Origin of the sequence: Chryseobacterium caseinilyticum (assembly GCF_014837145.1) — a bacterium.
Taxonomy (GTDB): domain Bacteria; phylum Bacteroidota; class Bacteroidia; order Flavobacteriales; family Weeksellaceae; genus Chryseobacterium; species Chryseobacterium caseinilyticum.
The window spans coordinates 807402-922744 of record NZ_JACYFS010000001.1; the positions used below are offsets into that span (position 1 = coordinate 807402).

Genomic DNA, 115343 nt, shown 5'->3' on the forward strand with positions numbered 1-115343 from the left:
AATTTCCCTTCCATTTCAAGATTTACAAATTCTTCAACATTTAGTTCCTTATTTTCGATGTTGCCTTCGGGGGAAATTTTTCCACACGAGATTACCAACACTGAAATTAGGATTGAATAAGCAACTTTTTTCATTATTTACTTTTTTTATAAAGCCACGTCAGTGGTTTACCTTCTGTATTGGTCAGAAGAAGATATTTATCTTCCACTACCGAATAATTAAATTTTATTGGTTCGGGCAGATCAGAATACTGCATCGTTAAAATCCCGTTTTTTAAAATGTACGAACCTTTACTGTTATTTTTACTTCCTAAAGATGAAAAAGACAAATCATTATTAAATTCCAAAGTGCCCGTTCCATTCTCCCTTTTGGTGTTATTCAGCATTTTACTGTCAACTTCACTGTTCTTTCCGTCATTAATACTGATAAATTCCCATCTGGCAGTAATTGATTCACTGGTTTTTAATTCCGAGCACGAAAATAAAAAGAAACTTAAAATGAAGAGGCTCAACTTCATACAACTTATATCACTTCATCAATATTATAATTCTTATGCTCACGGTTTGTCCTGATAATCATTTCGCCTAAAAATCCTGCAATGAAAAGCAAAGTTCCCATCAGCATCATTGTCAAAGCAATAAAAAACCAAGGATTATTGGTAATTAAATGACCGTAAATTCCGCGTGCAACATCAATCAGTTTTGAAACGCCCAGCCAGAAAGCTGAAAGAAAACCTACAATAAACATAATCGTTCCTACCGCCCCAAAAAAGTGCATGGGTCTTCCTCCAAAACGGCTTACAAACCAAAGTGTTACCAAATCTAAAAAGCCTCTGATGAATCTTTCGGTTCCGAATTTTGAGGTTCCGTATGGTCTTGCCTGATGCGGAACTTCTTTCTCAGTGATTCTTCTGAAACCTGCATTGGCAGCCAAAACCGGAATGTAGCGGTGCATATCTCCGTACACATCAATTGATTTTACAACCTGCTTTTTGTATGCCTTCAAACCGCAGTTGAAATCATGAAGATAAACTCCCGAAACTTTTCTTGCCGCAGCATTGAAGAGTTTTGAAGGAATATTTTTTGTCATCACGTTATCAAAACGCTTTCTCTTCCAACCGGAAACGATGTCATAATTCTCTTCCATTACCATTCTGTAGAGTTCAGGAATTTCTTCGGGAAAATCCTGCAGATCGGCATCCATTGTGATAATTACATCACCGTGAGTTCTTGCAAAAGCGGCATGAAGCGCCTGAGATTTTCCGTAGTTTTTAGAAAATTTGATCCCGTGAATCTGGGGATGCTGTACTTTCAGATTCTCAATAATGCTCCACGAGAGATCTGTACTTCCGTCGTCTACAAACCAAACTTCGTAGGATAAATTGCTGGTTTCGCACGTTTTGTCAATTCTTGAAAAAAGTTGTTCCAAAGAATCTTCTTCGTTCAGCAACGGAATAACTATAGATAAATTTATATTATTCAAAATGAATTTTTATTTGCTTTAAAATTAATTATTTCGGATATAATCTAATGCTTCATCAGGTGCAAAGACCGGAATTTCTGATGTAGAAAAATCTTTGATATTTCTTGTAACAATCCCCGTAATATTTTTTACCTGATGCGCACAGAAAATCTGAATAGCATCTTCGAAATCTTTATGATGAGATTTTAGAGATTTTTTGATGATATCTTCATCAACCGCAATTACATCTACAATCAGAAGCAAATCTTCCAAAACTTGCCTAATCTCATTTTCTTTGAAATGCTTTTTGCAAATATAATGTGCTGTTGCAATTGTATGGGAAGATATAAAGATTGAAATTTTTTTAAGCTCACTTAATTCAAATATCTTTTTTGCCTCATAAAAAAAGTTCCCTCTCTCAATAATGAAATCTATTACAATGTTAGTATCAATATAAAATTTCATTTAGAGTAAATGTTTTTTTTCAAGATATTCTCTTCTGTAATTGTCTAAATCTTCATCGCTAACTTCCTTTGGAAATTTTAGACTTCCTGCAAGTTTTCGAACAATCGGAGACATTTCTTCCTCATCTGTTTTTTCCATTACTAAACTCTCCAGATACTTCTGCACCATCTCAGAAAGGCTTCTCTGCGTACCTTTTGCATATTTTTTAGCCTTTTCGATGACGCTCTTTTCAATTGTTAATGTTAATTTAGTTGTCATAACACGTGTATTTTAAGCAAATATACGTATTGTAAAATATATCTGCAAAATTTTACGCAGCTTCCTCGTCTTCAGGCTTTGATTTTGTTCTGAAAAATGCTCCGAAAAACAATGACAAAATTAGGTAAAATATCAGTATCGCTGCAAAATATCCCGCAAAATGACTTGCTGAAAGCATATCTTTTCCTTTCACTGCTTCGTCGCTTACTCTCTGAAGGGTTTCCTTATACTTTTGCTCCAGTTCATCAATGTCTTTCTGGTGTTTTAACACCTTTTTTGCGGAGGTGTACTCTGCATTTAATTCAGTTCTCTGCCTTTCTACATACTGATAATTCAAAAGTTTTTTGGCATCCATGTCAACAAAATTCAGGAAGAGAAAAATGGTGATTACCGACAAAAATCCACCGATGAACATGGGATAAAATGCTCTGCTGAAGGCTTCCTTAAAAGTTACATAACGGTTATTGTTCCAGTGGGTTTTTACAGACCAAAAGGCAGTTCCGGCATATAAAACGGGAAGAAGGAAAGCATTCACTTTCAGTGAGATATCAAAATAATTGATTCCGGAGAAAAAGACATATACTACAAAAAAGACAATCATTGTAGCAATAAAAAGGATAATTCCAAAGGTGGTAGGACTTTTAGTCATGTTTAAAAATTTACAAAAAGATGAAAAATTATTAACTTAAATTTCAGCCGATTAGCCTTAATTTAGTAGGTTTTCATCCGATTTTTCTGTTATACAGTTTTGAGGTTTAATATTAATTCTTATATTTGCAACGGCAAGTCCTAAACAACCAGCTCCTGAGAATCCTCCAGGGTGGGAACGCAGCAAAGGTAATTGGTTGAGCGGTGTGATTTAGGTAGCTTGCCATTTTTTATTTTTTTAAATTAAGAGATTAAGATGATTTTATTTAAATTACTTAATCTCTTAATTTTTTTTGTTATATCCCGAATGTTTCTCCTAATTTCGGTAAAATCAATTCCACATTTTTTTCTGCAAAATGCTTTTGTGCTTCCTGATGATCGATTTCTATCGGAGCGAAAGTGTCAAAATGACAACCGATAACTTTTGGAGTTTTCAGTAATTCCGCTGCTGCGAAAGCTGCTTTTCTTGCACACATCGTGTAATGACCTCCAACCGGAAGAATTGATAGGTCTAAATTCCCGTATAGAGCAGGAAATAACTGCATGTCTGACATTACCCCGGTATCTCCTGCCAAATAAATGTTTTTGCCTTCAGGCAGTCTGAATATATATCCAACAGGAACGCCTCCATAACTTCCGTCAGGGAACGAACTTGTATGATGAGCAGGAACCATTGAAATTTTTAAGTCATCGATTTTTGCCGAACCTCCGAGGTTGACATCGATTGTATTTTTTGCATTGTTGAAATAGCCACAGATTTCCGGAACTCCAATAATCGTGGCTTCCGGATAATGTTCCAAAACCTCTTCCACATCAGCAATGTGATCTCCGTGTGCGTGTGTCAACAGAATATAATCTATTTTCTGAGCTGAGATTTCAAATCCTGATTCCGCCTTTTTGTAGTTGTAAAAAGGGTCGCAAAGAATCGTTTTGTCTTTATAAGTGAACAAAAAACAGTTTTGTCCTAAGAATTGTATTTTCATTTTAATTATTTTTTAAATTTGATTTTACTCTTGAATAATTTAATCATATGTGATAGGCTCATCACTGAAAGTATAATAATAAACCAGATAAAAGCAATATAAAATAGTGAAGATTTGAATAATTGCAATGATCAAGTTATGCTGTAGCTTATTAACTAAAATTTTATAAGAAAAGATTGATAAAGTTGTTAAAACCATCGTCAACATCATTGCTTCAAAACTTAATTCAAAAACAGATGTATTTGAAAAAAATAATTCTTTAAATAATAAAACATAGAAGATCACCGTAATTATGAGTGTGAGCCATGCCAATATTTTGTAGAAATATGCTTTTAACATTTAATCCTAATTTTCCAGTTTTATTTGAATTAAACTCCAAAATAATTTAAACCCAAAACCGTCAAAACAGCCATTACCAGCGTCAAGATCCCCACCTGCTTTAGAAAAGGATCAAGCTCTCTTGGCGTTTTTACAGACATAATCTGTCTTCGAATTTTCATCATCGGTAAAAGCAAAATCATCACGATAAACACGTAATATTGTTGCGTCTGAAGGAATCCCTGGAGGCATAGAAATACAAAAATCAAGATCACCGGAAGCTGCAGCAATACAATTTCGTAGATCATTGCATTTTTAAAACCGATTCTCAGTGCAAAACTGTTTTTACCTGATAATCTATCGCTTTCGATGTCTCTCATGTTGTTCAGGTTTAAGACAGCCATGCTCATCATTCCGATCGCTGCACCTGGAAGCAAGATATCCCAGCTGAAGGTCTTGGTGAACAGAAAATAACTTCCGCAAACGGAAACCAAACCAAAGAAAATGAACACGAAAATATCTCCCAATCCCATGTATCCGTAAGGTTTTTTACCGACAGTATAACCAATTGCGGCTAAAATACAGGCAACACCCAAACCAATGAATATGTAAAATTCATTCATGTGTTCTGGGATAAATGCCAAATATAAAAGTGCAACTGTAGCAAGAAACGACAGCGCTGAGAATACAATTACTGCATTTTTCATCTGTTTTGCTGTAATTCTCCCTGAGGCAACCGCTCTTGCTTCTGCTTCAGTGGCTCTTACGGCATCAGTTCCTTTCACACCGTCACCGTAATCGTTGGCGTAGTTTGAAAGAATCTGATAAAGCAAAGTTACTAAAAGTGCCAGTGTAAATATTTTCCAGTCCCAGGTTCCGCCTTCGCTGTAAAGTCGCCATTTTGCGATAAATGATCCCATGATAATTCCGCTTAGGGACAGCGGTAGAGTTCTCAGCCTTGCGGCATGTATCCAATCTTTCATAATGATGAGTAATGGGCAATGAGTAATGAGTAATATGTCATTGCACAGTACCCATTACTCATTACTTATATTAAGAGATCCACTGATCTTTTCCGAAATCCGGTTTTCTTTTTTCGAGGAAAGCGTTTCGGCCTTCTTTTGCTTCTTCGGTCATATAAGCCAGACGGGTTGCTTCACCTGCAAATACCTGCTGACCAACCATTCCGTCGTCTGTTAAATTCATTGCAAATTTCAGCATTCTGATGGAAGTCGGAGATTTAGCCAGAATTTCCTGAGCCCATTCATAAGCAGTGTCTTCCAAATCATCGTGAGGAATCACAGCATTCACCATTCCCATATCGAAAGCCTCCTGAGCTGAATAATTTCTACCTAAAAAGAATATTTCACGCGCTTTTTTCTGTCCGACCATTTTTGCTAAATATGCTGATCCATAACCGCCATCAAAACTGGTTACGTCGGCATCTGTCTGCTTGAAAATTGCGTGTTCTTTACTCGCCAAAGTAAGATCGCAAACTACATGAAGTGAATGACCACCACCTACAGCCCATCCCGGAACAACTGCAATTACAGCCTTAGGCATGAAGCGGATTAAACGCTGAACTTCAAGAATATTCAAACGGTGTCTTCCGTCTTCGCCAACATAACCCTGCTGACCTCTGGCTTTTTGGTCGCCGCCACTGCAGAATGCCCAGACTCCGTCTTTAGAGCTTGGTCCTTCACCTGAAAGCAATACTACACCAATAGACGAATCTTCTGAAGCATCATAAAAAGCATCATACAGTTCTGAGGTTGTTTTTGGTCTGAAAGCATTTCTGATTTCCGGTCTGTTGAAGGCAATTCTGGCTACGCCGTTGCATTTTTTATAGGTAATATCGTCGTATTCCTTCACGGTTTTCCACTCGATCATTTTGTAATAATTTTGCCCAAAGATAAGGATTTAGGGAGAAATTTTGAGTGGAAATTTAATGATAATACAACGGAATTTAGTTTAAATTTTCTCTACTGATTCTATTTAACCTAATTTTTTCGGCTACCATCTATTCCAGATAATATTCGGGGTTAGGACAACCTTTTATACGACATTCAAAAAATTATATTGCATCGACAGTAATTTAAAAATAAAAAAAAATTTATCACCCTATCGATATTTATATTACATTTGAAAGACACAAACAATATTACGATGAAAAAAAACAGAGTTCCGCTCCCCCACTTTTGGTTTAGGTTTTCCCAATTTGGGATTGTTTAAACTAAAACCAATTCTTCCCGTCCCAATTTGGGACAGCTTCCCCTAAAACAGTTTTGCCCCGTCCCAATTTGGGAAAGTTCCATTTAAGTATGGTTTGCTTCAATCCTTCAATATGTAGATTTAAAATTTTATAATGCAATAAAAACAAAGCAGAGCTATGAGTAAAATTTAATTAAAAAGCCTTTATGCAAAGGCGCTTCATCATTCAGAATTTGGGCAGCTGATCGTGAGACTTTTTGAAGATTTGGGATCTTCTTCGTTAAACCCTGACGATGATCCGAATGCTAAAAAGCTCCTTACGGTTTTGCAAAATCAACTTCCGGCTTACAATGCAGGGCTAAATCAGGTAAGAGCCAGCGAGGAGTCTGAGGCTATTGCCAGACTTGATAAAGAAAGAGATTCTGACATTCAGGCATTACGGGATTCTTTGAAACCGTACCGTAACGCAAAAAATACAGAGGAAGCTGATTCCTACAAAAAAATACAGCTGTTGCTCTCGGAATACAAAAATGTGGACAACGATTCATGCGAAGCCGAAACCAATCAAATCACCCAACTGATCAGCAGATTAGAAAGCAGTGATTTCAGCAATGCTGTTGCTCAGTTGGCCATCGGAAAATTTGTAAACCATCTTTCAGTTTCCAATGCGGCATTCAATAGTCTTTTTGCTGAAAGGTCGTTTAAGACTTCACAGAAAAATGTTTCAGACATGAAGTCTTTGCGGAAAACATTAGCAGAAGATTATAAAAAGCTAACCACCTACATACTTGCGATGGCTTCTGTAGAAGAAAACGGAGAATCTTACTACAAAGATCTGCTGGCTATCATCAATAATGGCAGAGGATATTTTTCTGATGTGGTTGTCTCGAGAAGACTTGGCAAATAAAATAAAAAACCGATACATTTCTGCATCGGTTTTTTTGTGAAATCTGATTAAGATTATTTTGTCTGCTTCGCTTCCAGTTCAGCTAATTTCGCCTTCATTGCTGCTGCTTTTTCGGTATTTTTTGTAATCGTGTAAATATCTTTCAGCGTAGAAACGGCGTCGATATTTTCCGGTTGTACTTTGTACCAGCTTTCTGCGTAAGGCAATGCTTTTGCAAAACGGGCTCTTCTTTCTTCGATTAATTTCGTTCCCGCAGCTTTATCAGTTCTGTTGGTTTCGTTAATTTTCTTTACAGCAGCATCTTCGTCACCAATAGTTGTGTAAACAAGATTCAGATAAGCATTTGAGAAGTCTGGCTTTAACTCAATTGCTTTTTTGAAAGAGACTTCAGCTTCTGCAGCACTTGCAGGATTTTTTGACTGAAGAACACCTAAGTTATACCAGTTTTCAGCATTGTTAGGATCTTTCGCCAACTGTTCCTTTATTACCGTTGCAAATTTGTCATTGTTACCTGATGCATAGTAAGCGGTCCCCTGAAAATCTTTTAATTTGGCATTGTTAGGAAATTTAGACAGACCTTTTTCAATTAAAGCAACTGCTTTATCATTCTGCTTAGAGTTAAGATACAGTGTTGCCAATGTTTCATACAATTCAGGTTCTACAGAAGGAGTTTTTTCTTCTTTAAAATCTGTGTAATCCTTAGACTTTCCTTTAAGGGTTGTCCACATTGTTTTATCGAAGGACTGCACCTGTCCCTGTTTATCTTTTGCAGTGTAAGTAGTTTGCTCGCCAGTGTAATTGGCAGCAATTAACTCTTCGTAAAGTTTTGTAGCTTCCGGAATATTATTGTTTACTGCGTAGCTAATTGCTGCGTTGTATTTATACGTTTCGTCAGCTTTACCATTAGCTTTTAAAATTTCATAGGCTTCCAAAAATTTCGGAGCGGCTACAGCATAATTTTTTGCATTGAAAGCATCCATTGCTGCTTTATTGGCAGCGTCAAACTTTGCGCTGGCATCCTTATCTTTCTGAGCAAATGTAAACGAAGATGCTAAAATTGCAATCCCTAAAATCAGCTTTTTCATATTATTTTTATTTAAAATTTATTCTTCAGAATCAGAATTCTCAGTTTCTTCTGCCCCATTTTCGTTTTGTGGCAAATCTTCTGTTGCATTTTCTGGGTTATCAGCTATATTTTCGTTTTCTCCCTCCAATTCTTCATCCTCCGGAATATCTTTATCCATCGCAACTTTTGCAATTGCAGCGATTTCGTCATTTTTCTTCAGGTTGATCATTCTTACTCCCTGAGTATTTCTACCCATCACTCTCATTTCATCCATTCCCATTCTGATGGCAACACCGGATTTGTTGATGATCATTAGACCGTCGTCGTCAGTAACGTTCTGAATAGCGATAAGGTTTCCTGTTTTATCGGTGATATTTAAAGTAATTACCCCTTTTCCACCTCTGTTGGTTTCTCTGTAGTCTAAAACGGCAGTTCTTTTACCATAACCTTTTTCAGAAACTACCAAAACAGTTTCGTTTTCAAGATCATTTGCAACGATCATACCGATTACTTCGTCGTTCTCTTCCAAAGTAATTCCGCGTACACCGATAGAACTTCTTCCAACTTCTCTTACTTTTTCTTCAGGGAAACGGATGCATTTTCCATTTTTGGTAGCGATCATGATCTGAGATGTTCCATTCGTTAAATAAGCACCTAACAACTGGTCATTATCTCTGATTTCAATAGCATTTACACCGTTTATTCTCGGTCTTGAATATGCTTCCAGTGAAGTCTTTTTGATGGTTCCGTTTTTGGTCACCATCACCACACTCATTTGGTTGACGTATTCTGCATCTTTTAAATTATTGGTTCTGATGTAAGCTTTAATTTTATCATCAGGCTCAATATTAATCAGGTTCTGAACTGCTCTTCCTTTTGATATTTTTGATCCTTCCGGAATTTCAAAAACTCTCAGCCAGTAACATCTTCCCTTTTCGGTGAAGAATAACATATACTGGTGGTTGGTTGCCGAAACAATATATTCCAGGAAATCTGAATCTCTTGTTGTCGCCGCTTTATTACCAACGCCACCTCTGCTCTGAACTTTGTATTCTGAAAGCAACGTTCTCTTCACGTACCCTGCGTGAGAAATGGTAAGAACCACCTCTTCGTTCGGGATGATGTCTTCGATAGACATTTCACCTCCTGAATAGTCGATTTCAGTTCTTCTTTCGTCGCCGTATTTCTCTCTTACTTCAACCAATTCTTCCTTAATAATCTCGAATCTTCTTCCTTCATTAGCTAAGATATCTTCGAGGTTTGCAATTTCTTTCATAATTGCATCGTACTCATCACGGATTTTGTCGAGCTCCATTCCTGTAAGACGTGCAAGACGTAAGTCAAGAATTGCCTGAGCCTGAATGTCTGAAAGTTCAAATTCCGTCATCAAACCTTCTTTCGCAGCCTGCGGATTGGAAGAGTGACGTATGATGGAAATGGCTTTATCTAAAGCATCCTGAGTTCCGATCACTTTCATGAAACCTTCAAGAATATGAGCTCTCTCCTTCGCTTTTCTAAGCTCGTACTGAGTTCTTCTTACGATTATTTCATGTCTGTGCTCTACAAAATGGTGAATAATATCCTTTACATTCAACTGCTCCGGTCTTCCGTGTACCAATGCAATATTGTTTACACTGAAAGACGTCTGAAGCGACGTATATTTATAAAGCATATTTAAAACCACATTCGGAATAGCATCATTCTTTAGTTCGTATACGATACGCATACCTCTTCTGTCAGATTCATCTCTGATTTCGTAGATTCCAGGAATTTTATCGTCTTTCACCAACTCCGCAGTTCTGGCAATCATCTCTGCTTTGTTCACCTGATACGGAATTTCGCTTACGATAATCGCATTTCGGTTGTGAACTTCTTCAAAACCTACTTTAGCTCTTAAAACTACACGTCCTCTTCCTGTATGGAAAGCATCTCTCACACCGTCGTAACCATAGATAATACCACCGGTAGGGAAATCCGGAGCAATGATGTGCTGCATCAGTTCATCAATAGTGATTTCTCTGTTATCGATATAAGCACAGATTGCATTGATCGACTCAGTTAAGTTATGCGGCGCCATATTGGTGGCCATACCAACAGCAATACCTGAAGTTCCGTTTACCAAAAGGTTAGGAATTTTCGAAGGCATTACGCTTGGTTCAGTTAAACTGTCGTCAAAGTTATTTTGAAAGTCTACCGTTTCTTTATCAAGATCAGATAAAATTTCGTCTGAAATTTTCTTAAGTCTTGCCTCGGTGTAACGCATTGCTGCAGGTGGATCTCCATCCATTGAACCGAAGTTACCCTGCCCATCAACCTGTGGATAACGTAAGCTCCAGTCCTGAGCCATTCTTACCATGGCATCGTAAACTGAAGAGTCACCGTGAGGGTGATATTTACCTAAAACGTCTCCAACGATTCTGGCAGATTTTAAATATTTTCTGTTTGAAAAAACCCCTAATCCATACATACCGTACAATACCCTTCTGTGTACAGGTTTAAGGCCATCTCTCACGTCCGGAAGTGCTCTGGAAACAATTACCGACATAGAATAGTCGATGTAAGATGACTTCATTTCATCAACAATGTTAATAGGAATCAGTCTTTCTCCTTCTTTTTGCATATAAAAGTTTATTATTATGATAATCAGAGCGTTATTCACACATCTGAAAAATATTTATTTCGGCTAAATTATAACGTGCTAATTTAAGAAAAAAATACCGATTTTTGCCTGAGAATTGCATCTAAAATATTAAATAAATCATAAAATATGAGTGTTCTCAGTATTACCTTTCACTGCCCCAAAAACAACCTTGAAGAATGGACAAAATATGTTGACGAAGAGTTGTTTCTTATGACAGAAAATCTTCTTGACGTCAATAAATATATTCTTTCTGAAGTACAGAGCGACTTTATTGAAGAGGGTAAAAACTACAATCTTCTGCTCATCTTTGATGATGCTGAGTACCGTGAAGATTTTATCAAAAGTGAACTTCAGAATATTGCAGACCGCATCGAAATGAAGTTTGGGCAGGATATCATGATTTTCAATACCTTCCTCGATCCTATCAAAAGTAAAATGTAGAAAAAACAAAACCGGCTGCTTCTCTGAAACAGTCGATTTTTTTTATTAGCGATTAATCACAATTACTGTCTGTCTTGGCGGTACGTGTCTGTAATATTGTCTTACAGGTCTGTGATGCACTACAGGACGGTAATATCTGTGTCTTACAGGTTTTCTGTAATGGGTAACATATCTGGCAGGTCTTCTGTGATGATGAGCTGCTCTTTTATGATAATGTTTAGCAGATTTGAAATGATGTTTTTTATGTTTATGATGTCTCTGAGCATCTACAGTATTAAAGCTTGCAGAAAAGACCAGCAGGAGAAATGCTCCTAAAATTTTAACAAAACTCTTCATATTTCCATTGTTTTTAAATTTCTGAAAAAAAAGCAACAATGAAAATGCCAATAACAGTTTATGATTGTAAATACAGTAATTTTTAAGAAACTTTATAACGTTTTATGTTAAAATATAATCTCACTGCGTCTTTCAAGCATGACGACATCCTTCCATTTCCCATCGAGTTTTCCCAGTTTTTCTCTGGTACCAAGAATTTTGAATCCAAATTTCTGATGAAAATGTATTGAAATTTCATTTTCCGGAAATATGTTGGCCTGCAATGTCCAGAAACCATGTTCTTCACTGTCGGCGATTAATTTTCTCAATAACATTGTTCCGAGTCCTTTTCCCTGATACGCGTTATCAAAATAAATGCTGATCTCTGCAACACCTTTGAAACAGTCTCTTTTGCTGACCGACTTCAGTGCACACCATCCGATCACTTCACTTTTTCCGTTTTCAAGAATCCAGCGGCAGTCGTTCAAGAACTCCATATCCCACGCTTCTTCTGTAGGAACCGTTGTTTCGAAAGTGGCAATTCCACCGTCAATTCCCTGCTGAAAGATTTCCAGAACCCGTTTCTCATCTCCCGGACGCATTTCCCGTAATTCGTAATACATTTTTTAGTGATATTTTCTTTTATTTTTTCGTTTTATTCTGGTGTAATGGGTCTGTTCTCCGGTCTTATCCATAGATACAACACTGATGTTGCCATCCACTTCAAGAATGGAGAGTCTAACATTTTTAATTCCATCAACACCGTGTTCTCTTATGGATTCTTCCAGTTCATCTTCAGTAATTTTCACTCTGTTTAAAGCAGGTTCATCAATCTTTCCGTCTCTTATCAGAATCACAGGATCTTCTTCCAGAAAACTTTTAAATTTTGGATTTTTAAACATGATCCGTTTCAAAACAAAATTGGCTGCAAAAAGTACGAGAGCTGCGATAATCCCGCCCTGAAGCGAAGTATCAGGACCAACCATGGCATTCTGAACGGCATTTGAAATAAGAAGCAGCAAAACCACATCACCGGCATTGAGCTGTGACAGCTGGTTTTTACCAAACACACGAATGGCGATCACCATAAAAAGGTAAACGCAAAGTGAGCGGAACACCACATTCAGTATCTCTTCCAAAATCTAAATTTTAAACATCAAATTTAATGAATTAACGGCAATAAAAAACTGCCCGTGAAGGCAGTTCTGAAAAATATATGATAAGTCATTTATCTGTTGTTGATATCCACTCTTACAGGCATTACGAAACTTGAGGCAAGCATTTTTTCGTTCATTTTCGATGAATCAATTCTGTAGTGAAGGTTGCTGAGGATTTTTTCAATCTCTTTGCTTACCACTTTGCAATCTCCTTTAGATTTTACATTGATGATTTTTCCGTTTTCCGAAACATCAAATTTCACTTCAGAATTTACAATTCCCTGCTGGTAATCCTGATTGGTAAAATCAAAATTGGCCATCAGCTGGTTTCTGATTTCATTAAAAGCGTCGGCCTTAGCCAGCTGAACTTCTTTGATGGTATTGTCTGAAGATATCTGAGCTTTCGCAGTATTAAAAATGGATGCAAATGCAAATACGAAAAGTGAAGCTGCGAATATTTGAATTTTATTTTTCATATGTCTTTAATTTTTAGAGTTAATTGTTGTTGTTTCTTATTTTCTAATTCAAAGATATATAAATAAATTCATATAAATTTTACATTCAGTTAACATTGGGTTAACATTGAAAATTAAAATATTGATTTTCAATGGTTTAAATTTCTAAAATAATTGAAAAGTTAACATTGGAATGATTATAATTGACTTAAATGTTTTTTTTGAGCTCTTCAATGATATCATGCTTAAATTTTGAGAAGGGTCTTTTGTGGTAATCATCTTTCTTAATTTCTATGCCAAATACCATTCTGTACGCTTCTTCTTGAGATAGACTTAAACCTTCAAAAGTTTTGTTACAAAGAATGTCTAAATAGTTTTGAGAATATTTATAGCGTAAATCATAAAGATCTTTCAATTCTTTGCCAGACTGTGCTTCATATATTTCTCTCAACTTATTAAATTTGATTGTTTGTTCATTTTTAAGATTTGAATTATTCTGTACAAGCCAAATTTTTGGTTCATTGTATTTATCAAAATCATAACTAAAAGAAAAATCTATTGAATCAGAATATGGATGAACTAAATTTTCTAATGCTTTTTCCCAATCATATTCTTTTGCTTGCCCTTTAATATGATTACAAGAAGAACAACTTGGTATCAAATTGTAAAAACTTAATGCCAGAATTGGAAAATCAGCCTTTGGAAACCAATGGTCTAACTGAGCGCGAGTGTGATTGCTTTCTAGATCAAATTGTAATGTATAATTTCTGTTACAATAAACGCAGGTATCAATATTTAATAAATTTAAAAATTCTTTACCAAAATATCTTTGAAAATGTTCTTTGTAGGCTCTTTCTTTAAAACAAGTTTTCAAATTTTCGGTGTTTTGATCAGTAATTGTATTTTTAAATTTTTGATGAACTTTTAAAAGCAATTCAGGTTTTCCTTGAATAAGAATGTTTTTATATTGTTTTAGGAACTTTCTTGTAGAAATTTCTAAAAGCCCACTAGCTATTCTTTCATCAATTATTTTATCAATTATTTCAGAAACTTTTTCATAGTAAAATTTAACTGCTCTAGGATTGGGGTTTAATTTAAACATTATAAGCCAAATTTATTTTTTAAATATTCTATTTCTTTTTCAGCTAACTCTTTTTGAAAATCTTTTTCAGGTTTCAATTCATCAATCATTTCAGCAAGTTTCATTTTAACTATTTTCTCATCAATAAGTTCGATAATCTTTTTATATTTTTCATACTCATCCTCATCAATTTTATAAGGTTGCTGAGAAATACTATTTTTTTTATATTTTTCAATGTTTATCCATCGAATTGTATTCTCAATCTTCCCCTTTGCAAAATCTCCAATTAAGCCATCGCTAATAAAAAAGCTATCAGCAAGTAAATCGGTAATATTTGCACCAAAAGACTGCTTTGGTTTATCTTTTTGATCTAGTACTCTTGTTTTATCTCGTTCTTTTTTTAAATAAACAACATTGCTATTTGGAATGTCAGATAAAGTTAAAGGATCGTGTGTTGTTATTATTATTTGGAGATTTTCATCTGAAAATAAAACTGAAAATACAGTTGTGATTGCGTATATAAATTTTCTTTTCCATTCAGGATGAAAGCCTAAATCAGCTTCGTCAAGTAAAATATTCAAATTTTGCCAACCGTAATGCTTTATATTCTCTTGAACTTTAAACTCAAAAAACTGAGCAAAAAGATTTAAAAGAGACTTTTCACCATATGAGAAATTTTTGCCGATATCGTAATAAAAAAGTTCTTTTTCATTACTAGGTAAAGAATTAAAATAAGTTCTTATACCTTGATTTAGAGCAAGAAAGTTTTGCATTTTCACGAGCATATCTTGTGCTGCTAAATCGAATTTTATTTCGCTATCAGATAAATTTTCTTTTAAAAAATAATAAATGTTTCTTATTGAGAAAATTCCTTGTAAATCGTTATTCATTTTTCTACGAACATCATCTATTTTAATTCCATTGGAAGAGATTCCATATTTTAATATTTCTTCTTTTATCAATGTTTCATCAGCATTCAGTAATTCATTTCCAAATTTTTCTAGTATTTTTTTATAAATGAAACCATGATTTTGCGCAAAGTATTTGTGTAAAAATTGATTTAATATTGCTTCAAAATTATCTTCGTTACTATTGATTAAATTTCTAACATTATTGTAGTTATATTGTTTGAAGTTAGCTTCTAATCCAGTAATGGCAAAAGTGTCATTCAATATAAGTAAAGAAAGGATATTCACTTCAAAATTTTTCAATAAATTACCTTCTTCATGTGTTTTTCCAGAATTTGAATTGGTAAATATTGGATATTTTTTCCAAACTTCATCTAATAAATTTGTAGTACTTGCTGCAGTTTCAATATTTTGTATAATTGAATACAACCTTTCTTTGTGATTCTGATTTAAATCTCGAAAGGTAATTCCATCAATTTCCTCATTGTTATTTTTGGTTAAAGTAATTTTTTTTGGAAGATTAAAATAGTGTTGTTCTATTGTAGTTTCAACATGAATTTCTGAATTTAGAGCATTTGAGATTATGTCTGTAAATATGCGAAGCAGATTTGGAGTATCTGATATTTCAATAATAAACCTATTAAATTGTATTTCCTTTATAATTTCTTCTTTTTCAAATTTGTCTTCATTTAATCTCTCAATTAATCTTTCGAAGTCATGGTCGAAATCATCTCTAATTTTTTTTAGAATATTCGTAAAACCAATATTCGTATCAATATAAATTTTTCTCAAGTCCCATTTTGAAAGTGGATTTGATTTTATTTGTAAAAAATCAAACTTTGGAAAATCTTGATAAGCTTTTTTTAAATCATCAATAATAGGATTGTTCATCAATTGAATTTGCAAAAGAAGATTTCTATCTTCAATTTCGTTAATACTATCATCTATATTTTTAGAATTTAAAGGAAGAAAAGAACTAATTTTTTTAATTCCTCTGTCGTAAGCATTAGAAAAATATAAGCTTTCATGCAATGATGTTTTAAATTCGTCTAATACAAAACCACTAGCAATGAAAATATCATTACTAGCATTTATAATATTCTCATTTTTATCTTTATTTCCTGTTCTGTTTTGAATATAACAAGTATTACCATCTTCATAAAGTAAAATATATTTTGAGTTTTCACGAAAATCACTATTAATTATTTTAAGCACATTTGTTTTTCCTGATCCATTTTCCCCAACAATTGCAGACACCATAGATATATTTTCTCCCCAAAATCCCTCTATAAAATTTGGATTTTCTGCTCTCGTAATATTATGTTGATTTTCTATATTTTCTTTTGCAGATATCTTATAGAAATATTTTCCTCCTAGATTAATTGTTTGTGTTTCAGAAAAAAGGAAGTTCTTTTTTATATAGATTGCTACGAGTTTCATTTTTATTCGTTTTCCCCAAAAATAAATAAAAAAACCACAATTTGCATTGTGGTTTTCCTCATTATGTGATTAATATTTTACATCTCCTTTTTCAGATACTTCCCTGTCAGAGATTTTTTAGATTTGATAATTTCTTCAGGCGTTCCTTTTGCAATAATTTCACCGCCATGTTTTCCTCCTTCAGGACCTACATCGATAATATGATCGGCCAGTTTAATGACATCCATATTGTGTTCGATGATGATGAATGAATTTCCTAATTCCACCAGTTTATTTATCGCATCCATCAGGATTTTCACGTCTTCAAAATGAAGTCCAGTTGTTGGTTCGTCAAGAATATAAAGCGTATTTCCTGTCTGTCTTTTTGCAAGCTCTGTAGCCAGTTTGATACGCTGAGCCTCACCGCCGGAAAGCGTTGTTGACTGCTGCCCCATCGTGATGTAACCCAAACCGACATCCTGCAGAGTTTTCACTCTTGCAAAAATCTTTGGAATCGGCTGGAAGAAATCTACAGCTTCATCAATCGTCATTTCCAGTACATCTGAAATCGATTTTCCTTTGTAACGGACTTCCAGTGTTTCTCTGTTGAAACGTTTTCCGTTGCAGGTTTCACAGTGAACATAAACATCGGGTAAAAAGTTCATTTCAATAACCTTTAAACCGCCTCCCTGACAGGTTTCGCACCGTCCGCCTTTCACGTTGAAAGAAAATCTTCCGGGCTTGTAACCACGGATTTTAGATTCAGGCAATTCTGAAAATAAATTTCGGATGTCTGTAAACATTCCTGTGTAAGTCGCAGGATTTGAGCGCGGCGTTCTGCCTATCGGTGTCTGGTCAACATCAACAATCTTATCGATATTGTCAAGACCTTCAATTTTTTTGAATGGCAAAGGTTCCTGAACGGCTCTGTAGAAATGCTTGTTCAGAATCGGATATAAAGTTCCGTTAATCAGAGATGATTTTCCGCTTCCTGAAATTCCGGTTACAACCACGAGTTTTCCCAACGGAATATCAAGCGTTACATTTTTAAGATTATTTCCTGTTGCACCTTTTAAAACTATACTTTTTCCATTTCCTTCTCTTCTTACTTGCGGAATGGCAATTTTTCTCTTTCCGTTGATGTAATCTGCAGTGATGGTGTCGGCTTTCAGCAAGTCTTTCGGTTTTCCCTGCCAAAGAATTTCGCCTCCGAATTTACCAGCTCTCGGACCGATATCCAAAACTTCGTCGGCTTCCATAATCATATCTTTGTCGTGTTCCACCACCAAAACAGAGTTTCCGATGTCACGGAGATTTTTCAGGGAGTTGATCAGTCTTTCGTTGTCTCTCTGGTGTAAACCGATGCTTGGTTCATCCAGAATATAAAGAACATTTACAAGCTGAGAGCCGATTTGTGTTGCCAGACGGATTCTCTGGGATTCTCCACCTGAAAGGGTTTTTGAGCTTCTACTTAAACTTAGATAATCCAAACCGACATCCAGCAAAAACTGAAGTCTGGTTTCGATTTCCTTTAAAATTTCGTGAGCAATAATTCCGTTTTTCTCTGAAAATTTATCTTTTACGTCTCTTAGCCAGTCTTTCAGATCAGATAAACTTAAGCCATTGATTTCAGCGATATTTTTTCCGTCAATTTTAAAACTTAAACTTGATGCCTGAAGACGTGCACCTTTACATTCAGGACAGGTTTCTTCTGTGGTGAAATGTCTCTCGAGTAAAATCGCTTCGTAAGATTCTCTTTCCTCGATCAGTTCTTCCATAAAAGGAATTAAACCATCAAAACTTACTTTGATTTTCTTGGTAATTCCTGCGTATTTTAAATCTTTATTGAATTCTTTGTGACATCCGTTGTACATATAATCCAGAGCTTCGGCCGGAATATCTTTGAACGGAGTTGACAGGCTCAGACCAAATATTTCAAGAATATTTTTGATCTGTGAAAGGATGTATTTGTTGGATTTAATATCTTCCAAAGGCAGCAGACCTCCCTGATTGATTGATAATTTAGGATTTTCAACAAAATAATCGGTGTTGATTTTTTTGATAGTTCCCAAGCCTTTACAGCTTGGGCAGCTTCCCTTCGGAGAATTGAATGAAAATGTATTCGGCTCCGGTAAGGCCAGTGAATGACCGGTTTCGGCATCCATTAAATTTTTAGAAAAATACTCAATGTCTGTTGTTCCCAGTTTCTGAATTCCGATCAGACCTTCGCCCATTTCCATCGCAGTTCGCAGGGATTTTTCCATTCTTGACTCCGAAGCAGATTCACCGATGATCCAACGGTCTACAACGATATCGATGTCGTGGGTTTTGTAACGGTCAAGTTTCAAATCGTATTCAATATCCTGAAGTTCACCGTCGATTCTTGCCTGCCCGTACCCTTTTTTGGCCATCTGCACGAAAAGTTCATGGTAATGTCCCTTTCTTGAACGTACAACCGGCGCCATCAGCATTATTTTTTCGCCTTTATAATTTTCTTTAATGGCATCCAGAATCTGATCTTCAGTATAACTTACCAGCTTTTTTCCTGTCGTCTGAGAATAAGCATCTGAAACTCTTGCGAATAGAAGACGCAGATAATCGTACAATTCAGTAACAGTTCCTACGGTTGAACGGGGATTTTTGTTGGTTGTTTTCTGCTCGATTGCGATCACGGGAGATAGTCCTTCGATTTTATCAACATCAGGACGTTCCAATCCACCTAAAAACTGTCTGGCATAAGCAGAAAATGTTTCGATGTAACGGCGCTGTCCCTCAGCAAAAATGGTATCAAAAGCCAGTGAAGATTTTCCGCTTCCTGAAAGTCCTGTGATTACCACCAGTTCATTGCGCGGAATTTTAACATCAATGTTTTTAAGATTGTGTTCTCTGGCTCCGTAAACTTCTATATATTCTTTAGATTCGCTCATAATTTGGGGTGACTTTACATGAAAATCACGATGTGCAAAATTACGGAATTTTATGGAATTGTGGCTGTTAAAAATTGTTAGATTGACGGTCTGACTCAAGGTTTAAAATATGCTTTCAGTTTAAAGTTCACACGAATATTCAAATAGAATCTTGTTTCCTCTTTTTACTTAAATTTACAGATAATTTACAGAGAAATGGACAGACTGAGAGAACATATTGAGGAGATCATTAGCATTACAGATGAAGAATTTGCGCGTATCAAAACATTTTTCACTATAAAAAATGTTCGGAAAAATCAGTTTCTCGTTCACGAAGGCGATGAAGTGAAATATGAATTTCTGACTCTGGATGGAATTTATAAAGTTTTTTACGTGGACGAAAGCGGAAAAGAACACATCATTCAGTTTGCAAAAAAGAACTGGTGGATGACGGATTACATTGGATTTTTCAGTCAAAAAAATGCAACGATGTTTGTAGAATGCCTGCAGGACGGTGCTGTAGCCTGTCTTACACTGGAAGGACGAGAAAAACTTGCAACAGAATTTCACAAAATGGAACATTTTTTCAGAATAAAACTGACTAACGGTTACATTGCTTTACAGCAGAGAATTATACTTTTATTATCCAGCACGCCACAGCAGCGGTATCAAGAGTTTTCGCGGTTGTATCCTGATCTTATTTCTCATATTCCAAAAAAATATGTTGCAGAATATCTGGGTGTAAGTCGGGAAACTTTAAGCAGATTATATTCCAACGGTAAATGATTTTTTAAATTTAAAATACAAAGTGTGATTCCGGTCACACTTTTTTTGTGACTTGGCTCCTTCTCTTCAGGCATTCGGTCGATGTACATTTGCTTTAGAAATTTAAATAAAAAATCATTCAATTAAAATTTTAATTATGAAAGCAAAAGTATTAATCATCGTCTCCAACGCAAATTCTATTGGAAAAAACAATAGAAGAACCGGAACTTTTTTACCCGAGGTAGCACATCCTTACGCAGAATTTCAGAAAGCAAATTTCGATGTAGATTTTGCAAGTCTTACGGGCGAATCACCATTTTTGGATGCCTTAAATTTAGCAGATGATCCGGATAACTTAAAATTCCTGACCGGAAAAGGCTGGGACGACATGCACAAAGCTGCAAAACTTTCTGAAGTTGATGTCAATAATTACGATGTAGCTTTTATTCCCGGTGGTTTGGCTCCGATGGTCGATATGCCGGAAAACGATGAACTGAAAAAGGTAATCGCAGATGTTTATGAAAGAGACGGTATTGTTGCTGCGGTTTGTCACGGTCCTGTTTCATTTCTCAATGTAAAATTAAGTGACGGAACTTATCTTGTGAATGGGAAAAACATCACCTCTTTCACAACCGAAGAAGAAGATAATTATGCGAGAACTGATGTCCCTTTTGATTTGCAGACTGCATTATCCGAACAAGGTGCCATTTTCCATGCTGCTGAGGCATGGTCTGAAAACAGTATTTCAGATGGAAATCTGATCACAGGTCAAAATCCTGCTTCAGCAAAAGGTGTTGGTGAAAAAATTGTTGCTCTTCTGGAGAGCAGAAAGGCTTAGTTTAATTTAAAATTAAAAAAAAATGGATACGAAAAAAGTATTTGTTCATGCAAAATGGGAGGTGAAAGAAGGAAAATCTGAAACCGTCATTCAGCTGATGAGAGAAGCAGCAGAGAAGAGTTCTCAGGAAGAAGGAAATCTGTTTTATAAAGTTCACCAAAGCCAGACAGACCGCAATACATTGATTCTGTATGAGGGATATGCAAATGAAGCAGCAGTTGAGCTTCACCGCAATTCAGATCATTTTAAAGAGATTGTTTTGGAACAGGTAGTTCCTTTGCTGGAAAGCAGAGAAGTGATTTTAATGAATCAGTTATTTTAAAAAAGTTTAAATCAAAAAAAACCACAGTTTCAAAAAACTGTGGTTTTAATTATATTTTGGTAAAATTACTTTTTATCTTTTGAACCTTCCCAATTTCCGCTTCTTGCCGGTGCCGGAAGACTGTTGTCCCAAGATCCGTTACCTTTTTTCTCAGTAGTAAGCGTACCGTTGAAATTTCCTTTAGCAGGTAAAGCCAGTTCTGCAATCAACTGTCCGGATCTGTCCAGACGACCGATAATCGCAAAATTTTGATTAGTGTCGATAGAATGCATAGTGCCTGTCACTTTTCCGTCGTCGGCGACTACAAAATTCCAATCACCTTTATCATTTGTTCCGGTGTAGGTTCCGGACCACGTTCCGATGTAATCAACTAAAGTTAAATCGTCATCAGAATTACAGCTGATGAACATTACAGCCATTAACGCAAGTAAAAAAAATTTCTTCATAAGATTACAAGGTTTGATAAAGTTTTTGTGGAGAATACGGGGATCGAACCCGTCACCTTTAGACTGCCAGTCTAACGCTCTAGCCAGATGAGCTAATTCCCCTGTTTTCCCGTGCTTTTTACACGAAGCGGTACAAAAGTAAGTAATTAAACCATATATACAAATAATTTGTTAAAATTTATTGAAGATCTGCTGAAAATAAATGCTAATTGCTTCATATTCATCAAAAAAGAAAACGCACACTCCGAAAAGTATGCGTTTAAAACAAGATTAACTATAAAATCCTGCGGAAGAAAGATTATCTCCATCCGCCACCTAAGGCTTTATAGAGGTCTACTGCCGCTTTCATTTTGTTGTATTGGGCATTTGAAATATTAAGTTCTGCATTTAATGCATTCACATTCGCTGTAAGCACTTCAAGATAGTTTGCCATGCCGTAGTTTACCAATTCCTGCGAGAAACTTACTGAGTTTTTGTAAGCTGTAAGCTCCTTTGTTTTTAAGTCAATAAACTCATCCTGTACCGTGAAAACCCTAATCGCATCTGAAACTTCCTTGCCCGCACTGAGCACTGTTTTTCTGAAATTCAGATAAGCAATTTCTTTATTGGCCAAACTGACATCATAGTTGGTTCTGATCTGTCTTCTGTTTAAAAGCGGTTGTGCTAAACCTCCCACAACGCTTGCAAACAGAGAGTTTACACTGAATAAATGATCAATATCTACCGACTGCACCCCACCCGATCCTGTAATTCTGAATGTTGGATAAAACTGTGCTTTTGCAGAATTCGTCAGTTCGAAAGTATTGATCAGATTATATTCTGCCTGCATCACATCGGGTCTGTTTGCCAGAAGACTTGCTGAATAGCCTACTGAAATTTCAGCAGGAATTCTCTGAGATTCAAGAGTAGAACGGTTGATGGCCTGTGAAGGTTCCGCCAATAACAAACTCATTGTATTTTCAAGGATCTGAATCTGAGTTTCAATATCAATTAATGATGCCTGAGCATTGTAAACCAACGCCTCACTTTGCTGAACAGCCACTTCAGTGAGAATTCCGGCTTCCTTCAGAGCTTTCGTAGTTTCAAGATTGCTCTGTCTGATTGTAATTGTTTCAGAAATGATTCTTTTTTGCTGATCAAAAGTCAGTAGCTGGAAATAGGATGATGCCAAAGCTGCAATCAGATCATTTTTTACGGCTTTGTGAGCTGCAAGCGTTCCCCAAACTGCGGCAAGCTGAGCTTTTTCCTGAGCTTTCAGTTTACCCCAGATATCAGCTTCAAAGCCGATGCTTGCTGTAATGTCATACTGATTAACATATCTTCGTTCTCCGATGATCTGACCAAACTGTGTATTGACAGACTGTGTCTGAAATGTGTAGTTCGGACCGATGGAAACTGTAGGTTGGTAGGCTGCTTTGCTTTGTTTTAAATAAGCTTCAGCTGCTTCATAATTCTGAATGGCAATTCTGATATCGAGATTATTCTGCAAGGCTTTTTCAATATAACCCTGTAAAATGGGATCTGTAAAGATTTCGCGCCACGAAAGTTCCGCAATAGACGAAGAATCTTTTGGAAGCCTGTCTGTACGGAAAAGGTTTTCGGGAACAATGTTTTTTGGCCTTTCGTATTCTTTTCTGATGTTGCACGAAGCAACCAACGCCAAAGTAAGCACCGAAAAAGCTGTTCCTTTTATAAAGATTGATAAATTTTTCATTTTTAATAACTCTAAAATTACTTATTCGGCAAGATTAATATCTTTTTGCTTGATCGGTTTGATTTTCTCCTGCAAAGTCTGGAAAACTACATACAGTACAGGGATGACAAATACTCCTAAAATAGTTCCTATCAACAATCCGATTGCTGCTCCCGTTGCAATAGATCTGTTTCCGACAGCACCGATTCCGCTTGCCAAAACCAATGGTAAAAGACCAAAGATAAAGGCTAAAGATGTCATTAAAATCGGTCTTAATCTCGCCTTCGCTGCATTAATTGCAGAATCTACAATCGTTTCGCCGTGATGTCTTCGCTGTACTGCAAATTCGATAATCAAAATCGCATTTTTGGCCAATAATCCGACCAACATAATAAGTGCAATCTGGAAGTAGATGTTGTTTTCAAGCCCCATAATTTTCTGTCCGAAATAAGCACCCATTACCCCAAGAGGAAGTGAAATAACCACTACTAAAGGCAGAATGTAACTTTCGTACTGAGCAGAAAGGATAAAATAAACGAATACCAAACTCAAAGCAAAAATCAGTAAAGTCTGTGATCCTGAACTTAATTCTTCTCTGGTAAGACCTGTAAATTCTACATCATAATTTTGATCCAGCGTTTCTTTGGCAACAGCCTGGACCGCTGTAATCGCATCCCCCGAACTGAAGCCTGCTTTGTTGGCTCCTGTAATTTTCACCGAAGTAAATAAGTTGTAACGACCGACAGATTGCGGACCATACGTTTTAGTTAAAGTAACAAACTGTGAAATCGGCGACATCTCTCCCGAACTTGTCTTTACATAATATTGATTTAAGTTCGCAGCATCTACTCTGTCTTCAGGCAATGCCTGAATCATCACTCTGAACTGCTTTCCGTATTTTGTGAAGTCAGCTCCGTAAATTCCACCAATATAGCCCTGCATGGCAGATAAGATATCATTCACTGAAACGCCTTTCTGTTTGGCTAACGGAACATTAATTTCCATTAAATACTGAGGATATTTTGTATTGAAAGATGTCTGGGCAAATTCAATTTCCGGTCTCTGCATCAGATTTCCTATAAACTCATTAGTCTTGGCATCCAGCTGAGCAAAATCGCCTCCTGATTTATCTAAAAGTACCATCTCAAAACCTGCACTGTTACCGAATCCCGGTACACTTGGAGGCTGGAAGAATACTACTTTCGCATCAGGAACTTTTCCTGCAAGACCAAATAATCTTTTTGAAATCTCTTCGGAAGACAGGCCGTCTCCTTTTCTGTCATCGAACGGTTTCAGTTTAACGAAGGCAAGACCATTATTGCTACCGTTTCCGGAAAGTAATCCTCTACCTGTGGAAATTGTCACATTCTGAATTCCAGGAATTTTTAATGCTTCTTTCTGCAGAGTTTTCAGAACGGTATAAGTTCTTTCCATCGAAGCTCCCGGCGGAAGCTGAACATCTGTAAAGATAATTCCTCTGTCTTCGGTTGGTACGAAACCTTTTTTCATACTTCCGTTTGCCCAATAGATAATTCCTCCTGTTACAATCAGAATGACTAAAGTCACCCACTTGTGTTTAATCAGGAAATTAAATCCTCTTCCGTAACGGTCTGTAGCGGTTTTGAAACCAATATTAAATTTATAGAAGAACTTTTTAATAAAGTTTAAATCTTTATATTCTTTGTGGTGTTCTTCATGAGGCTTTAAAAATAACGAACATAAAACCGGACTCAAAGTAAGTGCATTGACTGCGGAGATAATGATCGCAATGATTAAAGTGATACCAAACTGCTGATAAAACACACCGGTAGGCCCTGTAATAAATGTTACCGGAATAAATACTGCTGCCATTACCAAGGTAATTGAGATAATCGCTCCGGTGATCTCATCCATCGCTTCAATGGTTGCTTTTTTCGCATCAGAAATTCCATTTTCCATTTTGGCGTGAACGGCTTCTACAACAACGATCGCATCATCGACCACAATACCAATGGCCAGTACTAAAGCGAATAAAGTTAAAAGGTTTAATGAATATCCAAACAGATTCAGGAAAAAGAATGTTCCCACAATCGAAACCGGAACCGCAATCGCCGGAATTAAAGTAGATCTGAAATCCTGTAAAAATATATAAACTACGATAAATACAAGAATAAATGCCTCGATCAAAGTATGAATTACCTTTTCAATTGATGCGTCCAGGAATTCGTTTGTATCAAAGTTAAAAGTATATTTTACACCTTCCGGATAAGAGCCTTCATTTTCTTTCAGCTGTTTTTTAATATTTTCAATAATCTCCTGAGCATTTGATCCCGGAGTCTGGAAAACCCCCATACTGATGGAAGGATAATCACCGTTTTCACCTACTCCTGAATAAGAAAGACCGCCTAATTCTACTTTAGCAACATCTTTCAGCATTAAATTCTGTCCGTCGGGCAAAGATTTGATAATGATGTCGTCATACTGCTCTTTCTCACTGAATTTTCCGACATATTTAATGATATATTCAAAAGAACTTCCGCTGTTTTGTCCTAAAGAACCTGCAGCTGCTTCTCTACTCTGATCATTGATGGCATTGGTCACTTCAGCAGGTGTAATTCCGTAAGCTGCCAATTTTGCAGGATCGAGCCAGATTCTCATCGAATAGTTTTTTCCACCAAAAACGTTGGCTTCACCTACTCCATTAATCCTCTGAAGATCTGGAATAACGTTAATATTCAGAAAGTTCTGAAGATAAACATCGTCAATATTTTTGTTTTCAGAATAAAAAGACAGGTACATCAAAGCACTGGTCTGCTGTTTCTGTGTTACAACTCCGGCTCTCGTTACCTCACTTGGTAGAAGCGGGGACGCTCTCGCAACACGGTTCTGTACGTTTACGGCAGCAATATCAGCATCAACACCCTGCTTAAAAAATACCTGAATCTGTGCTGAACCGTCGTTTCCGGCAGTTGACGTAATGTAATCCATTCCTTCAACACCGTTGATCTGTTCTTCCAAAGGAACGACCACACTTTTCATTACTGTTTCGGCGTTGGCTCCGGTGTAATTTGCTCTTACACTTACTGTCGCAGGTGCGATGTCAGGATATTGTGTCACCGGCAGTGCTGTAAGCCCCAAAACCCCGAGAATAACGATCAGGATTGAGATTACAGTGGATAAAACCGGTCTATTAATAAAGTTTTTGATCATTAGAATTTCGGTTTTATGGATTTCACAATCTGATCAGTTGTCGTAGGCTGCGGTTTCACTGGTGTTCCGTTTTTCAACGTTCCGGTACCGGCTGCCACTACAGGATCTCCCACTTTTACTCCATCTTTAATTAATGCTAAATTGTCGATTCTGTCAATGATATTAACGACAGCATTTCTGGCAGTGTCTTTATTAACTTTATAAACATAAACGATTCCCTGCTGTTCGTAAGTAGCACCTTCAGGTACGACAAGAACATTGTTGTAATATTTCGGAAGTCTTATTTTACCACTGTTTCCGTTGCTTAAAAGTTTTTGAGCATTGGTAAATGAAACTCTGAACTGAATAGTTCCGGTTGTAGGATCAATCTGTCCGGTAATGGCTTCCACTCTACCTTTTTCAGGATATAAGCTTCCGTTGGCCAATTCAAGCTCAACCATCGGAATATTTTTGATTTTCTGAGGCATTGTCGCACCTTCTGATTTTTCAAGGAAATCAAAATATTCCTTTTCATTCATCGAAAAGTATGCGTAAATTTCTGAAGTGTCGGAAACTGTTGTTAAAGCAGTCTGATCATTTGGCCCAACCAAACTTCCTACTCTCAAAGGTAACTTCCCTACAACACCAGAAATAGGCGCTCGGATAATAGAATAATCTACATTGGCTGCAGCTCCTTTATAATTGGCATTTGCCTGTTCTCTTGCCGCTTTTGCCTGCTGCACCTGAGCCTGAGCCTGAGCAAGATTGGCCTGTGCAGTCTGAAGCTGAACACTGCTGATGATTTTTTTATCAACCAGCGGTTTCAGTTTATTAACTTCCACCTGTGCTGCATTAACAGCGGCCTGGGCTGCTGCGATATTGGACTGTGCTGCACCAACACCAGCTTTTGCTGCGGCTGCGGTTTCATTTAAAGTATTGGTTTCCAGACGGAATAAGGGTTGACCTTTCGTCACAAATTGCCCTTCATCTACCAAAACCTGAGTGATGTAACCCTGAATTTTGGCTCTCACATCATTGTTGACTTTACCTTCAATACTTGCCGGAAAAGTCTGGTAACCTGTGATATTTCTGCTTTCAACTTTCACCACCGGAAAGGGTTTGGCGGCTTCCTGTTTAGGCTCTTCTTTCTTACAAGACGCGAGCGCCAGTGCAGCGAAAGAAAGGAGTATAAGTTTGTTATTCATTTTATAGTTTATTAAGAGATTCCTGTATGTTTATGATATTTTTTTTGAGAAGATCTTTGTAGGCAATGATCCTGTCATTATATTCTTCGTAAGTCACATTACTGTTTTTATTAAATGCATCAAGCTCATCCAGAAGTTTCAGTTCATCCTGCATTTTCTGAACGATTTTTTCAAATCTTATCCTTTTGTAATCGTCGTTGATGAAAAAAAATCTTTTTCTTTCATCAATTTTGTTTACATCAACAATGAGTTCTGCATTTAAAAGCAAAACCAGACTTGTGGATACCGAGCTTTTACTGGCACCAAAAACTTCTACAAATTCATCAAACGTGATTCCTTTTTTCTGAAAATCAAAAAGGAGATATGCGTAAATTTTTGAAGCTAAGGGTGGTATATTAAAAACCGTACCGTAAAATCTTACGGCATCCTGAAAAATTTTTTCATCAAAGTGTGTATGTTTATCCAAACTAAAAATTTTCAACAAAAATAGATATTGGTTCGGAACAAAACGAACAAAGGTGATAGACTTTTTTAATCAATTGTTTAAGAAAGAATCAATGAAAGTTAAATTTAACTTTTGCCTTAAAATATAATCTTCTCAAAAGCTTTTCTCATGCCGCCGGCAAGCATCACCTCTCCGCAATAGGAGTATCCTTTAGATTCAAGTATTCTGAGCATGGCGAGATTATCAAAATTGGTATCCACTTTTATGCTTTTAATGTTTTGAGATCTTGTGAATTCTTCAATTTTATTAAAGAGAAATTTTACCATTCCTTTTCCTGAAAATTTTTCGTCAACAGCTACGCGGTGGATGACGACAAATTCTCCGTCGCTGAGCCATGCACCTTCTATTGACGAATACGCAGGTTCGTCATTTAAAATCAACGCGGTGTATACTGCAATTTCATCATCAACGGTTAATACGTATCCGAAATGTTTTGCAATGTCTGATTCTATTGTATTTCTGTTTGGGTAACCATTTTGCCATTGGCTACTTCCCTCCTGTCTCCGCCTTTCAATTGCCTGCTGAATAATTTCCCAGATCTGCCCGGCTTCAGATATCAGGGCTTCTCTCATTTCGATTTTAGGTTCCATGTTTTAATTTTGGTTTTTAAACTGGATCTCTCTGATGTCAATCCATAAAAAACCGAAAACTAATAGAATTAATTTTCGGTTCCGAAGTAGTAAAATTTAAAATTATGAAATTGTTTTTATTTATTCTCACTCTGTTGGAGATAAGCATCAATTACATCAAATGCTTTTTTTTCGTCCTGTAAGTCTACCATTACCTTTAATGATGTAGCCGTAGGCGTTGTCGTAAAGGTCAGATAATTATTTTCTGTTGCATTGGCAATTTCAGCTTCATCAAGCTTTGACTTAATCAACTGAATTTCTGCAGGTTTATCACTTTCAAATACTGATACTCTCGTGTTTCTTTCCATATACTTTTCATTTTGAGTATCTAAAATTATGGAAAAAATTATAAAAAAGCAAATCTGAGTATTTTAAATTTTATTAATATTGTTTTCAATTTTATCCAAAGCAATCTGAATTTCTTCTTTCGTAACGTTCAGATGAGGTCTGAAACGGATAGACTGATCTCCACACGAAAGGATGATTAAACCGTCGTTGTACAGCTCACTTCTCATCTTATCTCTTTGCTCACCGGAGGGCAGATCTATGGCACACATCAGACCTTTTCCTCTGGCGTTAGATAATTTCTCAGGATATTTCTGAGCCAATTTCTGCAGTCCTTCCAAAAGATATTCACCAACAGTATTCGCATTTTCTAAAAGATTTTCTTTTTCAATCACTTCCATCACCAGCTGGAAACGGAGCATATCAATTAAATTTCCACCAAAAGTAGAATTGATTCTTGAGCTTTCTCTGAAAACATTATTCGGGATCTCGTCAAACTTTTCTTTATTGGCTAAAACACCGCACACCTGAGTTTTCTTACCAAAAGAAATAATATCAGGTCTTACGCTTAAATGTTCAAATGCCCACATTTTGCCTGTAATTCCGATGCCTGTCTGCACTTCATCAAAAATTAAAAGTACTTCATGCTCATCACAAATCTTTCTTAATCCAACAAAAAACTCATCTCTGAAATGATTGTCACCACCTTCAGCCTGAATAGGTTCAATGATAATGCATGCTACCTTATCAGGATTGGATATTATTGCCTCTGTAATTTGAATTAATGCCAGATTTTCATTCTTAATAGTTTCCTCTAAATTTTCTTCCGTAACCGGGAAAGTTAATTTCGGGTTTAAAATTCTTGGCCAGTCAAACAGCGGAAAGTACTGATACTTTCTTGGGTCTGTAGTGTTTGTCAAACTTAAAGTATAACCACTTCGCCCATGAAAAGCCTGTCTGAAATGAATACAGATTCCTGCTTCGATATCTAAACCTTTTTCGAAATTTTTCCTTGTTTTCCAGTCGAAACATGCTTTCATCGCATTTTCAACGCCTAAAGCACCGCCTTCAATAAAGAAAGCGTACTGTAATTCGTCAGGTAAAACCACTCTTTCGAAAACATCAAGAAAATGAGCGTATTCCTTAGAATAAACGTCGGCCAAAGTGGGTTTGTTGACTGCCATTTTTCCTAACCATTCAGATTTTTCCACTAGATAGGGATGATTGTAACCAATGGAAGCCGAGCCGAACATTGAAAACATATCCAGAAAATTTTTCCCTGAAATCGAATCATGAATCCATGATCCGTGAGAGTTTTCAATATCCATTACAAAGTCGAAACCGTCTGCCAAAACGTGTTTTCCTACAGTTTCTTTTATTTTATTTGTTTGAATTTGAATAGTGTTATCCATATTAATTTAAATTATTAGAGATGAATTGTAGAAAATAATGATTATTTATTTTCGTTTTAAGAAACCATTTTCCGTTTTTTAAATCAAAAAGCACCAAATAAGTTTCATTTTTTCTGTATTGAACTAAAGCTTGATTCTTATCAGTACTAAAACCAATATTGGAAAAACGAAGTAATTCTTCTCCATTATTGTCTGTGATAATGATTTTTTTATCCGTAAAAAAATTATTATTGATTATGCTTTTGATTCCTTTATTTTTAATAAAATTTTTGCAAGTACTTTTTTTGAGAAATAAAAATTTTCTCATGTACATTCTGTATTCTTCATCATCAGAAATCTCATAGCCCACGGAAAAAACTTTGTTACTAATTTTAATTTCCTTTTCCGGAAAACTATTGATAAGTAAAGAATAAATTTCTTCCTGATCCTTATCTTGGGCAAAGGAAGCTGATGAGGATAAGGTGATGGCTATGAATAGTGATTTTAAAAACACTATAAATCAAATTTAATTCCCTGAGCCAATGGAAGACTTGCTGTATAATTAATAGTATTCGTTTGTCTTCTCATGTAATATTTCCAGACATCAGAACCAGATTCTCTGCCGCCACCGGTTTCTTTTTCACCGCCAAAAGCTCCGCCGATTTCCGCACCTGAAGTTCCGATATTCACATTGGCAATACCACAGTCTGAACCGGCGTGGGAAAGGAATAATTCTGCTTCTCTCAAATTCTGAGTCATAATCGCCGAAGACAATCCCTGAGGAACATCATTCTGAATCGCGATTGCCTCTTCCAGAGTTGAATATTTGATTAAATATAAAATAGGTGCAAAAGTTTCGTGCTGAACGATTTCAAAGGAATTTTCAACTTCAGCGATGCACGGTTTTACATAACATCCCGATTCATACTCTTTTCCTTCCAAAACTTCACCTTCAACAACGAATTTTCCGCCTTCCGCTTTACATTTTTCAATCGCCAGCTCATATTGATTTACTGCTTCAACGTCGATCAGCGGTCCAACGTGCATATTTTCATCTAAAGGATTTCCGATTTTTAACTGTCCGTAAGCTTTTGCAAGACGGTTTTTTACTTCGTCGTAAACGCTTTCGTGAATAATCAGTCTTCTTGTAGAAGTACATCTTTGTCCTGCTGTCCCTACAGCTCCGAAAACGGCTCCGATAATTGACATATCCAGGTCAGCATCTTTGGAAATGATGATGGCATTGTTTCCACCCAATTCAAGGATTGATTTGCCAAATCTTTCAGCTACTTTAGAAGAAACCATTCTTCCCACTCTTGTAGAACCTGTGAATGATACCAAAGCAACACGTTTGTCATCCACCAGCTTTTGTCCGATCTCATGATCGGCAACCATTACGCTTGAAATCCCTTCAGGTAAGTTATTTTCCTTTAAAACTTCATTCATGATATTCTGACAGGCAACTGCACAGAGTGGTGTTTTTTCTGAAGGTTTCCAGATGGTAACGTTGCCACAGATCCAGGCTAAAGCTGTATTCCATGCCCAAACTGCCACCGGAAAGTTGAATGCTGTGATGATGCTCACAATCCCAAGCGGGTGATATTGCTCGTACATTCTGTGACCCGGTCTTTCTGAATGCATGGTGTACCCGTGAAGCTGTCTTGATAAACCAACTGCAAAGTCGCAGATGTCGATCATTTCCTGTACTTCACCAAGGCCTTCCTGCAGAGATTTTCCCATTTCGTAGGAAACCAGTTTGCCGAGGTCATCTTTATATTCTCTTAATTTTTGCCCGAGCTGGCGTACGATTTCGCCTCTTTTTGGTGCAGGCATTGTGCGGAATTCAAGAAATGCTTTCTGAGCAGATTCCATTACTCTGTCGTAATCTTTTTCGCCCGATAATTTTACTTTTCCAATTAATCTTCCGTCTGCCGGAGAATAACTTTCTATTGTTTTTCCTGATGCAAAAAATTTACCTCCTGTAGAAGTTCCTTTGTTTTCATCTTTGATTCCTAAATTTTTTAATGATTTTTCAATTCCGAAATCTTTGACCTTTTTTGACATAAAAATTTTACTTTTCGTTTTTCTAAAGATAAAAAAATATCCGGTACCGCGAAATTTTATAAAATTTAAAACCAAAATTATTTGGAATGATTATAAACATACTTATCTTTGTGCAGTAATCATTTGAAATTCAGAGATGGAAAACAATAAGGTACTTGATGAGGCAACTGAAGAAAAGAAAAAATCTAAATGGAAGCAGCTTGTGAAGAAATTCGGAGTTGGCGGCATTATTTTCTTCACCGTGAAAGGAATCATTACTTCCACCCTAATTTATTTCCTGGGAAAAAATTTCTGGACGGTGATTAATGATTACTTCGCAAACCTTTTTGGATAAACTATTTCTTTATAAATTTAAATGTTTTTCCATCTAATATAAGCATATAAATTCCGCTGGATAGATTCTGTACCGAAATATTTTTCCTGTTTTTAAACGGATTGTTTTCCGTAAATATCAAGTTCCCTGAATAATCTAAAATCTGAGCTGTTTTCACATTCTCAATGTTTCCGCTGACAGATATATAATCTGAAACAGGATTTGGATAGATTTTAAATTCTTCATTCCCTGCAATTACATCAGAAAGTGAAAGTGAACCTGCATTCTGACAGTAATTTACAGGGAAAGAATCCCATTCTGCACTGTTGTAGCTTGTAGTTGGCTGTGTTACTGTATTTTTTCTGTACAGAGAAATATCACCAAGTGAATTGCTCACAAATCTGCTTCCGATTGCATCTACCGTTGAAGATTTGTAATTCAGTTCAACATATTGAGTCCCGGAAAAATTCAGGGCATCCCCTGCTGTAAGAAAATCTGCACTGCTATTGGTGTAGCATGAAAGCGAAGCTTTAGGATTTAAAATAACAATAGTCTGATTATTTGCAATTTTCCCTTCAAGTTCAAAACTGTTTCCATAATAATATGTAGGAGTTGGAGGATTACTGTTGTAAAACTGAACTCTGATACTGTAATTATTTAAATCAACTTCATGACCGGTTCTGTTTACAATTTCAATCGCTTTATTATCTCCCGTTCCTTCAATATATTTGGTAATGTAAAGATCTTTTACATTGGAATCTGTTGCTAAAGTAGAAACTGAAACAGAATTACTGTCCGGAGAAAGCAGATATCCCGCGTCATAAGCCTTAACTGTATAATTATAGGTTGTTGAAGCAGTAAGATGATCAATTATAACCGCTGTAGATTTCGTTGTCGTAAGATATGTTCCGTTTTGAAAAATATTGTAGCCAATCACATCTGTACTCGTGCTTGGCGACCATGATAAGTTGGTGAAATTAGCGCCAGTAAATGTAGAATTTAAATTTAATGGAGCTTGAGGCGCAACATTATCGGGCGTCTGCAACCAGATTGCGTTAATCCATTGCGGATTATCAACGAAAGGATTTCTGTTGTTCTGAATATTGAAAACTGCATTATTTCTGTCAATTTCCCTTTGAGAAACGGGATCCTGCTGATGCCACTGCAACAACATGGTAATGTATCCAGGCTCGAAAGCACGTTCGGCAGTTCCGTCGAATGCAGATCTGTCCATTGCAGGATTTATATTTGTGGAAGTATTGAATGAAGGCAGTTTATCCTCATATCTCACAGCAAAATACAAAAGCATTCTGGCGATATCTCCTCTGAACTCAGCGATTGGTTCATAGACACGGTTGGTATAGGCATAATTCGGAATTGCACTGTTAGACATTCTCGAAGTATTTGAAAAATTATAATGATTAGTAGAATTTCCTATTCCATAAGGATAATTGTTTCGCAGCTGATTGATTCTCGCATCCGTAGGAATTACAAAATGCAAATCAGAATACATAGGATAATTGCTGTTGAATGTGCTTTGTGGAACTGCATGTTCCCTGTTATAACCTAAACCTTCTGCACCGGATGTACTGATCAGGTTTGCCGAAGTATATTCGTAGTTATCAGGACCAGACGGAATTTCAGAATATATATCCAGCAAAATTGTAGTATTGCCTGGTCCGTGATCATAATATTTATCTAAATCTGTTTGATTATAATAATTTGGAAGATCACCATAATGCCAGTTGATATTCTTGGCGGAAATAATTTCGTGCAGCTTAGTTTTTAAAGCATAGCCTGTAAGACCTGTCGTTCCGTCGTAATAACCAGCCGGAGCCTGAGCTGATAAAATCGCGGATAAAAACACAGCAGAGAATAAAAATTTCTTCATATCTTAAAATTGGGTTGCTAAGATAAGATTTTATTGCAATCCATTGAATATCTAAAGTATTAAGATTCTATTAATTAAAACATTAAACCCCTGATAACAAATTATTTAAAGCCAAAGTATATTCTGTTCCGAAAATATTTTGCTATTTCGTCAATTTAATTATCTTTGGGCACAAACTTCTTTAAGATATGAATACAGAGACAATGGATAACATTAAAATGATAGCCGAGACGGCGAAAGACTTTGCTGAGAAAAACATCAGACCTAATATTATGGAATGGGACGAAAGCCAGACTTTCCCGAAAGAGCTGTTTCACCAACTGGGCGAAATGGGTTTTATGGGAATTGTAATTCCTGAAGAATATGGCGGTTCCGGTCTTGGATATCATGAGTATGTAACGATCCTTGACGAAATTTCTCAGGTTGACCCTTCTATCGGGCTTTCAGTAGCAGCGCACAACTCACTTTGCACCAATCATATTTATGAATTTGCGAATGAAGAGCAAAGACAGAGATGGTTGCCACAACTGGCTTCAGGTAAAGTAATCGGAGCTTGGGGATTAACGGAACATAACACTGGTTCAGATTCTGGCGGAATGTCTACAACTGCCATTAAAGACGGCGACGAGTGGGTAATCAACGGAGCAAAAAACTTTATCACACACGCAATTTCAGGAGATATCGCTGTGGTAATGACAAGAACTGGAGAAATAGGAGCTAAAAATAATTCTACCGCCTTCGTTTTAGAAAAAGGAATGGCTGGTTTCACTTCTGGTAAGAAAGAAAACAAGCTTGGTATGAGAGCTTCGGAAACTGCTGAATTGATTTTTGATAATGTTCGTGTTCCTGATGCCAACCGTTTAGGCGAAGTGGGTGAAGGTTTCAAACAGGCAATGAAAATTTTAGATGGTGGAAGAATTTCTATCGCAGCTTTGAGTTTAGGTACTGCAAGAGGTGCTTACAAAGCAGCTTTGAAATATGCTAAAGAAAGAAAACAGTTCGGAAAATCAATTTCAGATTTTCAGGCGATCAACTTTATGTTGGCAGACATGGCTACAGAAATTGATGCAGCAGAACTGTTGATTCAGAGAGCTTCAACATTGAAAAATGCTAAGCAGAAAATGACCAAAGAAGGTGCAATGGCAAAACTATACGCTTCTGAGGCTTGTGTAAGAATTTCAAATAATGCAGTACAGATCTTCGGTGGTTACGGTTATACTAAAGACTTCCCTGCTGAAAAATTCTACAGAGATTCTAAATTGTGTACGATCGGAGAAGGAACTTCTGAAATCCAGAGATTGGTAATCGGAAGAGATATTACAAAATAGTCAGAATTTAATTTGTTATAAATGAAGACCGTCTTTTTTAAGGCGGTTTTCTTTTTTTAAGAAAAATCATGATTATTAAAGGATTTTCATTATTTCAATTTGATTTTTCTCATACATAAATGATTTAATTTAAAGCAAGTGTAATGCATTGCATATTATTTTAGATGAATTATCTAAAATTTTCTTAATTAATTTTATTTTTGATAATATAATTTTTATTAGCTTTGATTCTCCACAAACAAAATAGAATTTATATGAAAAAACAACTATTGGTGATTGGAATGCTTACATCATGCATTTCATTCGCACAGACCGACCGACTATGGACTTTAACTGCTGCAAAAGCTAATTCTGAAATTGTTGAAAACAAAACTTCACTTCTCAGTCCAAAAATTTTCTCTTTAGATTTTAACGGATTAAAAAATATTCTGGCAAAAGCTCCAAAAAGACTGGCTGTAGGAGAAAAATCTGAAGTCATCATCTCTTTTCCAAACTCAGAAGGCAGAATGGAAAATTTCAAAGTAAGAGAAAATTCAAACTTTGATCCTGCTTTGGCTGCAAGATATCCTGACATCAAATCTTATGTCGGTGAAGGTTTGGATGATTCCAGCTCAACGGTTTATTTCAGTATTTCGCCTTTAGGTTTATCATCGATGGAAATTTATGGCGATAAATCTGCCGTTTTCATTGAACCTTACACAAAAGATCTTTCGACGTACGCCGTATACAGAAAAGCTGATAAAAAATCTGATTTAAATACTTTTGAATGCACCGTTCTAGACGTAGCCCAAAAAGGAATAAGCGGTAATGACAACAGTTGGGCTTTACGGCCAAACGCTGATGATGCAAAATTAAGAACTTTCAGGTTGGCGATGTCAACAACCGGTGAGTACACCACCTATTTTGGAGGAACAAAAGCCAATGCTTTAGCTGCAATCAATAACACGATGACCCGCGTGAACGGTGTTTTCGAGAAAGATTTTTCTGCAAGAATGGTTTTAATTGCCAATAACGATGCTGTAATTTATACCAACGCTTCTACAGATCCTTATTCTGCGGCAGCTCAGATGAGCAACTGGAATTCTCAACTTCAATCTACTTTAACTTCTGTAATTGGAGAAGCCAATTATGACGTCGGGCATTTATTCGGAGCTTCCGGTGGCGGTGGAAATGCCGGATGTATCGGCTGTGTCTGCGTCAACGGTTCCAAAGGCAGCGGCTACACTTCCCCGTCGGACGGAATTCCTTCCGGTGATAATTTTGATATCGATTATGTAGCCCATGAACTCGGACATCAGTTTGGCGGAAACCACACCTTCTCTCACGGAAACGAAGGAACGGGTGTAAATATGGAACCTGGTTCAGGATCAACGATAATGGGTTATGCAGGAATTACCGCTCAGGATGTTCAGCCTCATTCAGATCCGTTCTTTCACGCTGTCAGTATTCAGCAGATTACGAATAATATTAAAGCTAAAACCTGCCCTACCAGCACCAGCACAGGGAATGCAATTCCTACAGCAGATGCGGGAGCAGATTACACCATCCCGAAAGGAACCCCGTTTATGCTGACAGGTAGTGGAACTGATGCAAACGGCGATGCCCTGACTTACATTTGGGAACAGATGAACAATGCATCATCTTCTCAGACCGGTGCAAGTTCTGCAGCCAGCGCAACGAAAGCAACCGGACCAACTTTCAGATCATGGACTCCTCAAACAACACCAACAAGATATTTCCCGAGAATGGCTTCTGTTTTGACAGGAGCAACAACGACGGCTGGTTCGGAAATTACAGTTGAAGCCTTATCCAATGTTGCGAGAACATATAATTTCAGATTTACCGTTCGTGATAATAAAGCCGGAGGTTCAGGAAATAATTCTGATGATGCTGTAATTACCGTCAACGGAACTGCAGGACCATTCAGCGTGAGTTCTCAGAACTCCGCAACGTCATACACTGGCGGAACTTCCCAAACAGTTACATGGAACGTTGCCGGAACTACTGCAAACGGAGTGAACGCAGCCAACGTGGATATTTTATGGTCAACCAATTCCGGAACGACATGGACAACACTTTTGTCAGGAACTCCAAACGACGGTTCTCAGGCGGTAACCATTCCAAATGCTTCAACAACGACCGGAAGAATTATGGTAAAAGGTTCAAATCATATTTTCTTTGATGTCAACAACGCTAATATTACCGTAAATGCAGGATCAGGAAGTGTAGATAATGTCCCACCGACAGCTCCAACACTGGCAGCGTCAGGAACGACTTCCACAAGCACCAATCTTTCATGGTCTAGTGCAACAGATGTTGTGGGTGTAACAGGCTACGACGTTTATCAGGGAAGTTCTTTGATTGGTTCTACAGCTTCCACAACCTACACAGTGACAAGTTTAACACCTTCTACAACGTACATCTTTACCGTGAGAGCTAAAGATGCGGCCGGAAATATTTCCACTGCCAGCAATTCAGTGAGCGTGACAACTCTCGCAGGAACTTCGGTTTCTTACTGCTCAGCCACAGCCACCAATACTTCAGATGAAAGAATTGGAAATGTAAAATTCGGAACCATCAACAACACTTCCACAGGAACTGCCGGCTACGAAAACTTTACTGCAATTTCCACTAATGTTACAAGAGGTTCCGCCTACACAGTTTCAATAACTCCTGTTTGGACTTCAACTAAATACAATGAAGCATACGCGGTTTACATTGATTATAATAAAGACGGCGATTTCACAGACAGTGGTGAACTGGTCTGGACTAAAACAGGTTCCCAGACATCTCCTGTGACAGGTTCAGTTACAATTCCGACGACCGCAGCATTGGGAACTACCAGAATGAGAGTGATGATGCAGTACAATTCTGTGCCTTCATCATCTTGCGGTTCTTACACGTACGGTCAGGTTGAGGATTATACTGTAAATGTTGTTTCGTCCGGAAGAACTGATGATTTAGATACAAAAGATCTGTTAACTGATATTAAATTATATCCAAATCCTGCAAGAGATATTTTGAATATTTCCAACACAACCAACGAAGAGTATAAAATTTTCGATATGGGCGGAAAAATTGTCAGTTCAGGAAAACTGGAAAGAGGATCTGTCAATGTAAGCAGTCTAATCAGCGGCGCCTACGTTATTCAGGTTGGTAAAATTTCTGAAAGATTTATTAAAAAATAAAATCAGTTTAATTAACCTTAAATTTGAAAGTTGCTCGGAAACGGGCAGCTTTTTTTATGGGTAATTATTAATAAGCAATGAGTAATGATTAAATACGCTTGATTAAGCTAAAATTTCCTACACCCAACATCCTTCATCCAGCACCGACAGAAATTTCATAAAATTACTATCTTTGCTTTAAATTTAAAAATATTCATGGAGAAGATCGACAGCCTTAATCAAGTGGCAGAATTTCATACAACTTTTAAAGCACCTATTTTAGATACCCCTCAAATCCCTTCAACAGACCGTTGTAACCTCAGAGTTGAACTTTTACAGGAAGAGTTAAACGAGTTAAAACAGGCAATTACAGACAACAATATTGTTGAAATTGCTGATGCATTATGTGATCTTCAGTACGTTTTAAGCGGTGCTGTTCTGGAATTTGGTTTGGGAGAAAAATTTGTGGAACTTTTCAATGAAGTGCAGCGTTCCAATATGTCTAAAGCTTGCGAAAATGAAGTTCAGGCACAGGAAACCGTTGATTTTTATAAAGAAAAAGAAGTAGAATCATTCTACGAAAAATCCGGAGAAAAATACAATGTTTACAGAAAAGCAGACCACAAAGTTTTAAAAAACAAGTACTACTCTCCTGCTGATCTTACACAAATTTTAGAAAAATAAAATGAAAAAATTAATTACAAAAATATTTGCTGCATCTGCTCTCTTTTTAGCCGCGGAACAAATCAGTGCTCAGAAAGTGGTCGTGAACAGAGAAGTAGAAACTACTGAAGACGGGAAAATGCTTTTAGGACATCAGCTGAAAGATCAGTTTCTGAAAGAGCCTTACTCAACGTGGTTTGTAAAAGAGCGTGATGAATATGCTTTAGACCAAAATGCCGTTAAAGATTTAAAGAAAGCTAAACTTACAAGCTACGACCTTATTGTTTTTATAGGAACATGGTGCGAAGACAGCCACAGGGATTTTCCCCGACTGATGCGGATTTTAGATGAATTGAAATATTCTGAAGGAAAACTTACAATTATCGCAGTTAACAGAAAAAAGGAATCTCCTACCGGTGACGAAAGTCTTCATAACGTACAGAAAGTACCTACAATTATCGTTCAGAAATATGGCAAGGAAATTGGTAGAATCATAGAAATGCCTACCACAGGATACATTGAGAGAGATCTGGTAGAAATTTTAAAGAAAGATGACAGCTCAGTTATCAAAGAAATTTTTAAATAAAAGTCTTGAGAAATTTAAAAGTACCTATCGCATTTCTAGCAGGAATTACCCTGATGGTAATCCTGTTTTTTAGTTTTAAATCTTGCTTTACACCCAATAACAAAAAAGAAACTTCAGACTATTATCTCATTACCAATCAGATTACCAAGATGAATAAAATGGTAGTGATGGAGCAAAATACATCTGAAATACAGAAAACGAAGTACAGCTACACTTTTATGGGTGCGGAAATGACGAGCAACAACATCATCACTTACACCAAAACCAATGCGCAGGTTTCCTACGATCTTAATAAAATGAAAATGGAAGTAGATTCCATCAATAAAAAAGTGATTATCAAAGAACTTCCGGATCCGGAAATCAGAATTACGCCAAGTGTGGAAATTCAGTCGATGGATGACTCGTTTGTGAACAGAATTACGGAAAAAGACATAAAAAATGTTACACAGAAAGCAAAGGCTTCAGCGGTAAAATCTATCGATCAGAATAAACTTCGCAGCGAGGGAAAAACCCAGCTATTGGAAAATTTAAACAACATTTTCGTTTTGGCAAAGGCTTTGAACTATAAAATTGAAGATCAGACCGGCAAACTCGGTGTTCTTGGACTTTAAAAATTCAATATTATGGACTCAAAAGACGATAAAAAGGGTAAAGAATCTGCCAACTCCGCAGAAACTAAAAAGCAAAATGAAGATTTCCGCGATATTCCGGCATCTTCAGACAAACAAAATCCACCTGATGTAGATAAAGAAGATGTACAGAAGTCTTCAAAAAACAAATCAGGAAAAACAGACAATACTAAGTGAAAGCTTAGTATTTTTTTTTCTAGTATCAGACAGATAATGATTTTATACTCACTGAAAAATTATATTAAACTGCAGTTTTAACGAATTATAATATCCGTTTGTTTTTATGACATAAAATTTTCGTATTTTTGCAACCTAAAATTTCTTAGTAAACAATGATAAAAATTACACTTCCAGACCAAAGCGTCAGAGAATTTGAAGGAGAAGTGACTCCTTTGGATGTGGCAAAATCTATTAGCGAGGGATTGGCTAGAAACACCATTTCCGCAGTTGTAAACGGCACACAAGTCGAAGTTACCACGCCTATCACCACAGATTCTACGGTACAGCTTTTAACATGGAATGACGATCTTGGAAAGAAAGCCTTCTGGCATTCTTCTGCCCACCTTTTGGCGCAGGCTATCCTTGAATTTTATCCTGATGCTAAGCTGACGATCGGTCCTGCCATCGAAAACGGTTTTTATTATGATGTAGATTTCGGTGACAACAGTTTATCGGATAAGGAATTCGAAAAAATCGAGAAGAAAGTTTTAGAAAACGCAAAGAAGGGATCTACATTCTCTCTTTATCCGGTTTCAAAGGACGAAGCTTTAAAGACTTATGCTGACAATCCATACAAAGTTGAATTGATCTCAAATCTTAACGATGGAGAAATCACTTTTGTAACACACGATAATTTCACAGATCTCTGTCGTGGAGGGCACATCCCGAATACATCAATAGTAAAGGCTTTTAAAGTTTTAAATGCTGCAGGAGCTTACTGGAGAGGAAATGAAAATAATCCTCAGTTAACCAGAGTGTACGGAATTTCTTTCCCAAAACAGAAAGAACTTACCGAATATCTTGAAAGACTGGAGGAAGCAAAAAGAAGAGATCACAGAAAATTAGGTAAGGAACTGGGAATTTTCGCTTTCTCTGAAAAAGTAGGTCAGGGATTGCCTTTGTGGTTGCCTAAAGGTGCTGCTTTGAGAAAAAAACTTGAAAATTTCCTGTCTGTTGCTCAGAAAAAAGCAGGTTACGAATTTGTAATTTCACCGCACATCGGTTCGAAAGAATTGTACGTAACTTCTGGTCACTGGGATAAATACGGAGCAGACAGCTTCCAGCCGATAAAAACTCCGAATGAAGGAGAGGAATTTATGCTGAAACCAATGAACTGTCCGCACCACTGTGAGATCTACAAAACTTCACAATGGAGCTACAGAGATTTGCCAAAAAGATATGCAGAATTCGGTACTGTTTACAGATATGAGCAAAGTGGTGAGCTTCACGGCCTGACAAGAGTTCGTGGATTTACTCAGGATGATGCGCATTTGTTCTGTACTCCGGATCAGCTGATGGATGAGTTTAAGAAAACAATTGATTTGGTTCTTTATGTTTTTGGCTCATTAGGATTTGCTGATTTTACAGCTCAGATTTCATTGAGAGATCCTGAAAACAAAGAAAAATACATCGGTACAGACGAAAATTGGGAGAAAGCAGAAACAGCGATTGTAACTGCTGCTACAGAAAAAGGTCTGAACACCGTTACAGAATACGGAGAAGCCGCTTTCTACGGTCCCAAACTGGATTTTATGGTCAAGGATGCTTTAGGCAGAAAATGGCAGTTAGGAACGATTCAGGTAGATTACAATTTGCCGGAAAGATTCGATCTCTGGTATACAGGAAGTGATGGTGAGAAACACAGACCGGTAATGATTCACAGAGCGCCGTTTGGCTCTTTGGAAAGATTTATCGCGATCCTGATAGAGAACACTGCAGGAGATTTCCCGCTGTGGCTGGCTCCGGATCAGTTTATTATCCTTCCGATTAGTGAAAAATATGTAGATTATGCAAAAAAAGTTTCACAACTTTTAGAAAATCACGATATTAGCGGATTGATTGACGACAGAAACGAAAAAACGGGTAAAAAAATCCGTGATGCAGAATTGAAAAAAATCCCATTCATGATTGTTGTAGGCGAAAATGAAGAGAATGATGGCACAATTTCTGTAAGAAGACGTGGCGAAGGCGATCTTGGAGCAATGAGCATCGAGAATTTTGTTTCTTATTTTAAAGAACAGTCTAAAACAGGATTTGAATTTGGCGTTTAGCTGATGGCTACTGGCGAAAAGCGAATTAAAAGTATAAAAACGCAGTTAGGAGAATAATTCACCAATTGCAGTAAGAGAAAATTAACCAATAAAATTATAATACAATAGCACAAAGATTTAACAACAGGGGCCCACAAAGACGTCCTGTACAGGAGGACTTACACTTGATCAACGATAAAATTCGTGTGAGAGAGCTTCGTTTGGTGGGCGATAACGTAGAGCCGGGAATTTATCCTATCGATAAAGCAAGACAGATTGCTGCTGAGCAGGATCTGGATTTGGTAGTAATTTCCGATAAGGCAGAACCGTTTATTGCAAGAATACTGGAATATAAGAAATTCCTTTATGAGCAAAAGAAAAAGCAAAAGGAACTGAAGGCTAAACAGATAAAAGTGGTAGTAAAAGAGATCCGTTTCGGACCTCAGACTGACGAGCACGATTATGAGTTTAAGAAAAAACATGCCGAGAAATTTCTTGAAGAAGGTTCCAAGCTGAAAACCTACGTATTTTTTAAAGGCCGTTCTATCATCTTTAAGGATCAGGGAGAAATTTTACTTCTGAAACTTGCTCAGGAACTGGAGCATGTAGGAAAAGTAGATCAGCTTCCTAAGCTTGAAGGGAAAAGAATGATCATGATGATGAGCCCTAAAAAGCCTGCGAAATAAAAGCACAAAGTTTTCGAAACTATATTAAAACCTCAATTTTTTGAGGTTTTTTTATGGTATTCTTATAAACTGTTCTGATCTTAAAATCCGTTTTTGTTAATTTGTACAACAATTTAATTTCGCAAATATATTCAAACTAAAACCTGATGAAATCTGTCTATTATTTCTATTTTTTATTGATTTTAGTATTATTCTTTTTGGGATGCGCATACTATTATCCGTTTATATCAGATGACAGTCTCATCTCACTAAGATATGCACAGCGATTCATCGATGGAAAAGGTCTTTCATGGAATGACGGCCATCCCGTTGAAGGTTATTCGAATCTTTTGTGGGTTTTGCTGGTTTCACTCTTCGGTAAATTTAATTTAGATTTAATTCTGTCTTCAAGGATTTTAGGTGTGCTTTGTTCAATTGGAACTTTAAGAATAATTTTCAATTATTTAAAAAACAGGTTTACAGAAAAAGAGAAAATTTTCATTCCGTTAATTTTACTCGCAACCACTCCATGCTTTACAGTCTGGGCAATTGGAGGACTGGAGCAACCGCTTTACATCTTACTTTTAACATTAGTCTTAACAGAAGTTTCAAAAATTATAGAGCGAGATTTTAAACGTTTATTTTTCCTCGCACTGTGGCTTGGATTACTAGCCATTACCAGACCCGATGGATTTCTTTTTACTTTAACGACAGCAGGATTTTTAGTTTTACTTAACAGAAAAGAAAAATCTAAAATTTTAAAAATTATTCTTACTGTCGGTTTAATTCCCGCTTTGTTTTTGACAGGTCAGCTCTTGTTCAGGTACAGTTATTACGGAGAGTTTGTTCCGAATACAGCTTTGGTTAAGGTTAAAATTACACTGCATCACGTACTGAGGGGCGGATTTTATAATTTTAAAGCCTTCTTTGGAACATTCGTTCTTTCCGCTTCAGGATTTTATTTTTTGTGGCTGTCTGTCTTTAAGAAAAAAGATTTATTTGCAGCTTTTCTATTACTCAACGTGATTGCTTGGGGAGCTTATATTACTTCAGTTGGTGGTGATATTTTCCCGGCTTACAGACAGTATTATGTAGTTATTATCTTATTGACTTTTGCGATAATTTGTGGATTAAAATACATCAGCTTAATAAAACTGAGTAACTTATGGAAATTTATGCTGTTTTTTGTTCTGCTCCTGAATGGTGTAATACAACATTTTATTCCTGCCAACCACAGCGCAATTGATGAAAGATGGGAATTCAGAGGAATGCAACTTGGTGAAAATTTAAAATCAGCTTTTCCAAAACAGACTTTAATTGCTGTAACTGCAGCTGGCTGCATACCCTATTCTTCCCAGCTACCGGCGGTTGATATGCTTGGTTTAAATGATTATTATATTCCACGTCATCCACCGGCAAACTTTGGAAACGGACCTTTAGCCCATGAGCTTGGCGATGCCAATTATGTAATGAAGAGAAATCCCGATATTATTGTTTTCAATACCGGAAACCGTGCTGAGGATGTGCAGTTTAATATCACACAGCAGCTAATGAAAAATTCTCTGTTCAGGAAAAACTACATAGAATCTTCAGTTCGTGACCGTACTGATCAGTATATTTTATATTTAAATAAATATTCGGAAAACACGGGAATAAAAAGATCAGACAGGAAAATTATTGTTCCTGGATATCTGTTTTCCGGAGATCAGGACTCATTTTCAGTTTTCAGAAATGATGACATTTTAAAAATTTTGGAACCGTTCAAAACTTATTATTTAATACTGGATGATGTTGATGGGGCAAACTGGGTGTTAGAACTTGTAAATAATGGATCGAACAAAGATTTAGGCTTTACTTTTACGCAGGACAAACGGCGATTATTTATAAAAATTCAGCCACGAAAAAAAATATATTTAAAATCTCTCGTTTTAGATTCGGGGACTTAATATATTTTGTATCTTTGCAAACCGATATTTCTGTATAGAAATTCACAATCAGATATTGATAACAAAACATAAAAAAGCAGAACAATGCCAAAATTAAAAACGAAATCAGGTGCTAAGAAGCGTTTTGCTCTTACTGGTTCTGGTAAGATCAAAAGAAAAAATGCTTACAAAAGCCACATTTTGACTAAAAAAGAAACTAAGCAGAAGAGAAATCTTACTACTACTTCTTATGTAGCGAAAGTGGACGAAAAAAGCGTTAAACGTCAATTAGCAATTAAGTAGTTTTTATAAATCCTTTTCGGTTTATAAGAATTCAAACAAATTCAAAAATTTAACCCTGAATTGCAGCCCAAAAGTCTGATGAAACAAGCAGCGCTGAATTCAAAAAAACAATTACATTATGCCTAGATCAGTAAATGCCGTAGCTTCAAGAGCTCGCAGAAAAAAAGTATTAAAGCAGGCTAAAGGTTTTTTCGGTAGAAGAAAAAACGTTTGGACCGTTGCTAAAAACGCGGTAGAAAAAGCAATGTCTTATGCTTACCGTGGTAGAAAAGAGAAGAAAAGAAACTTCAGATCTCTTTGGATCACGCGTATCAACGCTGGTGCAAGAGAGCACGGAATGTCTTACTCTCAGTTTATGGGAGCTCTTAAAAAGAACAACATCGAGCTGAACAGAAAAGTTCTTGCAGATCTTGCAATGAATCATCCGGAAGCTTTCAAAGCTGTTGTAGATCAAGTAAAATAATTTAAACTATTTTGTTATCAATATAAAATCCTGAGTTTTTTGCTCGGGATTTTTTTATTATCTAAATTTGTTCTAAGTAATAAAAATTTAAAGTGAAAAAAGTACTTTCCGTTTTGTCTTTAGGTATTCTTGGGATTTTCCATGGGCAAACTTTTATTCAGGCATATCAGGACCGGGCCAACCAGGTAACGCAAACGAATATTACGAGCCTCCTGCAGCAGTTTTCAAACCTTGGAGTCAAAACCACAGGATCTGTTGAAAACAACAATACACTCGCCTGGCTGAAAAGTCAGTACCTTACTTATGGGTACACGGCAAGCCAAATGTCTGAAGATACTTTCACCAGCGGAAGCAACACTTCAAAAAATTTAATTGTTACCAAAACAGGAACTGTCTATCCCAATATTTTTGTGATTATCTGTGGACATTACGACACGATTAACAGCCCGGGTGTCAGTGATAACGGCAGCGGAACTTCTATTTTACTTGAAGCTGCAAGAATTCTGAAAGATGTTCCAACAGAATATTCAGTTAAATTTATTCACTTTTCAGGTGAGGAGCAAGGTCTTGTGGGAAGTACTCATTATGTAAATAATGTTGTTTTTTCCAACAATGTGCGTCAGCTCAATCTGAAAGTTGTTTTTAATATTGATCAGGTAGGAGGGAAAATGGGTAATCCAAATACAACTATTACCTGTGAAAGCGACCAGAGCGGACAAACTGCCAACAATGCACCATCTCTTGCAATGACCCAGCAATTGGCAAACTGTACCACACTCTACTCACCTCTTTTGGTGAATATGTCGAATGCCTTTGCATCAGATTATGTGCCTTTTGAAAATAAAGGCGATATCATCACCGGTTTTTATGAAACTCCTGTAAGTGGTAATCAGCATACTCCCAATGATACTTTTGCTAATGTAGATCCAGTTTATGTTTTTAAAGTGGGTAAAGCTGCTGTGGGGGCGTTACAACATTTCGCTGTTGCATCTTCAGTTCTGGCAGTTGATGAAGCTCAGAAAATTTCAGATCAGATTAAAATTTATCCGAATCCTGCGAAAAACATCCTGTATATTGAAACACCTTCTTCCGTAAAAAACTTTGCTGTTGAAATTTCTGATATGAGCGGAAAACTGGTTTTAAAATCTGAAAATCAGAATGAAATTAATATTTCAGGAATCAGTTCAGGAAATTATATGTGCTCGATCAGTTACAACGGTGAAAAAATATCCAGAAAAATTATTGTTGAATAATAAGTTTAAAAACTAACAGCTCATAAAACCAATGATTAAAAAAATTCATTCCCTCCTGCTTTTTTCATTTACAGCAGCGGGTTTTCATGCACAAAATGCAGTCCCTGCCTATCAGTCGAGAGTTGATATGGTTTCAGAGAAAAACATTGTTAACAATCTTAAAGAATTCGAAGGTTTAGGAATTAAAACCACAGGCTCCAAAGAAAATAATAACGCCTTCAACTGGATTAAAAATAAATATCTTTCGTACGGATTTACGGAAGATCAGATTTCTGAAGATCCTTTTAAAATGGGAAAGGTAGAATCTAAAAATCTGATTATCACCAAAAAAGGAACTGTACAGCCTGATAAATACATCATCATCTGCGGGCATTTCGACAGCATCAACGGTCCGGGCGTAAATGACAACGGCAGCGGAACTACTATCATCATGGAGGCTGCAAGAATTCTAAAAGATGTTCCCACCGATTATTCTATAAAATTTATCCATTTCTCAGGTGAAGAACAGGGTTTGAAAGGAAGTAAACATTATGTTGACAATGTAGTTTATAAAGATAATGTGCGTCAGTTTGATATTAAACTGGTTTTTAATCTTGATCAGGTTGGAGGTAAAAAAGGGCTTTTCCATGATACCGTTTATTGCGACGAAGATCAGGGTGGAAGTTCCAAAAACAACAAAGCCTCAACGGATGCCACCAAAGAATTAATGAAATATGTGACGCTTTATTCGCCTCTCAAAGCGGCTGTAGATCCTGCAGAGGACACCGATTATATTTCCTTCGAGAAAAAAGGTGAAGTGATAACAGGATTTTTCGAGTATCTTAGAAGTGAATTACCACACACCCCAGACGACACTTTTGCCAATACAGATACGAGATATGTCTTTAATATAGGAAAAGCAACGCTTGGCGCTTTACAGCATTTTGCACAGGCATCGGTCGTCAACGAGAAAAAATAATTTAAATATACTTTACGGGAACCTGCATGTCTGCAGGTTTTTTTCATTGATTTCTGTCCAACAGAATTTCCTCAATTTCTTTCAAAGTGAAATTTTTTGCTTTCAGTAAGATTAGAAAGTGATACAGCAAATCAGCGGCCTCATTTTTAAACAGGTCAGCATCGTCATCTTTAGCTTCAATGACCAGTTCCACAGCTTCCTCGCCTACTTTTTGAGCCACTTTATTAATTCCTTTCTGAAACAGTGAATACGTGTAAGATCCATCCACTCTGTCATCAATTCTCTGAGCTATTTTGCTTTCCAGTTCATACACAAAACCTTTGGAATCTTTCTCTCCAAAGCAACTGAAACTTCCGGTATGGCAAACGGTATTTTTTGGAATGACTTTAATTAAAACCGTATCGTTATCGCAATCGATCAGGATATTTTTTACCGTTAAGAAATTCCCCGACTCCTCGCCTTTCGTCCACAATCTGTTTTTTGAACGGCTGAAAAAAGTAACAATACCTTCATTTTTTGTTTTGTTAAAAGCTTCTTCGTTCATATAGCCCAACATCAGAACCTGCAGAGTTCTGTCGTCCTGAATAATTACCGGAACCAGTCCGTTGGTTTTATTAAAATCTATTTTCATCGTACGTTGATATTTCTGTTTTTCAGTTCGTTTTTTAATTCATCAATTCCAATTTCCCCAAAATGGAAAACGCTTGCTGCTAAAGCTCCGGTTGCTTTTGTAAGATTAAAAACATCTTCAAAATCTCCAATTTTTCCTGCTCCACCTGAAGCGATTACCGGAATATTTACATTTGCTGAAATGAGTTTCGTCAATCTCAAGTCAAAACCGTTTTTTGTTCCGTCACCATTCATTGAGGTTAAAAGAATCTCGCCGGCTCCCAATTCCTCGACCTTTTTAGCCCAATCCAAAGTTTTCAGCGGAGTCATTTCTCTTCCACCTTTTATAAAAACCCAGTCTTCTTCATTTACAAATTTTGTATCAACCGCAACAACGATACACTGACTTCCAAACTCCTTTGCCAGTTCAGAAATCAGATATCGATTTTTCACTGCTGATGAATTGATGCTTATCTTATCCGCTCCGGCTTCCAACAGTTTTCTGACGTCTTCTACGGAAGATATTCCGCCACCTACAGTAAATGGAATGCTCAGTTCTCTGGCTATATTTTTCACTAGTTCGACGAAAGTTTTTCGTTCTTCAATGGTTGCCGTAATGTCCAGAAAAACCAGTTCGTCAGCTCCTTCATTTTCATATTTTTTAGCTAAATCAATAGGATTTCCGGCATTTCTCAATCCTTCAAAGTTGATTCCTTTCACGGTGGTTCCGTCTTTGATGTCGAGGCACGGGATTATTCTTTTTTTGAGCATTTTTTCTTATTTGTCATGTTTAATGTTGATAGGATTTCATCCTATCCTTTGTTAAAGCGTCCCGTTGGGACTTGTTGATGTAAGTTTTTAAGCTGATGTGTTCCTCTAAAAAGTTTACAGTGACTTGAATGAATTTAGTTTAAAGAAATCCAAATTTAGTTTTCAATAAATTTCTGCAATTCTTTCAGAGTAATTTTACCTTCATAAATTGCCTTACCGATTATCGTTCCGGCACAACCAATGTCTTTCATCAGAAAAACATCTTCAATACAGGAAATTCCGCCGCTCGCGACTAATTTTACTGATGTTTTCTCTAAAATTTCCTGATACAATTCTGTGGAAGCACCTTCCAGCATTCCGTCTTTTGAAATGTCGGTACAAATCACATTTCGAATGCCATTTTTCTGATAATTTAGAATAAAATCAATCACATCCTGATCGCTTTCCTCCAGCCAGCCGGAAGTTTTTATCATTTCATTTTGACAGTCGGCTCCGAGAATTATTTTATCAGCTCCATATTTTTCAATCAATCGAAAACAAAATTCAGGATTCTGAACGGCGATACTGCCAATTGTAATCTGTTTTGCTCCTGAATTAAGTGCTGTTTCGATATCTTTTTCAGTTTTCAGTCCACCTCCAAAATCGATGTGAAGTGAAGTTTCTTTCGCAATATTTTCCAACACTTTTTGATTGACAATATGTTTTGATTTTGCCCCATCCAGATCCACCAAATGGAGAAACTGAATTCCAAAGCTTTCAAATTCTTTAGCAACTTCAAGCGGATTTTCGTTATATATTTTTTTGGTATTGTAATCACCTTTTGACAGTCGCACACACTTTCCGTCGATGATATCTATGGCAGGAATAATTTTCATATGTAGTTTTCGTTGTTTTTAATAAGGCATCTCGAATAGCCGGAACAGGTAATGCAATCGACTTTTTTCATGGATTTTCCGTTTCCAATTATTGCGATTCAGAATTATAGTTTTAAAAAGTTTTTAAGCAATTGATTCCCAAATTTTCCCGATTTTTCAGGATGAAACTGCGTGGCGAAAAAATTATCTTTCTGTAAGCTTGCACTGAACGGCAAAATATAATCACAAACTGAAGTCGTGTTTTCTGACAATTCACAATAATAACTGTGGACAAAATACAGATCATTTTCATCCGAAATTTCTGAAAACAGAGGAGATTTTAAATCCGAAACGCTGTTCCAACCCATGTGCGGAACGAGGTCAAGAGGAGGAAATTTTTTGACATTACAGTCAAAAATTCCCATCCCAACCGTGTTTCCTTCTTCATTATTTTTACACATCAGCTGCATTCCGAGACAGATTCCTAAAACAGGTTGGGTTAAATTTGGAATTAACTGATCCAAACCTTTTTCTTTCAGGACTTTCATAGTCGAAGAAGCCTCGCCAACTCCCGGAAAGATTACTTTTTCTGCATTTTTTATCAGTTGGAAATCATCTGTAATAATTGAATCAAAGCTCAGTCTTTGTAAAGCATTCTGAACAGAATTAACGTTTCCGCCGTTGTATTTTATAATCGCAATCATTTATAAACTTCCTTTTGTTGTGGGTAAATTATAATTCTGATCCGTCTGATTCACTGCCATTTTAATGGCTTTCGCAAAAGATTTAAAGATCGATTCAATCTTGTGGTGTTCGTTTTCACCCTCAGATTTAATATTTAAATTGCATTTCGCAGTATCTGTAAACGACTTGAAAAAGTGGTAAAACATTTCCGTTGGAACATCACCAATTTTCTCTCTTTTAAAATCAGCATCCCAGACCAACCACGGCCGGCCGCTAAAATCAATTGCAACCTGCGAAAGACAGTCGTCCATCGGAAGCAGAAAACCATATCTTTCAATGCCTTTTTTCTTTCCTAAAGCCTGCAAAACGGCATCACCAAAGACAATTCCAGTGTCTTCTACCGTATGGTGTTCATCAACCTGTAAATCTCCATTGACTTTAATTTTTAAATCTAAATTTCCATGCTTTGAAATCTGCTCGAGCATGTGGTCAAAAAAATGGAGACCCGTTGAAATTTCTGAATTCCCGCTTCCATCCAGATTAAGTTCAATTTCGATTTCGGTTTCATTGGTCTTTCTATAAACGTTTGATTTTCTTGGAATCTGTTTCAGAAACTGATAGATTTCTGCCCAACTTTTTGTGCTTAAATCAGCATTTTCATTTTTGGAATCATTAATGAAAATACTTTTTGTACCTAAGTTTTTAGCCAGCTGAACATCAGTCAAACGGTCTCCGATGACGAAGGAATTTTCAAGATCATAATTGCCGTAAATGTATTTTCCCAACATTCCGATTTCAGGTTTTCGGTTGGGAGAATTTTCATGTTCGAAACTTCTATCAATCAGGATATCACCAAAAATAATTTCCTCGTTTTCAAAAGCTTTCAACATCTTTTCCTGTGGTTTTATGAAATCTCCGAAAGGAAAACTGTCTGTTCCCAAACCATCCTGATTGGTTACCATCACCAATTCGTAGTCTAATTCCTTGATAATTTTTGCTAAATTTTGAAAAACTCCAGGATAAAATTCAAGTTTTTCCAAAGAGTCAACCTGAAAATCTGTTGGCGGTTCCAAAATCAATGTGCCGTCGCGGTCGATGAATAATACTTTTTTCATTTTAAATATTTTTCAGAACATTAATCAGTTTTTCATTTTCATCTTTTGTTCCAACATTAAGTCTTATACAGTTAGGAATCTGAGGAAATCTTTTACTGGTCAGAATTTCATTTTCAAGCAATGTAGAATATACTTTTTGCGCATTTTTAAATTCAATCAAAAAGAAATTCGCATCAGTAGGGAATACTTTTGAAATACATTCAATATTTTCAAACTGAGTTTTCAGCCAGTTGCGTTCTTTCAAAATTTCATTCAAATTATTTTGAAAATCTTCAATCTGATCCAACTTTTTCAAAACTAAATTTTGGCTTAAAACATTCACATTAAAAGGTGATTTTACCGTGTAAATCAGGTTGGTAATTTCTTCTGAAGAAAATGCTATTCCGACTCTTACACCGGCCAATCCCCATGCTTTGGAGAAAGTCTGCAGCACGATGAGATTTGGATATTCATCAATCAGGTCAAGACATGATTTCTGTTTAGAAAATTCAATATACGCTTCGTCTACAACTACAATTCCTTTAAAATTCTGGATGTAAAATTCAATGTCATCAATCGAATTCCCGGTTGGATTATTGGGTGAACAGAGAAATAAAATTTTAGGTTGATTTTCTTTAATAATATTTAAAAACTCCTCTTTTACAATTTCGAAATTATTATTCAGATTGAGTTGCAAAACCTTATTTTCATTGATTGCAGCATAAAATCCGTACATTGCAAATGAAGGATTCATTACCAACACTGAATCTATTTTGGGCTCACAGAAGATTTTTATAATCAAATCGATCAGTTCATCACTTCCATTTCCTATAGCAATCTGTTTGGCTGAAATATTTTTAAAAGCCGAAATTTTTTCTCTTAAATTTCTGTGTGTAGAATCCGGATAACGGTTGAATTCTCCAAACGGACTTTCATTGGCATCCATCAGCAAAGGATTTTCGAACTGACTGTTATCTCTGAAACTGACGTAAGGTCTCAGTTCCAATATATTTTTTCGCACTAATTTTTTAATATTTACTGTGGTCATAATCTTATTTTAATCTGATGGATACTGCATTTTTGTGTGCTGAAAGACCTTCTGCTTCCGCCATGATTTCAATCGTTTTTCCTAAATTCTGCAGGCCTTCTTTAGATAAATTCTGAAACGTAATTTTCTTCACAAAACTGTCTAAAGAAACACCGCTGTAATTTTTCGCAAAACCGTTTGTGGGAAGTGTGTGATTGGTGCCGCTGGCGTAATCTCCGGCACTTTCACATGAATAATTTCCGAGAAAAACCGAACCTGCATTTTGAATCTGGCTAATATACTTTTCAAAATTTTCAACCGCTAAAATCAGATGTTCGGGAGCGTATAAATTGCTGAATTCCAGTGCTTCGTCAATAGAATTCAATAATATAAAGTGACTATTGTTCAACGATTTTTGTGCAAATTCGTTTCTGGGAAGTTCTTTGATTTGTTTTTTAACTTCATTAATGGTTTCATTTAAAACTTTTAAATCCGTTGAAATAAAAATCACCTGACTGTCACTTCCGTGTTCCGCCTGTGACAGTAAATCTGCCGCACAAAACTCAGGAACTGCTTTTTCATCGGCGATCACCAAAACTTCACTCGGCCCTGCAGGCATATCGATAGCTATCCCAAATTCCTGAGCAAAATCTTTTGCTGCCACGACAAACTGATTTCCGGGACCAAAAATTTTGTACACATTGGGAATGGTTTCTGTTCCGAAAGTCATTGCCGCAACCGCCTGCGCACCGCCAACTTTGAATATTTTTGAAACTCCACAAAGCTGTGCTGTATACAGAATCGCTGGATTGACGTTTCCGTTTTTATCAGGAGGCGTACACAGAATAATCTCCTGACAACCGGCTAACTGAGCAGGTATGGCAAGCATTAAAACGGTAGAAAACAGGGGAGCTGTTCCGCCGGGAATATAAATTCCAACCTTTTCAATGGCGCGGTTTTCTCTCCAGCAAATCACACCCTTCGTTGTTTCGATTTTTTCAGTTTCAACAACCTGTGATGCGTGGAATTTCGTAATATTTTCTTTGGCAATCTGAATCGCTGATTTTAATTCTTCTGAAATTAAGTCAGCAGCTTTACTGATTTCTTTTTCAGTCACCTGTAGCTGATCGATCTTTGCAGAGTCGAATTTTTCTGCGTAACGGATTAAAGCTTCATCACCGTTTTTCTCAACTTCAGCGAAAATTTCTTTGATGGTTTGAGCAATTTCCTGCTTTTTAAAAACAGGTCTTTTTGTAAGTTCAGACCAGGTTTCCCGTTTAGGATTTTTATAAATATTCATCTTAAATTACCATTTTATCGATTGGAATGATTAAAATATCCTGTGCACCTTTCAGTTTCAATTCATCGATGACGTCCCAAAACCGTTCTTCATCAATTACAGAATGAATGCTGCTCCAGCCCTCTTCTGCAAGCGGAATAACCGTCGGACTTTTCAAAACAGGAAGCACATTTGAGATTTCTGAAATCTGATCATTCGGAACATTCATCAAAATGTATTTTGAATTTTTTGCCATTAAAACCGCTTTGATTCTGAAGAGTAATCGGCTTAAAATTTCTTCCTGTGCATCATTCAGATTGATGTTTTTAGCAAGCACAGCTTCTGACTTTAAAAGAGTAACCGTTTCACGCAGTCCGTTTTTGAATAAGGTACTTCCCGAGCTCACTATATCACAGATCCCGTCAGCCAATCCAATGTTGGGCGCAATTTCTACTGAGCCTGAAATCACGTGAATATCAGCCTGAATATTATTTTCGTTTAAATATTTTTGGAGCGTATTAGGATAAGATGTGGCAATTTTTTTCCCCTGAAAGTACTGTGGCTGATCGCTGTCAATATCTTTTGGAATAGCCAGAGAAACCCGGCATTTTGAGAAACCTAATTTCTGTACAATCTCATTCTGCTTTTGTTTTTCCTCCAAAAGATTTTCTCCAACGATGGCGATGTCAACTACTCCATCCTCCAGATATTGCGGAATATCGGAGTTTCTGAGATACATAATTTCCAAAGGAAAATTATCTACCAAAACCTTCAGCTGGTCTTTGCCATTATTGACAGAAATACCGCAATCTTTAAGAAGCTGAAGCGATTCTTCATACAACCGACCGTTTTTCTGAATAGCAATTTTTAATTTACTCATTACTTTTTGTAAGTTTTGGTCTGAGTAAATGACGTTGATTTTATGGAAATTTCACAGAAATGTGGAAACAAAAAAACCGTCCTTACTCAGACGGTTTTTAATTTATTTTTATGAATTCAACACAAAATATCAATCACTTCCGCCTTAGCTGAGATGATGATAATGATGAAGTGTTGAGAAATTCGGTTTCATTTTTTTGAAATATTGTGGTACAAATGTAGAACTTATTTTTAAACTTCCAAGAAATTTATGACATAATTTTTTGATAAAGATTCATCAGTTCGTTGGCAATAGGTTCGTCATTAAACTTTTGAACAAAGTCAAAACCCTTATCAGCACGGCGTTTACGCTCAGATTCATTTTCCCACAGAAATTTTATTTTCGCCTGGATGTCAAGATGATTTTTTGGATCAACATATACAGAATCGGAACCACCTGCTTCCGGAAGACAGCTTGTATTGCTTGTAATCACAACCGTTTTTGAAAATAAGGCTTCAATAACAGGAATTCCAAAGCCTTCAAAAAAACTTGGATAGATAAAAATATCCGCGAGTCTGTAGATCACCGCCAATTCATTCATCGATACACCTGTGAGAAACTGAGCATTAATTTTATTTTGATCAATTTTCTTTTTCACAAGTTGGAAGTATTTTGGTTTTTTCGTGCCCACAACAATCAGAGGAATCTGAGTTCCCTGAAGTGCTTTTACCACGTTCAAAAGATTTTTCCTTGGCTCTATGGTTCCTACATTAAGAATAAATCTATCAGGAAGCTGAAATTTCTCTTTCACTGCTTTGATAAATTCGTCGTCATGCTCTTCTTTAAATGCATGATGACAACCCTGATAAATAACTTCAATTTTGCTTTCCGGAACTTTTAAATAATGAATAATGTCATCTTTAGTCTGCTCAGAAATCGCAATGATTTTATCAGCAGACTGTGCGGCTTTTTTAAACTTCCAGAAGTGAATTTTTCTGTCAATCCAAGTGTAATATTCCGGATAACGTTCGAAAATCAAATCATGGATGGTGACCACTTTTTTAATGGGTTTGCTGTTCCACTTTAAAGGTAATTCACCAGACAGGCCGTGAAAAATATCCGCGCCCAAATTCTGTGCATCCGTTCCCGTTTTAAACTGTCGGGACAAAGTTCCCTTCGAAGTCCTGAGATGTGAGATATTGGAACGTTTTAAAATTTCGCTTCCTTTTTCCGAAGTCTTTTTACTGATTAGAATATATTGATTTTCAGGATAATACTCAGAAAGAATCCTTACAAGATCCCTGGAATAATTTCCCAATCCTGACACGCTTGAAAAGATCCGTTTTGCATCAAATGCTATCTTCATCTTCTGGTTTTATAATATTTTGAGTCAGTTGTTTTTTCTTCCAGTGTTCAGATTTATCACCGTAAAGAAAAAATTTCCCCATTTTATATTTAAACTGCATTTTGTTATCATAATGAGGCGCCAAAAACCGATGCGGAATACCGGGATTTTCAGCAAGACATTGTTTCACAGAATCAGTGTAAACTGTAGGACCGGTCGTTTTGTGAACATTATGAGGGTGTGGATTACTTTTAATATTATCCAGAATGTTCTCTAATGTCTTCTTTAAAAATGGGTGTCCGGCTGCATAAACCAGACCCCACTGTACGTAATATGTCGGCGGAATTTCATCCGTAATCAAAGCTACATCATCTTCACGGATAAGCTTCCGCAACGGGATGTTGATTCCACTGTCTACATCAAGGTAAACGCCGCCTTTTTTGTATAAAATGGCGTACCTGAAAAAATCTGCTTTGGCAGCTCCGATGGTTAATCTGTTGTAAGCTTTAAAATATTCCGGAGGGAACTCTTCTTTAAAAAAACGCTGAATTTTTTCGTCATCATAAAAATGATATTCATATTCAGGGTTTTTTCTGAGCATTCTTTTAATGTAAAACCTCGTAATCCAAGGTAATTTACTGGTTTTAAAAGTCTGGAATATTTGCTTCGGAATTGTCATTACAGAATGATTAAACAGCTACATTATTCTCTCTCAAAGCGTCATTAAGCGACGTTTTTTTATCTGTTGATTCTTTTCTCTGTCCGATAATCAGAGCACATGGAACCTGATATTCTCCTGCTGGATACTGCTTGGTATAACTTCCCGGAATTACTACTGAACGGGCAGGAACTCTACCTTTAATTTCAACCGGAGTTTCTCCTGTAACATCGATAATTTTAGTTGAAGCTGTCAACACGACATTCGCTCCCAAAACAGCTTCTCTTTCAACATGAACGCCTTCTACAACGATACATCTTGAACCGATAAAACAGTCATCCTCAATGATTACCGGCGCTGCCTGAAGTGGCTCTAAAACCCCACCTATACCAACTCCACCGCTTAAGTGAACGTTTTTACCTATCTGAGCACAGCTTCCAACAGTCGCCCAGGTATCCACCATCGTTCCTGAATCTACATAAGCACCGATATTGACGTAAGACGGCATCAAGATAACTCCAGACGCTATGAAAGCTCCTTCTCTTGCTATAGCATGTGGCACAACCCGAACACCTTTCTCTGCATAATTTCTTTTCAAAGGCATTTTATCGTGAAATTCAAATGGTCCTACCTCAATCGTTTCCATTTTCTGGATCGGGAAATACATTACTACAGCCTTCTTCACCCACTCATTAACCTGCCATCCGTTTTCAGTAGGTTCTGCAGTACGGAGCTCACCCTTATCAACCAAAGAAATAACCTCTCTGATTGCTTTTTGGCTGTCTTCATTTTGTAGTAGTTCTCTGTTGTCCCAGATGTTCTCGATAGTTTGTTGTAATGACATTTTTATTTGAATTTTGTTAAAATAATGAGCTCAAAGATACAAAAGTTTTAAGCTAAAATTTGAGTTTTAAATTTGCTTAAAATGTATATTGCCGAAAAAATATTGATCTATAAAACACGCTGTGCATGCAGGTAGGCTTTGTTCCAGTATTTTTCATTTAGGGAAGAAATTATGACGCCTTTGGATGTAGATGCATGAATGAATTTTACTTCGCCATCATTTTCAATGGTATGAACGATTCCTACGTGAGAAACTTTCGATCCTCCTGCTGTTGCAAAAAATAAAAGGTCGCCGGGTTTTGCATCTGAAATATTAATCTTTTTTCCAAAGCCTGCCTGATCGGCGGATCTGCGAGGTAGCTTTAAACCATTTTCATCGAATACTTTAGTGGTAAGACCAGAACAGTCAAATCCGTCAGCTGTATTTCCTGCAAATTTGTATGGACTTCCGAGGTAGTTTTCGGCATCCTTGATTATTCTTTTAGCAGATGATGAAATTTTACCATCGAAGTCGGAATCGAGTTTTCTGAGATTTTCGCTTTTTGCAGTGGATTTTGTGTTCGATTTGCTTTTGGATGCTACACTTTTTGAGCTTCCGCAGGAAATTGTCAGCAGTGAGGCGACAAAAAAAAGAATGATGATTTTTACGGAGAAATTTTGTTTCATTTTCATTAATTACCAAAAACATCTCAAAGATAATAATTTTGGATTGTAAAAATAAAAAAAGCATCATAAATACACTGCTTTTTTGCGGAATGAGAGGGACTATATTCGAACATTTAATTCCGTTTTTATCGTTTATCAGCACAATTGCGAAAAGTCTTATTTGCTGATTGCAAGTTGTCAAAAAAGAGATTTGTGAGTTAATATCATTTCGCATTACTCACCTTAATATTTTGGTGAGTTTTCTCCTTTTCAATTTTATGATTGATTTTATCTGCTTTTAGATATAACTGTCAATATTTTTGACCAGGTTCTCTATGTTACCTAATTTTAAAAATGGCTGAATAATTGCCATCAAGATTTCATATTCCAATTCACATTTAAAATCTCTCTGAACTTAATATGAAAATATTTCTAACAGGCGCAACAGGCTATATAGGTAAAAGATTGCTGATTCAGTTACTGAACGGTGGTCATCATGTGATCTGTTCGGTGAGAGATGCGAGGAGATTTGATACCACAATGTACGAAGAATTCAAAGACCAGCTTGTTGTGACTGAGCACGATTATAATGATGCCGGCACTATGAAACCAGTTGATAAAGATATTGATATCGCTTATTATCTGATCCATTCGATGACGTCAAACGCTGACTTCAGCAAAGCCGAAAAGGTTTCTGCGAGAAATTTTTCAGATATAATTGCGAAAACGGATTGCAGACAGGTAATTTACCTCACCGGGATTGTAAATGAGCAGGCTTTATCAAAACATTTGCAATCCAGAAAAGATGTTGAGAAGGAACTGAAATCTGAATCTTATGCTCTGACCGTTCTAAGGGCAGGAATAATTATAGGCTCTGGCTCAGCCTCATTTGAAATTATACGAGATCTGGTAGAAAAACTTCCCGTAATGATCGCACCGAAATGGTTAAAAACATTATGTCAGCCAATCGCTGTAAGAAATGTAATAGAATTTCTGACTGCAGTCATCGCAAAGGAATATACATACAATAAACATTTTGACATTGCAGGACCGGATGTGCTGTCCTACAAGGAAATGCTGATGATTTTTGCTGATGAAAGAAAGCTGAAAAGAACCATTATCTCTGTACCTGTGCTGAGTCCGAAAATATCGTCCTACTGGCTGTATTTTATCACATCAACATCCTATGTTCTGGCTAAAAACTTAGTTGACAGCATGAAAATTAATGTCGTTGCGGAAGAAAATGATCTTGCCGCGAAATTACATATCACACTTCTTTCCTATCGGGAAAGTCTCAGATTAAGTTTTGACAAGATTGAACAGAACGACGTATTGTCTACGTGGTATGATTCATTCGGAAACTACAGATATTCCAAAAATGTCTGGAATTTTCTTGAAGTTCCGGTAATGGGCGTTTTTAAAGACCGTAAAGAAGCAGAAATCATAGATGAAGAAATGACTATGCAGAAAATTTTCGGAATCGGAGGAAACAATGGATGGTATCATGCTGATTATTTGTGGACGATCAGAGGCCTCATCGATAAGATTTTTGGTGGTGTGGGCCTGAAGAGAGGAAGAAAGAATCGATCTTCCGTTTCCGCAGGCGATTCTTTAGATTTTTGGCGCGTTCTGTACTCAAGCAAACAGGAGAAGCGCTTATTATTATTTGCAGAAATGAAACTCCCTGGAGAAGCTTGGCTTGATTTTCAGATTAAAGATGGAAAATTAATACAGGAAGCTACCTTTCGTCCGGTTGGTTTGCTGGGCAGATTATACTGGTATTCAGTACTGCCGTTTCATGGCTATATCTTCAAAGGAATGATTGAAAAACTTATACATGGATAAAAATAAAATTTTTGTATCAATGATGATGACGCTCTCACCGATATCCTTTACAATTGCACTTTTATCCATAAAACCAGACTCTGTCTCTGATTATTTTTTAGTGTTTTCCCTCTGTAGCTTAACATGGTTTGTTTTACACTCAATCATACTTTCTATTATGTTTTTACTGCACAGAAGAAGGTCCGCTTCGCAGGATACATGAAAACTTTTAAATAAACCTTTATGTCTTTGCTTAACAATAATTTTAAAATATAACCGGCTGTGAATATAATTTCATTTGATAAAGATGTTTCTCAGGAAGCAATTGCCGAAAATGTAGACAGCTTACGAATTGCTCAGCTTAATCTCGCAGATTTTAATAAAAGGATGAGTAAAGATTATGATCTTATATGTAAGTTCGCCAATGGGAATCCCCGATTTTTTCTAAAGCAGGAGCTGAGATATCCTGAAAATACAAATACGATTGCAAGTCAGATCAATTGGCTGCTGATGTGGAAAAAGGAACTTCATGACAGAGCCTACTTTAAAATATTTTTTAATGATATTGAAAGAGAATTTGAAAAGATCAACCGATACAATAACCCTTACATTCAAAAAGATAATGTATATCAGAAAGTAGTCGAAAACTTTAAAAAGAAATATACAGATTATGCACCTTTGGGATTTTTAAGTGGGGATGATGAGATTTATATTAAAACTGAAATAGATAAAAAATTCCTGCAACGCATTAGCTAAAAATTATTTTTTTTGTACCGCAGTTTTGGCTGTCTGATTGGCTCAATTGTTTGAATAAAGTTTTGTAATATAAATTTAAGCTTTAGTTTTTAATTGGAGCCGTGCTTTCTAGTGCAGCTTTTTCTATTGTTCTGAGATGCTCATATTCTGACAACCGTTTTAGAAAAAAATTGCAGGATTATCTGTGGCACATGAAGCCTGAAAAACTCATTAGTATGTGAAAGTAACTATTGGCTCGAAATTAGTATGTGTACCGAAATCAGAAAAATAAAAGAAAGAATTATCTGATAATCTGAATATAATTCCGGCTATAATTACAAGGAATAAACGCCCATAATAACGACAATGACTTCTAACTTTAAAACAATCCACATAGGTACTTTTATTAAAAAAAGAGTTGATGAACTTAATTTGGATTCTGAACGGCTCTCAAAAATATTAAATACGTCAGAGGATGAGGTTGAAAAAATTTATTCTTCCATCAATATCCACGCTGAGCTTATGCTGAAACTGAGTAAATATCTTAAATATGATTTTTTCAGAATCTACTCCCAGCATTTGCTTTTGTATTCTCCATCCAGCAAAAGTGAGAAATCTTCAGCTTTACCACAGTTTAAAAAAAATATTTACACCAAAGAAATCATTGACTATGTAGTTGAGCTGATTCAGACTGAACGTAAATCAATGCCTGAAATAGTTGAAGAATACAGAATTCCAAAATCAACTCTTTTTAGATGGATGACGAAATACAAAAAAGAAAACTAAGAAAAAAATGATTCCTGATTATAAAAAAATATACTCTGATCTTATAGAAGAAAAATATCCGGAAAAAATGAACGAGTGCATTAAGATATTGAAAAAAAACAATTTCGATGTACTGGATGTCATATCTATCCACAATATATTATCTGAAGGTTCCAAAAAAGATGTAGAAATTTTCAACCAGTATCACAGGGCATACGATGAAAAGACTGTTAAGTTTTATTTACAGTATCAGGTTGATCATAAGCTTAGTAATAATCAATTGTCAAAACATTTTAAGATCACAAGGAACAGCATTGCAAGGTGGAAAAAACAATTTCCGGAATATGAATAACTTCTTCAAAAGCGATAATAATAAAATGGTCCCGTCATAAGCTTAAGGAAAATATTATTTGAAGGACTCATGTAACAGTTAAAGAATAATCATGTTCATTTAAAGTTTTCTATTTTAAAAACTTTAAAACCTGACTTTATTTTGCTAATCAGAAACAAGAAAACATCTCATAAAAGTTTAATATGGCATTTTCTTTTGGAATTGTTCTGCATACAAACACACAGTAATATCTATCGCTTAAAATTTATCCGAAACCAAAGCATCAGAATACTTCAGCTTTTAAACTTTAATTTTTTAATTAAATTAATAGCTCTTTCCCATTTCGAGAAGATCTTTATAGGTTTTGGATAGTCCGGAATATCAAACTCCCAGGGAATCAATACTTCAATATCGTTGCTTTCTTTTAATTCAGGAATCCATTCTCTTATAAAATCCTGAGCTTTATACTTATTAGATTGATGTATGGGATTCGTATAGTAGATCTCAAAAGCCTGCATATGCCAGTTCATCCAGTTCGAACTGGCATCGTAATCAATCAGTTTACTTTCAAAATACGCAGATCCCCATGTCCAATCAATATTCAAATCGTGCACGAAGTAACTGGCACAGTTTACACGACCGCGATTGCTCATGTATCCGGTTTCATTGAGCTGCCTCATGTGCGCATCTACAAACGGAATTCCCGTCTTTCCGTCACACCATTTTTTGAAATTGTCCTGATTATTTTCGAAGGGAATTTCTTTATTTTTATATCCTTTCGTTTTGAAAATCTTATCACCGAATTTCATCCCTTTGAAAGTAAAATAATCCCGCCACACCAACTCAAAAACGAGCCACCAAGTGCTTTGGTTTTTCTTTATTTTCTCTTCATATTTTTTTACAACATCAAAAATCTCCCTTGGAGAGATACAGCCTAAAGCCAGGTATGGTGAGAATTTTGAGCTGTAATCTAATCCCTGTGAACGGTTTCTCGTCCATCGGTATGCTGTTAAAAGTTCAGATTTAAAAGTGTAGTATTGAAGTCTTTTTAATGCTTTTGTCTCTCCGCCTTCTAAAAGAGGTTTTGCGGCATCATATTCTTTTTTTGTAAAATCAAACTTTTTATAAGATGGAAATTTTGTGCTCTTCACCTTTTCGACACTCTTCAGTTTTTTCGGCACTTTAAGAATTTTTCTTGGCTCAGACTCCTTCCCTGCAGGAATTCTATATGCTTTACTGGATAAAGGAATTTTTGATATAGAAAAAGGAATGTCGTCCTTATGATAAAGCGTTTTCCCCCAGTAAAAATGAAAATTTATTGCAGGAAGACTGTTTTGAACCGTCGTAATCAGATGGAGTTCCTCGCTTGCATATTCTTCTTCAGCATAAATATCTGTAATGTTGTATTTCTCTGCCAATTGGGGCAAAAACTGCACAGCAGAATCTGATGATATCAACAAATGACCGCCCAATTTTTCCAAATGATTCTGCAGATCAACGACAGATTGTTCCATAAATTTAAACCTGTTGACATCGCATTTCCTGAAACCCAAATGAAGTTTTTTGAAATTGCTTTTTTCGATTGCGTAGCAGAAGATAAGTTCATCACATTCCTTAGCTGCAATTGTCAGTGCTTCATTATCATGAACCCTTAAATCATTTTTAAACCAAACCAGTCCTCTTTTCATAGCAGTTTTTTTTTAATGATAACAAATTCAAAGCCTCTTATCACCCATCATCAACTTTTGTACAGTATTTGATAAGTGAGCTATAACCAAATACATTAATATTATGCAGTTTATAGATTTTACAAAAGAACATTTCAGTCACAATGAAAATGCAGATAATTATTATATTCAAATTTCCAAAGATGAAATTGGATATGGTGATATCGAAGTCCTTGAAAAACAGGACGACGAAACATATACAAAGGCAGAATATGAAGTTATTGACGAACTGACTACAGTCACAATAACAATGAAAAAATCTGCAGCGATACGTGTAAATTTTTAAGTCTAATCATTGATTTTTTTAAAGTCTTATGATTTTAAATAATAATCTTAATTTAGAAGATCATCTATTTTTAGTCTTTTCCTGAAAGATTAAAGCAAAACAACTATCAAAAAGAATAAGGCAGACTTTTTGTTTTAAAGGTGAAAAGGAAGAATTATTATTCTTTGATAAAATAGAATTACTCACTAAAAAAGTTAAACATTGAGTTCAGATTTTAAAAATAACCCACTAAATGACCCGCTGAGCAATAACATTTATCTCCAGGCGTTAAATTCTGCCAAATCAGGAATTATTATTACTGACAACAGACAGCAAGATAACCCTATCATATATTGTAACAGGGCATTTGAAGAAATTTCAGGGTATAGCCACAATGAAATTATAGGTCACAACTGCCGTTTCCTACAGTCTCAGGATCGCGGTCAGGAAGAACGACAAATAATTAAAAAAGCTATAAAAGAAGGTGAAGAATGTAAGGTCGAGATAAGAAACTACCGGAAAAACGGAAGCTTGTTTTGGAATGAACTTATCATTTCACCAGTAAAAGATGACGAAGATAATGTAACTCATTTCATAGGCGTTCAAAATGATATTACACTCCGCAAAAAGGCAGAGAACGAATTACGGGAGGAGAAATCCTCTGTAGAAAAAAAGATTCTTGAACGTACAAAAGAGTTACAAGAAAATCATGCATTTCTTTCAAGCATCATTGAAACAGTGCGTGAGAGTCTTTTGGTACTTGATGTCGATTACAGAGTTTTGAGTGCTAACAGTCATTTTTTAACGTCCTTTAAAGTAACTCAGGAAGAGACTGTTGGGAAAATCTTATTTGAACTTGGAAATCATCAATGGGATATCATGTTACTGAAACAGCTGCTGACGAAAATTCTTCCAACAAATAATCCGGTTATAGATTTTGAGGTAGAGCATGACTTCCCCTACATCGGGAAGAAAATTATGCTTCTGAACGCTTACAGGATTGAGTTTGAGGGCCAATATAAAGACCGTATCCTGCTTGCAATAGAAGATATAACAGAGAAAAAAGAAATCGATAGAAGAAAGGACGACTTTCTGTCAATTGCCAGCCATGAACTCAAAACTCCCTTAACAACAATCAAGGGATTTACACAACTTCTAGAGCGTATGATTCCGGAAGGATCTTCTGAAAAATTTATTACCACATTACAGAAAGTTTCTCTCAACGTAGACAGATTAAACAATCTGATTTCTGAACTTTTAGACACCTCGAAGATTCAGTCCGGAAATATAGAAATTCACAAAGAACCTTTTAAAATAGACAAAATTATTCACGAAGCGGTTGATAATCTTGCACTGGCAAGTCCTTCTCACAATATAAGTGTAAATAGTGACACAAATGCTACAATACTGGGTGATGAATTACAAATAACTCAGGTGCTCAATAACTTGGTATCAAATGCTATAAAATACTCGCCCGGATCATCACAAATTGACGTTTATTGCAATCGTGTAGGAAACTTCATCAGAATTTCTGTAACTGATTACGGAATGGGAATCAGCCAACAAGATCAAAAAAAAATATTTGAACGTTTTTTTAGAGTTCGGGACATACAAAAGAAGTTTCCCGGTATGGGTATTGGACTGTACATTTGCCAGGAAATTATTCAAAATCATGAAGGTACGCTTTGGGTAGAAAGTGAGATAGGTAATGGATCCACTTTTAATTTTACCCTTCCTATTCAAAAAATATAATTTATGAATGCCAAGAAAATTTTGATTTGTGACGATGATCAAGGAATTCTGGATGTTCTGGAAATGACGCTTGAACTGGAAGGATTTATGGTCAATACTGAAATTAACAGCACAAATCTTTTAAAGGTTATTGAAAATATAAAACCTGATCTCCTTCTGATGGATCTCTGGATGCCGGTTCTTTCAGGGGATCAGTTATTAAACATAATCAGGTTATCCGATAATATCAAGAATCTTCCGGTTATTATTTTTTCGGCGAGCGTGGATGGAAATCAAATTGCAACTGCAGCCGGAGCAGACGGGTTTATCTCTAAGCCTTTTGATCTCGATCATCTCATCACAAAGGTGCAAGATGTATTAGCCAGTAAATAAGATGAATGATTTTTAATGTTTATATACTTTGTCATCAATGTCAAATTCAAATTCCTGAACGAAGTCCATGATATGTCTGTGTTAATGATCAAGTATAATATTAACTTAAGAAATAATTTGAATACCACTGATATAAATTACTTTCAAAGTTACATTCAGATTACTATTCCATAACTTCTCCAGCACCTTTACACCGATTGCAGACATTATAAAAAGTTCTGCCCACAGAAGTCGTTGTAGTTGGATTTGTTAGGTTAATTCTACCCTGCCCAAACTCGCTCATTGTGTAGGTTCCTGCCGTTGTATAAGAGTAACTGGATTTGCTGCTGGTAATGCCTTTGCCATCACAAACCGGACATTTTACATGTTTCACATTGGCGGCTTTTGCTGAGCCTCCAGTTGAGCTTCGACTGCTGGATTGTGGACTTCCGTAATTGTATTATCCTTCATTTTGACGGTTGCATCTGTGTCGTGATGAGTGTACAAACCTGTTTTTGGAGTTCCGTCCGGATTGAATGTGCCGACGAAATCCACTTCTTCGGGATGGTAAGAAAATTTACCTTTATAAATAACATTTTCTTTAGTTTCACCTTCAAAAACGTTGCCTCCAGCAAAATAAAATGTGCCATTACCGTGAATCATGCCGCCCTGAAAATCACCGACATATCGGTTACCACTTGGAAAATGAATTTCGCCGATTCCGTTTTTGCAGTCGCCTTTTTTACAGCCTTCCACCGGAACGCCACCCACGTAATTCGGTAAAGATTTTCTGACAAGATTTCCAAAGCTGTATTCTACATTTTCTGTCTTTCCATTTTTACGGGTCAATATGCCTTTTCCATGTTCTGAACCATCGGCAAATTCTCCAGTATATTTGTCTCCACCGTAGTCTATCACGCCATTTCCGTGAGGTTTTCCGTTTTTAAAACTGCCTTCATAAACCGCATATCCCAAATCTGATTTTCCGATGCCGTCTTTGCAGTTTCCACTTAAGCATTGTGCTGAAACAAAATCAACTGTGATACTTATAAGTAAAAGAAAAAATATCAGCTTTTTCATCACTCAAAATTTATCACATTGTCTAAGCAGCTTCCCAAACGAAGATCCTTGGCGCTTTCAAGGCTTACCTTCATTTTCCTCGCAATATCGCTGTATAAATCACTGCATTTTGATCCTTGATTAAAGGAATATCCCACGTAATCACTGTCGGAAATATATTTTGACTTTAAATTCTGAACAACCGCTTCTTCTGAAATGTTATTCCCGAATTTTACCGAATACGCTTTGTAAGAAGTGACTGATCCGGAAGTTCCGAACCAAAAAATCACCATACCTTCCGTATTATTCCAACGGCTGAGATTAGCGTATGAAAAAGTGACATTTCCGTTCTGAGCCTTCGCCAAAGCTTCTGGAGAAGGCGGTTTCGTCCCTGCCAGTTTGATTCCTGCAAATTTAGGTACACTTACATAAACACTCAAAAAAGTTCCTTCATCAGTCTCAGGAATATATTCTGCAGGCATGTGCGCATTTTCCTTTTTTGGAATGTAAATAACACAGTACAGATTACCGTCAATTTTTAAATTGCCAACCCAATAACTCTTATAATAAGGCATTAATACTCTGTTTTCTTCCAGACTACCTTTTTTAAGACCCGCAGGAACTACGTCATTTTTTAATAGATAAGTGATTCTTTCCAGTTGAGCAGGACTGTACTTTATTTTTTTAAATTCTGGCTCACCGAATTTTTTATCTTCTGGTTTCAGTCGTGTTTTATAACCGTCATTAATGTCCCAAATTGCTGCGCGCAATTCTACAGGATGATCTCTCCGATTATCGGAATCAGGAATCGTGGTAGTTTTTTGTCCAAAAACAATAAGTTGGATAAACAGAAACAGGAATAATATATATTTTTTCATCACTTGTATTTTTAAATTTAATTTTAAAGTCGCAAATATGAGAGTCTATTTCTTTTTAGCAATCTCGAAATACATGGTGTTGGTGTTTATATTGCTGATCAGCATCATTGCATCTTCGCCGTCTTTGGTAAATTTTGTAACATCATTTCCTACTTTGTTTTTGTACTCAGATGGGGTGTAACCTTTTGCCGGAAGTTCCTGCAGAACCGGAATGAGATTATTCAGGAAAGCCATCGTTTCGGGGTCTGTCATATCCATTTCCAAAACATATTCGTAGGCTTCAGCGGTTTCGTTGATTTTATTTTTAAAATATCCTAATCCAATTGTTCCGTTGTAGGTCATAAAGCCGGAATCATTTTTTCCGCTAATGGTTCCTTTTAAATTTTTAAAACCGGTAGCTCTCTCATCCAGTAAACGGTAAAAATCCCTTTTAAAATCGATTGTTTTTTCGAAAATTACCAATCCAGCGTCTGCTACGTAACCTTCATTTAAACCTACACCTACTGTTGCTTTTGTCACGCCTGATGATGGCTGGAAATCATCGCTTTCCAGTATGGCGTAGTTCTCGGACACTTTTCCCTGAGTTCCTGCGTACGTATTGCTGCCGTCTTTGATAATGAGCATCGCATTCTGACCTTTGTTCTCTTTAGCTTTTACCGCACCCAATGCTGTGTACGCAAACCCTGTTTTGAAATTGACTTCTACAGCGACCGGTTCGTCTTTATAGCTTTCATATACTTTCGACCAGCCGTCTGCCAGTAAAGCTTTCTCTCTTTCAGAGATAGCTTGTTTTGCATCTGAAGTTGTGCTTGTTTTCGACTGTTTTGACGTTGCTGTGCTGGTTTTTTGTGCCTGTGCCAATGTAAAAGAGCATGCAATTATTGATATGGTAAAGAGTTTTTTAATCATGATTGTTTAGTTTTATTTAATTTAAATATTTTCTGATTTTATTTCTTTTTAAAAATATAGAAGTAAGCTGTGTTTTTGGCTGGATAGCTTGCGAGCATCATTACATTTTCACCATTTTTTATAAATTCCGATACGTCGCCACCCGCATCATTTTTGTAATTTTTGCCTGTAAAACCGAGTGCCGGAAGTTCTTTCATCACCAAATCAAGATTGTCTAAAAAAACAAGTGTTTTCGGATTGTTAAAATCGAGAACAATAATATATTCATGATTGGCATTTGATTCCAGAATTTTAGCTTCCTGATAGCCCAAAGCATCGTTGCTGTAAAAAATCTGTTCATTATTTTCTGTCATATTTCCTTTCATGCCTTTGTAATCTTTAAAACCGGTATGCCTCGCTTCCAGAAGATTGTAAAAACTTCTTTTAAAATCAAAAGGTCTCTCAAAAACGACGAGGCAGGCACCTGAAATCGGTTCTCCCGAAGCATCAATAAGATAGGTACCTTTCTGTACAGACAGATCTTCTTTTAAATCATAAACCCCAAGAGTTGCCAAATTATTTTCAATATTTTTTCTGATGCCACCCAACCGATTATCACCGTTATAAGCTGCCAACATCGGAAATATCCCTGATTTACTAGAAGTCACCGCTCCTATTGCTGTGTAGGAATGTCCGGGCAAAAATCTTATTTCAGCAGCGCATGCCGCAGTTTGATAGTCTTCATAAATTTTCTTCCAACCTTGTGCGGTGAGTAATTTCTCTTCCTGTTCTACATACGGAGACATTTTAGATTTATTCTCCGGCGTGAAAACAGGACCATCTTCAGCGCTCTTTACAAAACTGTAATTGACGTCTGCACAATTTCCGTTTCTCAGATCTTTCACATCCCGAAGACTCATGTTCAGGGATCTTGCAAGATAACCGTATGTCTGGTTGCAGTCGTAGTTTTCAAGAAATTCGTAGGTGATGTATTTTGATGACTTATACGCTTTCTTTTTCAACTCCTGAGCCACCTGAAATTCTTCATAAGAATCGTCAAACTTCACGGTAAAGGCCGCATATTCATTTGCTTTTCTGTCTGTTCCGTACCATAAAACGAACGTACCTCTCTTGTTTTTCCAACGGTCAAGTGACACGCTCGTTTGTATCTGTGAATGCGCAAAGTTGCTGATTAGAATAAGCAGGAAAAGGAAAACAGATTTTTTTTTCATCATTTCTATTTTTTAGATGCGGCGTCCAATGCATTAGCTTTGTTCTCATACCACTCTGCTTTTGCAGAGTCGTTGCGGCCCCATTTGTAGCCAATTGCCATGTACATGTGTGCAAGAGCATTATTTTCATCCGCAGCAATCGCCTTAGTCGCAGAAGCAATTACCGTTTCATAATCCTTTAAATTCATTGCGATATCTGCTTTGTTGGTAAAATATTCCGGTTTTGATGGATCTTTATCGCATGCAATACTGATCAATGAAAGCGCCTTATTTAAATTGCCAATCTTCATAAATGAAATTGCGGCACTGTTGTAATCATCAGCATACATGTGCGGTTCCGGAACGTCGTAAGCCAATTGATATTGCTCTGAGGCTTCTTTGTACATCTGCAGTCTCATATAGAAATTCCCGAAATAACATCGAAGAAAACCAGCGTCTAGATTTTTCACAAGGATGCCTCTGTTGAAAAGGTCTTTCGCCCCGTTAACATTGTTGAGTTTTGCATAAGCTGCAAAAGCTTCTTTGTACATTTCTGCCTGAGAAGGATGTTTTTCGACTCCTTTTAAAAACACCGATAATGCAGAATCATAATCTCCCAAAGCATAATGATAACCGCCGAGCTTGATATAGAATTGGATGGGTTCGGGATTGATCATTAAAGCGGCTTTCTGATCTTCAAGCGCTTTTTCCACTAAACCTTTTCTGTAAAATGCAACTCCACGAAGTGTAAGAATGTTATCATCATTCGGTAATAATTTGATGGCCTTGGAAAGTGTTATCAGTGCAGCATTGACGTCGTTATCTCCATACATCTGCCAGCCTCCGCGTTCCGCCAAAATATAGCCATTTTCCGGATATTTTTTTTCAAGAACAGTCAGCAGTCGATAGGCTTCATTGATGTCGACGGTTGTATAACTGATTTTCGTAAGTTTAATATAATCAGGATCTTTTTGTTGAGAACTAAACGTTCCAAAGCTGAAAAATTTAAACACAAACAGCAAAAAAAACTTTAAAAATGATAATCGTTTAGACAGGAAGATTTCGGCAAATATTATTCTGGATGATTTCATGACAGTTAGTTTTTTTTTAATGAAAATACTTATGTTCCTTTTATTGAGAAAGTCTGAAAAATGCGCCACCTGCTTTTTCATATTCTTCATATTCCGCATGAGCTTTGTCGAAATCTGTTTTGGCTAAATCTTTTAATGGAGAATCTGCAGGTGCGTTGTTGATGATGAATAGAAAATCGTTCATCGCATCTACAAATTTTATTTTTCTGGTATGCATTCTTCCGCGGTACAGATAAGCTTCTAGATCTTTCGGATTTTGAGAAATGGCTTTATTAAGGTCAGGAATGGCCAGGTCGGCAGAATTCATTTTAGCATGAAGTTTTCCTCTGAACTGTAAGGCCTGATAAAAATCCGGTTTTATTTTCAATGCAGCATCAAGGTATTGCAAAGCTTGATTATTTTTCTCCTGTGAGATTAACGATGTGGCTGCTAAAAAACTTGCATCTGGATTTTGTGGATTAATTTTAAACGCTTTTTCAGCATCGATCAATGCTTCGTCAAATTTTTTGAGCCTGATTAAAACATTGGCGCGCTGGGTAAGAGCAGCTTCGTTTTTAGGATTTTTATCAATGGCTGTGGTTAGTTCTGTCAAGGCCGGTTGAAAATTGTTCTGTCTTGCGGCATTGACAGCCTCAGGAGAAAGTAATTGCTGACCCGAAAGACTGATTACAGATAAGAAAAAGCCTAAAAAGAATAGTTTAATTTGAGTTCTCATGATATCTGATTTTCTAAGATCATGAGATAGGAAAATTCATCAATATAGATTACTCTCCGTTCTCTCATGAACCTATACAAAGATATTTTGGAACACATTTTTTCACAATGGGCTGTTCAGCCCATTTTTATTTCAGAATGAAATATTGAAAGTGCTGTTGGAATTTAGATTTAAACTAAAAATTTAGGTAAAATATTTAAAAAAGATTTCGATCACGTGCTTTCTGAAGCAATTCGGTTCGGTTGTGTGCCTGAAGTTTCTGGTAAATATTTTCGATATGTCTTTTCACCGTAAAAGGCGAGATAAAAAGCTGCTCTGAAATCACTTTATTCGTCAAACCTTTGCTCAAAAGCTCCAGAATTTCACTTTCTCTAGCCGAAAGCAGATTTTCTGTCATTTCGCTTTGAGGCTGCACAGCATCACTACTTTTTCGAAGCAATTTTAACGTTTTAACGGCAATCGAAGGAGACATTACCGCACCGCCAGCCATTGTATCGATGATGGTTTCGTGAATTTTTTCTGCTTTTGTATCCTTTAAAATATAACTGTCCGCACCGGCCTGAATTGCCCTGAAAATATGATCATCATCGTCATACACCGTAATCACGACAATTTTAATTTCAGGATATTTTTGCTTCATCACAAAAGTTGCGTCGATACCATTCATTACAGGCATTTCAATATCCATAAAGATTAAATCTATATCACTATTCTGTTCGATTTTTTCAATGCCTGACTTTCCGTTTTCTGCGGTGATAACTATGGAAATATCGGGATAAAGTGAAAGTTTCTCTTTTAAAGATTTCAAAGCGACTTTATTATCTTCTACAATGGCGATTTTTGTCATTTCAATGGTGTTACAATGGTGTATCTTGTGCCTTTTCCGGGCGAAGTTTCCAACTTGAGTGTTCCGGAAAGTTCATCAATTCTTTTGTGAATATTGGAAAGTCCGAATGAACTGTCTTTTTCCCTTTCAAAATCAAACCCTTTTCCATTATCAGAAATTATCATTTTTAAGTCATTCAGATTCTGATTAATTTGAATATCGATCAATCCGGCTTCACTGTGTTTCAAAGAATTGTTGATGATTTCCTGCAGAATTCTGAAAATATTCGCTGCAACTTTAGAGTCGAGTTTTACATTTTCATGAATAACAAACTTATAATTAAATTTAACATCCTCTTTAGCCTCAGAAGCATTATTGATAAAATTCAGAATTTTAAGGTGTAGATCTTCCAGAAAAACTTCGTTCGCGTTCAATATCCATAATGTATTTCTTAATTCCGATATCGAAAGATCCACAAATGTCGAGAGGGAAGAAATTTTTTCCTTATACCTTGAAGAATCTGTCTCTGAGATATTTATCAAGCTGTCCAGCGTAGAACTCATCAATGTCAGCTGTGAACCAACGCTGTCGTGAAGATCCCGGGATATTTCGAGCCTTTGCTGTTGTGCTTTTGAGATATTCTGTTCCTGAAGCAAATCATTTTCCAATGCCAGCTGTTTTTGCCTGAGTCGCGATTTTATATTTAAGTTCCTGAATATAAGCATTCCGACGATCACCAAACCTGCCAGAACAATCAGCCAGATATTCTTTTGCCTGGAAGAAAGAACTTCCTGTGAAATTTTGAGTTTGGAAAGGTTGAGTTCTTTTTCTTTCTTTTCAGTTTCATATTTTACATTTAGAAATGCTGCTTTATCGATCATCTCAGTATTGAAAATCTTTTCCTGATAAGCTGTATATTGCTGCTGTAAAATTATTGCTTTGCTAAGATTGCCGGACAGTCTGTAAATCTCCGCCAGACTTTTGCTGCTTTCTGCTATTCTGTCATCAGACTTTATATTTTTTGAAACCATCAGTGCTTTTTCAGCCAAAGGTATAGCCTGATTTAGATTTCCCATATCCTTGTAACATTCTGCTATGTTTAGGTAAGTGTAACTTAATCCTAAGCTGTCCTGCTCCTGTTCTCTGATGGCTTTGCTTTTTTCATAATACCAGAGCGCTTTACGGTAATTCTTCAGTTTCTTATATTCGGCACCGGAATTAAGATAACTAATTCCCAAACCGTATTGATCATTGATTTTTGTTTGAAGACTTATGGCCTTTTGCTGATATAGTAAAGCAGAATCATGTTTACCTAAAATGGAATAGGCATTTGCTAAATTATTGAAATTACTTGCAAGACTATAATTATTATTATCTTTTTTTCTCAGTACAAGCGCTTTTTTTTGCCAGTTTAAAGCTTCATTGCGCTGGTTAATTTCCTGATAAACAAGGCCAATATTACTGCAGATATTTCCCTGAATTTTAACTGACCCAGTAGCTTCTGCATATTTTAAGGCTGAGAAAAATGTGGACAACGCATCTCTATAATCCCCTGCCTTCCATTGTAATAAGCCAATATTATTTGAAATGCTTGCTACTAATTTCGATCTCTTGGAAGATTTTGCAAGTGGAAGCGCTTTATTATAATACTTTAAAGCCGAACTGTAATGTGCATCAATATCCTCTACAATACCAAGAAAATTCAATGCATCAGCAATGCCCGACTGATCACTTGTTTTTTCTGAAAGCCGCAGCATAGCTGTTGCATATTTTTTCAGTTCGTCATTATCGGTATCTATATACTCACGACAGATTTTTCTAAAAATATTTATTCTTGCTGAATCTGCTATGTATTTGGAATTGAGCTTCTGCTTGAGGGTACGGATAATTGTTTGCTCGCTACTGTTCTCTAATACGGTTTCAGGTAATTTCTGAACCTGCGCGGAATACAGATCAGAGAAAAATATCAATAATATCAGATATCTCACAATCATCGGTTAATTTTATTTAGTGTGAAATAAAGATACAATATGATCCAGTAATAAATAGAAAATTGCTGAAATTATATCAAGTCAGCACCTGATATCGTAATTAAATAGTTTAATATAAATTGATTTTGACCTTTTTAAACTGATAGAGGAAATCAAAACAGACTATAAAAATCAGTATTCTGCCCATTATCTCATATTAACAACACAAGAATCAGGCAATGTTAATGCGGATAGAATGAAATTGTTAGAGATTAACAACAATCTGGTGGATAATGCAGTAAAATTCTCTTTAACTGGAACTGCCATTTTCATTTCATTTGAAAAAATAAATAATAAACTTAGAGTAAGTGTTAAAAACGAAGGAATAGGTATCAAATCAAAGAAAAGGTTTACACGTTATTGTAATTCGCTTAGAGCAAATTTTCTTAAATTTACAGGAACTTCGCACAAAAACTATTTAAAGATTCATTCTGAAAGACATCTACTTGATTTAAAGAAACTATGCGTTACCAATCCTATGGCATGCACAACTCTTTCACAGAATCTTTCATGGTAAAAATGGGAATTTTTTTTGTCTCAGGATAAAATTTTGAGGCACAGATAAACCCCGTTTGCAAGCCATCAGTGAACTGATCGTTATTGATTTTCAAACCTTGATTAGTAGTTAGCATTTCATCAGATTGTAATCTTAAAATCCTGCGAGATTTTTTAAATTTCCTGAATTTTCATTTTTCATAAATATTATTTAAGTAGTTGACCTTGCTTCTTTTTTTTTAATTAAATGTTATAATTCTTCTAAATTTAAAACTTTTCTTGGACGCGTACTCTTCTGTCAACTGCAGATATATAATAAAACCAGTTGTGCTTTATCAGTTTGCAACCAGAATAGAATTTAATTTTCTCTTAAATTCTTTAAGTTCCGCAACGCTTTCTGAATCCGGCACTCTTTTTAAAGTTACTGTATCAAATATATCCCATATACCGCTGTGATGCCAGTCGCTGAGATCATCCCAGTCTGGCCGGTCAACCACCGGATAGAAACAGCAGCCCAAAAGCGGGAGCCCAGCCTTCAAAACAGACAGACATTCTGCAGTAATTGAGCGGATCCACTTTGCACGGTCTTCGCCGGGATGGCTTGTTTCTGAAATCACAAAGGGTCTTCCATACCTCAGAAAGACAGATTCAAGCAATTCGTGAAGCGGACGGTATTGTGGATGTGGCGGAACTTCTGCCCAAGGCAAAAATTCATGGGTTTCATTGATCCATTGGTTATTGTAATAAAAATTGACTCCAATGATATCCAGATATTCGGGTTTACCTCCCAGTTCAGGGCAGATTCTTCCTGACAAAATATCGTGTACCTGAAACTGTTCAAAATGCTTCTCTTCAGCGGATAAAATAGAAAATGCATCAGCCTGATTATTGGAAACAATACTGATCAAAGGTTCCGTTACCATGATTCTGACAGAAGTATCTACAGCTTTCATCATTTCGATGCCTTCTATATATGCTTTCATCAGAGCATATTTCACTTCCCAGCCGTGGCCAACGCAGTACGGCGAAGTTCCTTTCACGTCACCACCAAGCCATGAAATAAAACTCACCTCGTTAATCGGAGTTACAATCAAATTTCCTTCAGGAACCAAACTTCGGTATTTGAGGATAAATGCCTGGCACAGACTACTGAATCTTCGTGCAAACATAGGATGAAGTGGCGTAAGATCGTCAGGATAACCAAAATGACAGATGTCCCAAATGATTTGAATATTTTTATTTTGCGAAATTTCAATCAACCTTTCCACTTCAGACCAGTCGTACTGATATGGCTTGGTTTCTACAACACTCCAGCGGATTCCTTCACGGACGGTTTTAATGTCGAGCTGACGTAAATGATCATAATCTTCTTCCAGATAAATTTCGTGACCGGAAGTTTGATACAGATCTACTCTTTCTCCAAAAGTATTCTGATGGTCTGCACATTCAAATCCGCCCATCAGAAAACTGTTGAACGGATTTACATTAAAAGCAGGAAAATCATTATTGAACATATTCTTCCTTATTTTTTATTTTCCTGAAAAGAGCAAGGGACTGTGCTACAACCTGATCCATATTGTAATACTTGTAAGTTCCTAAACGTCCTGTAAAAAGTACATTTGGATGGTCTTCCGCAAGTTTTTTATACTGATTGTAAATTTCCTGATTCTGTTTTCGCGGGATCGGGTAATAAGGATCACCTTCTGCGGTAGGATATTCGTAAACGATGGTTGTTTTATCGTTTTTCTGTCCTGTTAAAAATTTAAATTCCGTAATCCGGGTGTAAAGATTTGAGGTCGGAAAATTGACAGTTCCTGTTGCTTGATAATTTGCCTGATTTAAAGTTTCAAATTTGAAATCAATAGAACGGTATGGCAGCTTTCCGTAGCAGTAATCAAAATAACTGTCAATAGGCCCCGTGTAAATCAGCTTTTTAAATGGAATTACATCCAGAATATCCTGATAATCTGTCTGAAGCATGATACTGATGTTTTTGTGAGACAGCATTTTTTTAAACATTTCAGTATAACCATTTTTGGGCATTGCCTGAAAACTGTCTGTAAAATATCTGTCATCTTTATTCGTTCTTGTCGGCACGCGGGCTGTCACCGATGCATCAAGCTCAGAAGGATCAAGATCCCACTGTTTTTTGGTATAACCTTTAAAGAATTTTTCATAAAGTTCTTTTCCTACAACATTCAGCACTACATCTTCAGAGGTAAGAATGGGATTTCGTTTTTCTGCTTTTGAAGCAAGAAAATCTGTTACTTCATCTGAAGTAAGATCTTTACCGTACAATTCGTTGATTGTGGTCAGATTAATTGGAATCGGTACCAGCAGGCCATCCACACTGCCCAAAACTCGGTGTTCATAGGGTCTCCATTCTGTAAATTTCCCTAAATATTTAAATACGTCTTCGGAATTGGTATGAAAAATATGGGGTCCGTATTTATGAATCAGAATTCCTTCTTCATTGTAATAGTCATAAGCATTTCCGGCGATGTGATTACGCTTGTCAACAATTAAGATCTTTTTTCCTTCCTCTGCGAGACGTTCCGCCAACACTGCACCGGCAAAACCGCATCCTACTATTAAAAAATCATACATGGTTGATCTGTTTTTGTTTATTTGTTATTTCGACTGTATTGATTAGTGCATTCATTTTTTCAAAAGTATGATCCCAGGATTCATCTTCAAGGAAATGGTCTACTGTACGAAGCCAATGATCTCTGTCTGGATCTGTCATGATCTTTTCTGCAGTGGAAATAAATGATTCTGCATCATCTACAATCTTTACCAATGCCGCGTTTCCGTACGGATTCACAACATCTTTGATTGCTGTGGAAATCACAGGCTTTCCTGCAGCAAGATATTCGGGAGTTTTTGTCGGGCTGATGAATTCTGTAGATTCGTTCAGGGCAAATAAAATCAGGGCAATATCCCAATGGCTAATGTAAGCCGGAAGTTCTGAATAGTTTTTTGATCCCAAATAATGAATATTTTCTGCACGTGGCAGATCATCAGGATTGATCTTTACGACGGGGCCAATAATGACAAAATGCCAATCCGGACGGCTCGCAGATACATTTCGCAACAATTCTATGTCAAACCGTTCATCTACAACTCCAAAGAAACCTAATCTCGGGAAGCCAATTTCTTTTTGATCTTCAGGTTCATCCTGATTAATTCTTGCTTTTCCAAAGTGTTCTTTATCAATACTGCTTGGCATTGCATGAATGTTGTGATGTCTGTTCTTCTTTGCCTGATAAAGTGAATGACCGCCGGTAAAAACCACATCAGCTTTATCAAAAAGTTCCTGCTCCATTGATATCAGCTGTGGAGGGGCAAATTTGAAGGCAGAAAGTTCGTCCATTGAATCATAAACAATCCTTTCAGGTGTGAGCTCGTCGGTAAACTGCAATGCCATAGGTGTATAATACCAGCTGATGTATTCTTTTATATCATACTCTTTCATTACCAGTAGAATCAGGTTTTGTGTTCTACGGCTGGTAAAATCGTCAAACCCTGAAATTATCAGCTCTACAATGTAGACTCCATCCTGCATATTGACGGTATATCGGTCTGAGTCTCCGATTTTTGGTTCTTCAAAATAAAAAACTTTATAATATTTTGAGAATCTTGTTAAAAGGTGTTGTGGCCTTTGGTACACAAAGTTCCATGATAAATGACTAAAACATAGTAAATATTTCATAAATATATTTGATTTGATAATGTATTAACAATTTAAAGACCTAAAGTAAAATACGGATATGATCGTAATCACAAGGAAATTCATTTTTAATGTTAATTACTTCGTTTTTAATTAATTAAAAACGAAGTAAAAGTGTTTATTTTATAAAGTTTTTTATAAATCTTTAGAGAGAGATATTAATTTAGATAATTAATATAAATTTAGTCGCTTTAAAATATTAACTCCACTAAAAAAATTAGAGATGCATTATACATTTAAAAATTTCCGGTGATGCTTTAAAAATAGCAGAGCCTGATGTGGAGAAATCAAGCTTTAAGTTTTTACAGCATCAGCCTGCTTCAATAATAATTGTCTTACGTCTTGAACCTTTAATCAGATGCTAAAAAGCTTGGAAAGGCAGTTTATAAAATTACAGGAAAACTTATTTTCAGATAGATAAAAATTTGAATTTCATCTTTTAAATGATCCATCTACAAAAAATGATGGGTCAACCCGATATAATTTTCGGGGGAAAATTCTACTGAATTATGTTCCATATTTTCGGATAGCACTAAAGATTTAATTTTAAATTATATTTCACCTGTATACTCTCTGAATTTGCGTTGATTCCAACGTCTTACAAAAACTTTTCCATCCTCGAAACGATAGAAATAAGTTTCTTTTTCATTTTCGTAGGGTCTTATCAACGTAAAACATTCTCCTTCGGGAAGTTCAATGATCTCATGTATTGTGTTTGCAGGAACAAAATGCGATGTACCTTCTTTTCTGTGCTGAATCTCTGAAGTGTAAGTTCCGTCTTCGTGTATCATATAAATTCTTTCAACATAACTTCCCTTCAAAATGTGTGACGTGAAACTGAAAGGATGATCATGAATATGCTCATGTTGATCTTTCTCGCTGAAGTGATGAATGACTGCATCAAAAGGCAAACCTTTCAGATGATGTTTCGTAAAGACAGCATTCATTTTTTCGCGTTTACTCTTTATATTTATCATAATTTTTTCAATTTAATCATTTAAAACTCCAACATTTTATTCAAATATTTTCAAAACTTTCACCTTCTCACTTTTTTGATAGCTATTGGTATTGGAATTGCAAATATCTTACTGAAATTCAACTTTTCAGGAAACTTACGGATAATTTTTTCAATTATAATAAAAGTAAAAAATATTCTCTTTTAAAAATTCAGTCTTAAACGAGGTTAAATACCTGATAACCATAAAATACTATATGAAAAATCCTATAAAGCAGTCTGACGAATCATTTTTTTCAGGAATCGATATTTTACCTGATGTAAAGTCGAGCATTGTAATTCCGGTGAAAGATGAAGAGAAATATATTTTAAAAACACTTGCTTCATTTGCTGATCAGGTAGATATTTTTGGAGAACCTTTAAATTCAGAACAATTTGAAATTCTGGTTTTAGCCAATAACTGTACAGATAAATCGGTAGCTTATATTCAACAGTTTCAAAGAAAACATCCTCATCTTAATATTTATCTTGAAGAAGTGAAACTTTTGCCAGCACAGGCAAATATCGGTTTCATAAGAAGGAAATTAATGGAATCTGCATTTTCAAGACTTTCTAAAAATGGTGGCGGTATCATTATGACAACAGACGGCGACACAATGGTTGCTCCGGACTGGATTGCACAAACGTATAACGAAATTGAGAGTGGAGCTGAAGCTGTTGGAGGCAGAATCTTATTGTCTGATGAGGAACTTTCAGGCCTCGATGAATTTACACTTTTACACCATTTCAGAGACGAAAAATACCATCTTCTGATTGCCGAACTTGAAGGAAAGATAATGAATCACAGTTTTGATCCCAATCCAAGACATCATCAGCATTTTAACGGAAGTTTTGCTATTACAACAGATTGCTATGCCAGATCAGGAGGAGTTCCCGAAGTCAGTTATCTTGAAGATTGTGCTTTTTTTGAAAGACTGGAAAGTGTGGATGCGAGAGTTCGTCACAGCTACAAAGTTAAAGTAAATACCTCTGCGAGATGTGTAGGCCGTACAGAGATCGGTCTCTCGTATCAGTTGAATGTCTGGAAAAATTTAGGAAACCATGTAGAAGATTATTTTGTTGAATCAAGTACTTCCATTATCAGCAGACTAACCCAAAAAAGAAACCTCATGACTTTATGGCAATTGAAAAGCCTGACAGAGTCAGATTTTAAAAGGTCAATGAAAGAGATTGCTCCGGAAATAATTGTAAATGACGAAATTTACAGATCTTTTCTACAGGCAAATCATTTTGGTGAATGGTATAAAAAAGTGATGCAGCTAAAAAAAAATACAGGCAAAAAAAGATTTCCACCTGTACATATTGATAACGCCATCAAAGATTTACAAAGTAAGTTGCAGGAATTTTCAGGTTATGATCTTGCCCAGACGTCAATCCTGTAAGTTTTAGCGCGGTCAGAAAAAACATTTTGCATTCTGTCATTCATCAAATGTTTAAAAGTATCATGAACCTCATCACCGGTTTGAGGATAATCGTGTACTTCAGGTAACCAGTGTACCAGCACAATATTTCCTCCTGATTTCAATTTGTCATACAAAATTCCGGTTGCTGACTGCCAGTCTTCCGGAGACAGATAATATGCAACCTCTGAAATCATGATCAAATCATATTGGTCTTCAGGAAGTTCCTGCGGGAAACTCATTTTTTCAAATGTTACATTTTTTAAATTTTCACATCGTTTTTCAGCCATATCCAGAGCTTTCTCCGAAACATCTGTTGCCAATAACCTAGTGCTTTTTTCAGCAAGTAATTGTGTCAGCACTCCGATAGAGCAACCAATTTCCAATACATTTTCATAATGTTTTTGGGGAAGTGCTGCGATCGTAGCTGCGTATTTTTTGGCTTCGTACTCGCTTTTTTCAAAGTTCCATGGATCTTCATTGGCGTCATAGACTTTCTTGAAGTATTCTGAATCTAAAGATTGTTTTTCATTCATTACTTTGATATAAAAAAAGTTTCGTAGGGAACATTAAACTGACTGAGCATTTCCTGAGAAAGCTGAAATCCTTCGGGATCATCGGTGATCAAACCGTCAATCTGCGAACGGTGTTTTGAAATAGCTTCCTGTTTCTGAGCAAGTACGCTGTTGATATTTAAACGAAATGGCATCGATTCGTTTTGAGATGGTTCATCTCCTTCGTTACCCAATTCTTTTAGCCAAATTGGATATTCATATATTTTTGCGTTTGAAGTCTCAGAAGCATTAATCAACTGAAAAGCGGCCTGATGATCAGGATGCGGATCTCTTCTCCATGGAACGAAAATACTTTGAGGCTGAATCATTCCCATCATTTTTGAAATACTTTTTACGGCATTTTCAAATCCTTCCTGATGAACTGATGGCACATTTCTGTCTTTATACCTGCAGAAAACAATATTTGCAGCCGGCACACCGAGAATTTCAGCTGCATCAAGCAATTCCTTTTCCCGTAAATCCCTCAGTTTTTCGGCCGGATATTCTTTGCTGTTGGGATGCGACAAAGTACCGTCGCTGAGCAGTAGAATATATACATTTTGTCCAAATTTGCGGAGCAGTGAAATTACTCCACCACAACCTAAACTTTCATCATCTGCATGCGGAGCGACTATCAGCGTTGTTCCGAATCCTGTGACACACTGTTCCGGCGCCAATGGTATATTATCATTATTGTTTTGATTCATTTTCTATTTGTTTAAATTTAAATTCCAGATCTCTCCTGCACTAATGTCTGATTGCAAAACATATCTGCCAACATCTGCCAATACCGCATCCGGTGCCGGCTGACGAAGATAAGTACTCAGATCACGTATGATCCGCTCAAAGTGATAAGGTTTATTGAGACCACGTGCGCCAATACATTTTTGGCAGAGATTAATCACCTCCGTACAAATCTGTTCGATTGCGGTACGCATCATATTGGCATACATGATGAAATTTTCCCCTTCAGAAACTGATGGATTTTCCATAAACCGATCAAGTTTAAGAGCAGAAGCGATTAACCATTGATTTCCGGATTCTACGGCAATCGCCATTTGTGCCAAACGCATTTTCTGAAAAGGATCATCAATTCTGTTTAGACTTTTAAGATATTTTTTCGTTTCGTCTAGAAGTTGTTCTGCTGCACCCAGCTGCACTGCTGCAAAACGTATCGCACCACCACTGAAACCTGGTTGTTGATAGTAAGATCCTGCAGATCCTAAAAGGCTTATTTGTGGAATTGGTGAATCGTCAAATGTCACTTTAAAACTTCTGCTGGCTTTCATTCCCATAGGATTCCACCAGCTGGAATCACTTTTTATACTGATTTTATCTAACTGAACAACACACATCTGCCATGATCCATCTTTTTTGGCCGCTGTAACGATCGGTCGGGTGACATAATCTGTACCGGTTGCAAAAGTTTTCGAACCATTGAGATAATAGCCGTCTTTCTTACCTCTCGTTAAAAAAGTACCATCCTGAGCCTGCGTATTCCACACACCAAAAAGGTTTCCTTTAAAAGCATCTTCCGCAAATAATTTCTTCTGTTTTTTGTTTCCAAACTGATTAATTAAAATCTGTGCGTTAATATGACCTTCCAGCACCCTTCCCATAACAAGATTTCCTCTGCCAACATTTTTCAGTATAGTCAGCAGCGCCAGATTGGTACCGGGTCTCAGACCCAGATTTTTTCCGCCAAATTTCTTTGCAATGCTCGCTGTCAAAAGTGCTGAAGATTTTAGTTTTTCAAATGTTTTTTCGGGAAAAGAATCTACAAAGTCTGTCTCCGCAGCATCAATAATAGAATATGCTTCTATGTTATTCGAGGCCGTTATTAAATCTCTCAGTCTGGCTGTAGTTATTCTATTGTAATTATTTTTCAAATTCTTAGTATAAGGTTCATTACTAAACTCTATTTCAGAACCTGAAAATAAAGTATTAACACCTTTTAAGATGCTATATGCGTGCCATTATCAACGTACAGTATTTTAATAATATTAATGTAAGGTACGCAACGCCACTTTACAGATCAATCTGGAGATCATGATCAATTTTTACATCTCAAGCATCTGCAATTCGATAAAACATAGAGCTGTACAAACTACAAAAAAACTAAATATTTGAAAAACAAAGTTCATTGCTGTCTGTAACCCAACTGCGGTTTATTGTAACAGTATCGTGGAATGTCTAGCTTAGAAAAATTGGATGATATAAATTAATTAAAACCAGCTCTAAACGCTAGCGGGCTTTGACTGGTTTTTTCTTTAAACAATTTGCTGAACGACTGCATATGCTCAAAACCTAATTCGTAAGCAATTTCACTTACCGTTAAATCCGTTGTTGACAGCTTTTCCTTTGCTTTTTCAATCAGCTTTTCGTGAATATGCTGTTGCGTATTCAAACCCGTCAATGTTTTGAGTAAACTACGCAGATAGGTTGGCGAAACATTTAATTGGTCTGAAATATATTGAACGGTTGGCAATCCCTTTGAAACCAAATCATCACTATTGAAATAATCTGAAAGTAATACTTCCAACCTGTCGAGAATTTGATGGTTGGTTTTCTTGCGGGTAATGAATTGCCTTTGGTAAAACCGTTCCGAATAATTTAACAAGGTTTCTAAATGTGAAATGATGATGTCTTGACTAAACCTGTCGATGTTTGTCTGATATTCGTTTTTGATGTTCTCAACAATACCATTTATCATTTTTTCTTCCTTATCAGATAAAAACAAGGCTTCATTGGTCATGTAGCCAAAAAAATCGTATTGTTTTATTTTTTTAGCCAGAGAAGTATTCCATAAAAAATCGGGATGGATAAACAACATCCAGCCATCTATATTTTCCGGAATGTTACCAGTTTCTCCACGCAAAATTTGTCCAGGTGATAAAAATGCCATCACTCCCTCATCAAAGTCATATTGTTGCTGTCCGTAAAACAGTTTGTCACAACCTCTTTTTAAAGTAATTACATACAAATCAAAGAGTACAGCAAAAATTCCTGTATCCTTTTTTTGTTTGGATAAATCAATGAGTTCAATCAATGGATGATGCGGTTTAGGCAAGCCCATTAATTTGTGTAACTCAGAAATGGTTTTTATTCGGATTGGCTTTTCCATCATTCAGATTTGATTAATTTTTTAAAAACGGATATTTCAACCAAATCAACACCAAAGGCATCATTAAAAACGGCATTTCCATCAATACCATTTTGAAATTACCAATCCTCATTGCCAATGCCATAATTATTAATATAGAAATAGCATTGAGCACATTGCCCAGGAAAAATGTTTTGGGGATAAGCAACAATACACCGACCAATAATGTAACACCACCGAAAATGGGAATCATTGTTTCGGTAATACCCAATTCGCCCATCATTTTCATTGCTTCGGGATTTTTTTTGTAATTAAATGTTTCCCAGCCGTGTTTGAATGCCAAAAAAACCGACACTGCCAATAATACCAAAGAAATTATACTTTTTACCATCGTTTTGTTTTTAAAAATCACGTTACTAATTTATTGAATTCTTTTAAATTTCGTCCAAATACTAAAACTCAACCTTTGCTAACTTTTGCGATACTTCCCATAACCTTTGAGCAATTTCTAAATCATTTGCCTGTTCAGGAATTTTTGCGATAGATGGAAAACCACGGGTTTCACTCATTTTGTTTGGTCCGTAATACAATCCGCCTTTAGCTTCCGGCGAGGTGGCAGCAAATAAAGTGGGTAATGCGCCTTGTGACTGTGGCTGAAATAAAAACGGAAAAAATCTTCGCATAATTCCCGGAGTACTCCATTTTCCGGCACCATTTATCAATAGATTGGTTCGGGAAACACCTGGGTGTGAAGCAATGCTGGTAATGCCCCAACCGTACTTTTCACTTCGTCGTTGCAATTCTAAGGCAAACACTAGGTTCGCCATTTTTGCCTGGCTGTATGCTTCCCCCGGAACATACGAAGATGTTGACTGTAGGTCATCAAAATTAATTTTCCCGTTACGATTAGCTATGCTTGATACGGTAACCACACGAGCATCTTGTGCTTTACGAAGCAAAGGAAGCAATTGTGCTGTCAATGCAAAATGACCAATATGATTTGTACCGAATTGTAACTCAAAACCATCAGCAGTTTCGAGTCTGTTGGGTGGTGTCATAACGCCAGCGTTATTGATGAGCAGATTGATGGCTTCGCCTCTTTCGATCATTCTCGAAGCAAACGATTTGATTGAAGATAGATCTGCAAGGTCTATTTTCTCAAAACTCACTTTGGCTTTTGGATTATTTTGAAGGATTTGCGCAATGGTAGCTGCTCCTTTTTGAGCGTTTCGTCCCATTACAATCACATTCCAACCCGCAGAAGATAATGCCAAAGCATCTTCGTAACCAACACCTTCTGTACTACCTGTGATTACAGCTAAACCACTATTTCTTTGAGGAATATTTGAAGCGGTCCAATTTTTAGTTTCTTTTTTCATTATTAACGTTGTTTGTTAATGCAAAGTTGGCACATCTTTAAACGTTGGATTTATCCAAAACGACTATTGATGTAGTTAAAAAAAGCTAGTCAATTGCAAAATTTTCCCTGAATTTTCGTGACCTATTTACAGTTTCGGCAATGGTCAGTAAAGAGGTCATAAAAATCTTGACCTGTTTTTATTTTTTTTGAATCTAAAGCAAAACAAAAAACGCTGCAAACAATATTGTTTACAGCGTTTTAGCTTATTTTAGTTTCTCAAATTGCGGAGAGAGAGGGATTCGAACCCCCGGACCTGTTACAGTCAATAGTTTTCAAGACTATCGCAATCGACCACTCTGCCATCTCTCCTCAAACTCCGATTGTGTCGTTGTTTTCAGTGGTGCAAAAATATAAAGTTTTTTTGTTTTGGCAAAGAAAATTTTAATTTTATTTTAGTTATCTCAATAAATTGAAGATAATGAGATGTTTAAATTATTTAAATTTCTTCAATCACTTCCTCATAGCTTACCGGATCTGCTATTTCCTGATACCGTTCCCATTCTGCTTCCAAAGTTTTATCTGTTTTCATTTCTTCTTCAAGTTTCTGTGTTTCCCGGTATTGGGTTGCTTCGGCAAGAAGTGTCCATTTACATTGGATTCCGATTGTTTCAATATGATTTTTCAAATCTGTAAGCTGAAGTCTGAAAAATTCTTTTCTCGGATTGATTTTATTGAGCTGGTTTTTGAGGAATTTTTTGTGAAGCTGTCGCTCCAAAGCTGGTGCATCTTCTGAAAATATCATAGCATGTACATCAAATTCAAAGGGAACACTGGCGTCGCCTAATTCACGAACACGGTCAAGAGGTTCTAAACGTCTCGTCATTCCGATTTTATAAACATGCTCACCGAACGATCCGATATTGGAAATTACATAAACATTGCCTGTTTTGGTTTGCTGGGCCATTGAGATAGCGCGCTGATTTTTCTCCTCTGCCTGTTCGAGTTTGCCCTGTAATTCTTCCAGTTTTTGCTGAAAAAGTGCTTTTTGCTCTTCATTGGCTTTTGAAACCTGAGCTTCGGCTTTTTCGATAAGTCTTTTTAGTGTTTGCTCTTCTTTTTCAGCATCTTTAATTGCTTTTTCAAATTCTCTTCTTGCCTTTTCTTCTTCACGAATCTGCTCACGGATCTGTCTTTGTTCCTCCAGCTCCATTGCCCGCAGTTCCTGAGCTACAACCGCCCATTTCAATTCTTCTAATCTCGCCTGATGGTAAATTTCAGAAATTCTTGCATTTCTAAACGCTTTTCCGTTAAAATTCACCAATTGAAAAGCATCCTCGATTTTTTGTTTTAAAATTCCATAATTATCTTTGCGTACTGTTGATAAAATGGAATCGACTTTTCCATTATAGGCATCTATAACGAAGTCGACAGCAGTTTTTTGTCTTTCATAATCAACATATTCACAAATTCCTGCCTGACGGTTGATAATCATTATCCTGTTGTTCTGACGAAGTTTTTTAAGGTTTTCACCGGCATCTTTATGACTAAAATCTTCAGCTAACTGGTCCAAAAGTGTATAGCTTGGGACCAGATATTCGTTACCATATCCTTTGATTACATTTTTCATCGCTTGAATTCTGTCTACAATTTCGTTGGCTTCTCTCAGGCTTCTGTAAGCATCTCCACCAATTGATTCTGCTTTATTTTCTGCAGTATTGATGATTCTTTTCGATTCTCTTACTGCGTTTTCATACAATAGCTCAATTTCCCGTTGTTTCTTTTCTGTCAGTTCTTTTATGTTTCTTCGGGATTCTCTTGCATTTTCCTGAGCTTCGGATAATTCCAGATTGCCTCTTTCTCGCAATTTTTCGTAGTCTTTCTGAGCCTTTTTAAGCAAATATTCACATTCTACTTTTACATCAATTATGTTTTGATATTTTCCCAGTTCAAAAACTTTCTCTTCCTGTTCTCTGTTTTTAATCCGAAAATTTGAAAGCTCTGTCTCAACAGTTTTCAGTTTGAATTTTAAAGTACCATTTTCACTTTGAAATTTCGTAGAATTGATTCTGGCTTCATTCAAATCCTGAGTCAAATTGACAATCTGATCTTTGTTTTTCTTATTTTCTGACCTTAAATTATTGACCTTAATAAAAAAGTAAATGATGAGTACAACTGATGTGACGATAATAAAAATTTCCATAGTATTGTTTTATTTGTATACAATACTATGGAAATCCAGATGAATAAAAATACGGGAATCCGCATTTCAGAAATATATTTTAAAGAATTTTAATATTTTAAAGTAAACTAATTATTACTTAAATAATCCTTAATCGTCTCTGTCACTCCAAAACTGTCATTAGAACACGCTTCAAACTTAGCTGCTTCTTTTACTGATGGATGCGCATTTTTCATCGCAAATGAATATTCTGCATTTTTAAGCATTTCGATATCGTTGAGATAATCGCCAAATGCCATGGTTTGCGTGGGAAGAATGTCGAGAGATTTCTGAAGTTTTTCGATAGCATTTCCTTTATTGGTATGCTTATTCATGATGTCTAACCAATTTTTACCGGAAACTACCACTACCAAATCTTCATTTTCAAACTTTTTAAGTGCCGGATACAAAAATTCTTCTGAGCTCACAGGATGGTAAACTGCTATTTTAAATACAGAATCATCAACGGCCTCAGTGAGATCTTCCCTTTTCTGATTTTTGATGTAGTATCTGGTAAAATAGTCTACAAATTCCTGGTCGTTGCTTTCATAATAGGAACTGTCTTTTGCACTTAAGACCGCTCTTGCATCTGGAATTTGTCTGATAGTTTTTATAATTTCGGCAATCGCGAATTGACTTAAACGGTCAGCAAAAATTTCTTTATTCTGATAAATCACATAACCCCCGTTTTCAGCGATGAAACCAATTTCACTTTCAATATCTCCAAAATATTTTGTAATACCGGACATTTGTCTTCCACTTGCAGGGACAAAAAGGATATTTCTTTTTTTCAGTTCTTCATAAATCTTCGGAAAATCCGGACTGACCTCATATTTTGAGTTCAGAAAAGTTCCGTCCATATCCGTAACAATCATTTTAATATCCTTCATTTTGTATACTTTTCTTTGGTAATGTTTCTCAAAGATACGGGTTTATAAATGATTCGGTTTTAAGCAAAGGTTAACTGTTAAAAAGTAAACGCTTTACATTTAAGTTTAATTGGAAACTACTTCACTTCAATTTCAATTATATTTAGAGCTGTATTATCTGAGGAGCCTCCGTACATCAGTGTATACTTTCCCGATTTTGAAATCAAACCACCAGACTTTTCATCATAAAAATAAAATGATTCAGGATTAATTTCAAGTTTTACAATTTCCGTCTTTCCTGCAGCAATATTGATCCTTTTGAATGCACGCAGCGTTTTTACAGGAGAATCATGATCATTATCTCTTTTCACATAAACCTGCACCACTTCTTCCCCATCTCTTTTTGACTGATTGGTTACGGGAATTTCAATGTTTAAACCTTCCGCTTTTTTTAGTTTTTTTGTAGAAATTTTCGCTTTACCATATTTAAAATCTGAATACGACAGCCCAAAACCAAAAGCATACAAAGGTGATTCTTTCATGTAGCGATAAGTTCGTCCCTGCATGTCGTAATTTTCAAATCCCTGTTTGTCTGCTGAATTTTTTGTAAGCGCAAGATCAAGCTGTGCGAGGGTTTTGTAAAAGGTCACCGGCAATCTTCCTGCAGGATTGTAGTCGCCAAAAAGAACGTCTGCAACGGCATTTCCGCCTTCCTGACCACTGTACCATGAACAAAGCAAAGCATCATAATTTTTCTCATCCTGCTCAAGAGCCAGGGCGCTTCCTGTCGACAGAACGAAAATCACCGGCTTCCCGGTCTTTTTAAGTTCCGAAAGCATGTCCCGCTGTACTTTAGGTAAGTCAATTGAAATTTTATCTCCACCTTTAAAGCCTTCTGCATTCACCATCATTTCTTCGCCTTCGAGATTAGGCGACAGTCCTCCTGCAAAAATAATAGCATCTGCATCTTTCACTTTCTCTCTAACCGCAGCAAAATTCAGAGGGTATTTTCTGTAAATATCGAATCCGATTGTGATCTGTTTGCCTTTCTGGATATGCTTTAACTCAACAGAATATTCTTTGTTTTTTTCAACTTTCAGAGCGACTTCAGTGGGTTTTGAAGCATTACCTCCTTTACGGCTCAGCAACTCTTTTCCGTCAACATATAAACTGTAACCGTCTGAAGCAACTGGAGCCAGAAAAACCTCACCGTCAATCGGACTTTTAAATATTCCGGAAATCTTCGTTGATGTGTTTTCTCTGTTTAAACCCTGTGCAAGCTGAGTTCCGCCGGAATTATTATAATTGATTCCTCTTTTGTTAAACACAATAGCTGATGGCTTATCTTTGAATTCATTATTATTGAAAAACTCGACCTTCATCCCGTTTGCACCATTTTTTTCAGTTAAAAAACTGTTGTATAAAGAGGTTTTTGATGACGGATCTACCAAGTCACAGCCGCGTTCATAAATAATTTCTGCATTAGGAATTTTCTTTTTTATACCCTCCAGAATTGTCACAGTGTAGGAAGGCGTTCCGTTGTAATTTCCAAGCTGCATGATTCCATCATCAGCGTTTGGTCCTACAACAGCTACTTTTCTGATACTTTTTGAAAGCGGTAAAGTCTGATTCTGATTTTTAAGTAAAGTCATCGATTTCTGAGCAATCTTCAGTGCCTGACTGCGGTGTTCCTGAGATTCCACCACCGAGATTGGAATTTTACTCCACGGATTGGCATCTTTCGGATCCAGCATTCCCAACTCAAACCAACCAGTCAGAATTCTTTTTAAAGAAGTATCCAACTCAGATTCTTTTAACAAACCTTTTTCAAGAGACTGTGTGAGATTTTTGTATGAATTTCCACATTCAACATCAGTGGTGTGTTTCACAGCTGCAGCTACTGCAGTTTCGGGATTAGGATGGCTTGCATGAGCCTTTTCTTCATAGAAATCATAGATCGCTCCACAATCAGAAACAACCATTCCATTGAAATTCCAACGTGTCCGAAGAATATCCGTAACCAAAAAATTATTAGCACAGCAGGGTTCGCCATCAAAAGCATTGTACGCACACATCACTTCCCGTACATTTCCTTCTTTCACTAAAGCTTCGAATGCCGGCAAATAGGTTTCCCACAAATCACGGCGCGAAACGGTGGCGTTGTAGGAATGTCGGTTCCATTCCGGACCGCTGTGTACTGCAAAATGTTTGGCGGTGGCGTGTGTTTTAAAATATTTAGGATCATCTCCCTGCAAACCTTTCACTGCAGCAAGACCTAATTGCGTCGTGAGATATGGATCTTCGCCATACGTTTCCTGACCTCTTCCCCATCTCGGATCACGGAAAATGTTGATATTCGGCGTCCAGAATGAAAGTCCGTGATATCTTTTAATCACATTATTTTCAGCTAAATCCTGATTGTATTTTGCCCGGGCTTCATCAGAAATCATTTCGAAAGTTTTGAGATGTTCCGGAACATCCCATGTTGCAGCCATCGCAATCGCCTGTGGAAAAACAGTGGCTTTACCTGCTCTGGCTACACCGTGAAGAGCTTCATTCCACCAGTCGTATGCGGGAATTCCCAAACGTTCGACAGCTTTTGAAGAATTCATCATCAGTCCTATTTTTTCTTCTGCGGTTAAGAGACTCAGCAAATTTTCCACTCTTTTTTCCCGCGCTACCGACGGATTTTGAAAAGGATATTTAAAATCAGTCTGCGCATGAAGATTTTGGGTTAACAGGATGACTCCCAAACCGATGATGAATTTTTTCATATTTAAACTCTAATGATGTTTCAGTAAATCAGCAACAATTTTTATTAATTCAAATCAGATTTCAGACTTAATTTAAATGCTGTTTCCATTTTTCATAAGCTTCAAGATACTGAGCTCTTTTTTCTGCCTGAGGCTCGATTACAGCTATTTTTTCGAGAGACGCAAATGCTTCTTTGGAGTCTTTGTAGAAACCAATTCCCATACCTGCAGCACGGGCAGCACCTACAGCTCCGTCTGTGTCGTATAGTTCGATCACGGCATTGCTGATTCCGGCTAAAGATTTTCTGAAAATTGAACTTAAAAACATATTGGCATTTCCTGCACGGATCACGCTGATATCCATTCCCATGTTGCGCATGATGTTCATTCCGTATTCGTAGGAAAAAACAATTCCTTCCTGCGCTGCTCTCAAAATATCACCTTTAGAATGAATATTAAAGTTAATTCCATGGATTGAACAGTTGGATTCTCTGTTTTCCAGAACTCTTTCAGCTCCGTTACCGAATGGAATAATGCTTAAACCTTTCGCACCTACCGGAGATAGTGATGCTAAATCGTTCATATCACCATAGGAAGAAAGTGATGTGGCAAAATTATTTTTCAGCCATGAATTTAAAATTCCGGTTCCGTTAATGCAAAGTAAAACGCCCAGTCTGATCTGTTCCGGCGTGTGATTGACGTGTGCAAAAGTATTTACTCTTGACAGATCATCATAATCCAAATGATCCAACACTCCGTAAACCACGCCGGAAGTCCCTGCTGTCGAGGCAATTTCTCCCGGATTAAAAACATTGAGTGAAAGTGCATTATTTGGCTGATCTCCCGCCCTGTAAGAAATTGGAGTTCCTACCTTTAAACCTAATTCTTCTGCAGCGGCTGTCGAAACTGTCGACTGAATTCCGAAAGTAGGAATGATTTCAGGGAAAAAGCTTTCAGGAATTCCATAGTAATCAGTGACGTCTTTTGAAATGCAGTTGTTTTTGAAGTCCCAGAAAATTCCTTCAGACAAACCGTCAACCGTCATTCCGATTTCGCCGGAAAGTTTCATCGCGATGTAATCTCCCGGAAGCATTATTTTATCGATCTTTTCGAAAATCTCAGGTTCGTTTTCTTTTACCCAGGCTAACTTTGAAGCGGTGAAATTTCCGGGTGAATTAAGTAGATGAGATAAGCATTTTTCTTTGCCAATGGTCTCAAAAGCCTTTTCACCGTACGGAACTGCACGGCTGTCGCACCAAATGATAGAAGGTCTCAGAAGATTCTGATCTTTGTCCACCAAAATTAAACCGTGCATCTGCCAAGTGATTCCGATTCCCTTGATATCTTCCGCATTTACGCCGGATCTGTGCATTACGGCTTCATGAGCCAGTTTCAGATTCGTCCACCAGTCCTGGGGATTTTGTTCTGCCCAGCCGGGTTTTACGGCAGTGATCAGCATTTCCTTCTTCGGAGAAAAATCTGACGCCACTACTTTTCCGCTGGATGCTTCGATGAGACAAACTTTTACGGATGAACTTCCTATATCATATCCTAATAAATACATATCCGGTTGAAATTTTATTTGATGAGTTTAGTATTGTTTTTCTTATAAATCTTCTGGTCAAAACTGTAATATCTCGCTGCACGGTGAGACACGTTGGTTTCTATCTCATCCAGCTGAATAATATAATTGAATGAAGATATTTTTTTGTGAAAATTCTTGATGTCAATGTATTTTTCACTGATGGCACTGTAAAGTTGATAGAGCTGTCTGATGGTAAATTTTTTAGGCAGAAGCTCAAAAATAATGGTAAAATCAGACTCAATCCATTTGCGAATCTCGATGAGGGATTCCTGAATGATCTGGTTGTGATCAAAAGGGAGATCAGGCACCTTGTCTACCGGAAACCAGTCTACTGTTTCATACTTACTGCTGTTGATTTTCCGGTCTATTTTGCAGAGGGAAAGATAGGCAACGGTAATAATTCTGTCAATGTGATGGTTGTATTCTTTGTCCATCCATTTCACATCCTTTTCGCTGGCTCTGCCGGGATCTGCGAAGCATTTGAACTGTTTTAAAACCATCTTTTTAATACCTGTCAGTTCTGTCAAAACCCTCTGTGCAGCGTCATCTACCCCTTCATTGTTCATAATGAGACTTCCTGGGAGCTTTCTGTGCTGTTCGTTGGGAATATCTTCGAAATGCCTTTGTACTAAAAGGATATTGAGCCTGTTTTCGTTATCAAAACCAAAGACAACGCAGTCTACCGAAACATAAGTATGTATAAAATTTGGAATCATGGATGAAGTTAACAATTTCGTAATCTCACAAATATAAAAATTCAGAGTCATTAAAAAAATTAAAATCAATTATGTATTGTTTATCAATAGGTTATATATCGCAAAACGATGATATTAATTGAATAAAAAATATGATAAGCTTCGTATAAAATTAATGATTAAAACAGATTTGAAAACATTCATTTACAATCGATTAAAACGAAATTCAGAAATAAATATCAAATTTCAATATAACATGATTTTATGATATTAAAAACAGATTTTTTTTGTGAAATAAGAAACAGTTTACTGTTTTGCAATCGGTTTTCAGGCTGATAATTATGATTTAACCCTAAAATAAATCCCCAAAATTCAGGATGATGGAAAATTTAAGCTAAAAATCTGGAGTTAAATTTTAAGATTAAAGAGATCAAAACCGCAAAATCTTTTAGATTGGAAACAAAAAAAACTGTCTCAGCTGAGACAGTTTTGATATTTAATTTCAATAAAATTAAAGCATTTTAAGGTTGTTCACTTCCAGTTCCGTAAGAATTCTCCAGTGTCCTCTTTTGATGTTTTTCTTGGTTAAACCGGCAAACATTACACGGTCTAAGGCCTCCACTTCATATCCTAATCTCTGGAAAATCCTTCTGATGACACGGTTCCAGCCAATGTGAATCTCAATTCCTACTTCATTTCTTGGTTTACCTTCGATAAATGAAATCTGATCAACCTCTGCAATTCCTTCGTCCAAACGGATACCCTCTGCGATAAGCTTCAAATCTTCATTAGTAAGCTTTTTATCCAATGTGACATGATAAATTTTCTTGGCATCAAATGAAGGATGTGTCAGTTTTTTCGTCATGTGACCGTCGTTGGTCAAAAGAATAACTCCGGTTGTAGAACGGTCTAATCTTCCGACAGGGAAAACTCTGTAAGGCGAAGCGTTTGCCACCAAATCCATCACCGTTTTTCTTGCTTTGTCGTCTTTTGTAGTAGAAATATATCCTTTTGGCTTATTCAAAAGCACATAAACCGGTTTCTCAGGAGTGATGTTCTGTCCGTCGAAAACAACTTTATCAACCTTTTGAACCTGGTAACCCATTTCTGTAACCACTTTACCGTTTACTTCCACCAGGCCCTGAGTAATAAGCTCATCGGCCTCCCTTCTGCTGCAGATTCCTGAATTGGCGATAAATTTATTGAGACGGATAGTATCTTTATGAATATCTTTATCAATCTTGCTCAGTCTTCTTTTCTGAACAAATGATTTATTTTTATCCTCATTGCCTTCAGCTCCGGGTCTTCTTCCGTATTTCAGGCTTCCTCTCTCGTATTTATCTCTGGCGTCAAAACTTTTAGGTCTGCTGCCACCTCTTCCCGGTGCAGCTTTTTTGAAAGGTTTTTTATCTTCACCTGGATTGGTAATAAAATCTTTCTGTTCCGTTTTTCCGAATTTCTTATCCATTCTGTCCTGGTAGCTTGTACCTGAACTTTTTCTGGAATCAGAATTTCTTTCACCTGCTTTAGGGAAAGATTTTTTGAAAGGTTCTGATCCTGGATTTCCTGATCTTGAAGCACGAGGACTGTCTGAATTTCTTGTTGAAGATCTAGGTTTTTTAGGTCTCCCCGAATTATTGTTGTCTCTGCTCATTCTAAATATTTTTGCAAAGATAGTAATTTAGTTACGAGTTAAAAATTAAGAATCATAACTTTGTAGATTAGTACAGCTATTAATTATCAAAAAATCATACGATGATTACTTTATTAGATGAAAATTTCCGGCAAATCAATCAATATTTAAGCGATAAATCATTCAGCAAAATCTTTATTCTGGTGGATGAGAATACACACGAATATTGTCTCCCTTTATTTTTAGGAAATTTAGAAACTGAAATATCTTTTGAAATCCTCGAAATTGAGGCAGGCGAGGAAATGAAAAATATTCAGACTGCCAATCAGCTCTGGGAAATTCTTACAGAGATGAAGGCCGACAGAAAAGCACTTATCATCAATCTCGGCGGTGGAGTGATTACAGATTTGGGCGGTTTTGTAGCTTCTACCTATAAAAGAGGAATTCAGTTTATCAACATACCAACGACCTTACTTGCCATGTGCGACGCTTCTATAGGTGGAAAAACGGGAATTGATCTGATGCATTATAAAAATATGGTGGGAACATTTTCTTTCCCGGAGCAGATTTATGTCTATCCTAAATTCTTAGAAACGCTTCCGGCAAAAGAACTGAAAAGTGGTTTTGCAGAAATGCTGAAACACGGTTTGATCGCCGATAAAAAGCACTGGGAGGATTTAATTCAGCTCCATGAAGTGGATGCATTGGGAATAGAACCTTTTATTCAACAGTCCATGGAGATCAAACAGGAAGTGGTGAAGGCTGATTTTCATGAGAAAAATGTGAGAAAAACTTTGAACTTCGGTCATACCATTGGTCATGCCATTGAGAGTTTATGTCTCCATAGCGAAAATCCTATTCTTCATGGTGAAGCTGTCGCGCTGGGAATGATCTGTGAAAGCCATCTCTCCTATCTTGAAGATTTGATATCAAAAGAAGAGTCAGAAGTAATTATTGAAAATATTCAGAAGCATTTCTGCTTTATAGATTTAAATAACTTTAAAGAAGAAGATATTTTTAATCTTTTACTGAACGACAAAAAGAATGCTGATGCCAAAATCAATTTTTCTCTGCTATCAGGAATTGGTTCATGTGTGTTTGATCATGAATGCAGTACTGAAAATATTCAAAAATCAATCAATTTTTACAAAAAACTGAGCGGATTTTAACCTTGATTTAAAGTTTAAATATGATTTAAGTCATAAACTATTATTCGAAGCATATCAATTTGTATTTACTTAAATAATTGATTTAAAGATAATTATATAAATAGTCATTCGCGAAAGTGAGTGGCTATTTTATTTTGAGCCAGAAAAAAAATAATTGTTGGCAAAGTATTTGAAAGAATCCACACGTCTTGTTAAAAAAGACAACACAATTTAGAAACAGAAATTAGTAAAATATTTAAAAATTTAAAATTATGAAAAAGTTAATTTTAGGAATTGCAGTTTTGTCAACAACATTGGCATTTGCACAGACTACACCAACACCATCTTCATCAATGAGTTCAGGACCAAGATTTGGTATTAAGGCTGGTATGAACGTATCTTCACTTACCGATGACGGTGGTTTGGAAGATCAAGGTTCAAAAATTGGTTTTAACGCTGGTGTTTTTGCGAATATCCCGGTAGCAGAATCTTTCAGTATTCAGCCGGAGGTAATATACACTCAGTATGGTGATAAATATGACTACAGAGCTCCACTTTCAAATGACAGAATATCTTACGCAAGACATTTAGACTATGTTGCAGTACCATTGATGTTCCAATATAATTTCATTCCTAATCTTTATATTGAAGCAGGTCCTGAATTCGGATTTTTAGTAAGTGCAAAAAATAAATTGAAAAATGAATCTGATAACGATCCATTGGCAACAAGTGAAGATTACAAAGATCAATTGAAAACATTTAACTTAGGAATCGGTCTTGGCGCTGGATACTATTTTACAGATAATCTTGGTATTACTGCTAGATATACTGCAGGTGTAACTGATATTGCTCAGGACAGACCAAGTGGAGATGATGCCATCAGAAATAATAACTTTGCTGTAGGTTTAGCATTTAAATTCTAATACGCAACCACTTATTTTAAACAAATTTTAATTCAATAGCAAGAGGTTGGGTTTTTGTATAAGAAATCCAACCTCTTATTTTTTGGCATGTTCCGGTGATTTAAAAGTTAAGATCGCCACAATAAATTCATGCCTCACACCAATCAAAAATTAATTGTTCAGCATTAAATTTAAAGCTGAAAAAAAATATTCAATATAGAAGATTATGAAGAAGTTATTTTTAGGATTAGCAGTTACAGCAGGCTCATTAGCATTTGCACAGGAAACGGAAAAAGTTTCTGTAGAGCAGATCAACGTCAAAGAACCAGTGAGATTCGGTATAAAAGGAGCTGCTACCACCAACCAGTTCAGCGAACAGAAAGCAAGTATTAATAATCAAAAATTAGGATTTTTAGCGGGTGCTTTTGTTAATATTCCTTTATCAAGAAAATTTGCATTACAACCCGAGGTTTTATACAGTCAGATGGGTGCAAAAAGCGTTATTTCTGATACAGAAGTTACTGCAGGAACAAGCACAATCAGGACTAAAAGAGATTTTACTACTTCACTGAACTACATTTCAGTGCCGTTAATGCTTCAGATGAAACCGGCAGACAATTTTTATATTGAAGCAGGTCCGGAATTCAGTTACTTTTTGGATGGTAAAAACAAAGGCGAGCAGACTATTGCAACTACTACCGCAGGAAATACAGTAACACAGACACAGTCGGCATCTGAATCTATCAGCAAAGATGATATCAAAAAATTCAATGTTGGGATGGGTCTTGGTCTTGGATATTATTTCACACCAAATCTAGGTATCAATGCACGCTATGTAAGCAGTTTTACCAATATTGCCAACAACTCAGACGTAGCAAACGATGATCAGAAAAACATCAATAAAAACAGAGGATTTCAGTTAGGTCTGAACTATAAGTTTTAATAATAAAAAATCTTAGTTTCAAGAAAAAAAAAGGTCAAGTTTCGTAATGAAATCTGACCTTTTTATTTATTTTAAAATAAATTTAGCTGAATAATTCTATCTCCTCTCCCTTCGCAACAGGATATTCTTCTGTAAAACATCCGAAGCAGTGATTGGACGAACCTAAAATTACCTTTAAATTTTCAGTGCTCAAGAATTCAAGAGAATCTACACCAAGATAATCTCTCAACTGCTCTGTTGACATATTTGCAGAAATCAAATCGTCTTTTGACGGTGTATCAATTCCTAAATAACAAGGTGCGATAATCGGCGGAGAAACACTTCTGAAGTGAATTTCCTTTACACCTGCTTCTTTTAAAATTTTAACCAAACGTTTAGAAGTAGTTCCACGAACGATGGAATCATCAATGATCACTACTCTTTTCCCTTTGATTTCAGAAATAATAGGGTTCAGTTTCAGGTTGACAATTCTTTCTCTCATTTCCTGAGTAGGAACGATAAAACTTCTGCCAATGTATCTGTTTTTGATCAAAACCGGACGGAAAGGGATTCCCGAAGCTTTCGAAAAACCAATCGCAGCCGGAACTCCGGAATCCGGAACGCCTATTACAATATCAGCTTCTACAGGCGCCTGCTCCCAAATTTTCTCGCCAGATTTTTCTCTGATTTCGTAAACGTTGATATTCTCCAGAGAAGAATCGGGTCTTGCAAAATAAATATATTCAAATGAACAGATTCTCTGTTTTCCTTTGGCTTCATCAGCCATATAAGAATGAAGTTTTCCTGGTTCATTTTCGCTGGTGTAAACAATTTCTCCAGGCAAAATATCACGTACATACTGAGCTCCCACAGCATCCAAAGCCACAGATTCGGAAGCCACAACGTAAGAATTTTCGCTGGTTGCTCCCAAAACCAAAGGTCTGATCCCATTGAAATCTCTGAAAGCGAAAAATTTATTTCTCGTCATTCCTACAACTGAATATGCTCCTTCAATTTTCTCCATCGTTGCCTTGATTGCTCCTCGAAGACCAAGATCAAGATTTTTCTGGATCAATCTTAAAATAACCTCAGAATCTGAAGTAGCTCTGAAGACAACGCCCTCAGCTTCCAGTTCCGTTTTCAGCTCTCTCGCATTGGTTAAATTACCGTTGTGAGCGATAGAAAGTATAATCTGGTCATATTCGTTTTTCGCAAAAAATGGCTGAAAATTATATTTCTTTTTGTCTCCTGCAGTCGTGTATCTTGTGTGACCGATTGCAGAATTTCCCATAAAAGTCTCAGGTTCCTGAATTTCTTTATAAACATCCAGAACCAAACCTTCATCTTTCATATTAGTAATTTTTCCATCTTTAAGAACAGAAATACCACAGGCTTCCTGACCTCTGTGCTGAAGCGCAAAAAGCCCGAACTGTGAAAGAGAAAATGTGTCGAGATCGTTATCAGAATACATTCCGAAGATACCGCACTCCTCATTTGGAGCATCCAGTCTTTCTTCTTCCTGCGTTCTGAAGAGATTTCTTCCGTAGGTTTGAGTCTCAAACTGTTTTAAATATTCACTTTTATGAATGTCTAAACTTTTCATTTCTATTTTTCTAAATTTGTTGGATGTCAGATGTCGGGTGTTGGGTGAAAATCATCACACATCCAACATCCAGCACCCCTCATAGTTACTTGTTAAGTACAGTTTTCAGTCTGTTGTAGATCTCCACGTAAGCTTCAGTTACCTCACCAAGATCTCTTCTGAATCTGTCTTTATCCAGTTTCTTCATCGTGTCTTTATCCCAAAGTCTGCAGGTATCAGGAGAAATTTCGTCAGCAAGAATAATTTCGCCGGTTGAAGTTTTACCCAATTCGATTTTGAAATCAACTAAAATGATATTCATTTTGTCAAAAAGATCGATCAGAATTTCGTTGATGTCTGAAGTTAATTCATACATTTCGTCAAGCTCTTCATATGTAGCTGCACCTAAGAAAACTGCGTGGTGATCGTTAATAAGCGGATCTCCCAATTCGTCTTTTTTGTAGCAGATATCGAAGATGGTTACCGGAGATTTAATTCCTTCTTCCACACCTAATCTCTGTGCCATGCTTCCTGCTGAATAGTTTCTTACCACCATTTCCAAAGGAATAATTGATACTTTTTTTACCAGCTGCTCTCTTTCGTCTATCTGTTTGATGAAATGAGTTTTGATTCCTTTTTCATTTAAATATTCAAAAATAAGCGTAGTGATAGCGTTGTTCATTTCGCCTTTCAAATCTACAGATCCTCTTTTTTGAGCATTAAATGCTGTTGCATCGTCTTTGAAACGTACTACAACTTCTTCAGGATTATCGGTAGCAAATACTTGTTTTGCTTTCCCTTCATACAACATTTCTAGCTTTTGACTCATAATTTTTACTTTTTTTTACTTTTAGAAAACCTTGAATCAAAGGTTTTCGGTTATAGTTAGATTTATATTATTTTACTTAATTAAAATTCCTGTTAAAACAGCCAGTCCAAAACTCAGCAGTGTACCGATCAATACATATTCTGTAAGCTTCCGCTGCTTTGCCTGTGCAAGATCGCTGAATCTGAAAACAGATTTTGCCGCAACCATAAAGCCTACGCCTTCCCAGTGATTTACCGTGATAAATGTGAACACCATCAGACGCTCTAAAATTCCGATATATTTTCCGGCATTGGATAAAGATTCGGTTTGTAGACTTCCGGTCTGCTCATTTACCGGCGTCCACGATGATAATAATAACTTAATGAAGATTGAAGCTGGCGACGTTAGAAATAAAGCTGCCATTAACACTTTTAAAAATTCTTCATCTTTCAGAAAACCGAAATCAAATTCATTAAAATAAAAAGAAACTCCGCCAATTACAGCTACATGAAGTGCCTGATCGGTGAAAAACCATATTTTTTTGGTTTTAATATTCTGAAAATAAAGCTTAGCTGCATCAATTAATAAATGGGAAACCCCTACCAGTACTGCAATCCACCATAAATCAAGATCCCAGAGGAAAATAAAACTTAATACGGTGTGAATCAGAACGTGAAGGTACAGATATTTGCTCTTCAGTTTTCTGTTTTCTTTATCTGAAACCCAGGAATTTGGCTGAAGAATAAAATCTCCGAGTAGATGTGCCAATATGAGTTGAATAAAAATCATCTTATAATTCTGAAATTTTCTTTTTAAAATACTGGTTGGTCTCTACGATAAGTTCGTAGTTGGCACGTTTCAGCCTCTGGCTTACAGAAGATTGCGAAATCGTAAATTTTTTGGCAAGATCGTCCTGGGTATTATCCGGATTGATGATCATTTCGTGAATAATTTCTGAGGTCGCCATCGTCCAGCTGTCAAAATCTTTAGATGACCATTTCAATAGAATGTTAAGGTCTCTGTCTAAAGAATCGTTTGAAGTTTTGATGGATACGGTATGACCGTCAGATTTCAGGTCATTGAGAAGTCTTCCTGAATTTACATAGGCGGTACCGTTGGATTCTGTGATTTTTTCTGATGAGAAATTTTCTTCACCAATACCAATCGCCATTCTTACATCTAAATTTTCCTGACTTTTTATGAGGGATTTAATGGCTAAGAAACGCCAGAAAACGTCATCGATACTGCATTTCAGTTGGAACTCATCACCTCTGTAAATTTCCCATGTGTGTGGACTGTTTCCCCATTTCGCAAGGAGATTTTTTAGTTTGGTAATCCAAACTTCAGTGTCTGCATGTTGAGAATTAATAATATCACCAGTGATGACCGCTATCATTTTGCAAATATAAGCATTATTCCTTATAAATAAAAAATATAAGCAAAAACCCTTATAAGTGGTGATTATTAGCTTTTTTGCTTATTTATTTGATTTGAAATTTGAGGTTTGAGATTTGAGGTTTGAGATTTGAGGTTTGAGATTTGAGACGTTGAGATTTTAGATTTTAAATTCGGAGTCCTGAAATTATTTCGAGATTTAGATCTGAATAATGTAATGTAGTTAGATGTGAAATAAGGATTAAAAAAAATATAAGCTAAAAAACTTATAATCATCGATTATTAGCTTTTTAGCTTATATTATATTTTTGGAATTAAAATTAATCTGCTCCGGGGAAATGATAGGTTTTCTGTTTATTATCCGTATCATCAATGTTGATGTTCAGGGCAAAATACACGAAATGCACATTCTTGTTGCCAGCGGCCTCAAATTCTCTCTGCCAGAGGTAACCGGCAAGCATTCCGAAGTTTTCGTCAATCTGGTAGCCGAGGCCGCCATAGACTCTGTTTCTTGCAAAAGTCGGTTTATTCGGGCTTACCAGGAAAATCTCGTCATAGACGTTGGCAAATACAGTTCCCGGTTTTACTGATTTTGCATTAAGAGGAAGTGTAACGTTGAGTCGGTAACGGTATCTCATCCTTTCGGATCTGATATCTTTTATAGGATCGTAAAACCAGCTTTTCTCAGCACGGAAACGGTTTTCAAATTTAAAAGACCCTTTTTTGAAATCAATAACATCCTGAAGCCAAACCCTGAATTCTTCGCGGCTGATTGTATGATTTTTGTAAGTCGCATATCTTCCCAAACCGACAAAAGGCTTATGGGTTTTGGTTAAATTGTAACCTAAACCTCCCTTTATCTCGTAATAATCGGGGTAATCATACTCTTCAATTCCACGCATCTGAGTTTCTGCGTACAGGAAAAATTTCGGATGAAATTTATATGTCAGCGTTATTGCATTAAAACTGGAAATATGTTCCTGTGCATTCGCAAAACCTAATCCTAAAATCAAACCCAGACCGACAAAGAATTTCATCTAAAAAAATTTTTGCAAAATTAGATTAATTAACATTTAATTGATATTAAATTATTATTAACAATTATCTAAAATTAAGCTGATATGTAAAACCAAGATGAAACCACCTCTCAGGCATCGGTACACCGAAGGTTTCGGTATATTTTGTATTGGTAACGTTATTAACGAGAATGTAAACAGAAAGGTCATTTTTGGTAAAACTCAATTTCTCATCCAGGAGCTGGTAGCTTCCGAAATTCAGTCTTTCGTTGTAACGGTACACCAGTTCGTTGGTGAAATATTTAAGGAAACGGTTCTGAAGTTTTCCTACAAGCTGATGTTTCAGATTGTCGAGATTGTATCTTGCAAAAACAGATTCTGTATTTTTCAGTTTATTTTCGAGAAAAGTGTAGCCCACTGTATATCTCATCCAGTCTGTTACTTTGTGATCAAGTTCCAGTTCAATTCCTTTCACATTACTGTCACCCACATTTTTTGCGTACCAAACGGGATCTGCAAGACTTATTTTTGTCCAGTCGATGGTATTGTTCCCGTCCCTTAAAAATCCGCTGGCTTTGGCTAAAATATTTTTATTCTGATACTGATAACCGATTTCTGCGTAAACAGCATTTTCAGGCAAAAGATTCATATTTCCCTGCTCGGTTTTACTTACATAGTACAGATCTGTAAATGTAGGAACTCTGTGAACTCTGGAAATATTTCCATACACTTTACTGTTTTCAAGAAAAGTATATCCTACGTCAATTCCCGGATAGAAAAAGTTTCCGTCTGTGGAGTAATTTGCCCACGAAGCTCCCGGACTGATGTTTAATTTTTTATCAAAGAACGAAAAATGGTGTTCAAAAAAGACCTGCGTAACGAATCTTTCGCGGTGTCCAAGATTATTACTTGCCAAGAATTCTTTTCTCAGTTCCACACCCAAACCAGTAGTTCCCAAACCTGAAGTATAGCTTGTATTGACTTCTCCACCTACATTATTTCCGATATGCATATTTCTGTAAATTTCCGGCTTTGCTCTGTTGAAAACATACATATCCTGCCCTCTCCTCCAGTAAACATTTGAATTTAATTTAAATTTTCCAAAGCTCTGCTGATGCGCTAAACTTACGATCGAAGCCTGCAGTTCTTCATACTGCTCCGTTGCTGCGGGAGATGAATAAAAACCGTTGGCTCCGAATTTTTTCTCAGAAATTCCGGCCTGAAGTCTCAGACTTCCGTTTTTTATTTTAAGCTGATTCTGATAGTATGCGTTGCGGATTTCGTAATCTGTATTGTAACGGTAACCTTGCGAAGAATTACTGTTTACCTGAAGTAAATTTGAGAATTTTTCGTTTCCGAAATTGGCATTCAGTCCCATTCCGTACGTTTCATAATCTCCGGCTTCTGCACTGATCTTAACTCTTTTTCCGGCTTCTGCTTTAGTAATAATATTAACAGCTCCGGCATAGGCATTTTGTCCGAAACGTCTTGCTGCAGGGCCTTTTATTACTTCAATTCTTTCCACGTCATCCAGATCTAAAGGGATATTTAAAGAATTGTGCCCTGTCTGAGAGTCATTCATTCTGATTCCGTTGATCAAAATCAGCATCTGTTCAAATGATCCGCCTCTGAAACTGATGTCGCTCTGAACACCGTTTGCACCCCGTCTTCTGACATCCATTCCCGGAATCAACTGAAGAATTTCGTCGATACTTTTAGCCGGTGAAGCCAGAATATCAGCTTTTGTAATCACTGAAATATTCTGATTGGCAGATTTGTACGGTGTTGCAATAAATTTTCCCTGAATCTCTACAGAATCAATGTCTGCAGATTTTTCCTGAGCTGAAACCGAAAAAAACAGGGAAGCAGCAGAAAGGGTAATCAGTTTTCTGATCATAGTTTGTATAGTTTAGTTTGAAGCGTTCAAAATTAGCAGACTTCAATCAGACCAAAAAATGATACTTATCATAATATATTTTGTAAAATTTGCTTTAAATAATTTTAAATTTTTGTTGATCAGTAATACGATAATTTTATTTTGAAACATAAAAATCACTTTTTGCAAAGTGGATTTTATTATTAGTGTAGATTAATACTTAATGCTTTAATCTAAAAGAATATTTTCATTTAACTTTAGTGACTTTCTTTTGTCAGCTTTTATCTCCTTTCCGTCAAGGGTGTAAGCTTTGTAAGGTGAAGAAAACTTATCAGCATTAGGATTATCAATATATTCTGATCTTTTTTTTATAAAATCAGCTTTCTCTTTTAAATGTACTGTATTTATGTAAGCAATTGGCTCAATAATACTGTTTGATTTTTCTATTTTAGTTGCCTCGATGATCAGGCTTCTGTCTTCGTTATGTACTTCCAAAATTAATCCCACAAGTCCTTTAAAACGAAATGGTCCTTCAGGAACAGGAATTTTGGGACAATACCATGCATAATATAATTTGCCTGTGTCTGTAACTGCCTTTGCCTTTGAGCACAGATTTCCTAAAATCTCTTTTTTTTCACTGGAAACTGTTTCCCATTTCAATTCAGGCTCATTAAAACTATACAGATTATTTCCCACCGGCAAAGTTACAACTACACTTTCACCATCTTTGTATACGCTGCTCTTAGATTTTGGATACATACTTCTGTCTAAGCTTGGTGCCTGTCTGTTACTTCTGCTTTTTCGGATAAATTCATAATAATTTGGTAATTCATTATTTGCGTAAATTGATTTTACCGCATTACATAAAAGAGTGAAATCATACGAATGTCGCACGTCAGCCCCATTGTTATTGCCCTGATCATTTGAGATAGTCATTTGATAATCAATTTTAAGCTCTGCATTATCATATTTATTTTGCGAATGTATTGACTGAAAGGTAAGTACGCAGAGAAACAAAAATCTTTTAAAACTCATATTGAATCATTTTGAATAAAACCGCTGTTTATTTTTACAGCAAATGTTGTCAGTTGTTTTTGGACATCAATTTTAATTTTGCAGTTAAAACTAAATTAAGACAAAAATTAAAATAAACTTCAAAAAACCATTCACTTTTAAAGAAATTTTTGCGAACAGTATTTTGGGGAACCAAAGGTTTTATTACAAAATCTTTTAAATTTACTACTCAGAATTTCGTATTTTTGTCGGTCACAATTTTACTATGGCTACAACTCCGGATATCGATATAAAAAAACAACTTTTCGTAAAAAATGCACACCTTAACAATCTGAAGCACATTGACGTTCTTATTCCTAAAAATAAGCTCATCGTAATTACAGGCGTTTCGGGAAGCGGAAAATCTTCACTTGCTTTCGACACTATCTATGCCGAAGGACAGCGCAGGTATGTGGAAAGTCTCAGTTCTTACGCAAGACAGTTTTTGGGTAAACTTGAAAAACCGAAAATCGATGATATCAAAGGTCTCGCACCTTCCATCGCTATTCAGCAGAAAGTAATTTCGTCTAATCCAAGGTCTACGGTAGGAACTTCCACTGAGATTTACGATTATATGAAGCTTCTTTTTGCCAGAATCGGAAGAACTTTTTCTCCGGTTTCAGGGGAAGAGGTGAAAAAAGATTCGGTTTCCGACGTGATCGATTATATAAAATCGGCTAAAAAAGATACTGCATTTTTACTGACGGCTCCTTTGGATTTTGATGCTGAAAATTTTAAAGAAACTTTAAATGTTTTAAAATTAGCAGGATTCACAAGACTTGAGATCAACGGAAATGTTGCCGGAATTGAGGATTTGGAAAGTTTTGGATTCACTCCTGAAAAAGGAATGGTCATCAATCTTGTGATCGACCGTTTTTCGTATGAGGAGGATGAAAGTTTTCTTCAGCGATTGGCAGATTCCATTCAGATGGCATTTTATGAAGGTCGGGGATATTGTGCCCTGAAAAATACGGAGTCCGGAAAAGTAAAAGAATTTTCAAATAAATTTGAGCTCGACGGGATTGAATTTGTTGAGCCCAATGTTCATTTCTTCAGTTTCAATAATCCTTTCGGAGCCTGCCCAACCTGCGAAGGTTACGGAAAAGTGATTGGCATTGATGAAGATCTGGTGATTCCAAACAAAGCTTTATCGCTTTTCGAAGATGCTGTAGCGTCGTGGAAAGGAGAAACCATGAGCGAATGGAAAAAAGATTTCATTAAAAAAGCCGGCGACTTCCCTATTCATAAGCCTTACCATCAGTTAACGAAAGAACAGAAAAACTTCCTCTGGAAAGGTGATGGAAAAAGTACTTTCCCTTCCTTAAATAATTTCTTCAAAATGTTGGAGGAAAATCTGTATAAAATTCAGTACAGAGTGATGCTTTCCCGTTACCGTGGCAAAACGCTTTGTCCGACCTGTGAAGGATTGCGTCTGAGAGAAGAAACAACCTGGGTGAAAATCGACGGACACAACATTCAGTCGATGATTGAGCTTCCTCTGGATGAACTTTTCCCATTAATTGAAGGCTTAAAATTATCTGATCACGACAGAGAAGTTGCGAAAAGACTTTTATATGAAATCACGACCAGAATTGCTTTTTTGCTGAAGGTCGGTTTAGGATATTTAACTTTAAACAGAACATCCAACACACTTTCCGGAGGTGAAAGCCAGAGAATTAATTTGGCTACAAGTTTAGGAAGTTCTTTGGTTGGATCAATTTATATTTTAGATGAACCATCCATCGGACTTCACTCCAGAGATACAGAAAATTTAATTGGCGTTCTGAAAAATCTGCGTGATTTAGGAAATACCGTAATCGTTGTAGAACATGATGAGGATGTAATGAAAGCGGCAGACTACATTATCGACATCGGTCCTGAAGCAGGATATTTGGGTGGTGAACTGGTTTTTGCAGGCGATTATAAAGAACTGAAAGATGCCGACACTTTAACTTCAAAATATCTTACCGGAAGACTTGAAATTGAAGTTCCGAAGAAACGAAGAAAAGCGAAAGAATTTATTCATATCAAAGGTGCCAGACAGAATAATCTTAAAAATATTGATGTAGACATTCCTCTTGAAAATCTTGTGGTGATCACGGGAGTTTCGGGAAGCGGAAAATCTACTTTAATGAAAGAAATTCTGACCACCGAAGTTCAGATCCAGCTGGGAATGGGTGGAAAAAAGGGAGACTACGATTCCGTGGAATTTCCTTTGAAAATGATCAAGAATATTGAACTGATTGACCAAAATCCTATCGGGAAATCTTCAAGATCTAATCCTGTAACTTACCTAAAAGCTTACGATGACATCAGAGATCTTTTTGCCAAGCAGAAAATGTCTAAAATGATGGGTTACAAGCCAAAACATTTCTCTTTCAATGTAGATGGAGGAAGATGTGACGAATGTAAAGGAGAAGGTGTAATCAATGTTTCAATGCAGTTTATGGCTGACATTGAACTGGAATGTGAAACCTGCAAAGGAACCCGTTTCAAAAACGAAATTCTTGAGGTGAAATTTGATGAAAAAAACATTTCAGACATCCTTCACATGACCGTTGATGAATCGCTGGAATTTTTTAAAGAAAATAAAGAAGACAAAATCGTTACGAAACTCACGCCGCTTCAGGAAGTTGGTTTGGGGTATCTTCAGCTTGGGCAGAGCTCTTCTACCCTTTCCGGTGGTGAGGCTCAGAGAGTAAAACTCGCTTCTTTCCTTGTGAAAGGTGTCACCAATGACAAAACTCTGTTTATTTTTGACGAACCTTCTACCGGACTGCATTTTCATGATATTCAAAAATTACTGAAGTCACTGCAGGCATTGATTGATTTAGGACATTCTGTGATTGTCATTGAGCATCAGCCTGACATTATTAAATGTGCCGATTTCATCGTAGACATCGGCCCTGATGCAGGAAAACACGGTGGTGAAGTGGTTTTCACGGGAACTCCGGAGGATTTAGCTAAAAATAAAAAGTCACATACGGCGAAGTATGTGGCGGAGAAATTGTGAGAATTTGTTCTTTAAAAAATCGCAAGATCGCTCTTATTGGAATCTCATTTACAGAAAGCTTCGTTATTACTATGATACAGCGTTCTTTTTGATTTTTTGAAGTTATCCACAAAAAAATGTGGATAACCTGTGAATTTTAACATTTAATTTACATTGCATATTATTTTATTTCCTAAATTTACTTTGTAATAAAAATGAAATGAAAACTTTTTTTGCTTTTCCATTTTCAGAAATTGCAATTAAATTTGATATAAAAATTTAAGCACAGCATCGTCGGCTGTGCTTTTTTGTTGTTGTCTAACTAAAAAAATGAGATGTATTTATCTACTGAATCCGCTTCTAAAGAGCGGATTCTTTCTTTGCCTTATCTTTTTCTTTATTGGGTTGAAGTGATATTTCTTTTGAAAACCAGATTCCGCCAATTACGTTTTGTTCAAGATAAACCCACACACTTATGTATTTTAATTCGCTTTTCTTTTCGGTACTGATATCAAAGACAAACATCTCTACGGGATCTGCGTTTTTAAAATAATCGTGACTGTATGCCGAATTGAAAGATTTAATCTGGATTTTACCATTACTGCCTAAAAGTTCTTCGCACGATTTTCCACGATCCTCAAACAGTTTCTTTTCCAGATTTCTACTTAAAATGAAATTCTCAAATTTGGAGTAATCCTGATTTTCACATTTTGAAAGCTAGCTACCGGCAAAGGTTTTTGCACTGTTTAATCTTTCCTTGTCGACTTTTGAAGCTTTACTTTTAGAATACATTTTCTGCGAAAATGCAGTTACGGAAAGCAACATGCAAAATGCTGTAATTAGTTTTTTCATCTGTGTTTATTTTATGTAAAAATAAAATTTAAGTTGAATATATCAAACACTTAAGAATAATTTCCAACAAAAAAACCGATAAAAAATTACCGGTTCCTGAAAAATGAAAAATTAATATGGATATGAACAATTCGGAAACAGAGTAATTAAATTCAAAATAAATCTAATCTCATCACCCGCTCCCGTTTGACACGGCAAATATAATAACTATTTAGACTAAATAAAAATTAAATAAGTGATTTTAATCAATAAAAAAATCCTGAAGCAAAACTTCAGGATCTTAAAAACACATTTTCAAACTTTCTATTTTTTGGTCAGTGCCTTAAATTTTATGTATGATGCTACTGAAAGCACAACCATTGTAGTAAAACCAATGTACACCCATGCCGGAATTGGAACAGGATCTCCTGCTGCGTAAGAGTGAAGTCCTGCAAGGTAATAGTTTACACCAACGTAAGTCATCAGCATCGAACAGAAAGCAAACATTGTTGCCACGTGAATCGCCCAACGGCTTCTCAGTCCAGGTACCAGTCTCATGTGCAAAACAAATGCGTAAACGATAACCGAAATAAATGCCCATGTTTCTTTTGGATCCCAGCTCCAGTATCTTCCCCACGATTCATTTGCCCAGATTCCTCCAAGGAACATCCCAACCGTTAATGCAAACAGTCCGATTGTGGTTGACATTTCTGCTACAATCGCAAGTTCTTTTAATGTAGAATCATTGTGAAGTTTAAACATTCTTTTGTTTGAAATAATATAAAATACCAAAGATATTACCGCAATAATCATTGAAAGCGAGAAGAATCCATAACTTGAAATAATAATCGCAACGTGTACAATCAGCCAGTAAGATTTCAGAACAGGAACCAATGGCGTGATCTGAGGATCCAGAGATGACGCACCGTGCGCAAATCCCATCATAATTACTGCAACCATATATCCTGCTGCAGGAATCAGTGCATTGGAGTTATTTTTAGAAACTTTAATTCCGGTTTTATCAGTCTGATCACTGTTTCCGAATCCGAAATAGAAAAGTAATCCTGCAGAAATACCTACCCACGAGATAAAGATAATAGCCTCGTATCCGTTACTCCAAGGCGCGTGACCTGAGATGTACCATCTTCCTATTAATCCTAAAAAGTGAAGCAGATATCCGATAATTCCAATATAGATAAGGCCTCTGATAATTCTGTTTAAAATTTTATTAGGTTTAAATAACTCAACAAAACCAAGAAGTAACAGGATGCCTCCAATTAAAGTGTAGAAAATTAAAAGTTTAAAATTGATATCGGTTTTATTCATAAAAACCTCAAGGTCAACTTTATTTTGAGAAGGAACTACTGATTTACCCCACCTTTGCTGATAATCTGATAGCTTTTTCAATTCGGAATCTGCCTTTGTCCAGTCTCCGGTTTTTTGTGCCTGAAGCACTTCTGCAAAGTAAGGTCCCATCACCTGCTGAGATTCCGGATCCGGTTCCATTTTCTGGTTCAACCATGAATTCCATGTGTGATTCGGATCATTTTTCACAGGAACAATTCTCATAAACTGTCCGCTGAAGAAACCGTTAAAAATCTGTACTCTTTCGTTTATTTTAATGATCTGTTTGTCGTATTCAGATTGCTCCGAAGGTTTTTTACGGAATGCCGTATTGTATTCTGCATCTAAAATATAAGTAAGATTTCCGTTGGCGTCTGTAGGGAAAAGATTCATTAATGAAGTGTAACCTTCCTCATTTGCTTTTGTCAGTTTCAAAAGCTCCTTACCTCCTTTCGCATCCACTTTAATCATCGGAACCATTGTCCAGCTTGGTGTATCTGTATTAATGGAGATAAACCATTGCTCAGCTGTTAAAAATTTCCCGTCTGTTCCCTTGAATTTATCTCTCTGATAAAGTTTTCTCAAAACATCCAAAGCTTCGGTATTGATCGGAACGATTCTTCCCTCAAAATTCTGAACCAACAGATACCCAAATTTATCTGCGTGCTCCTTGCTGATTTTATTTTTAGAAATAATTTCGTCAGGCGAAATGTTTCTCATGCTCGTCAAAGTTGCTGCTGCAGAATTTTGTTTTGGCTGAGCCAGTTCCGGAGCCACTTCGTGCGTATGACCATCACCTTCCACATGTACATGCTCTTTGCTTCCATCTGTTCCGTGCATGTCAATTTTTTGAGCATTTAAACCTAAGCTTAAAAGAATCAAAAGAAGCAGTGTCGCTTTTTTCTTGCTGATTTCTTTCAGCATTTTATTAAGCTTCCAGAAATGTGTTCCTTTCCAGAAAAACATTACAAACATCCCACCGAATAAAAATGCATAACCGATATATGAAATTAAAGTTCCCCAGAAATCGTGGTTTACAGAAAGTAAAGTTCCCATTCTGTCCGGCGTATAACTTGCCTGAAAGAAACGGTAACCTTTATAATTTAAAACATTGTTCATATAGATTTTATAAGGAGTCTCTTTGCCTTCATCAATGATTTTCACATGACTTTCGTAGGCACTGGGAGACGAACTTCCAGGGTAAGTTTCCATTACGAAATCATCAAGTTTAATATTAAATGGTGTTGTATATTTTTTTGGTCCGAAACCAAGCATAATGTTTAAACCGTCCATGGTTACCTGCTTGTAAGCATCAGGATTTCCTCTTTCAACCGAAAGATCAACAAGCTGTTTTGTTTTTGGCCCCTGAATTTCAACAGTCAGCTGATCCGGAACATTCTGGTCTTTCTTTCTGTCGCCTTCCACGGAAATAAGGTTTCCTTTCTTCAGACCTTCAGGAACTACAAGTTTTAATTCGTTGATGGTATATAAGCTTCTCAAAACCAATGGCTGAAACTGATCTTTTACAGTACTTCCCGTTGCCTGAGTTGCCATCGTCATGTAAGCTGCATCAACAGGAGTTTTAATCATTAACTGTCCGCCAT

General features: G+C 36.4%; 108 protein-coding genes, 2 tRNA genes and 1 other RNA gene (2 of these 111 cut by a window edge). 33 read left to right on the forward strand and 78 right to left on the reverse strand.

The genetic code is table 11. The features are described from left to right. The 6 genes in view from IC610_RS03895 to IC610_RS03920 are tightly spaced (at most 52 nt apart) and all read right to left on the reverse strand, a layout consistent with a single transcriptional unit that may run on beyond the window. On the reverse strand, window positions 1-134 hold the 5' portion of the coding sequence (locus IC610_RS03895; RefSeq protein WP_191735324.1) for a GIN domain-containing protein. 571 nt of this gene lie to the left of the window's left edge; only the first 134 of its 705 coding nucleotides appear in the window; it begins with the start codon at window positions 132-134; the stop codon falls past the left edge of the window. Next, entirely contained in the window at window positions 134-517 is a 384-nt protein-coding gene (locus tag IC610_RS03900; RefSeq protein WP_191735325.1) for a hypothetical protein, read from the reverse strand. Before IC610_RS03900 ends, IC610_RS03895 begins: the two co-directional genes overlap by 1 nt. Before the next feature lie 5 nt (window positions 518-522). After that, window positions 523-1473 carry a glycosyltransferase family 2 protein gene (locus IC610_RS03905; protein WP_056082357.1) on the reverse strand — a complete coding sequence of 317 codons (951 nt, stop codon included), beginning with the start codon at window positions 1471-1473 and terminating at the stop codon, window positions 523-525. 33 nt (window positions 1474-1506) lie between these two features. Further along, a complete protein-coding gene (locus IC610_RS03910; protein WP_191735326.1) occupies window positions 1507-1926 on the reverse strand; it encodes a type II toxin-antitoxin system VapC family toxin in 420 nt (139 codons plus the stop codon). Beyond that, complete coding sequence (locus tag IC610_RS03915; protein ID WP_056079874.1) at window positions 1927-2184, reverse strand: DUF6364 family protein; 258 nt, start codon at window positions 2182-2184, stop codon at window positions 1927-1929. 52 nt (window positions 2185-2236) lie between these two features. After that, window positions 2237-2833, reverse strand: coding sequence for a DUF4199 domain-containing protein (locus tag IC610_RS03920; RefSeq protein ID WP_191735327.1), 597 nt, complete (start codon window positions 2831-2833; stop codon window positions 2237-2239). Between the two features lie 131 nt (window positions 2834-2964). Here IC610_RS03920 and ffs point away from each other — a divergent pair. Continuing rightward, window positions 2965-3061: signal recognition particle sRNA small type (gene ffs / locus IC610_RS03925), an RNA gene on the forward strand. 67 nt (window positions 3062-3128) lie between these two features. On the opposite strand, the gene IC610_RS03930 is transcribed toward ffs, so the two are convergent. From IC610_RS03930 to IC610_RS03940, 3 genes are all read right to left on the reverse strand, one after another. After that, entirely contained in the window at window positions 3129-3815 is a 687-nt protein-coding gene (locus IC610_RS03930) for a metal-dependent hydrolase (protein ID WP_191735328.1), read from the reverse strand. A 368-nt stretch (window positions 3816-4183) separates the two neighbouring features. Then, complete coding sequence (menA, locus tag IC610_RS03935) at window positions 4184-5116, reverse strand: 1,4-dihydroxy-2-naphthoate octaprenyltransferase (RefSeq protein ID WP_191735329.1); 933 nt, start codon at window positions 5114-5116, stop codon at window positions 4184-4186. A gap of 70 nt (window positions 5117-5186) precedes the next feature. Next, window positions 5187-6023, reverse strand: coding sequence for a 1,4-dihydroxy-2-naphthoyl-CoA synthase (locus IC610_RS03940; RefSeq protein WP_191735330.1), 837 nt, complete (start codon window positions 6021-6023; stop codon window positions 5187-5189). 568 nt (window positions 6024-6591) lie between these two features. Between IC610_RS03940 and IC610_RS03945 the strand changes: the two genes are divergently transcribed. Then, window positions 6592-7251, forward strand: coding sequence for a DUF6261 family protein (locus IC610_RS03945; RefSeq protein WP_191735331.1), 660 nt, complete (start codon window positions 6592-6594; stop codon window positions 7249-7251). A 53-nt stretch (window positions 7252-7304) separates the two neighbouring features. Here IC610_RS03945 and IC610_RS03950 read toward each other — a convergent pair whose 3' ends face one another. Further along, complete coding sequence (locus tag IC610_RS03950) at window positions 7305-8336, reverse strand: tetratricopeptide repeat protein (protein WP_191735332.1); 1032 nt, start codon at window positions 8334-8336, stop codon at window positions 7305-7307. A gap of 18 nt (window positions 8337-8354) precedes the next feature. Next, window positions 8355-10937: a DNA gyrase subunit A gene (gyrA, locus tag IC610_RS03955; RefSeq protein WP_191735333.1), complete on the reverse strand. Its 2583-nt coding sequence runs from the start codon at window positions 10935-10937 to the stop codon at window positions 8355-8357. Between the two features lie 147 nt (window positions 10938-11084). Here gyrA and IC610_RS03960 point away from each other — a divergent pair, with 147 nt between their 5' ends. Next, on the forward strand, window positions 11085-11399 hold the full coding sequence (locus IC610_RS03960) for a DUF4286 family protein (RefSeq protein WP_191735334.1): 315 nt from the start codon (window positions 11085-11087) through the stop codon (window positions 11397-11399). A gap of 45 nt (window positions 11400-11444) precedes the next feature. On the opposite strand, the gene IC610_RS03965 is transcribed toward IC610_RS03960, so the two are convergent. The 7 genes from IC610_RS03965 to uvrA (IC610_RS03995) all read right to left on the reverse strand — a co-directional run bounded on the left by IC610_RS03965 (window position 11445) and on the right by uvrA (IC610_RS03995) (window position 19661). Further along, window positions 11445-11735, reverse strand: coding sequence for a hypothetical protein (locus IC610_RS03965; RefSeq protein WP_191735335.1), 291 nt, complete (start codon window positions 11733-11735; stop codon window positions 11445-11447). A gap of 107 nt (window positions 11736-11842) precedes the next feature. After that, a complete protein-coding gene (locus tag IC610_RS03970; protein WP_191735336.1) occupies window positions 11843-12337 on the reverse strand; it encodes a GNAT family N-acetyltransferase in 495 nt (164 codons plus the stop codon). 3 nt (window positions 12338-12340) lie between these two features. Next, window positions 12341-12853: a DUF421 domain-containing protein gene (locus IC610_RS03975; protein ID WP_191735337.1), complete on the reverse strand. Its 513-nt coding sequence runs from the start codon at window positions 12851-12853 to the stop codon at window positions 12341-12343. A gap of 89 nt (window positions 12854-12942) precedes the next feature. Further along, entirely contained in the window at window positions 12943-13347 is a 405-nt protein-coding gene (locus IC610_RS03980) for a hypothetical protein (protein WP_191735338.1), read from the reverse strand. 187 nt (window positions 13348-13534) lie between these two features. Continuing rightward, window positions 13535-14428 (reverse strand): HNH endonuclease, encoded by an 894-nt coding sequence (locus IC610_RS03985; RefSeq protein WP_191735339.1) that lies wholly within the window; start codon window positions 14426-14428, stop codon window positions 13535-13537. Beyond that, entirely contained in the window at window positions 14428-16755 is a 2328-nt protein-coding gene (locus IC610_RS03990) for an AAA family ATPase (protein WP_191735340.1), read from the reverse strand. Before IC610_RS03990 ends, IC610_RS03985 begins: the two co-directional genes overlap by 1 nt. Before the next feature lie 77 nt (window positions 16756-16832). Then, window positions 16833-19661 carry an excinuclease ABC subunit UvrA gene (uvrA, locus tag IC610_RS03995; protein WP_191735341.1) on the reverse strand — a complete coding sequence of 943 codons (2829 nt, stop codon included), beginning with the start codon at window positions 19659-19661 and terminating at the stop codon, window positions 16833-16835. A gap of 195 nt (window positions 19662-19856) precedes the next feature. On the opposite strand from uvrA (IC610_RS03995), the gene IC610_RS04000 reads away from it, so the two are divergent. The 3 genes from IC610_RS04000 (at window position 19857) to IC610_RS04010 (ending at window position 21565) form a co-directional block, all read left to right on the forward strand. After that, window positions 19857-20426, forward strand: a complete 570-nt coding sequence (locus IC610_RS04000) for a Crp/Fnr family transcriptional regulator (protein WP_191735342.1) — start codon at window positions 19857-19859, stop codon at window positions 20424-20426. A gap of 136 nt (window positions 20427-20562) precedes the next feature. After that, window positions 20563-21243 carry a type 1 glutamine amidotransferase domain-containing protein gene (locus tag IC610_RS04005; protein ID WP_191735343.1) on the forward strand — a complete coding sequence of 227 codons (681 nt, stop codon included), beginning with the start codon at window positions 20563-20565 and terminating at the stop codon, window positions 21241-21243. Between the two features lie 22 nt (window positions 21244-21265). Then, entirely contained in the window at window positions 21266-21565 is a 300-nt protein-coding gene (locus IC610_RS04010) for a putative quinol monooxygenase (protein ID WP_191735344.1), read from the forward strand. Between the two features lie 65 nt (window positions 21566-21630). On the opposite strand, the gene IC610_RS04015 is transcribed toward IC610_RS04010, so the two are convergent. The 11 genes from IC610_RS04015 to amaB all read right to left on the reverse strand — a co-directional run bounded on the left by IC610_RS04015 (window position 21631) and on the right by amaB (window position 32951). After that, entirely contained in the window at window positions 21631-22011 is a 381-nt protein-coding gene (locus tag IC610_RS04015) for a hypothetical protein (RefSeq protein ID WP_191735345.1), read from the reverse strand. Between the two features lie 28 nt (window positions 22012-22039). Then, window positions 22040-22113, reverse strand: a tRNA-Ala gene (locus tag IC610_RS04020). A 196-nt stretch (window positions 22114-22309) separates the two neighbouring features. After that, window positions 22310-23725, reverse strand: coding sequence for an efflux transporter outer membrane subunit (locus IC610_RS04025; RefSeq protein ID WP_191735346.1), 1416 nt, complete (start codon window positions 23723-23725; stop codon window positions 22310-22312). 21 nt (window positions 23726-23746) lie between these two features. Continuing rightward, the gene (locus IC610_RS04030; protein ID WP_191735347.1) at window positions 23747-26893 is read right to left on the reverse strand and encodes an efflux RND transporter permease subunit; all 3147 of its coding nucleotides are present in this window, start codon (window positions 26891-26893) and stop codon (window positions 23747-23749) included. Beyond that, a complete protein-coding gene (locus IC610_RS04035) occupies window positions 26893-28077 on the reverse strand; it encodes an efflux RND transporter periplasmic adaptor subunit (protein WP_191735348.1) in 1185 nt (394 codons plus the stop codon). The genes IC610_RS04030 and IC610_RS04035 overlap by 1 nt, the downstream gene beginning before the upstream one ends. Before the next feature lies 1 nt (window position 28078). Continuing rightward, window positions 28079-28543: a GbsR/MarR family transcriptional regulator gene (locus IC610_RS04040; RefSeq protein WP_191735349.1), complete on the reverse strand. Its 465-nt coding sequence runs from the start codon at window positions 28541-28543 to the stop codon at window positions 28079-28081. A gap of 116 nt (window positions 28544-28659) precedes the next feature. Further along, window positions 28660-29172, reverse strand: coding sequence for a GNAT family N-acetyltransferase (locus tag IC610_RS04045; protein WP_191735350.1), 513 nt, complete (start codon window positions 29170-29172; stop codon window positions 28660-28662). Between the two features lie 116 nt (window positions 29173-29288). Further along, window positions 29289-29519, reverse strand: a complete 231-nt coding sequence (locus IC610_RS04050) for a DUF2007 domain-containing protein (RefSeq protein ID WP_056079956.1) — start codon at window positions 29517-29519, stop codon at window positions 29289-29291. A 63-nt stretch (window positions 29520-29582) separates the two neighbouring features. Beyond that, on the reverse strand, window positions 29583-30908 hold the full coding sequence (lat, locus tag IC610_RS04055; RefSeq protein ID WP_191735351.1) for an L-lysine 6-transaminase: 1326 nt from the start codon (window positions 30906-30908) through the stop codon (window positions 29583-29585). A gap of 1 nt (window position 30909) precedes the next feature. Then, the gene (locus tag IC610_RS04060; protein WP_056079961.1) at window positions 30910-31401 is read right to left on the reverse strand and encodes a hypothetical protein; all 492 of its coding nucleotides are present in this window, start codon (window positions 31399-31401) and stop codon (window positions 30910-30912) included. After that, a complete protein-coding gene (gene amaB, locus IC610_RS04065) occupies window positions 31401-32951 on the reverse strand; it encodes an L-piperidine-6-carboxylate dehydrogenase (RefSeq protein ID WP_191735352.1) in 1551 nt (516 codons plus the stop codon). Before amaB ends, IC610_RS04060 begins: the two co-directional genes overlap by 1 nt. 136 nt (window positions 32952-33087) lie before the next feature. Here amaB and IC610_RS04070 point away from each other — a divergent pair, with 136 nt between their 5' ends. Beyond that, on the forward strand, window positions 33088-33285 hold the full coding sequence (locus tag IC610_RS04070) for a hypothetical protein (RefSeq protein ID WP_056079962.1): 198 nt from the start codon (window positions 33088-33090) through the stop codon (window positions 33283-33285). A gap of 1 nt (window position 33286) precedes the next feature. Here the strand turns inward: IC610_RS04070 and IC610_RS04075 are convergent, their stop codons facing one another. Continuing rightward, window positions 33287-35155 (reverse strand): endonuclease, encoded by a 1869-nt coding sequence (locus tag IC610_RS04075; RefSeq protein ID WP_191735353.1) that lies wholly within the window; start codon window positions 35153-35155, stop codon window positions 33287-33289. 188 nt (window positions 35156-35343) lie between these two features. Here IC610_RS04075 and IC610_RS04080 point away from each other — a divergent pair, with 188 nt between their 5' ends. The 13 genes from IC610_RS04080 (at window position 35344) to IC610_RS04140 (ending at window position 49344) form a co-directional block, all read left to right on the forward strand. Next, window positions 35344-36483, forward strand: a complete 1140-nt coding sequence (locus IC610_RS04080) for an acyl-CoA dehydrogenase family protein (protein WP_191735354.1) — start codon at window positions 35344-35346, stop codon at window positions 36481-36483. A gap of 254 nt (window positions 36484-36737) precedes the next feature. Further along, window positions 36738-39671 carry a reprolysin-like metallopeptidase gene (locus IC610_RS04085; RefSeq protein WP_191735355.1) on the forward strand — a complete coding sequence of 978 codons (2934 nt, stop codon included), beginning with the start codon at window positions 36738-36740 and terminating at the stop codon, window positions 39669-39671. A 195-nt stretch (window positions 39672-39866) separates the two neighbouring features. Further along, window positions 39867-40334 carry a pyrophosphohydrolase domain-containing protein gene (locus IC610_RS04090; RefSeq protein WP_191735356.1) on the forward strand — a complete coding sequence of 156 codons (468 nt, stop codon included), beginning with the start codon at window positions 39867-39869 and terminating at the stop codon, window positions 40332-40334. Between the two features lies 1 nt (window position 40335). Further along, on the forward strand, window positions 40336-40899 hold the full coding sequence (locus IC610_RS04095; protein ID WP_191735357.1) for a thioredoxin family protein: 564 nt from the start codon (window positions 40336-40338) through the stop codon (window positions 40897-40899). Between the two features lie 5 nt (window positions 40900-40904). Continuing rightward, window positions 40905-41510: a DUF4230 domain-containing protein gene (locus IC610_RS04100; RefSeq protein ID WP_191735358.1), complete on the forward strand. Its 606-nt coding sequence runs from the start codon at window positions 40905-40907 to the stop codon at window positions 41508-41510. A 12-nt stretch (window positions 41511-41522) separates the two neighbouring features. After that, on the forward strand, window positions 41523-41705 hold the full coding sequence (locus IC610_RS04105; protein WP_056079983.1) for a hypothetical protein: 183 nt from the start codon (window positions 41523-41525) through the stop codon (window positions 41703-41705). 155 nt (window positions 41706-41860) lie between these two features. Then, window positions 41861-43798 carry a threonine--tRNA ligase gene (gene thrS, locus IC610_RS04110; protein ID WP_191735359.1) on the forward strand — a complete coding sequence of 646 codons (1938 nt, stop codon included), beginning with the start codon at window positions 41861-41863 and terminating at the stop codon, window positions 43796-43798. 164 nt (window positions 43799-43962) lie between these two features. After that, window positions 43963-44463, forward strand: a complete 501-nt coding sequence (gene infC, locus IC610_RS04115; RefSeq protein ID WP_185113201.1) for a translation initiation factor IF-3 — start codon at window positions 43963-43965, stop codon at window positions 44461-44463. A 146-nt stretch (window positions 44464-44609) separates the two neighbouring features. Further along, window positions 44610-46388 (forward strand): glycosyltransferase family 39 protein, encoded by a 1779-nt coding sequence (locus tag IC610_RS04120; RefSeq protein ID WP_191735360.1) that lies wholly within the window; start codon window positions 44610-44612, stop codon window positions 46386-46388. Between the two features lie 84 nt (window positions 46389-46472). Continuing rightward, window positions 46473-46670: a 50S ribosomal protein L35 gene (gene rpmI, locus IC610_RS04125; RefSeq protein WP_027385360.1), complete on the forward strand. Its 198-nt coding sequence runs from the start codon at window positions 46473-46475 to the stop codon at window positions 46668-46670. 118 nt (window positions 46671-46788) lie between these two features. Beyond that, entirely contained in the window at window positions 46789-47133 is a 345-nt protein-coding gene (gene rplT / locus IC610_RS04130; protein WP_056079994.1) for a 50S ribosomal protein L20, read from the forward strand. Window positions 47134-47225: 92 nt separating this feature from the next. After that, window positions 47226-48386: a M28 family peptidase gene (locus tag IC610_RS04135; protein ID WP_191735361.1), complete on the forward strand. Its 1161-nt coding sequence runs from the start codon at window positions 47226-47228 to the stop codon at window positions 48384-48386. Window positions 48387-48417: 31 nt separating this feature from the next. Continuing rightward, entirely contained in the window at window positions 48418-49344 is a 927-nt protein-coding gene (locus IC610_RS04140) for a M28 family metallopeptidase (protein ID WP_191735362.1), read from the forward strand. A 43-nt stretch (window positions 49345-49387) separates the two neighbouring features. On the opposite strand, the gene hisIE is transcribed toward IC610_RS04140, so the two are convergent. The 12 genes from hisIE to IC610_RS04200 all read right to left on the reverse strand — a co-directional run bounded on the left by hisIE (window position 49388) and on the right by IC610_RS04200 (window position 60033). Beyond that, window positions 49388-49975 carry a bifunctional phosphoribosyl-AMP cyclohydrolase/phosphoribosyl-ATP diphosphatase HisIE gene (gene hisIE, locus IC610_RS04145; protein WP_191735363.1) on the reverse strand — a complete coding sequence of 196 codons (588 nt, stop codon included), beginning with the start codon at window positions 49973-49975 and terminating at the stop codon, window positions 49388-49390. After that, window positions 49972-50724: an imidazole glycerol phosphate synthase subunit HisF gene (hisF, locus tag IC610_RS04150; protein ID WP_191735364.1), complete on the reverse strand. Its 753-nt coding sequence runs from the start codon at window positions 50722-50724 to the stop codon at window positions 49972-49974. Before hisF ends, hisIE begins: the two co-directional genes overlap by 4 nt. A 155-nt stretch (window positions 50725-50879) precedes the next feature. Beyond that, complete coding sequence (gene hisA / locus IC610_RS04155) at window positions 50880-51599, reverse strand: 1-(5-phosphoribosyl)-5-[(5-phosphoribosylamino)methylideneamino]imidazole-4-carboxamide isomerase (protein WP_191735365.1); 720 nt, start codon at window positions 51597-51599, stop codon at window positions 50880-50882. Window positions 51600-51703: 104 nt separating this feature from the next. After that, window positions 51704-52282, reverse strand: a complete 579-nt coding sequence (gene hisH, locus IC610_RS04160; protein ID WP_191735366.1) for an imidazole glycerol phosphate synthase subunit HisH — start codon at window positions 52280-52282, stop codon at window positions 51704-51706. Next, a complete protein-coding gene (hisB, locus tag IC610_RS04165) occupies window positions 52283-53377 on the reverse strand; it encodes a bifunctional histidinol-phosphatase/imidazoleglycerol-phosphate dehydratase HisB (RefSeq protein WP_191735367.1) in 1095 nt (364 codons plus the stop codon). Window position 53378: 1 nt separating this feature from the next. Further along, the gene (hisC, locus tag IC610_RS04170; RefSeq protein ID WP_191735368.1) at window positions 53379-54404 is read right to left on the reverse strand and encodes a histidinol-phosphate transaminase; all 1026 of its coding nucleotides are present in this window, start codon (window positions 54402-54404) and stop codon (window positions 53379-53381) included. Window positions 54405-54408: 4 nt separating this feature from the next. After that, window positions 54409-55683, reverse strand: coding sequence for a histidinol dehydrogenase (hisD, locus tag IC610_RS04175; RefSeq protein ID WP_191735369.1), 1275 nt, complete (start codon window positions 55681-55683; stop codon window positions 54409-54411). A gap of 1 nt (window position 55684) precedes the next feature. Next, window positions 55685-56542: an ATP phosphoribosyltransferase gene (gene hisG, locus IC610_RS04180; protein WP_191735370.1), complete on the reverse strand. Its 858-nt coding sequence runs from the start codon at window positions 56540-56542 to the stop codon at window positions 55685-55687. A 247-nt stretch (window positions 56543-56789) separates the two neighbouring features. Beyond that, on the reverse strand, window positions 56790-57887 hold the full coding sequence (locus IC610_RS04185; protein ID WP_191735371.1) for a glycosyltransferase family 4 protein: 1098 nt from the start codon (window positions 57885-57887) through the stop codon (window positions 56790-56792). Then, window positions 57871-58545, reverse strand: coding sequence for a glycosyltransferase family 32 protein (locus IC610_RS04190; RefSeq protein ID WP_191735372.1), 675 nt, complete (start codon window positions 58543-58545; stop codon window positions 57871-57873). The genes IC610_RS04185 and IC610_RS04190 overlap by 17 nt, the downstream gene beginning before the upstream one ends. Before the next feature lie 10 nt (window positions 58546-58555). Continuing rightward, on the reverse strand, window positions 58556-59368 hold the full coding sequence (locus IC610_RS04195) for a 2,3,4,5-tetrahydropyridine-2,6-dicarboxylate N-succinyltransferase (protein WP_056080031.1): 813 nt from the start codon (window positions 59366-59368) through the stop codon (window positions 58556-58558). Window positions 59369-59475: 107 nt separating this feature from the next. Continuing rightward, on the reverse strand, window positions 59476-60033 hold the full coding sequence (locus IC610_RS04200; RefSeq protein ID WP_191735373.1) for a C40 family peptidase: 558 nt from the start codon (window positions 60031-60033) through the stop codon (window positions 59476-59478). A 399-nt stretch (window positions 60034-60432) separates the two neighbouring features. Between IC610_RS04200 and IC610_RS04205 the strand changes: the two genes are divergently transcribed. The 4 genes from IC610_RS04205 to IC610_RS04220 all read left to right on the forward strand — a co-directional run bounded on the left by IC610_RS04205 (window position 60433) and on the right by IC610_RS04220 (window position 63688). After that, entirely contained in the window at window positions 60433-61857 is a 1425-nt protein-coding gene (locus tag IC610_RS04205; protein ID WP_191735374.1) for an SDR family oxidoreductase, read from the forward strand. A 261-nt stretch (window positions 61858-62118) separates the two neighbouring features. Next, window positions 62119-62592: a hypothetical protein gene (locus IC610_RS04210; RefSeq protein WP_191735375.1), complete on the forward strand. Its 474-nt coding sequence runs from the start codon at window positions 62119-62121 to the stop codon at window positions 62590-62592. A 345-nt stretch (window positions 62593-62937) separates the two neighbouring features. Continuing rightward, on the forward strand, window positions 62938-63357 hold the full coding sequence (locus tag IC610_RS04215; RefSeq protein ID WP_191735376.1) for a transposase: 420 nt from the start codon (window positions 62938-62940) through the stop codon (window positions 63355-63357). 7 nt (window positions 63358-63364) lie between these two features. Further along, entirely contained in the window at window positions 63365-63688 is a 324-nt protein-coding gene (locus IC610_RS04220; RefSeq protein WP_191735377.1) for a helix-turn-helix domain-containing protein, read from the forward strand. Between the two features lie 272 nt (window positions 63689-63960). Here the strand turns inward: IC610_RS04220 and IC610_RS04225 are convergent, their stop codons facing one another. Beyond that, the gene (locus tag IC610_RS04225; protein WP_191735378.1) at window positions 63961-65355 is read right to left on the reverse strand and encodes a DASH family cryptochrome; all 1395 of its coding nucleotides are present in this window, start codon (window positions 65353-65355) and stop codon (window positions 63961-63963) included. Between the two features lie 103 nt (window positions 65356-65458). Here IC610_RS04225 and IC610_RS04230 point away from each other — a divergent pair, with 103 nt between their 5' ends. The 3 genes from IC610_RS04230 to IC610_RS04240 all read left to right on the forward strand — a co-directional run bounded on the left by IC610_RS04230 (window position 65459) and on the right by IC610_RS04240 (window position 67783). Next, window positions 65459-65680, forward strand: coding sequence for a hypothetical protein (locus IC610_RS04230; protein ID WP_191735379.1), 222 nt, complete (start codon window positions 65459-65461; stop codon window positions 65678-65680). A 201-nt stretch (window positions 65681-65881) separates the two neighbouring features. Further along, a complete protein-coding gene (locus IC610_RS04235) occupies window positions 65882-67411 on the forward strand; it encodes a PAS domain-containing sensor histidine kinase (protein WP_191735380.1) in 1530 nt (509 codons plus the stop codon). 3 nt (window positions 67412-67414) lie between these two features. Continuing rightward, a complete protein-coding gene (locus IC610_RS04240) occupies window positions 67415-67783 on the forward strand; it encodes a response regulator (RefSeq protein WP_191735381.1) in 369 nt (122 codons plus the stop codon). Between the two features lie 163 nt (window positions 67784-67946). Here IC610_RS04240 and IC610_RS04245 read toward each other — a convergent pair whose 3' ends face one another. The 9 genes from IC610_RS04245 to IC610_RS04285 all read right to left on the reverse strand — a co-directional run bounded on the left by IC610_RS04245 (window position 67947) and on the right by IC610_RS04285 (window position 76424). Then, complete coding sequence (locus IC610_RS04245) at window positions 67947-68156, reverse strand: hypothetical protein (protein WP_191735382.1); 210 nt, start codon at window positions 68154-68156, stop codon at window positions 67947-67949. Then, window positions 68153-68842 (reverse strand): MORN repeat-containing protein, encoded by a 690-nt coding sequence (locus tag IC610_RS04250; protein WP_191735383.1) that lies wholly within the window; start codon window positions 68840-68842, stop codon window positions 68153-68155. The genes IC610_RS04245 and IC610_RS04250 overlap by 4 nt, the downstream gene beginning before the upstream one ends. Next, the gene (locus IC610_RS04255; RefSeq protein ID WP_191735384.1) at window positions 68842-69699 is read right to left on the reverse strand and encodes a hypothetical protein; all 858 of its coding nucleotides are present in this window, start codon (window positions 69697-69699) and stop codon (window positions 68842-68844) included. The genes IC610_RS04250 and IC610_RS04255 overlap by 1 nt, the downstream gene beginning before the upstream one ends. A gap of 45 nt (window positions 69700-69744) precedes the next feature. Next, window positions 69745-70608 (reverse strand): hypothetical protein, encoded by an 864-nt coding sequence (locus IC610_RS04260; protein WP_191735385.1) that lies wholly within the window; start codon window positions 70606-70608, stop codon window positions 69745-69747. 38 nt (window positions 70609-70646) lie between these two features. Beyond that, a complete protein-coding gene (locus tag IC610_RS04265; protein ID WP_191735386.1) occupies window positions 70647-71822 on the reverse strand; it encodes a hypothetical protein in 1176 nt (391 codons plus the stop codon). Between the two features lie 2 nt (window positions 71823-71824). Then, window positions 71825-72889, reverse strand: coding sequence for a tetratricopeptide repeat protein (locus IC610_RS04270; protein ID WP_191735387.1), 1065 nt, complete (start codon window positions 72887-72889; stop codon window positions 71825-71827). Window positions 72890-72929: 40 nt separating this feature from the next. Next, window positions 72930-73604, reverse strand: coding sequence for a tetratricopeptide repeat protein (locus tag IC610_RS04275; RefSeq protein ID WP_191735388.1), 675 nt, complete (start codon window positions 73602-73604; stop codon window positions 72930-72932). A 196-nt stretch (window positions 73605-73800) separates the two neighbouring features. Next, window positions 73801-74451 (reverse strand): response regulator, encoded by a 651-nt coding sequence (locus IC610_RS04280; RefSeq protein WP_191735389.1) that lies wholly within the window; start codon window positions 74449-74451, stop codon window positions 73801-73803. After that, a complete protein-coding gene (locus tag IC610_RS04285) occupies window positions 74448-76424 on the reverse strand; it encodes a tetratricopeptide repeat-containing sensor histidine kinase (RefSeq protein WP_191735390.1) in 1977 nt (658 codons plus the stop codon). The genes IC610_RS04280 and IC610_RS04285 overlap by 4 nt, the downstream gene beginning before the upstream one ends. A gap of 232 nt (window positions 76425-76656) precedes the next feature. Between IC610_RS04285 and IC610_RS20220 the strand changes: the two genes are divergently transcribed. After that, a complete protein-coding gene (locus IC610_RS20220) occupies window positions 76657-76977 on the forward strand; it encodes an ATP-binding protein (protein ID WP_191735391.1) in 321 nt (106 codons plus the stop codon). A gap of 313 nt (window positions 76978-77290) precedes the next feature. Here IC610_RS20220 and IC610_RS04295 read toward each other — a convergent pair whose 3' ends face one another. The 4 genes from IC610_RS04295 to IC610_RS04310 all read right to left on the reverse strand — a co-directional run bounded on the left by IC610_RS04295 (window position 77291) and on the right by IC610_RS04310 (window position 81662). After that, window positions 77291-78469, reverse strand: coding sequence for a hypothetical protein (locus IC610_RS04295; protein ID WP_228462848.1), 1179 nt, complete (start codon window positions 78467-78469; stop codon window positions 77291-77293). Beyond that, window positions 78459-79562 (reverse strand): UDP-galactopyranose mutase, encoded by a 1104-nt coding sequence (gene glf / locus IC610_RS04300; protein WP_191735392.1) that lies wholly within the window; start codon window positions 79560-79562, stop codon window positions 78459-78461. Before glf ends, IC610_RS04295 begins: the two co-directional genes overlap by 11 nt. After that, complete coding sequence (locus IC610_RS04305; protein ID WP_191735393.1) at window positions 79555-80667, reverse strand: glycosyltransferase family 1 protein; 1113 nt, start codon at window positions 80665-80667, stop codon at window positions 79555-79557. The genes glf and IC610_RS04305 overlap by 8 nt, the downstream gene beginning before the upstream one ends. A gap of 569 nt (window positions 80668-81236) precedes the next feature. Beyond that, window positions 81237-81662, reverse strand: coding sequence for a hypothetical protein (locus IC610_RS04310; protein ID WP_191735394.1), 426 nt, complete (start codon window positions 81660-81662; stop codon window positions 81237-81239). 235 nt (window positions 81663-81897) lie between these two features. Between IC610_RS04310 and IC610_RS04315 the strand changes: the two genes are divergently transcribed. Beyond that, window positions 81898-83082: a glycosyltransferase gene (locus IC610_RS04315; RefSeq protein ID WP_191735395.1), complete on the forward strand. Its 1185-nt coding sequence runs from the start codon at window positions 81898-81900 to the stop codon at window positions 83080-83082. On the opposite strand, the gene IC610_RS04320 is transcribed toward IC610_RS04315, so the two are convergent. The 13 genes from IC610_RS04320 to IC610_RS04380 form a co-directional block, all read right to left on the reverse strand. Further along, window positions 83052-83636, reverse strand: a complete 585-nt coding sequence (locus IC610_RS04320) for a class I SAM-dependent DNA methyltransferase (protein WP_191735396.1) — start codon at window positions 83634-83636, stop codon at window positions 83052-83054. The two genes, IC610_RS04315 and IC610_RS04320, sit on opposite strands and share 31 nt — an antisense overlap. Beyond that, window positions 83636-84361 carry a PIG-L deacetylase family protein gene (locus IC610_RS04325; RefSeq protein ID WP_191735397.1) on the reverse strand — a complete coding sequence of 242 codons (726 nt, stop codon included), beginning with the start codon at window positions 84359-84361 and terminating at the stop codon, window positions 83636-83638. Before IC610_RS04325 ends, IC610_RS04320 begins: the two co-directional genes overlap by 1 nt. A 3-nt stretch (window positions 84362-84364) precedes the next feature. Further along, window positions 84365-85543 (reverse strand): acyl-CoA dehydrogenase family protein, encoded by a 1179-nt coding sequence (locus IC610_RS04330; protein ID WP_191735398.1) that lies wholly within the window; start codon window positions 85541-85543, stop codon window positions 84365-84367. A gap of 332 nt (window positions 85544-85875) precedes the next feature. Beyond that, window positions 85876-86778, reverse strand: coding sequence for a helix-turn-helix domain-containing protein (locus IC610_RS04335; protein WP_191735399.1), 903 nt, complete (start codon window positions 86776-86778; stop codon window positions 85876-85878). 13 nt (window positions 86779-86791) lie between these two features. Then, the gene (locus tag IC610_RS04340) at window positions 86792-87148 is read right to left on the reverse strand and encodes a hypothetical protein (protein WP_191735400.1); all 357 of its coding nucleotides are present in this window, start codon (window positions 87146-87148) and stop codon (window positions 86792-86794) included. Window positions 87149-87209: 61 nt separating this feature from the next. After that, window positions 87210-88136 carry an SDR family oxidoreductase gene (locus IC610_RS04345; protein WP_191735401.1) on the reverse strand — a complete coding sequence of 309 codons (927 nt, stop codon included), beginning with the start codon at window positions 88134-88136 and terminating at the stop codon, window positions 87210-87212. 265 nt (window positions 88137-88401) lie between these two features. After that, window positions 88402-88486, reverse strand: a tRNA-Ser gene (locus tag IC610_RS04350). 127 nt (window positions 88487-88613) lie between these two features. Beyond that, complete coding sequence (locus tag IC610_RS04355; protein ID WP_191735402.1) at window positions 88614-90317, reverse strand: DUF4041 domain-containing protein; 1704 nt, start codon at window positions 90315-90317, stop codon at window positions 88614-88616. Between the two features lie 107 nt (window positions 90318-90424). Then, complete coding sequence (locus IC610_RS04360) at window positions 90425-91225, reverse strand: Cof-type HAD-IIB family hydrolase (protein ID WP_191735403.1); 801 nt, start codon at window positions 91223-91225, stop codon at window positions 90425-90427. A 116-nt stretch (window positions 91226-91341) separates the two neighbouring features. Continuing rightward, entirely contained in the window at window positions 91342-93978 is a 2637-nt protein-coding gene (locus IC610_RS04365) for a beta-glucosidase (RefSeq protein ID WP_191735404.1), read from the reverse strand. 67 nt (window positions 93979-94045) lie between these two features. After that, window positions 94046-95521, reverse strand: a complete 1476-nt coding sequence (locus IC610_RS04370) for a xylulokinase (protein WP_191735405.1) — start codon at window positions 95519-95521, stop codon at window positions 94046-94048. A 14-nt stretch (window positions 95522-95535) separates the two neighbouring features. Then, entirely contained in the window at window positions 95536-96258 is a 723-nt protein-coding gene (locus tag IC610_RS04375) for an NUDIX hydrolase (protein WP_056079600.1), read from the reverse strand. A 490-nt stretch (window positions 96259-96748) separates the two neighbouring features. Then, a complete protein-coding gene (locus IC610_RS04380; RefSeq protein WP_228462849.1) occupies window positions 96749-97891 on the reverse strand; it encodes a pseudouridine synthase in 1143 nt (380 codons plus the stop codon). Window positions 97892-97992: 101 nt separating this feature from the next. Between IC610_RS04380 and aroB the strand changes: the two genes are divergently transcribed. The 3 genes from aroB (at window position 97993) to IC610_RS04395 (ending at window position 100863) form a co-directional block, all read left to right on the forward strand. Next, a complete protein-coding gene (gene aroB / locus IC610_RS04385) occupies window positions 97993-99039 on the forward strand; it encodes a 3-dehydroquinate synthase (protein WP_191735406.1) in 1047 nt (348 codons plus the stop codon). A gap of 251 nt (window positions 99040-99290) precedes the next feature. Beyond that, window positions 99291-99941 carry a porin family protein gene (locus IC610_RS04390; protein ID WP_191735407.1) on the forward strand — a complete coding sequence of 217 codons (651 nt, stop codon included), beginning with the start codon at window positions 99291-99293 and terminating at the stop codon, window positions 99939-99941. A gap of 205 nt (window positions 99942-100146) precedes the next feature. Next, on the forward strand, window positions 100147-100863 hold the full coding sequence (locus tag IC610_RS04395) for a porin family protein (RefSeq protein WP_191735408.1): 717 nt from the start codon (window positions 100147-100149) through the stop codon (window positions 100861-100863). An 82-nt stretch (window positions 100864-100945) separates the two neighbouring features. Here the strand turns inward: IC610_RS04395 and purF are convergent, their stop codons facing one another. The 7 genes from purF to IC610_RS04430 all read right to left on the reverse strand — a co-directional run bounded on the left by purF (window position 100946) and on the right by IC610_RS04430 (window position 108554). Then, complete coding sequence (gene purF / locus IC610_RS04400) at window positions 100946-102445, reverse strand: amidophosphoribosyltransferase (protein ID WP_056079588.1); 1500 nt, start codon at window positions 102443-102445, stop codon at window positions 100946-100948. A gap of 85 nt (window positions 102446-102530) precedes the next feature. Next, the gene (gene purC, locus IC610_RS04405; protein ID WP_191735409.1) at window positions 102531-103253 is read right to left on the reverse strand and encodes a phosphoribosylaminoimidazolesuccinocarboxamide synthase; all 723 of its coding nucleotides are present in this window, start codon (window positions 103251-103253) and stop codon (window positions 102531-102533) included. A 72-nt stretch (window positions 103254-103325) separates the two neighbouring features. After that, window positions 103326-104021 (reverse strand): DUF3307 domain-containing protein, encoded by a 696-nt coding sequence (locus IC610_RS04410; protein ID WP_191735410.1) that lies wholly within the window; start codon window positions 104019-104021, stop codon window positions 103326-103328. Window position 104022: 1 nt separating this feature from the next. Next, entirely contained in the window at window positions 104023-104628 is a 606-nt protein-coding gene (locus IC610_RS04415; RefSeq protein WP_191735411.1) for a SatD family protein, read from the reverse strand. Window positions 104629-104947: 319 nt separating this feature from the next. After that, on the reverse strand, window positions 104948-105664 hold the full coding sequence (locus IC610_RS04420; RefSeq protein WP_191735412.1) for a DUF2490 domain-containing protein: 717 nt from the start codon (window positions 105662-105664) through the stop codon (window positions 104948-104950). A gap of 64 nt (window positions 105665-105728) precedes the next feature. Further along, a complete protein-coding gene (locus IC610_RS04425) occupies window positions 105729-107540 on the reverse strand; it encodes a TonB-dependent receptor plug domain-containing protein (protein ID WP_191735413.1) in 1812 nt (603 codons plus the stop codon). Window positions 107541-107747: 207 nt separating this feature from the next. Continuing rightward, window positions 107748-108554, reverse strand: a complete 807-nt coding sequence (locus IC610_RS04430) for a GLPGLI family protein (RefSeq protein WP_191735414.1) — start codon at window positions 108552-108554, stop codon at window positions 107748-107750. A gap of 244 nt (window positions 108555-108798) precedes the next feature. Between IC610_RS04430 and uvrA (IC610_RS04435) the strand changes: the two genes are divergently transcribed. Continuing rightward, a complete protein-coding gene (gene uvrA, locus IC610_RS04435; protein WP_191735415.1) occupies window positions 108799-111585 on the forward strand; it encodes an excinuclease ABC subunit UvrA in 2787 nt (928 codons plus the stop codon). Between the two features lie 696 nt (window positions 111586-112281). Here uvrA (IC610_RS04435) and IC610_RS20120 read toward each other — a convergent pair. Both IC610_RS20120 and ccsA read right to left on the reverse strand, forming a co-directional pair. Further along, window positions 112282-112416 (reverse strand): hypothetical protein, encoded by a 135-nt coding sequence (locus IC610_RS20120; protein ID WP_262891676.1) that lies wholly within the window; start codon window positions 112414-112416, stop codon window positions 112282-112284. Between the two features lie 303 nt (window positions 112417-112719). Continuing rightward, on the reverse strand, window positions 112720-115343 hold the 3' portion of the coding sequence (gene ccsA, locus IC610_RS04440; protein ID WP_191735416.1) for a cytochrome c biogenesis protein. The gene runs 682 nt beyond the window's last position; only the last 2624 of its 3306 coding nucleotides appear in the window; its start codon lies beyond the right edge, outside the window; it ends in the stop codon at window positions 112720-112722.

Bases quoted from the DNA above. Each gene is read 5' to 3' on its own strand.
- IC610_RS04195 (WP_056080031.1), bottom strand. From the start codon at position 59,368: ATGTCATTACAACAAACTATCGAGAACATCTGGGACAACAGAGAACTA.
- hisG (WP_191735370.1), bottom strand. From the start codon at position 56,542: ATGAGTAAATTAAAAATTGCTATTCAGAAAAACGGTCGGTTGTATGAA.
- hisIE (WP_191735363.1), bottom strand. From the start codon at position 49,975: ATGAAAATAGATTTTAATAAAACCAACGGACTGGTTCCGGTAATTATT.
- IC610_RS04030 (WP_191735347.1), bottom strand. From the start codon at position 26,893: ATGATCAAAAACTTTATTAATAGACCGGTTTTATCCACTGTAATCTCA.
- IC610_RS04410 (WP_191735410.1), bottom strand. From the start codon at position 104,021: ATGATTTTTATTCAACTCATATTGGCACATCTACTCGGAGATTTTATT.
- rplT (WP_056079994.1), top strand. From the start codon at position 46,789: ATGCCTAGATCAGTAAATGCCGTAGCTTCAAGAGCTCGCAGAAAAAAA.
- IC610_RS03910 (WP_191735326.1), bottom strand. From the start codon at position 1,926: ATGAAATTTTATATTGATACTAACATTGTAATAGATTTCATTATTGAG.
- IC610_RS03980 (WP_191735338.1), bottom strand. From the start codon at position 13,347: ATGAAAAATAAAATTCAAATATTCGCAGCTTCACTTTTCGTATTTGCA.
- IC610_RS04120 (WP_191735360.1), top strand. From the start codon at position 44,610: ATGAAATCTGTCTATTATTTCTATTTTTTATTGATTTTAGTATTATTC.
- IC610_RS03985 (WP_191735339.1), bottom strand. From the start codon at position 14,428: ATGTTTAAATTAAACCCCAATCCTAGAGCAGTTAAATTTTACTATGAA.
- IC610_RS04090 (WP_191735356.1), top strand. From the start codon at position 39,867: ATGGAGAAGATCGACAGCCTTAATCAAGTGGCAGAATTTCATACAACT.
- IC610_RS04375 (WP_056079600.1), bottom strand. From the start codon at position 96,258: ATGATTCCAAATTTTATACATACTTATGTTTCGGTAGACTGCGTTGTC.
- IC610_RS04310 (WP_191735394.1), bottom strand. From the start codon at position 81,662: ATGATAAATATAAAGAGTAAACGCGAAAAAATGAATGCTGTCTTTACG.
- IC610_RS04075 (WP_191735353.1), bottom strand. From the start codon at position 35,155: ATGAAGAAATTTTTATTCTCTGCTGTGTTTTTATCCGCGATTTTATCA.
- IC610_RS04355 (WP_191735402.1), bottom strand. From the start codon at position 90,317: ATGGAAATTTTTATTATCGTCACATCAGTTGTACTCATCATTTACTTT.
- IC610_RS03920 (WP_191735327.1), bottom strand. From the start codon at position 2,833: ATGACTAAAAGTCCTACCACCTTTGGAATTATCCTTTTTATTGCTACA.
- IC610_RS04140 (WP_191735362.1), top strand. From the start codon at position 48,418: ATGATTAAAAAAATTCATTCCCTCCTGCTTTTTTCATTTACAGCAGCG.
- IC610_RS04250 (WP_191735383.1), bottom strand. From the start codon at position 68,842: ATGAAAAAGCTGATATTTTTTCTTTTACTTATAAGTATCACAGTTGAT.
- purC (WP_191735409.1), bottom strand. From the start codon at position 103,253: ATGAGTCAAAAGCTAGAAATGTTGTATGAAGGGAAAGCAAAACAAGTA.
- IC610_RS04380 (WP_228462849.1), bottom strand. From the start codon at position 97,891: ATGAGCAGAGACAACAATAATTCGGGGAGACCTAAAAAACCTAGATCT.
- IC610_RS04325 (WP_191735397.1), bottom strand. From the start codon at position 84,361: ATGAATCAAAACAATAATGATAATATACCATTGGCGCCGGAACAGTGT.
- purF (WP_056079588.1), bottom strand. From the start codon at position 102,445: ATGAAAAGTTTAGACATTCATAAAAGTGAATATTTAAAACAGTTTGAG.
- IC610_RS04085 (WP_191735355.1), top strand. From the start codon at position 36,738: ATGAAAAAACAACTATTGGTGATTGGAATGCTTACATCATGCATTTCA.
- IC610_RS04050 (WP_056079956.1), bottom strand. From the start codon at position 29,519: ATGGAAAGAAACACGAGAGTATCAGTATTTGAAAGTGATAAACCTGCA.
- IC610_RS04105 (WP_056079983.1), top strand. From the start codon at position 41,523: ATGGACTCAAAAGACGATAAAAAGGGTAAAGAATCTGCCAACTCCGCA.
- hisC (WP_191735368.1), bottom strand. From the start codon at position 54,404: ATGACCACAGTAAATATTAAAAAATTAGTGCGAAAAAATATATTGGAA.
- IC610_RS03930 (WP_191735328.1), bottom strand. From the start codon at position 3,815: ATGAAAATACAATTCTTAGGACAAAACTGTTTTTTGTTCACTTATAAA.
- amaB (WP_191735352.1), bottom strand. From the start codon at position 32,951: ATGTCAAAAAAGGTCAAAGATTTCGGAATTGAAAAATCATTAAAAAAT.
- IC610_RS04395 (WP_191735408.1), top strand. From the start codon at position 100,147: ATGAAGAAGTTATTTTTAGGATTAGCAGTTACAGCAGGCTCATTAGCA.
- IC610_RS04270 (WP_191735387.1), bottom strand. From the start codon at position 72,889: ATGAAATCATCCAGAATAATATTTGCCGAAATCTTCCTGTCTAAACGA.
- IC610_RS04205 (WP_191735374.1), top strand. From the start codon at position 60,433: ATGAAAATATTTCTAACAGGCGCAACAGGCTATATAGGTAAAAGATTG.
- IC610_RS04010 (WP_191735344.1), top strand. From the start codon at position 21,266: ATGGATACGAAAAAAGTATTTGTTCATGCAAAATGGGAGGTGAAAGAA.
- IC610_RS03940 (WP_191735330.1), bottom strand. From the start codon at position 6,023: ATGATCGAGTGGAAAACCGTGAAGGAATACGACGATATTACCTATAAA.
- IC610_RS04265 (WP_191735386.1), bottom strand. From the start codon at position 71,822: ATGATGAAAAAAAAATCTGTTTTCCTTTTCCTGCTTATTCTAATCAGC.
- IC610_RS04025 (WP_191735346.1), bottom strand. From the start codon at position 23,725: ATGAAAAATTTATCAATCTTTATAAAAGGAACAGCTTTTTCGGTGCTT.
- IC610_RS03915 (WP_056079874.1), bottom strand. From the start codon at position 2,184: ATGACAACTAAATTAACATTAACAATTGAAAAGAGCGTCATCGAAAAG.
- IC610_RS04420 (WP_191735412.1), bottom strand. From the start codon at position 105,664: ATGAAATTCTTTGTCGGTCTGGGTTTGATTTTAGGATTAGGTTTTGCG.
- IC610_RS04220 (WP_191735377.1), top strand. From the start codon at position 63,365: ATGATTCCTGATTATAAAAAAATATACTCTGATCTTATAGAAGAAAAA.
- hisA (WP_191735365.1), bottom strand. From the start codon at position 51,599: ATGAAAATTATTCCTGCCATAGATATCATCGACGGAAAGTGTGTGCGA.
- IC610_RS04415 (WP_191735411.1), bottom strand. From the start codon at position 104,628: ATGATAGCGGTCATCACTGGTGATATTATTAATTCTCAACATGCAGAC.
- glf (WP_191735392.1), bottom strand. From the start codon at position 79,562: ATGTATGATTTTTTAATAGTAGGATGCGGTTTTGCCGGTGCAGTGTTG.
- IC610_RS04315 (WP_191735395.1), top strand. From the start codon at position 81,898: ATGAAAAATCCTATAAAGCAGTCTGACGAATCATTTTTTTCAGGAATC.
- IC610_RS04200 (WP_191735373.1), bottom strand. From the start codon at position 60,033: ATGAAACAAAATTTCTCCGTAAAAATCATCATTCTTTTTTTTGTCGCC.
- IC610_RS20220 (WP_191735391.1), top strand. From the start codon at position 76,657: ATGAAATTGTTAGAGATTAACAACAATCTGGTGGATAATGCAGTAAAA.
- aroB (WP_191735406.1), top strand. From the start codon at position 97,993: ATGATTACTTTATTAGATGAAAATTTCCGGCAAATCAATCAATATTTA.
- IC610_RS04225 (WP_191735378.1), bottom strand. From the start codon at position 65,355: ATGAAAAGAGGACTGGTTTGGTTTAAAAATGATTTAAGGGTTCATGAT.
- IC610_RS20120 (WP_262891676.1), bottom strand. From the start codon at position 112,416: ATGAAAAAACTAATTACAGCATTTTGCATGTTGCTTTCCGTAACTGCA.
- IC610_RS04260 (WP_191735385.1), bottom strand. From the start codon at position 70,608: ATGATTAAAAAACTCTTTACCATATCAATAATTGCATGCTCTTTTACA.
- IC610_RS04035 (WP_191735348.1), bottom strand. From the start codon at position 28,077: ATGAATAACAAACTTATACTCCTTTCTTTCGCTGCACTGGCGCTCGCG.
- IC610_RS03990 (WP_191735340.1), bottom strand. From the start codon at position 16,755: ATGAAACTCGTAGCAATCTATATAAAAAAGAACTTCCTTTTTTCTGAA.
- IC610_RS04240 (WP_191735381.1), top strand. From the start codon at position 67,415: ATGAATGCCAAGAAAATTTTGATTTGTGACGATGATCAAGGAATTCTG.
- IC610_RS04305 (WP_191735393.1), bottom strand. From the start codon at position 80,667: ATGAAATATTTACTATGTTTTAGTCATTTATCATGGAACTTTGTGTAC.
- IC610_RS04335 (WP_191735399.1), bottom strand. From the start codon at position 86,778: ATGGAAAAGCCAATCCGAATAAAAACCATTTCTGAGTTACACAAATTA.
- hisH (WP_191735366.1), bottom strand. From the start codon at position 52,282: ATGATTGCGATTATAAAATACAACGGCGGAAACGTTAATTCTGTTCAG.
- IC610_RS04295 (WP_228462848.1), bottom strand. From the start codon at position 78,469: ATGTTCAATAATGATTTTCCTGCTTTTAATGTAAATCCGTTCAACAGT.
- hisB (WP_191735367.1), bottom strand. From the start codon at position 53,377: ATGAAAAAAGTATTATTCATCGACCGCGACGGCACATTGATTTTGGAA.
- IC610_RS04425 (WP_191735413.1), bottom strand. From the start codon at position 107,540: ATGATCAGAAAACTGATTACCCTTTCTGCTGCTTCCCTGTTTTTTTCG.
- IC610_RS03950 (WP_191735332.1), bottom strand. From the start codon at position 8,336: ATGAAAAAGCTGATTTTAGGGATTGCAATTTTAGCATCTTCGTTTACA.
- IC610_RS04230 (WP_191735379.1), top strand. From the start codon at position 65,459: ATGCAGTTTATAGATTTTACAAAAGAACATTTCAGTCACAATGAAAAT.
- IC610_RS04280 (WP_191735389.1), bottom strand. From the start codon at position 74,451: ATGACAAAAATCGCCATTGTAGAAGATAATAAAGTCGCTTTGAAATCT.
- IC610_RS04340 (WP_191735400.1), bottom strand. From the start codon at position 87,148: ATGGTAAAAAGTATAATTTCTTTGGTATTATTGGCAGTGTCGGTTTTT.
- IC610_RS04000 (WP_191735342.1), top strand. From the start codon at position 19,857: ATGGACAGACTGAGAGAACATATTGAGGAGATCATTAGCATTACAGAT.
- IC610_RS04070 (WP_056079962.1), top strand. From the start codon at position 33,088: ATGGAAAACAATAAGGTACTTGATGAGGCAACTGAAGAAAAGAAAAAA.
- IC610_RS04095 (WP_191735357.1), top strand. From the start codon at position 40,336: ATGAAAAAATTAATTACAAAAATATTTGCTGCATCTGCTCTCTTTTTA.
- IC610_RS04430 (WP_191735414.1), bottom strand. From the start codon at position 108,554: ATGAGTTTTAAAAGATTTTTGTTTCTCTGCGTACTTACCTTTCAGTCA.
- uvrA (WP_191735341.1), bottom strand. From the start codon at position 19,661: ATGAGCGAATCTAAAGAATATATAGAAGTTTACGGAGCCAGAGAACAC.
- IC610_RS04345 (WP_191735401.1), bottom strand. From the start codon at position 88,136: ATGAAAAAAGAAACTAAAAATTGGACCGCTTCAAATATTCCTCAAAGA.
- IC610_RS04045 (WP_191735350.1), bottom strand. From the start codon at position 29,172: ATGGAACCTAAAATCGAAATGAGAGAAGCCCTGATATCTGAAGCCGGG.
- IC610_RS04185 (WP_191735371.1), bottom strand. From the start codon at position 57,887: ATGAAGATAGCATTTGATGCAAAACGGATCTTTTCAAGCGTGTCAGGA.
- hisF (WP_191735364.1), bottom strand. From the start codon at position 50,724: ATGCTCAAAAAAAGAATAATCCCGTGCCTCGACATCAAAGACGGAACC.
- rpmI (WP_027385360.1), top strand. From the start codon at position 46,473: ATGCCAAAATTAAAAACGAAATCAGGTGCTAAGAAGCGTTTTGCTCTT.
- IC610_RS04255 (WP_191735384.1), bottom strand. From the start codon at position 69,699: ATGAAAAAATATATATTATTCCTGTTTCTGTTTATCCAACTTATTGTT.
- IC610_RS04365 (WP_191735404.1), bottom strand. From the start codon at position 93,978: ATGAAAAAATTCATCATCGGTTTGGGAGTCATCCTGTTAACCCAAAAT.
- IC610_RS04275 (WP_191735388.1), bottom strand. From the start codon at position 73,604: ATGAGAACTCAAATTAAACTATTCTTTTTAGGCTTTTTCTTATCTGTA.
- menA (WP_191735329.1), bottom strand. From the start codon at position 5,116: ATGAAAGATTGGATACATGCCGCAAGGCTGAGAACTCTACCGCTGTCC.
- IC610_RS04360 (WP_191735403.1), bottom strand. From the start codon at position 91,225: ATGAAGGATATTAAAATGATTGTTACGGATATGGACGGAACTTTTCTG.
- lat (WP_191735351.1), bottom strand. From the start codon at position 30,908: ATGGATAACACTATTCAAATTCAAACAAATAAAATAAAAGAAACTGTA.
- gyrA (WP_191735333.1), bottom strand. From the start codon at position 10,937: ATGCAAAAAGAAGGAGAAAGACTGATTCCTATTAACATTGTTGATGAA.
- hisD (WP_191735369.1), bottom strand. From the start codon at position 55,683: ATGAATATTTATAAAAATCCTAAACGGGAAACCTGGTCTGAACTTACA.
- IC610_RS04005 (WP_191735343.1), top strand. From the start codon at position 20,563: ATGAAAGCAAAAGTATTAATCATCGTCTCCAACGCAAATTCTATTGGA.
- IC610_RS04190 (WP_191735372.1), bottom strand. From the start codon at position 58,545: ATGACAATTCCGAAGCAAATATTCCAGACTTTTAAAACCAGTAAATTA.
- IC610_RS04080 (WP_191735354.1), top strand. From the start codon at position 35,344: ATGAATACAGAGACAATGGATAACATTAAAATGATAGCCGAGACGGCG.
- IC610_RS03960 (WP_191735334.1), top strand. From the start codon at position 11,085: ATGAGTGTTCTCAGTATTACCTTTCACTGCCCCAAAAACAACCTTGAA.
- IC610_RS04390 (WP_191735407.1), top strand. From the start codon at position 99,291: ATGAAAAAGTTAATTTTAGGAATTGCAGTTTTGTCAACAACATTGGCA.
- IC610_RS04320 (WP_191735396.1), bottom strand. From the start codon at position 83,636: ATGAATGAAAAACAATCTTTAGATTCAGAATACTTCAAGAAAGTCTAT.
- IC610_RS03900 (WP_191735325.1), bottom strand. From the start codon at position 517: ATGAAGTTGAGCCTCTTCATTTTAAGTTTCTTTTTATTTTCGTGCTCG.
- uvrA (WP_191735415.1), top strand. From the start codon at position 108,799: ATGGCTACAACTCCGGATATCGATATAAAAAAACAACTTTTCGTAAAA.
- thrS (WP_191735359.1), top strand. From the start codon at position 41,861: ATGATAAAAATTACACTTCCAGACCAAAGCGTCAGAGAATTTGAAGGA.
- IC610_RS03965 (WP_191735335.1), bottom strand. From the start codon at position 11,735: ATGAAGAGTTTTGTTAAAATTTTAGGAGCATTTCTCCTGCTGGTCTTT.
- IC610_RS04370 (WP_191735405.1), bottom strand. From the start codon at position 95,521: ATGTATTTATTAGGATATGATATAGGAAGTTCATCCGTAAAAGTTTGT.
- IC610_RS03970 (WP_191735336.1), bottom strand. From the start codon at position 12,337: ATGTATTACGAATTACGGGAAATGCGTCCGGGAGATGAGAAACGGGTT.
- IC610_RS04015 (WP_191735345.1), bottom strand. From the start codon at position 22,011: ATGAAGAAATTTTTTTTACTTGCGTTAATGGCTGTAATGTTCATCAGC.
- IC610_RS04215 (WP_191735376.1), top strand. From the start codon at position 62,938: ATGACTTCTAACTTTAAAACAATCCACATAGGTACTTTTATTAAAAAA.
- IC610_RS04285 (WP_191735390.1), bottom strand. From the start codon at position 76,424: ATGATTGTGAGATATCTGATATTATTGATATTTTTCTCTGATCTGTAT.